Source organism: Psychrobacter piscatorii, from assembly GCF_043641605.1.
GTDB classification, from domain to species: domain Bacteria; phylum Pseudomonadota; class Gammaproteobacteria; order Pseudomonadales; family Moraxellaceae; genus Psychrobacter; species Psychrobacter piscatorii_C.
Map to the genome: position 1 here is coordinate 346,030 of NZ_JBHZRK010000001.1, position 115,343 is coordinate 461,372.

Sequence of the window (115,343 nt, forward strand, 5' to 3'; positions counted from 1 at the left end):
AAACCGGACTGTGGCTGGCAGAGTATTTAAATGTACGCTGCCAGCTATGCCGTATTTATCGAAGTACACCACAATCTCAGCTATTGATGCAGCACTCACACGTTAATAGTAATGACGCATCGAGCGAAAATTCTGAATTTTCTCTTTCAAGCAATCAATTCTCTTTCGCTCATATTTGTCATCAAATCAATCACCGCTTAAATAGAGGTCTACTCTGTACTTATTGTCATAATAGTATCGCATGGCTACCACAGCCTTTTGATGTTGACATTGCTGCTGGTAGATCCTTATCTATCCAAGTATCTACCTATTATGAGTATCCAATCCGTCAAGCGATTCGGGCGTTTAAGCATCATGAAGACATGACAAAATTGCCATTGTTGTTACATGCATTACGTCAGCTACCACGGCCACATGGCTGTCATCGTAACAATAGTGTGATTGTTTCCATGCCAACGACCAATCAACGGCTAGTGAAACGAGGGTTCGATCCTGTCAGTATTTTATCATCACAACTGTCAAAGCATTGGCAAATACCTTTATGGCATGGTGTTGAGCGTATTGATGATACGGTCAGTCAGCAAGGGCTCACACGCGCTGAACGTCTAAGCAACCTAGACAATGCGTTTGCGCTAACTGAAAAACCTTTGGCAAAACGCTTACTATTGTTCGATGATGTGTCTACGACAGGCGCAAGCTTGCAAGCACTGGCACGTGCATTCATCTCATCTGAGCAAACAGCGATCATAAATGTCCAAAGCCCTGACAACTATGACATCTCTGCCTATGCCTTAGCTCATGGCAGCCAATCATAAATTTTTTTCCTATCTGTTTGAAATCATTAATATATTGCTAATATATCATTGTAACGCTATATTATTAGATACGTATATATCTACTGAACTATCAAATGTGCCTTATTTCTCATTTATATATAACATGAGCAGAATGTTGTGGAACAAAAATTGCATGTTATTAGTTAAGTTAACTATAAAATTATTAGCAAAACTAACAGCAGATTCTAGTTATTTTAAAATAAAAACTGATAAGAGACAGACATTAGCAGTGCTAAATAGGGATTTGATGTGAACGCATCTATGAATAGTCTACCGACCTCGCTAAGAACAGCCAGTTTAGGGTTTACCTTGATTGAGCTGATGGTAACGATTGCTGTATTGGCCATCATTGTGAGTATTGCTGCACCAAATATTAGCACACAGCTGGCTAATCAGCGTGTTAAGTCGACAACTGCGATTTTAGCTAATGCATTAAAAGAAGCTAAAATAGAGAGCCGTATCCTTCGTCAGCCTTTAACTTTAGTATATAACGATAATACTAAAGTTATTAATATCCAAAATATAGTACCAAATAAATCAGCCACTACGATAGCAAGTTATAAGTATGATGCAAAAATAAGTATAAAATCAGCCACTACTAGCAGTCAATTTAGACCTAATAAAACTGCTGATGCTACTATGTATAATATTTGTGATAATAAAAATACAGCTAGTCCTCGGCAAATCGAGGTTAACAATATAGGTAGTATAGTCATTAAAGTGGGAGGAGTCTGTACATGAATACTTTCACTTTTCAACGAGGCGTAGGTTTAGTAGAAGTTATCGTTGCATTATTGCTATTAGCTGTGGCCGTCTTAGGGTTTAGTGCTATGCAATTAGGTGCTGTGAAAGCAACGGATGAGAGTCTCATGCGCACTCAATCAATATCTGCGATAAAAACTTTGTCAGAGAGTATGCGCATCTTGCCTGATAGTAGCCCACTTTATAGAAAACAGGTAAACGATATTTATAAGAGTAGTACCTATAGCGATGAAAGTATTATTAGTTCTTACTGTACTAAAGCTAATGATTATGCTACTTCAGCCAAAAACTGTAATACAGCAAATTGCACCTCAGAGGAAACAGTTAAATACAATGTTAGTACTATTGTGAAATCAGCTTGCTCAAAAGATATCGCTCTAAATATAGAAGTTTGTCCAAACACGAGTGGTGTCAATGAACGTCAATGTATTATCGCAAGCTGGAATCAGACTAAGCCAACGATGTCAGATCAGGATGCTTCATGTACTGATGCGAGTGGTAGCTATAAGCCTGCAGCCTCATGTTTTATTATGGAGGCTTACTGATGTCAATATTGCCTTTAGATACATCAACACAGTCGATAAGTATTTTAGCAAAGAGACAATCTGGTTTTACTTTAGTAGAGCTTATGATTTCTCTAGTTTTAGGGTTATTAATATCAGCAGCAGTTATGCAAATCTACCTTGCAAACGTTAGATCTGCTACATTACAAGAGGCAGGATCAAGTATCATTGATTCCAATGTCTTTGGTATACCAGTTATAGAAGAACACATCCGACTAGCAAACTTAGGTTTAGCGGGAACAGTGAATGATACTAGTGAAGGCTCAGGTATAGTTTTAACTCAAACGGGTAATCTAAAAGGAATAAAGTTGAATGGAAACGCAGATGTTCCTCTTGCTCTATTGACTAATACGGGTGATGTGACAGCTGCTGGTACAGGTAATCAGTGGTCAGCGAGGACAGCTACCAACACGCCTAGCGGACAGCTGACTATTCAGTTTAGGGCACCTCAAAATATGTACGATTGTGAAGGTAACTTGGCATTGGGACCCCGTGAAGTAAATATTAATAAGGTCAAAAAAATTATCGATGGCCAAATAGTCATAGAGCGTTATTATTTACATGCTCAAGATGCATCTAAACCAAATCAACTCTCTTTATATTGTGATGCGGGTAAATATATTACTGAAGATATGGACAAATACTCGGAGCAGGGTCAAGCCGGCAGTCCATCTACTGTATTGTCAGACAAAAACGTTATAAAAGACTTTGGTGATAAAGGTATAGCGATTGTTGAGCAAATGGACTATTTTGATGTCTTATTAGGTACCAGAGATGGTGGCAACATTCGTTACTATACAGTCAAGCAATATAAAGATTCACTAAGTAAGCCTGAAATAATATCAGTAAAAATTGGTGGAGTCATACGCTCTAATAATGTGGTACAAACGTCGGAATTAAATAATGAGTTTTCAGTTCTTGGAAAAAATATAAAACTGAAGGCTGATGCAACGGATGTAGAGAAAAAATACTTACGTTTTGCTTTCCAAAATGAAATCGCTTTACGAAATGCCAGACTAAACTTTTAAAACAAGGTGGGAATCCATGAAAAAGCTTTCATCTGTGCCCAGTGGTCAGCAAGGTGTTGCCTTGATTGTGGTTTTACTATTTTTAATATTGATTACTCTGGCAGGCGCTATCGCAGTCAAAAACAGTACTACGGATTTACGGCTTACCACAACCGAACAAGCAGACACCTTATTGCTCAATACTGCGGATAATACAAACAAAAATATGGAACAAGTTATCAATGTAGATAAGTCTGACCAAAGTGCGGCCTTGCAGAAAAATATTGCTCTTAGCTCGGCCGGTATGTTTGGTTATTTTATGAACGTTGGAGCAGAAGAAAATAGGGATGATCAAATAGTATTTTGTTATCGCCCGCGTGGTTCTTATTTTTTTCAAATGAATGAAGCTACGGTGATAGACCCTAGTGGCGGTAGTAAGCTAGTTACAGGTGCTACAAGTTCAGGCGGATTTTGTCGAATAAACAATGCTGAAGACTTTAGTAATGCCCGTAATAATGTGATGACGCAAGTAGCTGTTACTAGGCCTAGTAGTGGTATGCTGGCCTCAGAACCCTTTGAGTATGTACCGACACAGCGCTCAATTACCACAGCCAATGTTACTAGTAGTTCACCAAACTTTCGGTTGTTTAGTACCTCGTTTTTACCTGGGATGACCCAAGCAAGTGAGAAAGAGATCTTAGATTGTCTAAAAAAACCCAATCAAAACGCTGCTGATTATGGCTACACTGAAAAAGACAAAGATAATAATGACGTCACGAAATATTATGACCAGACCTTGACACAATGCCTAGCCAGTAAAGGCATACCCGCAAAAACGTTAGTAGAAGACGTCAAACTGGAAAATCTGCTCACATCTAAGAAGTGCTTAGATTATGGGAAGGGTAGCTCAAGTAATAAAATCAGTACAGAATGCCAGAAGCTATTAAATATTTCTGCCTCTGGAGTTCCTCAATGAGAATATTGACTGGAACGAGTCTGCACGACACGGCTTTAATACATATTTCAAGGAGCACTATATGAAAAATTCGAGCTTACTTTCAGCATCAATAGATACTCCTTGGATGACATTTAAAGTCTCGCCATTAGTGTTGGCCTTATCTGCAATTGGTTTTGCCACTACTCATGCCCAAGCAGCAGTTAGCTACAATACTCAAGGCACTGCAATCTATAGTACCTTAGGGGATCTATCAATTTATCAGCCACCTGTTGGCGAGACTAAGCCGACGGTCATGCTAATGCTTGACAAGTCAGGCAGTATGGGGAATTTCTATAGAAATAATTATGGACGAATAGATAGTTTATGGATTGACTATGGTAGTGCAGACTACAAGCAAGTTCCTTATCAAGTCACAGACTATCAGGACGTTATATCATATGAGTATGTCTGTACCAAATATCATCCTACAAAGGGATGGTGTCAGCAGGGATATTGGAATGAGATTATTAAAACTCAACCAGTAATAACAACCTATAATTATCAAACAACCACTTTAAAAGGCAAAAATAATCAACCTTGTTATTATAGCAACTCTGATATAGATACTGTCAATAGAGCCATTGATCCCCCTAACGGCGGGATCGGTAGCGGCTACCCTTCAGGCTTTCAAGATAACTTTATTAGTGCGTCGCGTTCAGACGATGGATATAGTTATGATATTACTTATTGCATAGACAGCAGTGTTCAAGATACTCGTACTGCTGCTGAAATTGCTGCAGGTGATATGCCAACCAACTGGCGTTTAGATAGGTTGAGTGCTTTAAAAGCTGCCGTATTTAAGCTGTTGCGAAACCCAAAAATGGATGAGACTATAAGTATTGGGGCAGGTGCTTATGGGTATAATGGTGGAACATATGGGAAAATTGGGGTTGCTGCCAAACCTTTGACAAAAGCTCAAAAAGACAAACTACGCGAGTATGTTGCTGGTTTGGACGCATACGGAGGTACGCCGATTGCGAAGGCTTTGGCAGAAGCAGGTGGCTATGTTTTAGGTAATAATACCAATGTTGGTGGTGCTACTCATAGTGGCTTTTATAATACCCAAGTCGACGGTATTATTCGTAATAATGATAGCTATATAAAACCTGAGAGCTCACAATGTGCAGGTACAGGTATATATATGCTGACTGATGGGCAGCCCAATAATGGTGCTTCTTATACTCAAACTATGATGCGTCCATCGTTAAATAATAATAGCTTCCAGTGTAGTACTAGCTCAATGAGTAATACAGGCACCGCCTCTGGAGATGAAGCACGATGGGATTGCATTGGTGAATATGCTAAAGCTTTAGGAAATAAGGGCATTAAAACCGCTATGGTAGGTTTTGGTAGTGACTTCGACGTTTTTAACGATTCCAATAACTATCGTACAATCCAGTCTGTGCTATCTGATGGTACGCCTTACGAAAAGAAATATTATCGCTGTGATCTTTTAACCAATAAAGATGCCAAAAATTCATGTAATTTGGGTATGGAGTCCAACGACGATAAGACAGGGTTCACAGGCTTCGAAGGAGTTAGTGAGAAAATAGGTGGTTTTGGTGAAGGTGGGTTTTACTATGCAAAAAACTCAAAGGACATCGTAAATAGTGTCTTGTCCTTTATTTCAAAGCTCGATAACGATTTAGCCAGTATCCCTTCTGGAACGATTACTATACCTCAAGATCCACTGAGCGCACAAAATATACAGCCTTATGCCTATCTACCTATGCTAGAGCCAAAAGTAAATAGTAGTCTACTAGTATGGCCGGGTAATCTCAAAAAATACGAAGTCAATCAAGGCACATTGTACGGTAAATCCACTACGGGAAGTAATGTCAATACACGACTGTATGTCAGTATGGATAAAGATGGCAAAATAGACACAACTGGTAAGAAGTTTCCTGCCGATTTGAACCCTAATGCCCGCGACTTGTGGAGTACTAAAAATTATCAGGCAGTTGACAAGGATGGTAATACAGTCAATGCCAACGACCGAATAACTGCAGGCGGGTTTTACGCTCGTCTTAAATCGCCCACTGCAGCCAACAACTCGACTCGTTCTGTATATGTGGAAAGTGGTGATGGTCTAAGAAAGATATCGGTAGCAAATGGTAAGCTAGTTGGGTTTAAAGACTTAGACACCAGTTATGGTGCAGAGCAAAAATTATATTTATTAAGCTTTTTAGGCTACGATATTACTATCAATACAGCGTCAATTAAGAAAATTAACGATGCCAGTGATAAAGAGACTGAGCTCGAAAAGCTTATAACTACACCTAGTGGTGAGGTAAAAGTTTTGGGCGGTGTACTGCACTCAGAGCCTACGCTTGTGAGTTATGGTGGTAAGATTAATTCCCCTAACAAGAATACTGATTCAGACCCTAAAACGATAGATGCGGATGCAGGACAAATCTCAAGTGATGAAAGCGACCGAAAAGATTACATTATGTTTGGCTCTATGGAAGGTGCGCTACATATCGCCAAATCTGATACTGGTGAAGAGAGTTTGGCCTTTATTCCTAAACAACTTATTAGCAGTCAGCTAAGAGCGCTAAAAGAAGAGACAGTAAGTACTAATATTACAATAGACAATCCACCTGTCTTTGGCGTTGACGCTCCATGGATCGCATCTGGTAGATATGATTATAAATTCAATACGGATGGTAGCGGGAGCGTAAACGCAAATACCATGAGAGTATATGGTGGCTTAAGTAAAGGTGGCGTGGGTCTATATGGATTAGATGTTAGTAAAATTAATGAACCGCAAAAATTATTTACTCTTAATGCTGGCACTGCAGGGTATGGTCGGTTAGGCATGGTTATGTCTAAGCCTGTAGTAGGAAAGATCAAAGTAGGCACCGGAGCGAATGCAACCAAGGATGTGATTATATTCGGTGGTGGATATGATAAATGCTATGAAGATCCAACATTTAAGCTGAACTTCTCCACGAATAACTTGCCCAACTGTAATATTGCCAGTGCGCAAGGTAACGCAGTTTATATTGCAGATGCCATAACAGGCGAGCTCATTCTTTCTGTTTCAGGCGATAATGCGGGTGGCAAAAATGTTAATGTATCAACGATGAACCACAGTGTCGTAAGTGAGATTACCACGCTAGATCGTGACAATGATGGCTTTATCGATCATCTGTACTTTGGTGATCTAGGTGGACAGCTTTATCGAGTAGACTTGCAAAATGGTAGCAGTATTAGTTCAACACCCGGTATCAATACTTTCGTACGCCGAGTGAGCCGAGTGCTTAATACAAGCGGTGACAGCAGTAGTGATAATTTATCTAAGACACTAGTTGGCAAAGGCTTACAATATCGATTTTATGCTCAGCCATCAGTGAGCTTTTTTGAAGATGAAGAATCTAGTGGTAGAAGAATTGCGGTAGTTAATATTGCTTCAGGTGATCGCAGCAGTCCTTTATCACGTCACCGTAAAGATTTATCAGAAGCCAATCGTTTATTTGGCATTATAGATAGAGATTTGGTTAATAGTAATTTATATGGCAAGGATTCAGATGGTAATGATTTTCCACTCGTAAATAACGAATTGACACTTGATAAGCTAGCGTCTCTACCTTTTGATAAGGTGATTACACCTGCAGGTGTTACTCCAGCAATAGCGAAGACTAAGTCGGGTGTATTAACAGCGATGAAGAATGGCGTGTTTTCAGGTTGGAGTTACCCACTAACCTATTTTGATGGTTACTCTAATATTAAGCATGTTAAGAGCATGGGCAAGGGCTTAGCCTTAGGTGGTGTGTACTATATGACAGCATATAGCCCTGAGATGCAGTATGATACGACGATTAACACTTGCTCTGCACAAGTAGTCGGTGGATCAGAACGTCAATTATACTGTTTACCTTGGGGAATATGTGAAGCTGATAGTTCAAGTAACGGTACAGGTGGCTTTGTACGAGCAGGAAAAGGTATACAAGAGTTGGCGTTAGGCGCTTTTAGCAAAGACTTCACCAATGTCCAAGTACTAATAGGGAATCAGACTTTCGCTGAGCAAGTGGTTTCTGATAACCGTACAGGGTATGGTGCTAGACAGCCCAATCCTCCTAACTCTTCTGATCCTAACGTGCTACCTCATAGCTCTGATGGTAGTGGTACTCCATCAAAAGTAGGCGGTATGGGCACAGGAGGTATTTTCGGCAATATGAGTGGTTATAAATTATATCCTCAGCGTTGGTATGAAAAATCTCCAGACTAGGAGAGGAGATAGCTATGCATGATATATCTAAATTGCCTACTGACGGTTTAAGAAATAGAGGATTAAATCAAGGCTTTACTTTAATAGAAATGCTGATTGTCGTATTTATCATCGGTATATTAGCCGCTATTGCTATTCCAAGTTACCGTGAGTATATAGTCCTCAATGCTGAGCGCAATACACAAGCGAAGATGCAGCAACTACAGATTGAGCTTGAGCGTTGGCGTGCATCAGCGCTTACCTATAAGGGCTTTAGGCCAAAAAAAATCGATAGTACAAAGAAAACAGTCTATGAATATGATAGCGGCAACACGACTATCTATGTGCCAGAGGGCAGTACAGTAGCCAACTATAGTTATAAGATTACATTAGTGGATGGTAATATTCCTACTAAGTCTTTAGTAGTAACTGCAGGTGTCGATAATGTCACAGGTAGAAGTTGGAAGATGTTAGCCGAACCAAAAAATTCTGGTATCACTGAGTATGCGGATTATTTCTTAATGACGAGTGCTGGTGTACGCTGTCAAAGCAGTGATAAGGTACTGATCACCGCTGCTGATTGTGGCACTAACCAAGGAGAGTGGTAGCAGTGATATACAACATCAGAATTAATGATAATCATGGCTTTACGCTAATAGAGCTGATGATAGTGGTGGCTATACTGGGTATCTTAGCCGCTATCGCTTATCCCAGCTACCAAGGCTACATAGAGCGTGGCCATCGCGCTGACATGATGAGTGAGATGCACAATATCGCTAGTACTATCGAAAGTCGTAAATTGGCACAAGGTAAGTATAACAGTGTTGTTACGACGGATCTTGCAGGTAATTATCCTAAAAATGATGCACTCTATACGGTTGCAATCGATCCAAATCCACTATCATCTACATGGATCATCACGGCAACTCCTATACCCAGCAAGCGAATGAAAAATGATGAAGAGATCAGCTTGGACTATCGCGGCTACAAATGTCGTGGTACAACTTGTGGTACTGGTGATGAATGGAAATAGTCAGTACTGATATTTTTACTATGACAAAAAATGTCAGTATTGATAATCTTAATTATCTAAACAACACATAAGCTGACAATTTTCAGCAATCTAATAGTAACATGAATAAGAATATATAAGTATAAATGTGTTTTAAATACGATTAGTGACGAAGCAAAGTATTTTTTTGATAAAAAATGAGTTTAAATTTGGGAAATAGTAGAGATTGGCATAATAAATGCTCTGTTTAGGATAAGAAGCAAATACACTATATAACGGAAGGTAAGTTGGTAGCACAAAGCTAGCTAGGTTATTTTCTTATTATCCAAAAAGGAGTTCTTATGAACGCTCAAAAAGGTTTTACCCTAATCGAACTAATGATCGTGGTTGCTATTATCGGTATCCTAGCTGCGATTGCTTTACCTGCTTATCAAAATTATACAAAAAAAGCTCGTGATGGTTCTTGTATGGCGGAATTCAAAGGTCATGCTAATGCAGTATATACATGGGCTGTTGATCCTAACAGTGGCGCTACTGCTCCTGCCCTTCCAACATTACCTAACTGTGATGCCAGTACATACGATGATACTGGTGCTAGCAAAACAGCTCTAGGAGACATTGAAATTGAGGCTGCAGATGGTACAGGTGGAACTATCACTTGTGCTTTAGCTAATGGGGCATCATGCTCAATCTCATAATGTCTTAGCGATAGCAAGCATAGGCTGGACTTTTAGCCCAACTCATAGTTTGCGAAGTTAATATGGTGGGCTAAAGCTGTAAACTAAAAATTTCCAATTTAATACTTAAAAACCAAACTTTATGTTTGGTTTTTTGCATTTATAATCAGCTAAAACTCAATTGGCACAATCTCTGCATCGTAGTCTATAGAATAACAATTGACTACAACGCCATGATATCCGACCAAAACAATTATCAAACGAGAAATCTAAGCCTTCAGTCTGGGTTTACCTTAATTGAGCTAATGATCGCCGTCGCTATCATAGGTATACTTGCAGCGATTGCAATCCCCAGTTATAACCAACATATCGCTAAGACGCAGCAGAGTGCCTGCCTGTCTGAGGCGAAGTCCTATAGCAACCACATCTATTATCTGCTCAACGACCAAGACGATAACACTGTCGCCACCGCGCCGACACCTAGTGCCTGTCTCAGTATTACTGATGCAACGGGCTGGACTACCGACACCGCGCAGCCTATCATTGCTGTTGCAAAATCGCCATCCAATGCTCGTATAGAATGTGATATTTCTAATGGCTCGCCTTGTCGAATATTACCGTAATCGGCTTATACTGTAGCAGCACTGTTAAAATAAAGTTTCAAATAAAAAACCACCGAACAGCAGCTGCCGCTCGGTGGTTTTTTATTGACGGGATTTATCCACGCATCAAAGTGCAATCAGGCTGCCTACTTCTCTAAATACTGAATCTTACCCTCGACGCCGTCCCATTTGGCGGCTTCTGGCATCTGCTCTTTCATCTCTGTGATGTTTGGCCATTTTTGTGCCAGCTCCTCGTTGAGCTGAGTGAACATCTCTTGTCCTTTTGGCACTTCGTCTTCTGAGAAGATCGCATTGGCTGGACATTCAGGCTCACATAGTGCGCAATCGATACACTCATCAGGGTCGATGACAAGGAAGTTTGGTCCTTCATAAAAGCAGTCCACAGGACAGACTTCTACACAGTCGGTGTATTTGCAAAGAATGCAGTTATCTGTAACGACAAAGGTCATAGTAATGTCTACCTGTTATTGATTTGGCTTTTGGCTAAATAGAATAGTCGAAAATAAAGCGTATTTTAGCGCCTTTACTACGATTTGACAATTCCCTTTAATGACTAATGATTTTTTTCAAATGATAGATTAAATCATGCGCTTGTTTGGGAGTCAGGCTATCAGGATCAATGGTGCTTAGTTCGTCCTCTATGCTAAATAACTGATTTTGCTTTAGATTATCTACTACGCTTGGTGAGTGTAGCGCGTAACTAGCCTGCTGCTCTTGAACCAAATTGTTGCTAGACTCTCGCTGTTTATCCGTTACTGACTTAGCTAAGTCATTTTTATCATCAATAGTTTTTTCATTTTCTGCTTTTAGATTGTCTATTAAGTAACGTTTGGCATCATTTAATACTTGTGCGGGGATACCCGCCATTTTGGCGACATGCAATCCAAAACTAGAGCTTGCTGCGCCCTCACAGATCTGATGAAGGAGAAGTAACTGACCATCGATTTCACTGGCGGCGACGTGGACGTTACGAATCTCATCACTTCTCTGTCCCAATTGCGTCAGCTCAAAATAATGAGTGGCAAATAACGTCAGGCAGCTAATATCAACTAGATGGTTGACACAGGCGTGAGCGATTGCCAAACCATCAGTGGTGGCGGTGCCGCGTCCGACTTCGTCCATTAATACCAGTGATTTATGGGTTGCCTGATTCAAAATGTTGGCCGTCTCTATCATCTCAACCATAAAGGTAGATTTGCCACCAGCCAAATCATCCGCTGAGCCGATACGGGTAAATATACGATCTATATCACCAATATGTGTATGCTCGGCGGGCACAAAACTCCCGCAATGAGCAAGCAAAACAATCAGCGCCGTTTGACGCATATAGGTAGACTTACCACCCATATTAGGGCCAGTGATGAGGAGTAATCTTTCAGGATGTCCTTCATCAGCATTGGCACTACCCAGCACACAGTCGTTCGCGACAAAATGGTTTGTACTTGATGCAGCACCGTTCCGATTGTTCGCGTTCGCTTGATTTAATGCCGCTTCGACCACGACGTGACGACCTTGGCGGATATCAATATGGGTCTGATTGTTGACTATAGATTTATTTTGATTTTCTGAAGCTCCTCCTATAACTGGGCGTTGCCAATGATAAATTGTCGCAAGCTGCGCCCAATTGCTGAGGACATCTATTTGGGCAATGGCAGCACTCAGTTGTTGTAGCTCAGCCAAGTTCTCGTTTAGTTGGTTGAGCAGCGCTTGGTACAGCTGCTTTTCGCGAACCAATGCCAAAGATTGCGCACTCAGATATTCTGTCTCGACTTCTTTTAATTCATCAGTGATAAAACGCTCACTACTCTTGAGCGTTTGCCGACGAATAAAGTGAGCAGGGGCATTTTTCGCCTGCATCTTGGGCAATTCAAAGTAAAAGCCACTGACTTTATTAAACCCTACTTTCAGACTGGGAAGTTGATTATCTTGACGCGCTCGCTCTACCATTTCGTCCAATGTCACTTGGATGTTGTCATGAAGGTGAGTGAGGCGATCGAACTCGTCATCATAACCCGCTGCCAACATACCACCATCACGGATATGTGCAGGTGGCTCAATGACAATAGCGCGCTCGATTAACTCAGCCACCGCTTGAACGGCTGGCAGTTGAGCGGGCAATTGCTGCATCAACATTGGTAATAGGCCATCGTCTTCATGACTGATACCTGATGCTGTCAATAAAGTAGTAAGCTGGGCGCTGCTAGCGATACCATCGGAAAGCTTGCGTAAATCACGAGGTTTGGCACTCATCAGCCCGATGCGACTGCTGATTCGCTCAATATCGCCAATGGTATTCAGTGTTTCTCGTAAACGTGTAACCAGTGAGCTATTTTCTGAATTTTGATTCGAATTACCATCCGCATTCAATAGGGACGTTATCGCGTCTAGACGCATATTGATGCGCGCATGCTGACGCAGTGGACGCTTCATTTGCTGGATGAGCAGTCGCTTGCCCATCGGAGTCTGACAATGATTCAGTACGGATATTAGGGAAGTACCACTACTACTGACTGGGGCAAATAGCTCAAGATTTTGCTGACTATTGGCATCGATAATCAAATAATCGTCACTGTATTCAACGATCAGCTGATTAACTTGTGGCACATGGCGCTGCTGAGTTTGCCGTGCATAATGAATAAGCGCAGCACAGCTAGTTTGCGCCAGCAGGTTATCTGCAATGCCCAAACCATCAAGACGTTGTACCTCAAACTGCTGACAAAGCGTGTCACTCGCGTGCTCACGGTGAAAGTCATTGGCAGCGACTTCTATAATAGGGCAGTCCAGATGTTGCCGTAACCACAGCATCCACTCTGCATCAGTGCCACCAATGCTATCGCTGAGTGCTTCACTAATGATACATTCACTAGGCGCAAAACGAGCAAGTACCGTCAGCATTTGAGTTTGCAATCCATCTATATCGTTTTTATCTGCTATTAGCGTCTGAGTGGTCAATGTACCTGCAGCTAGATCCATTTGGCTAACAGCTGCTTGTAACGTCTGGCTATTATCTTGTGTTTTTAAATGAGCAATATCGATGGCAACGACAGTTGGCGTATGATTAGGTGCGATTAATGCATCATCAGTAATAGTACCTGCCGTCAGCGTTTTAACCACTTCACGGCGCATGATGCTACCAGCCGCCGATTTACTTTTGTCTTTCTTTTGCTTGTCGCCCATCGTAGGGACGTTGGTCTTATTGTTAGCACTGCCAGCATTGGTCGTTGTCGACTCGTCAATTTGCTCACAGACGACGACCGTTTGCCCAGCCGCGATTAAGCGTGCCATATAGCTATCGGCTGCATGAAAAGGAACGCCCGCCATCGCTATCGTGTTGCCCGCTTTATCCATACCACGACGCGTCAGAGTGATGTCTAATATTTGCGCCGCCCGCTTAGCATCATCAAAGAACAGCTCATAAAAGTCACCCATCCGGTACAGCAGCAATGCTTGTGGATAGTTGGCTTTCATGGTTAGATATTGCACCATCATTGGCGTATGATCCGCTAGATTATAGACGGTATCGCCGATGCTTAAACAGTCAGGTGTATTTTGTTTTGATAAGGCACTATCTGATTGAGTAGAAATAGATGAATGATTTTGAACGGACGGCTTTACGGTCATGCAGAGTCTCTTATTGTGTTTCGATAGGTTTTTATTAAACAGTATTTGCGGCAGCTGGTTTCGGATTAGCGCCAGTTTTATAGATTGTTTTGGTACGATAGAGTTGATATAACAAATGTGCCTAGTACGTACCGAAGAAGGACATAGCTATTAGGTTTAGGCTAGATTATATCGACAGCGTCACATGACAGTTAACTCATAGCAATCACATGCAGGCGCTAAAAAAACTAAGAAATTTAATAAAGTAAGCGCTATTTTAACACGTCCTGCTCGGTTTTTGCCTTGGCAAATATCTACTCGCTGCCCTTGTATCCATCAGCGCCATAACCATATATAATGACGGCACACTTAATTGGGCGATACTAAATTAGGTAGTACTTAGTCGGGTAATGACAAGGCAGCGAGCTAAGCTTTGGCTAATGCGCACTAATTATCGAATATTCCATAGGTCAAAAAATTATGTTATCAAAGATTGTAGGCAGTGTGGTTGGCACCAAAAATGACCGCGAACTAAAACGCATGCGTAAAGTGGTCAGCAAGATCAACGCACGAGAGGCTGAAATACAAGCCCTGTCTGATGAGCAACTACAACAAAAAACCGAAGAGTTTAAGGCGCGTCATCAAAAAGGCGAAAGCTTGGATGCACTATTACCAGAGGCGTTTGCCGTCTGCCGCGAGGCCTCATTGCGTGTCAATGGTATGCGCCACTATGATGTGCAGCTGATCGGTGGTATCACCTTGCACGAAGGCAAAATCGCTGAGATGAAAACTGGTGAAGGTAAAACCCTAATGGGAACCTTGGCCATGTATCTCAATGCCATCAGTGGTAAAGGCGTTCATTTGGTCACGGTCAACGACTATCTAGCTGCTCGTGATGCTGAGTTGAACCGTCCGTTGTTTGGCTTTTTAGGTATGACAGTTGGGGTGATTTATTCACAGCAGCCGCCATTAGAAAAAATCGCAGCGTATCAAGCAGATATCACTTATGGTACCAACAATGAGTACGGTTTTGACTATCTGCGTGACAACATGGTCTTTAGTTTAAAAGAGAAAAAACAGCGTCCGCTAAACTTTTGTATCATCGATGAAATTGACTCGATCTTGATTGATGAAGCTCGTACGCCGTTGATTATCTCCGGTCAAGCCGAAGATTCGTCACGCATGTATGCGCTGATTAATACGATTATTCCTGTGCTGATTCGTTCAAAAGACGAAGAAGCAAACAAGAATAACGAAGAAGAAGATTTCTGGATTGATGAAAAAAATCGCCAGATTGAAATCAGTGAAAAAGGTTACGAAAAAATTGAGCGCTTCTTAATCGAAGTGGGCGAGCTGGGTGAAAATGAAAGCTTGTATAGCCCAAGCCGCTTGCCGTTATTAGCTCACGTTCAAGCAGCCATTCGTGCGCATCATGTATTTGTCAAAAATGTTCACTATATCGTCGATGAAGGCGAAGTGGTCATTGTTGATGAAAACACGGGCCGTACCATGCCTGGTCGTCGCTGGTCAGAAGGTCTGCATCAAGCAGTAGAAGCCAAAGAAAACGTTGAAATCCAAGCAGAAAACCAAACGCTTGCGACCACGACATTCCAGAACTACTTCCGTCTTTATGACAAACTGTCTGGAATGACGGGTACCGCTGATACTGAAGCAGCAGAATTCAAATCTACTTATGATCTAGATGTCATCGTCATTCCAACGCATGAGCCGATTGCTCGTATCGATATGGATGATCAGATTTTCTTAACCAAGTTAGGCAAATATAAGGGCATCATTCGCGAGATCAAAGAGATTCAAGCCAAAGGTGCGCCAGTATTGGTCGGTACGGCGACGATTGAAGCCAGTGAAGAGTTGTCTTATTTGCTCGATCAAGAAGGCGTGAAGCATAACGTCCTAAACGCCAAGCAGCATGAGCGTGAAGCTGAGATTATCGCACAAGCTGGTAGCCCAAAATCAGTGACGATCGCAACCAACATGGCAGGTCGTGGTACGGATATTATCCTTGGTGGTAACTGGCAATCCTTTATCGAAGATATTGATGGCGTCAGTAAAGAAGAGATGCAGCGTCTAAAAGCCCAGTGGCAAGTGAAGCATGATCAAGTCGTTGCGGCTGGCGGTCTACATATCATTGGCTCTGAGCGTCATGAATCACGTCGTATCGATAACCAGTTACGTGGTCGTGCTGGTCGTCAGGGTGATCCTGGGATGTCACGCTTTTTCTTATCGCTCGAAGATGATTTGATGCGTATCTTTGCAGGTGATCGCGTGGTCAATATGATGCGTGCCATGGGTCTAAAAGAAGACGAAGCCATCGAGCACAAGATGGTCTCAAAATCGATCGAAAACGCGCAAGGTAAAGTAGAGAGCCGCGATTTCGATGCACGTAAGAACCTGTTGAAATACGATGACGTTGCCAACGAGCAGCGTAAAGTTATCTATGGTCAGCGCGATGATTTGCTTGCCGAAATGGACTTATTAGAAGCCATTGAAGTAATGCATCATGAAGTCTATAACGCCATGATCAACCAGTTCATTCCACCTGGATCTATTGATGATCAGTGGAACATTGACGGATTAGAAGATGAGCTTGAGGACGAGTTCAAAATTTCAATGCCGATCAACGATTGGCTAGATGAAGACCGCCGTCTAGATGAAGAAGGACTGCGTGCTAAAATTATTCAAACAGCCATAGACCGTTATCACAGTCGCCGTGAGCAGATGGGTGAGCAAGACGCCGCCCAGCTTGAGCGTCACTTTATGCTACAGAGTCTAGACAAGCACTGGAAAGAGCATTTGACACAGATGGATCAGCTACGTAAGGGTATTCATCTACGCGGCTATGCGCAGAAAAATCCTGAGCAGGAATACAAGCGTGAATCGTTTGAATTGTTCCAAATGATGCTTGGGGCGATAAAGTCCGAAACCGTACAAGATTTATCACGTGTTCATATCCCAACCAAAGAAGAGCTAGAAGCGTTGGAAGCTCAGCAACGTGAGAATGCTGCGCATATGCAAATGCAGTTTGAACATGATGACGTAGACAATTTGGATAGTAACGTAAACAGTGCAGCCGCTCAGCCGCAACCACATAACCGCAGTCTTAGTGGTACGGCAGCAGCTGGCGTTGCTATGGCAGCCAGTGGTAGCAATGCCAATGAGCCAAACCCGTATGCTGGTATGAATATCAGTCGTAACGCCCCTTGTCCTTGTGGTTCAGGGCTCAAGTACAAACAGTGTCACGGCAAAATCTAATCACTCTTGTCTTTTAATCATTAACAACTATGGTTAGAGTCTGTAGACTGCCAAATAATAAGCCCTTATCTCAACCAGATAGGGGCTTTTTTATATCTTATAAATGCTGCTTGTTCTATAATTTACCGTTCTATAGCAGATGAACACTTTGTATTGATTGCTTACAAATTCAGCATAGGCGTGAATTTATGGACACGCTATAGTGTTTAGCATATCTATTTGGGAGAGCATTATGAGTTTAGAATTATTAAAAAAATTGCGTACCTCAGTCGCATTGACGGGATTGCTCGCTGGTGCATTAACGATCAGCGCCTGTCAGCAACAATCAGAGCCAGAGTCAAGTATGGAAGATGGTGTCAATGCTGAAGAATCTGTACCGATGTCAGCTGAGCCTGCTGAGCCAAGTGATGTCGTTGTAAATACTGAAGATGCCTCACTTAATGAAGTAGAAGGTGATACGGTCGCGTCAGTAAACAGCGGCGTGACGCAGGCATCATATCTGTGTTCACCTGAGCTAAAAGTTGAAGCAACTTATAAAGAAGACACTAACCAAGTCGTTGTCGCGACTGATATGGGTACAGTGACACTGAATCAGACTAATGAAGGCAGTAATCCAGAAGTGTTTGAAGTCGCAACCGCAATGGATGGTAGTGAAGGTTTTACTCAGTGGCGTGTGGCGCATGAAGAACGCGAAACTGGCGTCATGCGTACGGCTGGTGCGGATGAGTCAACCGTGAATACTTTTGAATGTAATAAAGTATAAAAGTTTGACTGCTATGTACCACAAAAAAAAGCAACGCTGGTTTAGCGTTGCTTTTTTTTGTCAGTGATTTATCTATGCTAATGCTTAAAGCACCAGTATTTCATCTATTTTGATTGAGTAGTATTAGTCTCATGCGCCAAATACCCTTCTTCAGTCACATCTAACTCTTCATGCTTAAGCTCTACTGAGATACTATCGGTATGGATATGTGTGCTCTTATTGACCTCAATTTCTTGGACGGCATAAGTATCTTTGGTAATAGTCGCCACTTGGCGTGATAAGACGATTTCAATCGGATCATCACCAATCTCTATTTGTTTACCATTGACGGTCACCACAGCTTTACTATCAAGTGAGGGCTCAACATGACGTAATATGTCTTTTTCGTCGTAATGGCCAGACAGTAAATCTTGACTCTCTGCATCATGGTATTCAGTACGAATCGTGATGTACTCTTCTACTAATTCAATAGGGACGTCGATAGTTTTGGTGCGAGCATGCTTGGTGACAGTCACTTTACCAACGTCTAGACGCTCCTTATTGATGACAGGACGTTCTTCTAATAGTTCCAAATGTCCAACGTTAACGACATTGGAGTTTTCATCAGTTAGTGTACTTTTTTGGTTTTCCAAATCGTCTTGGTATAAATTTTCTGTATGGTCAGTAGTCATTGTTATTTCCTTATAATTACAAAATAATGGATTGGGCAAGATGGAATGTTAACAAGTGATATTGAACTTATTACTATCATTAATCATTACTATAATAAATCATGTCACCATATTATCGATACAAAAAAGACCAGAGACATGCTCTGGTCTTAATCTGCTAAACCAAAATGCTTAGCTGCCTATTACTATCGCATCTCATGACGACATCACAATATCATTAAAAGACACAAAGTATCAGTGTATTACATACCACGAGCACGGCGTACGTCTTCAGCGGTGATGTCATCACGGTTTACTAAGTTGCCTTCACGGTCGACTACATTACCATCGTTGTCAACGTCTAGCTCTTCGCGCTGAATAGTCTCAACGATAGTCTCGGTATGACGTTCTGTTGTTTTACCAACATTCACTTCTTCAGAGACATAGGTATCTTTACCGACACGAGCACGTTCTGCTTCTAGTTCAACTTCAACTGTATCGTTGACATCCATATCACCAATGCGACGATCTGTTGGACGATCAACGCTGGTACGCTGGATATCAGCATGTTCTTCTTCTAGCTCGACATCGACATTGCGCTCTTCAGTGACAACGTGCTTACCAACTTTTACAAGACCTGCAACGATACGGTCTTTATTAACAGTTAAGCGCTCTTCTAAAAGCTCTAGTGTATTTGGTGCATCATAAGAATGATCTGCAATATCTACGCGCTCTTCAGCTGGCAAGGTGTCAGCAGTAAACGCTTGACGGTCTCTTTCGTACTGTTCTTTGTAGCTGTATTGATAGTCATGGTCATATACTTCCATGGCTTCTACCTGTGACTTGGTCAAGCTATCGAAGAATACATCATCACCAACGATACGAGCAAGGCCCGCTGGTACTAATACTTCTTTTGAGCTAAACCAGCCGCCTGCATCAACGATTAAGTAACGAATACGGCCAGTGGTATCTTCTACTAGTGCACCTTCGATTTTACCGATCTTTTCTTCGTTCACACCGTAAGCAGTTTTGTCTGTTGGATCATAATAGTCATCACCGATTAGGTCACGGTGAGTGGCTTGAATATCTTTTAAACGGATTAGTTGACTCATTATTTTAATTCCTTTTCTATAATTTATTAGTTGTTTATTTTCTTTTACTTATCATTAAATAGACTTTGGAAAATCTATTTAAATATCATGTTGATAGCAGCGTATCAATTGTGCTTATTTGCTATCTCAACTTGTACTCATCGTAGCACCATGATTTTCGGTGAGATACATGCTCAAGGTAGCAAAATGTGAGCTTGCAGTAATTGCGTGTAATAGGGTGTAAAGTCCACAACATAGAGGGGGTGTAAAGTGAACATCTTTTTACAGAAGCAGACGATAGATAAAGACGAGCAGACGATAAAAAAAACCGCAGCACCATTCGCGCTGCGGTTTTAAAGAATAATGAGTGATAAAAAATTAAACTGCAAATTGTCTCTAAAACTACTGTTTTAAAAATAATTGATAATTAAGGAAGCTCAATAGCAACGGCAACTGCTTCGCCGCCACCAATACAAAGTGTCGCAATGCCTTTTTTGCCGCTAGTACGCTTAAGAGAATTGATGAGCGTCACTAGGATTCGTGCACCTGAACAGCCTACTGGATGACCAAGCGCACAAGCGCCACCTTCAACGTTTACTTTGGCGTGGTCGATGTTTAGCTCGTCCATAGCAGCCATAGTGACCATCGCGAAGGCTTCGTTAATTTCCCATAGATCCACATCAGCGACTGACCAGCCAGCATTTGCTAGTACTTTCTCGATGGCACCGATCGGAGCGATGGTAAATTCGCTTGGGTGACGAGAGTTTGAAGCAGTGGCAACGATGCGAGCTTGATAATCCAGACCTTCAGCCTTTGCTTGTGACTCTTTCATGACGACGACAGCAGCAGCACCGTCTGAGATTGAGCTTGCATTGGCTGCAGTGATCGTACCGTCTTTTGCAAATGCTGGACGTAAGCTTGGGATACGTTCAGCATTCGCTAGGCCTGGTTGCTCATCAGTATCGACCGTTTGCTCGCCTTTACGAGTTTCAAACGTTACAGGCTCAATTTCATCTTTGAAGTGATTGTCTTTGATAGCGGTTAGCGCACGATTGAGTGATTCGATGGCAAATTCATCCATCTTCTCACGTGTATAGCCTTTTTCATCCGCCATTTCTTGAGCGAACATGCCCATGAGCTTACCAGTCTCAGCATCTTCTAGACCATCTAAGAACATATGATCTTTGACTTCTTTGTGACCCATACGGTAGCCACCACGCGACCCTGGCATGAGATACGGTGCGTTGGTCATTGACTCCATACCACCAGCCACAGCAACATTGAAGCTACCAGCTTTGATACCATCATGTGCTTGCATGACGGCTTTTAGACCTGAGCCGCATAGCTTGTTGATGGTGACCGCGCCAGTCGCGTCAGACAATCCAGCTTTACGCATGGCTTGACGGGCAGGGCCCTGACCCAAACCTGCAGTCAAGATACAACCCATGATTACTTCATCAATATTATCGACACTAACGCCTGAGCGTTCGACAGCGGCTTTGATTGCAGCAGCGCCCAAATCGCTAGCACTCATGTCTTTTAGTACGCCTTGGAAACCGCCCATTGGTGTACGTGCGCCGTTTAAGATTACAATTGCATCATTTGACATCGTTATTATTCCTTATTTACGTATTTAAAATGAAAGTGCCTCATAGAGAGGCAAGGGCTGGTTCGCTGTTACCCTTTATCGGTTAGCATTTGCCTAGCTCACTGATAAAGGGGGTGATAAGCGTGGCTTGCTAAAATTATGTTTTAAGCCAGCTCGTCTAAGCGAATGCGTACTACTTTATCAGTAATGGTCTCTAATTTTTCAATTTTTTCGATAGCGAGATTCATCTGACTCTCGACCACAGGTAGGGTTAAGATAATGACAGGTACTTGACCAACTTTATGTGCAGGTTTCTGTAGAATGGCATCGATATTGATACCTGCATCGCTTAGGATGCGAGTGATGTCCGCTAAAACACCTGGGCTATCATAAGCATGTACACGTAAGTAGTAACCAGTGATCATCTGCTCAGCACGTAATATCGGCGTGTCTGAGAGTTGCTCAGGGATAAATGCTAAGTGCGGCACATGATGCCCATGATTATTCTGCTCGCTGCTGTTTTGCTCGTCGCCACTTTTGCTACCTAATACACGGACGAGATCCATGACGTCGGCCATCACTGCCGAAGCAGTAGCACCAGCACCAGCGCCATCACCGCAGTAGAGCGTTTGCCCAAGTGGATGTGAGTTGACCAATACCGCGTTTTTTACGCCGTTGACATTGGCAAGCAACGCGTCTTGTGGAATAAGCGTTGGATGTACACGCAGCTCAACGCCAGCGTCATCACTATTGCCTTGACCATCACGGCGTACTGCAAATCCTAAATGTTTGATACGGTAGCCAAGCTCTTCAGCATAATTGACATCTTGTAGTGTGATACCAGTGATGCCTTCACAGTAGACTTTGTCAAACTGTAGCGGGATACCAAATGCGATAGAAGCGAGTAGGGCTAGTTTGTGCGCCGCATCAATGCCTTCCACATCAAAAGTTGGATCTGCTTCTGCATAACCCAGCTCCTGCGCCTCCTCTAACACATCGGCAAATGGGCGACCTTTGTCACGCATTTCGGTCATGATAAAGTTGCCAGTACCGTTGATGATACCTGCGAGCCAATCAATTTTATTGGCAGCAAGTGCTTCACGCATCACCTTAATAATTGGGATACCGCCCGCCACCGCTGCTTCATAAGCAACATGGACATTATTCTCTTCAGCGAACGCAAAAATCTCATTGCCGTGTTCAGCCAATAGCGCTTTATTTGCAGTCACGACATGCTTACCGTTTTTGATAGCCTGCATGATAACGTCTTTAGCTAAGGTCGTACCACCAATCACTTCGATAACGATATCGACATTGTCGCTTGCCGCAATTGCCATCAAGTCACTGTTTTGCATGATGCTGGTATCAATATCATCACGCTGACGGCGCGTACCCACTTCGGTAATAATAATATCGCGTCCACTACGGCGTTTTAGCTCATCTAAATTGTCATTGATTAGGTTGATCACACCTGTTCCGACGGTGCCTAAACCAAGTATCGCTAGTTTGATGGAATTGCTCACAGTATCCTCAAGAGGTTAAATATAATGAAGCGGGCATAACGCTGGGGCAATATCAAATGAGTCTGCGGCATGACACCGGCAGTCTATAGGCATTTTCTAGTGCTACTTTGCATGCATACTTCATTATAGTTGAATAAAAAATGCTCAGATAAAAGGGTATTGCTAATTTTGCATCGCGCTTTATCGTATCATACCGACAAGCAGTTGTGACGTCTACACAATGTCCATAAGGTTATATCGGGTATAGATTATAGAATAAATATTGCGTTCATCTATACTTGGCATACTCAGATATTGCTCAAGCGGTGCTGTCTTACATTTAAATCCATTCATATAAACGGTAGATATTAGAATATATTAAAAATATCACATTTTAGGATTAAGTATTAGTTTGCACCGACAGCTTGCGCCAACTGTGCTGCAGGTAAGTAGCCACCTACTTGCTCGCCTGCTTCAGTAAAGATGGCAGGAGTACCACGCACACCAAGCCTTGATCCTAGAGCCATATGCGCTTGCACAGGGGTAGCACAGCTAGGCGCTTGCACGTTGGCACCCATTTTTGCTTGATCCATCGCAGCGTTACGATCCTGACTACACCAAATCGCTTCCATTTTTGGCACAGACTCTTGACTGCGTGGCCATGCTAGATATCGCACTTCGATACCGCGCGCATTGATGTCATCCATCTCTTCATGCAGTTTACGGCAGTAGCCACAGTCGGCGTCAGTAAAGGCATAGACGACTGCTTTGGTCTCACCTTTTGCTGGATAAATAATCATCTCTTTTTTATCGACTGCTTTTAACGCTTCTTGTGCGGTACTGGCCGCCAAAGCAGCACTGATATCCACCGGCGCAGCACCGCCAACGGCAACGATCTGTCCTTGGATAATATGCTTACCCGACTTATCGGTAAAGAAAGAGGGTAGCCCTTCAGCAGTCACCCAATAAATACCATCCATATCTGTTGGTACCGCTGAGACGATGGTTTCTTCGATACCAGAGGCCTTTAGGTTTGCTTGTAATGCACTCACTACTGCAGAGTCACTATCAGCTGACACTTTGGCTGGTGCATCCTTGGTCTGCGCCGCGTTGACAACACTGGTGTTACTGGTTGCATCCGCTGCATTGTTTGAGCAGCCAGCAGCAATACCTACTAGCAAGGCACTCATCACAAAACGAGATAGAGTAGTACGAGAGAAAAAATTATTCGTCGTGGTATTTTTGCTAATGGATGACGGCATATGGATTTCCTATAGGCATCGCGCCTAGACATGAGTTCGTTATATACAAAGCGTTGTGGATTACAATATATAGTAAGGTGTCTGAGTAGTGTTTTAAAGGTTTAATTTTACAGAAGTTTTTATAAATTACTGATAATAAAGAAAGATAGGCGGTAAAATCGCTATATTACCATATTTATGGATAATGACAGCTCAAATGCATCGTCTAATAAATGCAAATAATCCCAACTTTTAAGAATAGCTGACAACACAAATTCAAAAAATAAGATACATTTGTACTATGTAATATATAGGCGTGCCCTTGTAGTCTACTGCTAATAGCATTGTTTTTATAAGAATTTTAATAAAATACTTTGTTTTAACGATTTCAGCACGACTTACTTCAACAAATTTGCTTTAAGGAGCACACATGGCAGGTGCCAGTTTATTAACCTTACTTGATGATATCAGTGTGATATTGGATGACGTCTCCGTCATGACCAAAGTCGCTGCCAAAAAAACCGCTGGTGTGTTAGGCGATGATTTGGCCCTGAACGCTGAACAAGTTACTGGTGTCAAAGCTAATCGCGAACTTCCCGTTGTCTGGGCAGTAGCCAAGGGCTCATTTATCAATAAGCTCATTTTGGTACCAGCAGCGTTATTGATCAGTGCGATTTATCCGCCGCTTGTCACGTTTTTATTAATGTGTGGTGGTCTGTTCCTAGTCTATGAAGGGGCAGAAAAAGTCATACATCGGTTTTGGCCACATGCATTGCCACATGATGAAGAACAAAATGCCCGCCGAAAAGCCAATGCGGATGAAACAGTAGATTTGGTTGCTTTTGAAAAAGAAAAAATCAAAGGCGCAATACGTACAGATTTTATCTTATCAGCTGAGATTATCGTGATTGCACTAGGGGCAACAGCAAGTGCTACCTTGCTAGAACGCAGTTTAGTGTTGTCCATTTTAGCGATTGGTATTACGATTGGTATTTATGGTTTGGTCGCTGGTATCGTCAAAATTGATGATGTGGGCCTACATCTGATGGAGCAAGAAAGCACGTTCAAGCAAAAAGTAGGTAAGTTGATGTTTGCAGCTGCGCCGAAGCTCATGAAGTTCTTGTCTATTGCGGGTACGTTGGCAATGTTCTTAGTGGGTGGTGGTATCTTAGTACACGGTATTGGCTTTTTGCATCATGGCGTAGAAGATATCGCGCATCTCACTGGTATTTTTGAAGGGGTAACAACTACCGTATTAAATGGTGTTATTGGTTTTATTATCGGTGCGGCAGTTGTGGCATTGCTTACCATTATTGATAAAGTTCGCGGCAAAGATGATAAGGCTTCTTCTACTCATTAAGCTGGCCTGTGTTTCTATCTTACTATCAAACTTTTTTCTAAATGAATAATTAAGCTTTGTCCTACCAAAACAAAAAGCCCCAAAGCTATTAGTAGCTTTGGGGCTTTTATATTTCTGCTTCTATATATTAGCTTTCGCTATCGGTATCATCAGACGCAAGCTTCTCAGCTTGGGTCGGTTTTTTATGATCCGTTTTAGGCTTGCGACTGCGTGCCTTTGGAACTTTTGGCGTCGTCAGGTTAAACATGCCTGTCTGTGGCAGCAATTGCTCAGCCACATTCTCGATCATGTTTTTATAACTGGCGATGGTGGTCTTAGACTTAGCTGCCTGACTGTCATCTTTGCCCGTTTCTTTAGCAGATTCTTCTACTTTAGATTCGGTCGTCTGCTCAGACTCTTCTGCATTAGACTTTTCTACATCCGCCTGTGTTGCATCAGCTTCCGTTGTATTGGTTTCTTGTCCTTCACCGGCTTGAGCTTCTGCACTGTTAGCAGCTGATTGCGCTTGCTCGACTTCTAGCAATTTCTCGCTATCAGAGCTGATATGGTCTGTCTGCGCTTGATTCGCCAGTGCTTTCGCTTCAACATTATGTGCATCCACTTCGCTATTGTTTTGCTTAGTGTTTACTAGCGATGCTTCGTTGCTCGAAGTCTGCTCTGTAGGAACGCTCAACATAGCGGGCTCTTGGTAGTCAGGATGCTGACCGCGTGGATCATTGCTGGCACGTTTACCAATAGCGCGTGGTTCAACGGCGGTTTTGCCTTGAGCTGCTGCAAATTGACTGACTGCTTGCGTCATCGCTGCGAAGCGTGCTAAGTAATCTGCTGCTAATGGCTGGTAGCCATAGTTGCTAAAGTCAAAACGCTGACTGGCCATATCGTTGCTATGGTTGTCATCAACAGCGCTCTCGACATTGGCGCTATTATCAGCAGATTGCGCTTGCTCATTATACAAGGCAATTGTCTCGATAAAGCAGCTGATAACGCCGTTTTCTGTTAAGCGAGTTTGCGCTTCTGGCAGTGTCGCGCGAATAAACTCACCAACGGTGCCACGTATCGCTGCTGTACTTACGGTAGTAGCTTCGACTTGAGGTGTTGTTTTCATTGCTTTTGCTTGCTGAGCACGTACCACACGTGGGTCGTTGCTAGCTTGACCAAACTTCTCAGCAGTCACGTAACGTTCGCTAAACAGTGATTCATGTGTTAGCTCAAGTGCTGAGTTACTCATGCCTTTATCATTCGCACCATTGTCATTAGCTGGAACCTTTTTAGCTTCTTCAGCTTTATTGACATTATCAGTGGTCTCAGCTTTCTGATGCTCGGGCTTGGCTTTGGCATGCCCTGCATCAGCCGTTTTTGGACTAACTGACTGACTGTCTATGTCGCCAGCAGAGGCTGGTTGGTCGCTAGTAGATGCTGGTTGCGCTTGTTCTGACTGATTTTTATTATCAGTGCTCTGCTTACGATCAGGTGCATTGTTTTGCACCTTAGCATTAGTAGTCGCCTCTTGATTGTTGTGAGTCTGATTTTCAGACGTCTCTACCGTACCCTTCTTATTGTCACCTTTCTGGTCAGTACTTTTTTCACTGTTACTAGGCTTGTTGGCAGTTTGCTGAGCAGCGTGATCTTTTGTGCTCTCGCTCTTTGCCGTGCCATTTGTTGAGCGTTGTTTATCGCTAGATTGAGGCTTAGCAGGCGAGGACTTGCTATCATCTAAAGATAAGTGCACAACTTCTGACGCCTTTAGCTTGGTCGGTGCTTCATTGACTTGTAGCACGACTTCGTTAGGGTCCTGACTACGACGTGTGCCAGATTGGTTTTTACCATTGGCATCGTCGCTATTTTTACCATTTTGCTGCTTGTTTTGCTTAACATCGTCAGCCGTTAGCGTCTCACCGCGCTCTAGCTTTCCGCGTGAGCCGCGTTGGCTATGCGATTTACGCTTAGCGCGGACTTGCTCATCAGCTTTTTGGCCAGTTTCGTTGTCAATGTCATTACGATCATTTGCTTTTTGGTTATTGTCTTGACGATTGCTGCTGTCTTGACGGTTATTACGATTGCGATCGTTCGTGCGTCTGTTTTCCTGTTGACGCTTGTCTTGCTGTTGTTGGCCTTGCGTGTCAGACGACTTCTCATCAGCGCTGTTGTCCGTGCTGCTATTGGCATTGTTAGTCGTCTCATCATTCGTCTCTTTTCTTTGACGCGGCTTTGAGTTTCTTGACTTACGCGGCTTACGTCTTCTTCTGTCTTCGTTATTGCTTTCATCAGTATCGCTATCATTACGACGCGCCTGTTGACGATTAGCGTTATTATCTGATGGTTGGCTGTCGTTTTTCTGACTATTGTTTTGTTGAGTTGGCTGCTCACTATTTGAAGCGGCACTATTCAATGCATTGATATCAACTTGACCAAATGAGCCTAAGCTTTGTGCGCCAGTATTTACCAATGCCTCGATCGCTTCAGCGGCATCGCGACTACTGACACTAGGTGTGGTGGTGGCTTGCGGTGCTTGCGCAAACAGATTTGATAACCAAGCGACTGCTTTTGGTTGAGCAGTGGCTTCAATATTTTGAGTCTGCGCTACGACTGGTGCTGCAACGTTTTGAGGTTGACTGGCTTGTGGTGCGCGCGCTGGCGCAGCGTCATTAGCATTTTTATGATTACGACGATCATTGCTATGATTTACGGTATCGTTCTGCGTAGCTGCGCTCTGCTTGTTGTTATCATTTGATGGTTTACGAGGCTGGCGAGTAGGCTGCTGCTCAGGGCGCTCTTTTTCAGCCGTTTGCCAGTCGACATTGTAGCCAAGGTCACTATGCTCTTGTTGCTGGGTATCAGTGATACGCTCGTAGCTCGATGGGGCAAAGCCATCACGGTTAAAGTGCAGCTTAAAGTTCGGTGATTCTAAATGCGCATGCGGCAAAATCGTGATACGCGTGCCACTGTCTTGCTCAAGATAAACCAAGCTATCGCGCTTTTCATTTAGCAAAAATGCGGCGATATCGGTTGGGACTTCTGCTTGTACTTCACCTTGGCGTTCTTTGAGCGCAATTTGTTCAATTTGACGCATGATAGATAGCGACAACGAACGTAGGTCACGAATCATACCGTTACCATGGCAACGCGGGCAGATATAACCAGTTGATTCTTCTAATGATGGGCGTAGACGCTGACGGCTCATTTCCATCAGACCAAATTTGGAGATATCACCAAACTGGACGCGAGCACGATCGTATTTGGTCGCATCGATTAGACGCTTTTCGACTTCCTTTTGATGCTTATTGTCATTCATGTCAATAAAGTCAATGACAATCAAACCACCCATATCACGTAGACGAAGCTGACGGGCGATCTCGTCGGCCGCTTCTAAGTTAGTATGATAAGCGGTTTCAGCAACGTCTGAGCCTTTAGTCGACTTAGCAGAGTTGATATCGATAGATACCAAGGCTTCTGTTTGGTCGATGACGATTGAGCCACCTGATGGCAGACGCACTTCACGCTGATAGGCCGTTTCGATTTGTTTTTCAATATTAAAGCGCGAAAACATCGGCTCATAATCGGTATATTTGCGTAGCTTTTCGGCTTGTTTTGGCATTACTGCATCAATAAAGCCTGCCGCTTCAATATAAGCGTTTTCGTTATCAATCCAAATCTCAGCGATATCATCACGCAAATAGTCGCGGACAGCACGGGTAACGACACCTGCTTCTTGATGGACGAGGCGCGGTGAAGGGTATTTTTGGTTTTGTTCTTGGATTGCCTGCCAGATATTGAGTAGATGGTTAAGGTCATGCTGCAAGTCTTCTTGAGTTTTGCCAATACCCGCCGTACGAATGATGACGCTCATGCCTTTTGGCAGATCAAGATTGCTCAGCATGCGTTTCATGTCTTCGCGCAGCTTGCCTGAGATTTGACGTGAGATACCGCCGCCACGAGGGTTGTTCGGCATGAGTACCAGATAGCGACCAGCCAATGAGACATAAGTCGATAGGGCAGCGCCTTTGTTACCACGCTCTTCTTTTTCGACTTGGACGATTAACTCGTCGCCTTCTTTGATGAGTTTTTTGATGTTCTCATCACGCGGGTTACCGCTTAGGTATTCAGCAGAGATTTCGCGAATCGGCAAAAAGCCTTGGCGCTGAGAACCGTACTCGACAAACACCGCTTCGAGTGATGGCTCAACACGAGTCACATGACCTTTGTAAATGTTAGATTTTTTTTGCTCGCGGGTGCGATTTTCTAAGTCGAAATCGTATAGATGATTGCCTGTACATAAGGCGACACGAATCTCTTCGTTTTGAGTTGCGTTGATCAAAATGCGTTTCATATTTATATCCTATGAGTACGCATAACAACGATAAGACAGTCTTTAGAAGATAGTAGCAAGTGTGGCTAATATGACATTAGCATTTGTAGATATCAGTGAACAGTAGAACGTAAATCGTGGGTTTCGTAAAGCACGTGGGCTTTTTCAATGGCTTCTTTTTTACCTGAAGTGATGAGCGCCGCTCGTATCAATATAAATAATATAGGGTGTAAGGCTATGATACTTATATTCTATTATCAATAAACTTGGTACATATATGAATATGTCAGCGAATAAAAACTCTCTTAATGTCAGTACGTTCTATTGGTAGTGATGTTGGCGCACGTTGTAAGCGTGGGCGACGGTCAGTTACGGGTCTAAAAAATACTGATATTAAAAAGGCATATTGCGATAGCCATTCATCCTTCAAAGTCTAACAATAATATCGCGGTTATGATTGCTACTATATATCGTAGCGTCATTAGTCAGCGGTTATCTATTCAGGCAAAGCGATTGGTTACTCTTTATTTATCGTTCTTTATATATCGTCAATAATATCTTGGGTGTCTCAAGGTTAGGTATTACAGCTTTGGTTATCAGCGGGGCGTACTTGGCAAACAGAGTAATGGACCAGCTTGTCAGCATGGTATCGTATTTACCTCTTTATCGTCATCTGTTTGACCACCAATACTCAGGCAGCTATCGAGTTATTTTTCGATCCTAACGCTAACCGACCCATACTTGCTCAACTATGCTGTCATAAAGGACCATCAGATAAGTAATCATTAAATAATAAATAGTTATCAAAAAAAGTCGTTGTCATGCAGTTAGTGAGTCAATGTGGTGTTGTCATCCGTTAATAAATAGACTAATCGTCAAAGTTATTAACGCGATGGTATTTAGTGTCACTATTTGTTTTATGGTACCGAGTAAAATTCGATACAGTGTTTTAATTTATAGGGCTGTGTTTGGTAATGAATACCTTTAAATGCTAATGCCTCTAAACGACTGGCCCTACAATCAGATGAAACGTTTCATAGCAGCAGGGTAAATAGCATAGACCTCTTTACTAGCAATCAGTAAGCACTGGAAAGTAATAAAACAGTAACCAGCTATCTGAAACAACAATGATTATTGCTGTCGCCTCTGCTTAATTGTCGCTCAACATGCTAAACTATAACAAATCTTTGTGTAAATACCTAACTAAAAATGACAAACTCAAAAATGACTGACGACGCTCCTACCCATGAAGCCCCTGCTATTTTCAATAGCAAAACACGCCCACAAAGCGCTGACGATGAGATTAGCAACTTCGGCAAGGTAAACTACCTTGAAGTGACGCGACATCAACATGACCAGCGTTTGGATAACTTTTTGCTGAACCGTTTAAAGGGTTTGCCAAAATCACACATCTATAAAATGATTCGCTCAGATGAAGTGCGCGTCAACAATAAACGCTGCAAGGCACATGATAGAGTGCAGCGTGAAGATGTCGTGCGTATCGCACCTGTTGAGCTGGCGACACGTGACAAACCTATCATCAGTACTGAGTTTGCCAAAAGCTTGCTAGCACGTGTGGTCTATGAAGACGAAGGTCTGCTAGTGCTAAATAAGCCTTCTGGTATCGCTGTGCATGGCGGTAGCGGCTTGGACTTTGGTGTCATCGAAGCCATGCGTGAAGTGACGGGTAAGAAGTACCTAGAGCTGATACATCGCATCGACAAAGATACCTCAGGTCTATTGATGATTTCCAAAAAACGCTCAACGCTTAAAGTGTTGCAGCAGCATTTGGTAGACAAGACCATTCAAAAGCACTATCTATGTCTGGCGAAAGGACAGCCTGCACTTAATGAGCAACGTATCAATGCACCGTTACTGCGTTATACGCTTGCTAGTGGCGAGCGCCGTGTCAAAGTAGATGCACAGGACTCGCAAGCGAAAGAAAGCCAAACTGATATCATCGTTCATGATCGTTTTATGATTAATGGTCAGCCGGTAAGCCTCATCGAAGCCAAGCCACTAACTGGCCGCACGCATCAAATCCGTGTGCATTTGGCTCACATCGGTCATGCTATCTTGGGTGATGATAAGTATAACGTGCATGATAAATCAGGTGTTCATCGTCTGTGTCTCCACGCGTGGCGCTTAGATATTCCGGGTTATGACGCTATTACCGCACCATTGCCAGACGACATGGCGGATTGGCTACCAGAGACAACCAAGTTACCTGAATAAGTCTACATATAATCATTTTGGTCTAAAAATTTAGACCTTTATAGAAACATGTAAACGTCACGATACCTTATTTAATCAATAAGCCGCCGTGACGTTTTCGTATCTGTTATTTACTGTTGTTATTCGTTAAGGTGAATCCATGACTGCATCATTTACCACTGATACGCTAGAACTTACTCAACACTCTCAGCCCGCAGATGAGCATCGTCTATCTGATAAGACACTAGTTATTTTTGACTGGGATGGCACGCTGATGGATTCTATCGGCTTAATTGTGGATTCTATGCATGTGGCTGGAGAAGCACATGGATTTAAGACGATTGATAAAGCGGTGAAAGACATCATTGGTCTGAGTTTGATGAACGGTATCGAGATTTTATATCCTCATGCAGATGAGTCGCAGATGCTCGCCATTCAGCAGACTTATGCAGAGTACTATATTGCTAATAGCCACTGCACGCCGCTCTTTGAGCCGATAGAGCATATGTTGCAGACTCTGCAGGAGCAGGGAAAAAAGCTTGCTGTTGCAACTGGTAAAAAAAGAAAAGGGCTAGATCGTGTATTGGATGCCTCTGACAGTCGCGATTATTTTGTCATGACACGCTGTGCTGATGAGTCAGGCTCAAAACCTGATCCGCAGATGCTGACTGACATTTTGGATTACACCCAGCAGCAAATATCTGATGCCGTGTTCATCGGTGACAGCATCTATGATATTCAAATGGCAACAGCATTGGGTATGACCAGTATCGCGGTCAACTATGGCACGGCAACAAGTACAGAGCTTGCCGCTCAGCAGCCGACATATCAGGTTGATACGCCGCAAGCATTGGCTAAGCTATTATGTGCTTAAATAAAAGCCTTTTTAACTTATATAAAAAAGGGGTTTGTCGATATTAACGATAAACCCCTTTTTTTATTTGATACCATAATATCTATTTATTTTCTTCCTGACCGCTTTCTTTTTCAATGGCGTCTTCTAACTCATCGCCTTCTAATAATGCAAAAGACGATTCAATGATTTTGTCATTATCAAGTTGATAGTCGTACCATCTACCCATGACACCAGCCAGCTCATCAAGACCTTCTTTTCTCAAGGCTGAAAATAACTGGATAGTACAATTTAAGCCAAGTTTTTTGAGTCTTTTGCGGGTGTTGAGTAGGGCGTTTTTAGAGGCGCCATACTTAAGCTTATCCGCTTTAGTCAGCAGGATGTGTACGGGTAGGTCACCATCTTTTGCCCAATGCAGCATCTGCTCGTCAAAAAACTTTAGTGGGTGACGAATGTCCGTCATAAGCACTAGGCCGGCAAGGCTTGAGCGCGATACTAGATACTCTTCTAGTTCGACCTGCCATTCTTTTTTCATCTCAAGTGGTACAGCGGCATAGCCGTAACCTGGCAAATCAACCAGTCGTCTATCAGTGTTACCGATACTAAAAAAGTTAATCATCTGCGTGCGTCCAGGCGTTTTGGACGAGCGTGCAAGCTGGCGCTGATTGGTCAAAGCGTTGATAGCTGAGGATTTACCAGCGTTCGAGCGTCCTGCAAAGGCAACTTCCAACCCCATATCAGGTGGGCAAAGCTTAAAGGTGGGCGCTGAGGTCATAAATTCAGTCTGCTGAATTTTTTGACGGGATTTGGTGTTGAACAGCGCATGTTCGGCAGCAACATCGGTAAACGGGGTATTCATAAATGGCTCATTAATCTTAAAAAATTAGATACGGGTATAAAATTCTGGTTAGCTGGTGGTTGGCTTAAGCCATGACTTCAATTCAGCAAATATGCAAAAAGTGGTAAGAGGCTCTTCTTTATCAGCGCTTATACATTATAAAGTTAGCGATTTGATATTATCGGCTATTCTATACTATTACCTGTCTTACTTATTGAAATAACTGCGATTAGCATCATATAAATAGTAGGATAACATTAAAGTTAATTGTTGATTAGAATAAGTGTTTAGTGTTAACAAAGCTGAATATAATTTATCTATGTTTGCATGACATATATTGTTACAATGTTTAATGAAAGACATTTAGTAGAACGATTGACGAGACACGTGAAATCTCACGAGGAGGTGCTCTATGTTTTCAATCAATAGACTTGTTAGCAAAGGCTATCATGCTTTAACAGTTGGCAGTGCTGCCTTATTACTAAGTGGCATCATGATCAGTAGCGCAGGTGCGGCTGATATTGCTACTACTTATGATAACTCATGTGCAGCCTGTCATGATAGTGGCGCACTAAATGCTATCAAAAAAGGCGATAGTGCCAAATGGCAGAAACTTATTGAGCAAAAGGGCATGCCGACACTCATTAAGTCTGTCAAAAGTGGCATGATTCAGATGCCTGCAGGCGGTCTCTGTGACACCTGTAGCGATGATGACTATCGCAAGCTTATCGAGTATATGAGCAAATAGTCCATTTAGACATGAAGCTTGAAGCGATAAAATAAAGCGCCGGGTTTACAACCTGAATGCGCTTTTTATTTTTGCCCTGTACTTTAGGCTATGCGCATTAGAAAACTGATGAATACTTCGATTAAGTAGGCAAATGATACAAAGTCTTGCTATAATAATCGAAAATAAACCCTGATGTTAGTAAGTACTTTCAGACTGCTTGTGTCTAAGACCTCAGAATATATGCCACGCCTATGATTAAAGAGGCGGCTATATCAGGTATCTTATCCGTGCAATCACTCTAAATAATGCTTACGCCGAGCTAGTAGGATTTGTATCAATGAAAAAGTTAATCGCTGCTGCCAGCTTATGCGTTGCAAGTTTCAGCGTACAAGCTGCTATTATTGTTCCTGAGTATGACGTCGATGCAGGTCAGAAAATTGCAGAAACCGTTTGTGCTGCTTGTCATGGTCTTAATGGGGTCAGTATTGTTCCTGCGCAGCCAAACCTTGGCGGCCAAAACGTAAAGTATCTTTATAAACAGTTAGTTAACTTCAAAGCAGGCTATCGCAAAAACGGTATCATGCAGTCACAGGTTGCTAATTTGTCTCAGCAAGATCTAGCCAACGTGGCAGGTTACTACTCTAGCCAAGCACCTTGGGGTGTTGGATACGGCAACCCTGCAACGAACCAAGAAGCCACCAAACTATTCTTGGGTGGTGATAAGTCACGCGGTGTGATTGGTTGTGCTGGTTGTCATGGTCCGGACGCTGCAGGTAACCCTTGGGCGGCGTTTCCAAAATTAGGCGGACAGCATGCTCAATACATTGCCACTCAGCTAAAACTATTCCGCGCCGCTGGACGTGCTGATGATATCGATAGCGATGATCAAAAGCGTGTCAATGATGCTGCGAAAGAAGGTGAGATGGGTATGATGCAAACCGTTGCATCGAAATTATCAGATCGTGACATTCGTATTTTGTCAGACTATGTGAGTGCTATTCACTAATTAAACGGCACTGATGATCAATATCTGATACGCACTTTTTAGATAGAATTATTGAGCACCTTGCATATATTGATCATGTCTGAATTACTAAACCCCGATTTCGGGGTTTTTTTATAACTGTTTGTCCCTTATATTGAAAAGACAATGTACAGCTGAATTCCTTTACAGAGGCAACTCATTGCTCTGTATAATTATAAATTACCGTTATTCACTTTATACCATACTCAAAAATGCGATTAGCTGTATCGAACTCGTTTTACTTGCTACTGTCGTTTTTGTGAATGGTATTAGATCGTTTGGATTGAGATTATGATGATCCGTTATGCTTCTTATTTTATCGCGGTATTGTTACCGTTATTATTATTTCGCTGGTTCGCCCCTGCGTCAATCGGTGAGATCGATTTTTGGTTATTATGGCTGCTAGCAATGGTGTTGGTCGCGTTGCCAGTCGTTTATGCTGAGATAGCTTTGGCTTATCGTAGTGTCGAGGGACCTTTGGCTGGTATGCAAAAGCTCACTCGCGAATCAGATGCAAGCCCAATATGGCGTAGCTTTGGTTGGCTAGCAGCATTGGTTTCTATTGTGATTGCAGCATTGATCATATCAGGTGCCAGCACAGGGATATTAACTGCCTTGACTGAGCTTAATAGTACCCCCGATGTGCCAAGTTTTGCGGTTGCCGCAGGGTTGATGGTTATTACTGTGCTATTGAGTCTGCTTGGGACCGCGCCTTTGCCTATTGGCCTCGGATTGATGGTCGTTGGATTAATACTGGGCATCGCAAATGGTGTGCCTAATATTAGTTTTGCTATGACCGATATCAGCTTGGTTGAATGGGCGCGGGCAGTGGCGCTGGCATTGGTCAGTGTTGGTGCGGGTACAGGATTATACTGGTTCGGGCAAAACTTGGTCAGTAAGCAGACGATCACCGCCGTGGAAGCAAACAGCCAACAAGCAAAAAGTAGGGCTGCTCGTGATTATCGTGCCACTAAATTGGTATTACCGATTTGGATTTTGCAGCTATTAGTAGGGGTCGTCGCGTTATTTATCAGTGGTATGTCGTTACCACCGATTGGACAACTACTCTATTGGGCTGGCGTACTATTCGTCGTTAGCTATTTGCTGCATTACAGTACTCAGCAGTTAACGCATAAGTTTGGGCTATTAGTCAGCTTGATAATAATTTTTGCTTTAGCGTTGCTACTGGTGGTTGCGATTCCAACAACTTGGCTGGTAGGCATTCTAGTTATAGTGAGTAGCATAGCTGTACTACTATTATCAGTATTTGCAGGATGGCAGATGAAGATCAGTCATTTACGCAAATCATTGAACTTTAGCAATGAAGCATTCTATAACTTATGGCGAGTCGCGATACGTCTCGTCGTACCGCTGGCATTACTATTGGCATTGATAGGTTGGGTGATACAGTGGTTAAGCTAACAGGTGATGGCAGTAAGCATAGTAATAGCAATGCGCTGCAATCGGAGTTAATGACAGTCTATCTGGCGTATGCGGAAGATGAGCAGCGCCAACATTATCTGGCGTTAAAGGTTAGACAAGGTACTAGTTTGCATGAGGCACTAGGTCAAGCTGGCTGGCTTGAAAAATTTGCAGCGCTGGCAAAATGGTGTGAGCAAGCAGTAGACATTACAACGCCAACAGCTAAGCGTTGGCATGTGGGCATCTATGCACAAAAACAGCCGCTGAATTATCTATTGCAGCCTTTTGACCGTATCGAGGTATATCGCAGTTTAAGCGCTGATCCAATGTCTCAGCGCAAAAATAAGTCTCGCGGTTAAGCTATTATTTATTTTAACTGTCAGTCATTCGAGCTGATAAGTCGTACTGATTACGATGCTGGTAAGCTCTCGATACCTTCGATGCGAGTGACTAGACCATTATCATCAAAGTAAACGACTAAGTGTTGGCTTGCATTTTTGACATCAGCAATGCCTTTACGGCGGCCTTCGGTGCCTGCTTGGTAGTCGTAAATGTAATCCCAACGCTTAGGCTCAAGGGTGTCTCTAATCGCAGGGCTGCCAAGGATATAAAGTACTTGGTTCTGATTCATCCCTACTTTTAGTTTTTGTGCTTGGGTTTGAGTAATCGCTGTGCCTTGAGGCAAATCAATCTTATAAACGCTCAATAGTGAGCAGCCAGACATAGCGACAGTAGCGCTCAGCATACTGGTGATGACAATGTTACGTAGTACGCTGGCATGGCTTAACGGACGAAAATTTAATGTCTTTATCATGGTAAGATGACTCATAAGAAATGAATTAGGCGCGGCCAAAGTTAGATGGTGCGAGTCTGACCGACAATCTTGGACAAATGATACGTCATTTACTTGCAATTGCCTACCACTTACGACATTATTTACCAAACACCACCTGAATGGTTTTATTATTTATATTTTAAATTCATAGGCTTGCACTGCGGTTATTCAGGCAATTATAAAGCAGTCCGTCACCTCATCAGCACTGTTTTGAGGGTGTTAAAACCACTTATATTTAATAAAGAATAATCTTTAACGATTATTTATCTCATATTTTTTAGTTTTTCATTTGCTAAGACTGTCACAGTCAGAAGGGATATTATGGCTTCTTTTACCAATCAAGATTTACGTAGAGCAGGATTGAAAGTTACGTTACCTCGTATCAAGATTTTAGAGCTGCTAGAAAGCGCCGAGTTACACCATATGAGTGCAGAAGAAGTATACAAAGCGCTCATCGAACAAGGTGAAGATGTTGGTCTTGCCACAGTCTATCGTGTACTCACCCAATTTGAGCAGGCAGGTATTGTAGAACGTCACAACTTCGAAAATAATCTGTCAGTGTTTGAAATCACCCAAGAAGAGCATCACGACCATCTGGTCTGTGATGTTTGTGGCAAAATCATTGAGTTCCATAATGAGATGATCGAGGAAGAGCAGCTGAAAGTCGCAGAAAAGCATGGCTTTAAACTATCAGGTCATTCATTAGTCTTATATGGTATTTGTGCTGACCAAGCTTGCAGAGACAGTGCCAAGTAACGACTTTGGTTATCAATTAAAATTTTATTTTCATACATGACTCTAAGATCTCTCATATTAGAAAGCCCTCATTATTGATAGTGAGGGCTTTTTTGAGCTTAATTTTTAAGTATGTACTGACATCACTCTCAATATATTAACTGATGTCTAACGATAAACTATCCGCACCTTCATCTAAATTAGCCTTACCGTTTTTGCTACTTAGCTTAATTTTCAGACGTAAGTCGTTAGGGGAATCAGCATGCAAAATCGCTTCTTTATAAGTGATTTCTCCTTGTTCATACAAGTCAAAAAGCGCTTGGTCGAAGGTCTGCATACCGCTGTCTCGCGAGCGTGTCATAACATCTTTGATTTCATGCACCTCACCTTTACGGATATAGTCGCTAATCAGCTGTGAATTTAACAAAATCTCAATAGCAGCACGGCGTCCTTTGCCATCAGGGGTTGGAATGAGCTGCTGAGCGATAATGGCCTGCAAGTTTAGTGACAAATCCATAAATAACTGGCTATGACGACTGGTTTCAAAGAAATGAATGATACGGTCAATCGCTTGGTTGGCATTATTAGCATGCAAAGTTGCAAATACCAAATGCCCTGTCTCAGCGTACTGGATCGCGTAGCTCATGACCTCACGGTTACGAATCTCACCAATCAAGATGACATCTGGTGCTTGGCGCAGCGTATTTTTTAGTCCTGCTTCAAATGAATGAGTGTCGATACCGACTTCACGCTGAGTGATGATACAACCACGATGTTTATGGACAAACTCGATAGGGTCTTCTATGGTAATGATATGCCCATGAGAGTTTTGGTTACGATGTCCAATCATAGCCGCGAGCGTAGAGGATTTACCTGTTCCAGTCGCACCGACCAGCAAGATAATACCGCGCTTTTTCATGGCCAGTTCTTTGAGTGCTGGGGGTAGGCGTAGTTCCTCAACAGTTGGGATTTTATTCTCAATTTTCCGTAAAATCATTCCTGCCATATCGCGCTGTATGAATGCACTGACCCGAAAACGTGCTTGCTGTGCTTCATCAGATATAGCAAATTGACACTCGTTTGTCTCTTTAAATTCTTTTTGCTGGCTAGGGGTCATCACTCCTTTGACTAACATCATGGTTTGATCAGCGGTCAAAGGGGTTTTACCGACAGGTAAAATTTTTCCATTTACTTTCATGGAAGGCGCTACATCAGCAGTAATAAAAAGGTCAGAGCCATTTTTATTAATCATCAACTGCAATAATTTATCAATGTCCATATCGTACCTGCATTCGATGTAAGTCGATTAAAAGTTATTTAAAGTAGTGTATTAAAGATCATTTATAGAGACCAGTAACAATCTAGCACTATTCACGCTTTTTTGTGATTTGGCTGAGACTATAAAAATGCCTCAGGTTGCTTAGCATAAGGACGAGCCACATCTTTACTGATGGTGCCTTTGCCAACCAAGTTTTTTAGCGTCTGATCGAGTGTAATCATGCCTTCGCCTGCACCCGTTTGAATGGCAGAATACATCTGAGCAATTTTGTTTTCACGTATTAAGTTACGGATAGCGGGTGTGCCTAGCATGATTTCATGAGCTGCCACACGTCCACCAGCTTGACGACGTAGCAGTGTTTGTGAAATAACCGCTTGTAGTGACTCTGATAACATGGCACGAATCATGTCTTTTTCGGCGGCAGGGAACACGTCGATGACACGGTCAATCGTCTTAGCGGCTGAGCTAGTATGCAGGGTGCCGAACACTAAATGTCCTGTTTCTGCTGCAGTCAATGCCAAACGAATGGTTTCAAGGTCACGTAACTCACCAACCAAGATGACATCTGGATCTTCTCGCAATGCTGAACGTAATGCAGGCTCAAAACCCAAAGTATCACGGTGTACTTCACGCTGGTTAATCAGACTTTTTTTCGATTCATGAACAAATTCAATCGGATCTTCAATCGTTAAAATGTGCTCTTTACGGCTTTCGTTAATATAATCAATCATTGCCGCTAGCGTTGTTGATTTGCCCGAACCAGTTGGGCCGGTAACCAATACCACGCCACGTTTGAAGTCTGAGACACGTTTGAACACGTCGCCCATGCCTAAGTCTTCCATGGTCAATACTTTAGAAGGAATAGTACGGAATACCGCGCCTGCGCCGCGATTTTGATTGAACGCATTGACTCGAAAACGTGCCAAGTTTGGAATCTCAAAAGAAAAATCTGTCTCAAAAAATTCTTCAAAGTCAGCGCGCTGCTTGTCATTCATAATGTCATAAATGAGCTGATGAACTACTTGGTGCGTCATCGCAGGCATATTGATGCGTGTCATCTCGCCATCGGTACGAATCATCGCAGGCATGCCAGCTGAAATATGTAAATCTGATGCTTTATGTTTGACCGTAAAACGTAGCAAGTCTTCGATACTTAAGGTGTTTTTTTCAGCCATAATCCGATATTCCTATCAATTAGTCAGGGTAAGACAAAAGAGCATAAAGGCACGTGGTAAACTACCCATCAATCGCTTTATTCAAGCGTAAAATATGGAAGAGTGAACCAGCATGCAGTCTTTACCACCGCTATCATATTCAGTAGCATATGTTAAAGCATGTAACAATATCATAACAAGACTGTGAGTATTTAACCATCTACTCCTTTAAGAAAATATGAAATTCGTCATTTTCCAGCCAATTTCATATATGAATGATGGGTTATTTTTTATTAAAAATTAAGTAAACTTTGAGAGCCCTATATATGACTGATATGAAAGAGACAAATCAAAGTATTGATAATCAGGCGCTTGTCGCTAATTGGCAGCAAGTCAAAGAGCAAATGACCCAAGCCTATGAACAGGCATCTGAGCGAGATAGTAGATCTGCCAATACTACAATTTTGCTAGCCGTGTCAAAAACCAAGCCTGCCAATATGATTGCTACTTTGGCGAATGAAGGACAGCAGCACTTTGGCGAGAACTATCTACAAGAAGCCATCGAAAAAATAAATACGCTAAAATCGAATCCTGAATGCGCGGATATCGTCTGGCATTATATCGGTAGTATTCAGCGTAATAAGACACGTGATATTGCCGAGCATTTTGATTGGGTGCAAACCCTTGAGCGCGATATCATTGCCAAACGTTTAAACGATCAACGCCCAGATGAGCTCCCAGCATTGAACGTACTGATTCAGGTAAATATTGACAACGAAGACAGCAAGTCAGGTTGCTTACCAGCAGAACTGCCAGCATTGATCACAGCGATTAAAGGCTATGAGCGCTTGCAACTGCGCGGGTTGATGATTATCCCTGCCAAAGCAGATACAGATGCCTTTGCTCGAACCAAGGCATTGTTTGACGATATCAAAGCCAGCCATCCAGAGTTGAATGCTTGGGATACGCTTAGTATGGGGATGAGTGGTGATATGGCAGAGGCCATAAAAAACGGCTCTACCATGGTACGTGTTGGTACGGCTATTTTTGGTGCGCGAGACTAGTTTTGTGCGCGAGGCTAAAATGCTGCGTCTTAGGCCAATTGAATAAATTATTAATTGGCCAATCAATCAAACCGTATCTTCTCGTTTGGTCACTAGCATTTGAGTGATTTTCAGATTATCGGTGGCAATGATTTCAAACCGATAATTGGCATACTCGATCGTATCGGTCTTCTTAGGAATTTTGCGAAGCATATACATCATAAAGCCGCTGATGGTCTCATAGTTCTCACTGCGTGGTAAGTCGACGATATCTAATGCACGAATGACATCTTCAATAGGGGTCATACCATCGATCAACCACGAGTTGTCTGTACGCTGGACAATAGGCTGTTCCTCAAGCGTTACCAGCTCACCCATCACGATACTCATGACGTCTTTGAGTGTGATAACCCCAACCACGAGCCCATACTCATTCACAATAACGGCAAAGTCTGCACCAGTAGACTTAAACATCTCGAGCACTTCAAACAAAGACAACGTATCAGGCACAAAGAGCGCAGGCTTTAGCAGAGATTTGTTTGTGAGGCTAACCTCTTGCTGGTTTAGAACCAACGCCAAAAAACTGCGAGACTCTACGTAGCCAACGATATGTTCTAAATCGTCATCATGGCAGACCAAAAACTTATTATGCGGTTGCTCAATCATGACCTCTACGACAGCTTCGGTACTGGTTTTGGTATCAAAATACACGATATTTTCGCGTGGGTTCATCACCGAGGTGACGGTACGTTCTTGCATATCAAAGATATTTTCGATCAGATGATGTTCTTGTTTTTTGATCACGCCCGCTTCAGCACCCGCATCCATGACGGCATAGATATCCTCTGGAGTCATATCGTCTTGGCGTATGGTCGAGATACCAAAAAACTTAAAGAGGATATTTGCAGCACCATCGAACACCCATATGATCGGCTTTAATACAAAAATTAATAGCATCATAGGGCGTACCAGTCGCACCGCTATCATCTCAGCATTCGACATCGCCAAACGTCTAGGCATCAAATCGGCAAGTAGTGAAAACAAGCTGGTGATGAGTACAAACGATATGACCGATGCGATCGCTTCACTATTGAATAACTGCTCTAGATAAGGACTGATGGCCGATTCACCCACGGCACCAGCCGAAATAGCAACGGCATTTAGTACTATTTGTACCACGGTGATAAAACTACCGGGGTGCTCCTGCATATTGAGGACATCAAGTGCGCGAACATCGCCTTCTTTTGCCATGATTTGCAGTTTGATTTTACGTCCTGCGGCAATGGCAATTTCAGCGGCAGAGACAAAGGTACTCAAGGCAAGTAGAAGGAGAAGAAAAACACTAGCAGTTAGCAAGCTCATGACAGACTCGAAAAAGAAGTAAAGGTAATTAAGTCAAAAATATTGGGTAGGTTTATGTGGAAAAAATAGGAATATCTATAAATTGTTTGGTGAATAAAAACCAAAAAAGCTGGGCAAGCACCCAGCTAATAGGAAAAATTTGACGTTTTGTCAAACGATCTGACTTGCACCTTTCAACTCATAAATTCATAAACCGTATAAGCTGAAAGGCAAGTGCGATTTAGCCTTTAATTGACCACTTATTGACCAACGGATAGCGGCGTTCACGTCCAAAAGCTTTGTGGCTGATCTTTGTACCGATTGGCGATTGCAAGCGTTTATACTCACTATTGTCTACCATCTTGATGACTTTTGCGACCATCTCAGCATCAAAGCCTTTATCGATAATTTCCTGATAGCCCATGTCTTCATCGATATAAGACATCAAGATACCGTCCAATACATCATAATCAGGCAAGCTGTCTTGATCTTTTTGATCTGGACGTAGCTCAGCTGATGGTGGACGAGTAATAACACGCTCAGGGATGACTGGCGTGTCTTCTAGGCGATTGCGGTAGCTTGCTAACTTATACACTTGTGATTTATACACGTCTTTTAGTACGTCAAAACCGCCAGCCATATCGCCATATAGGGTCGAGTAACCAACCGCTAATTCTGATTTGTTACCTGTCGTAATGACCAAATGACCAAACTTGTTGGACAGTGCCATCAAGACAACACCGCGAGCACGGGCTTGGATGTTTTCTTCAGTCGTATCAGCTGGTGACTTATTAAATAGAGGCGCTAACGTATGACGGATACCTTCGACGGCGTCGAAAATAGGACACACGGTATAAGAGACATTTAAGCGACGTGCCTGAGCCTGTGCATCTTCTAGACTGATCTGAGAGGTGTATTCGTACGGCATCATGACGGCATAGACCTTGTCAGCGCCCAACGCATCAACCGCGATACAGAGTGTCAGTGCTGAATCAATACCACCTGACAATCCGACGATAATGCCAGAGAATCCTGAGTGATTAACATAGTCACGTAGACCGACGACTAACGCTTGATACATCTCTGACTCACGGCTTAGGGTCAACGGCGCTTTGGCTTGGTTGTTGAACTTAGCCGTTTTGACATCTAAAGTGGCCAATAATAACTGATTCATAAAGCGCGGTGCTTCATGGGCCACGCTGCCATCGGCTTGCACGGCCATAGAGCCGCCATCAAACACAAGATCATCCTGACCGCCAACTGCATTGACATAGACGATAGGCAAGTTGTTTTCACGGCTGCGCTTGGCAAGCATGACTTTACGGTTGTCTTGTTTTTCAATCTCAAAAGGCGAGGCGTTTAAGCTAACAATGAGGTCAGCACCTTGTTTTTTGAGTTCAGCAATCGGGTTTTTGTCCCATAAATCTTCACAGATGAGCAGACCAATCGTAATGCCTTTATAGTCAAATAAGACTTGATTGCGACCTTTATCAAAATAACGGCGCTCATCAAATACACCATAGTTTGGCAACATCTGCTTGTGATAGAAGCCCTTTTGATGACCGTTATGTAAGATAGCAGCGGAGTTAAAAGTACCGTGATGATCGACATGCGGATAGCCGACAATCATGACGATATCGTCGATATCACTCAAAGTAGATAAGGCGCTTTTGACACGGCCTGATAGGCTTGGGCGTAGTAATAAATCTTGCGGAGGGTAGCCTAGTAGCGCCAGCTCTGGGAATACGATAACGTCAGCACCTTGTTCGCGTGCTTGTAATGCAAGCGTGCGCATTTTTTCAACGTTAGTTGCGATATCGCCTACCAAAAAATGTGACTGCGCTAAAGCAAAAGTGACCGTATCTTGTGGTTTGTTGGTCTTGCTGGCTTCATTTGAGGGGTTAAGATTGGGATTATCAGTGTCTTTTGACATTGTTATTGTTCCTATCGATATATTATTAAAATTTGGTGAGTCTGTATTGATTTAAAATAAAATCAAAGTAAGTCCGAAATTCATTCAAAACTGCGCGCTTGCTTATCAAGCTCGAATGTTGAGTTGATATGACAAGCCTAAATCCTACATAAGCGCTTAGACAATGCTTAAAAGCATGATTGCTTATGCCTCCTATCCCAAATGCTCGTGCCATCCTAAAATGAGATCTTATGATAGTCTAGAAGAAGACGATACAAGAGGGTCTGGAATCTGCTTTGATAGATGCGATGTTTATGCAACGACAAAAATAAAAGCGTACAAATGCACTTAACTATATTGAAAAGCTTAAAATAATTGCTTTAGTATAACATCAATTGTCGTGACAAATAGAACGCACCAGTGAATTCCCTGATAAGATCGCAGTTTAATAGCTGAACATAAAAGCAGCTGCGATGGCACTGTTTTTCACAGTAAATCCATGCATTATGCGCTAGTCATTCTGGTCATCATCTAGTAAGCTTGCATAGACAAAGTTGTAAGTAAAGATTACAACATAGCGTTATATAATTATCATAATCTATTGCATAATGGAGCGTAATAGCTGCGTTTTGCGCGATGTTATTTATCAGAGTGATAGTTTGCAAATACGCAGTATTGTCATGTGATTTAATGGGTTTGACACCATTTTTTCTTTATATACTTATAATCTACCATCCTCGCTAATGGATACAGTTTATGGACAGCGTCTATAAGCTGATGTTCATCACACATTTATAAACTTGCCAGCAAAACTATCGTTTGCTGTCCGCTCTTGGTTTATACGCTATGATTGAAAATTGGACAAAAGAATTTATTATCCAGCGCTTGCTTGCGATTACTTTGCTGGTTGCGCTGTTCGTATTATGCTTTCAAGTGGTGCAGTTTTTTATTGTACCGGCATTGTGGGCGGCGATTTTGGCGTATGTGACATTCCCTATTTATGAGTTTTTTCACGAAAAAGTTAAACTGAGTCCAGATTTTAGCGCTGCCATTATGACCGTGAGCATCTCCTTGATAATAGGTGTGCCATTGGTTATTGGTGTATTTATTTTGCAGCAAGAAGCGTTAAGCTTAATCAGTAATTTGGTCTATCGTATTAAAGTAGGCTATCTAGATGTGCCTGACTCATTCAAAGACTTACCGATTATCGGTCAGCAAATCAAAGACGTACTGTGGCGAATCAATAAAAACCCAGAAGGCACGCTAGAAGCCTTTCGTCTTTGGGTTCAGTCGCACTTGTATTATGGCAAGGTAGCATTTGACGTGGTGTTCAGCGGTCTGGCCAAGCTTGGTATGGCACTGATGACACTATTCTTTTTTTATCGTGATGGTACCAGTCTGGTTCGCCAGATTCGTCAAGCGCTGCGTAACATCATCGGCAATCGCATCGATGGCTACATCGACTCTGTGGGTACAACCACGCGTGCGGTGGTATATGGCATTGGGCTGACGGCATTGGCTCAGGCATTATTGGCGGGTATCGGCTATTACTTCGCTGGTGCGCCAAGTCCTATCTTATTGACCATTGTCACGTTTATTATTGCGTTGATTCCCTTTGGTACGCCATTCGTTTGGGGCGGTGTGTCTATTTGGCTACTGAGTCAGGGACATACTGCAGAAGGGATTGGTTTGGCACTATGGGGCGTGTTTGTTATTAGCTGGGTGGATAATCTCATTCGTCCTATTGTTATTAGTGGTGCGACCAAAATCCCATTTATTATTATTTTTATCGGTGTATTGGGTGGTCTGACCGCGTTCGGTTTTGTTGGATTGTTCATCGGCCCTGTGGTATTGGCTATCGGTCTGGCTGTATGGCGCGAGTGGATATCGCAGCATAAGAACGAGATATTTGCGCCGCAAGAAGTCACGCTCTCTGACCCAAACGCTATAGCGCCAATACGTAACCCAGAACAAGACACAGTCGGTGGAAACGAGTCTATATAGAAAACCCTTATCGATAGAGAAAATTGCCAATGACAAACAATAATATCGCAGATGCTATGGACAATAAAATAGATGCGATGAGTACGGCTAAAGACATCACGATCGTTGCTGATAGCAATATCGCTAGCCTGAATGATTTTTTTAATGCTGCTACGCTAGGTGAATTGACCGAGCAGACAGTCAATATCATTACTGTCGCTGGTCGTGATATTGATGCAAAGCTGCTGTCTGAAGTACAGCCAGATATTTTGTTAATACGCTCGGTCACACAAGTCAATGAGGCGCTATTGGCTGATAATCATAGCGTGCAATTTGTTGGCTCAGCGACTATCGGTACAGATCATGTCGACCGAGACTATTTAGCGATGCGCAACATTACTTTTGCCAATGCTGCTGGTTGTAGCAAGCACTCGGTGGCTCAGTATGTATTGACAGCTATCTTGACCATACGTCCAAACTACTGGCAGCAGCCCGTGACACTCGGTATTATCGGCCTTGGTAATATTGGTAGTACGCTTGCTCAATATGCCAATGACTTGGGCTGGCAGGTGCTTGGATACGATCCATTATTACCAAGCTCTACTATTAATAATGCCAGCCTTGAACAAGTGCTCTCTCAAAGTAACGTGGTGAGTTTGCATGTGCCTTTGACAATCGAGAAAGTTGCCACTGATTCTAAAGGCAGTGACTATCCAACGCGTCATCTCATCAATGCAGATACATTGGCCATGATGCCTGCTGATACCATATTGATTAATAGCGCGCGCGGCCCTGTGATTCATGAAAATGATCTCAAGAACGATATTGCTCATACTGGGCGACAAGTGGTTTTGGATGTGTTTGAGCATGAGCCAACGGTTGCTGATAGCCTCCTATCTAAGCTCACAATCGCCACACCGCATATCGCTGGCTACACATTAGAAGGCAAGCTACGTGGTACACAAATCATCTATGATGCCTTGTGTGAGAAGCTAGGGATCATACCTGCCCAGTCTATGTCCAACCTGCTACCACTTAACCTGTTTTTGTGGTCTGAGCTAAAAGCAAACCCAGACAGATTGCCAAAATTTTATGACATTATGCAAGATGATGCTTCGTTGCGAAGCAAAATATCTGGTGAAAGTTCTGACAAACAAGTGAATGGCGCTGACTTTGACGGTTTAAGACGTGATTACCACTTGCGCCGTGAGTGGCAATCCTAATCTAACAATTTAAAAATACTATTCTTAAAAACATAAATAATCTACGTCATTGAAGCATTATTATTTATGAATCACGGTAGACAGTCATGAGCCAATCAAGCAGTACATCTAATCATAAACCTAACTACGCACCAACCATGACACTGGCAATGGCACAGCAACGCGCCAGTTTTATCAGTGATATTCGGCAGTTTTTTACCAGTCGTCAGGTACTTGAAGTGCAGACGCCGCTTTTATCGCAAGCGGGGAATACCGACACTTTTTTGCAGTCAGTGGCAGCGCACGTGACCTATCAAGACCGTCCTCGTACTTATTATTTGCATACGTCTCCTGAGTTTGCGATGAAGCGTTTATTGGCGAGCTGGCAAGTACCTATTTATCAAATTTGTCCTGTGTTTCGGGATAATGAGATAGGCGTGCGTCATAATATCGAATTTACGATGTTAGAGTGGTACCAGCCCAATTACAGTCTCGATGATATGGCAGGTGAGCTTAATGAGTTGCTTACGGCGCTGTATGGTCATCCAATGGTGATGAGCCATTATCGCTATGTCGATGCTTTTATGGATTTTGTCGGTATACATCCACTGACAGCGAGCCTATCCGCGCTCCAAGCTGTAGCAGAAGATAGAGGGTTGATAGGATTTGATTTTAATGATGCTGATGATAGCGAAGCAAATCGTCGTCAGAACTGGTTAGACTTACTATTTAGTCATGCAGTAGAGCCAAATTTGGGACATGATTTGCCGACACTGATCATAGAATATCCACCTGCGACAGCGGCATTGGCAAAGACAGCGCTGGATAAAGAAGGGAATAAAATAGCGAAACGCTTTGAGCTGTACATCAATGGGATTGAGATTGCTAACGCTTATGATGAGCTAGCAGATGGCCCAGCATTGCGAGCACGTTTTGAACAAGACAATCAATTACGTCAGCGTCATCATCTGCCGCAAATGCCGATTGATGAGCATTTAATTGCTGCATCTGATGACTTGATTCCTTGTAGTGGTATCGCGGTCGGTGTTGATAGATTGCTTATGGTCATAACGGGTGCAAGGAGTTTGGAGGAAGTGATTGCTTTTCCCAGTGGTCAAGCATAACGAGATAGATAGCTTTTATTCAGAGCAGCAAGAAAAAAAGGTCGTTCCCGATTTACCAATTAAATATTGGCGAATCGATAACGACCTTTTTTATAATCTGATTCTGAGATTTGACGGACGTAGTTACATCTCGGCAGTCTAATCTATCTAAATAGTGGTGGTTTATACTGTAGCAATGGCTTCATTGATGTCGATATCACCATTGTGCAAGTTGAATACTTTTCCAATAGTATTATCGGCGGTTAGGACAGCCGCTAATGTCGTCGCAACATCTTCAATAGCATTTTCGCCAGAGCTGGTGTCATCAATCGTGATTTTCCCTGTACCTGCACGTTCTTTTAGTGCACCCGGCTGTACAATGGTGTAATCAAGTGTGCTGTTACTCACGAGCCACTGATCGGCATAATGCTTAGAGATGTAGTAGTCTTTTAGATCTGCAATATTAGGGTTGTTTTCCCATTTCTCAGTCTCCAAAGAAAAGACAGAACTAAGCATAATATAGCGTTTGATACCTTTATCTTGTGCTGCCTGCATAATCTTTACTGCACCATGTAAATCGACTTCTAGTACATCTTTACCACCAGATCCTGCGACAAAGTAGACGGCATCAATATCTTGATCCAGTTGTTTTTCAATAGACTCTTTGCTAGCAGTAATATCCAAATCTAGCTGGCTATAGCTATCATTATCAAACAGCTTTTCTTCTTGGCGAGTCGTACCAATTACTTGGTGTTCGTCAGCTAATAGTTGCTTAACCAAGTTACTACCGACACGACCACTTGCACCAACGACTAAAATTTTCATAATCATTCCTATTTTTATTTAAATTCTATTATTTGAGGCATTTAATAAATATATTTATCTCAAAAACTGAATGTATCTTAACAAAGATAGGCAACACGCTTCGTTATAAAGCGTGCTGATTGAATAGGTTTTGGTTATAGAGTGTATACGGTTTGCAAGGAGGTATACGTCACTTAGAAGACATCATCTAATAGGTGGTAAGCAGGTCAGTGTCAGACGGAATGATAAAGCCTACTAACGAACCAAGCGATTGAGACCGTCGGCAAAGGCTTTTTTATCGCGGTCACCGTAGGGTTTTTGCCCGCTCATCTCTTGCAGCTCTAGGACACCAGTGCCGCGCATGGTGTCCATAAAATCGCGCATATTGAGCTTTTGCTTAATATTGTTTTTGTCATAGACCACGCCGCGGGTTGTCAGTACTAGGCCGCCTTTATCCAAAATATCATTGGCTAAAGGTATATCGCTCGTAATCGCCAAATCGCCTGCCTGTATCTGCTCGACGATATAATCATCAGCCTTGTCGAAGCCTGATGGTACAACCGTCATGACGAGCAGAGGAGATTTGCGTAGTTTGATTGGCTGGTTGGCGACGAATATCGCCATTGTCTTGGTACGTTCAGCTGTTTTGATAATCAAATCTTTGGCAATCAATGGCACTGAGTCTGCATCCACCCAAATTTGCATTATTTTTTGGCCTTCTCTGTCTTTGGCGACAATTTCGCTTCAATACCGTTATCTTCTAAGTCGTCGTTTTTAGCTTCGACATCTGCGGTATTAGATTGAATATCGATATTTCCATACTCTTTGTCCAAACCTACTTTATTTGGCAATACGGCAACCAACTTTGCCATGGCTGATTCTAAGTCAGTCACATCATTAGGCATCAAGGTGATATGAGCAATCTTGCGATCGTCACGCTCGGCTTTATAATAGCTATGATAGTGAGCGCCATCGATATTTAGCACGGCACTGATATCAGGATATTGGCCAAGTACGTTGACCATAATCGCCGGATGGACATTGTCTGTATCGCCTAATGGCAAGTTGACCACAGCACGGATATGATTTTCAAACTGGCTAGTAACCGCGCCTTCGATACTCCAGTGTCCAGAGTTATGCACACGCGGGGCAATCTCATTAGCCAGTATCGTGGTATGACCGCGAGCATCTTTGGTGACAAACAGCTCAAGTGCCATTACACCCACATAGTCTAGATGGTTCATGATTTTTGTGATGGCGTCTGTTGCCTGCTGGAGCAGGTGGCTTGTACCGACCGCAGGAGCTTGAGTTTTTGCCAAAATACCGTGATGATGATGGTTTTCGACCAAATCATAACAGCGTACCTGACCGTTTTGTGCTCTTGCTGCAATGATAGAGACTTCACGATTAAAATTAATGAAACCTTCAGCAATCAGTGGCGCAGGCGTTGGCGTGAGTGAGCCTTTACCACTGACGGCATCTTTTAGCTCAAGCCAAGCAGTTTTAATGTCATTGTCTTGTTTGATAACGAACTGACCTTTACCATCGTAGCCACCGCGACTGGTCTTCAAAACGATAGGCAAGCCCAACGCTTCACAAGCTTGTTTTAACTCAGCTTCAGAATTAACTTCCATAAATGGCACGGTGGCGATATCGAGCGCATTGAACATCTGCTTTTCTTTTAGACGGTCTTGGGCTATATCAAGCGCAATCAGTGGTGGGAACATGCCTTGCTTGTTACCAGACTTTGACAAGCTCGTTAATTGCTCGACCGTAGACGTTGGCGTGTTCTCGAACTCTAGGGTAAAGACATCAGCTGCCGCGATAAAGTCTGCTAATTGATCGCTATGAAATACGCGACCATATAGGCTGGCAGGGCATTCTGAATTGTCTTCTAAAAACACGCATTGGTAACCGAGTGGCATCGCGGCTTCGGCAAGCATCATACCAAGCTGACCACCGCCTAAAATACCGATGGTACGAATGGTTTGGGTAACAGGATAAGCGTTTGCTATAGTCATGAAAGGCTCTTTGAATAAAAGTGAATGAGGTCTGTGTTGTATTAAAATTTAAAACGCAATGGGCGAAAATAGGAAAAGGTGCACGATTGGCACCTTATATCTAGTATGACTTACATAAAAATAAAAAGTGATAGCTTTTGTTTTTAGGCGATCAATATGAAAGACCATGCTAAAAAAACTAGTCACTCTATATTTATTTAAGGATTGATAATACCGGGTGTTGGGCTAGCAAGAATGGTCTCAGTTTGAGTCTGACGCATCTCATCCAGCTTAGTAGCAATCGTATCATCATGCAAGGCCAAGACTTGAATTGCAAGTAGGGCAGCGTTATAAGCGCCAGCGGTACCAATTGCCAATGTCCCAACAGCAACCCCTTTCGGCATTTGTACAATAGACAACAGACTGTCCCAACCACTTAGCATAGAGGATTTTACAGGGACGCCAAATACAGGTAGTGGGGTTTGGCTCGCACACATACCAGGTAGATGAGCAGCGCCGCCTGCACCCGCGATAATCACTTGTAGACCGTTGTCTTTTGCACTTTTGGCATAATCAAATAATCTATCAGGCGTACGGTGAGCAGAAACCACTTCACACTCAAATGCAACATCAAAGTCTGCTAGCAATTGTGCCGCGGCACTCATGGTCGCCCAATCAGATTGCGAACCCATGATAATGCCGACTTTTGGTTGACCAGCAGGGGAGGTGATTGGACCGTTCTGGTTAGCCGCAGTATTCGTGGTGCTCATGATTGGATATCCTCAAAAAGACCATCATACAAAAATTTTGCTATAGTCGTAAAGCCAAGTTTGACTTTTAATAATGATATGGTGTTAATGGTATTTATATCACTGGTTTATCTTTGCTTTTTTGTCGTGATAATGCTGCACAAAATGATTGGCTGTCAGTGGTAATGGCTGTTCGGTATCAAGCTGATAGCAAGTCAAGTAGCCACTATTTACCGCTGCCGAATAATCAGTACAGGCGACTTGTGGACTGAGTGGCTCAGGTGTACCGGTGAGCCAATAGTGACCGACAAATACAGGTTTATGTGTTTGTAGCGCAAAGTCGATATTTTCAGCTAATGCATCAGGCGGTATTTGAGCCAATGCGGAGGACGGTGCACGAGCGACCTCACGAAGCGTGCGCTGATTCAACTCATCAAGCCACCAACGCACCCGCACTCGTCTGCGTTCAGTGCCTTCTTTATCCACCATGATGATACCATCAGGCAACCCTGTCTCAACCCCTTTTAATACTCGCTCCAAAGCATCAAAGGCGATGGTATCTTCTTTAGCCGTCGCGATTAGACCTTCAGGAGTCAGGCTGTTATTATCCGTCAGCAGTGGTTTTAGTACGGCCATGCTATCTACATCCCAGCAAGCATGGACGAAACAGGCATAATCTGTCTCAATCCACAGAGGTATCTCATATAAGCGTTGCAACCAGTATTCGTGCTGCTCTGAGCCGAACGGTATCTCCGCTAAGAACGCTTGATGCTGGCGTTTATGTACCGCATTATGTGAGCGCAGATACTGGCTAGAATCCTCAGGATCGAGCGTAGCATAAGCCAAGGCATTATATTCATGATTGCCCATCACCGCATCGGCCACGCCCGCATCTAACATCGCAAAGACAATCTCTAATGTGGCCAGTTGCTGTGACCCACGGTCAATCAAATCGCCAATGAATAATGCCCTGTGACCAGCTGGCGGCACAAAATGCTGACCATTATGCTCGTAGCCTAATTGGTTTAACAAACCAACGAGCTTGTCTGCATAACCATGAATATCACCGATAACATCTATAATCATAATGAATTATTAAATCTCAAACGTAAAAGTAAGCAATTTGCTTAATTGCCCTGATTCAAAGAATTTCTATTTGAGAAAACAGTTTAAAAACCAGGCGACAATAAAGCATTTATAAAATGGGGTAGTACTTTAGGTTCTAAAATAATCGTAGCAATGACGCCAAATGCGCCGCCCCACATATGTGCCATATGATTGATATTTGAGCCACCGCGTTTGTCCGCGTAGATACTATAAAATACATAAGCGACGGCAAACAGTATCGCAGGAATGGGAATAATGGCAAATAAGTAAATTCGCTCCCACGGTGCTAACAAAATAAAGGCAAATAAGACCGCCGATACACCGCCCGATGCCCCAAGACTTAAGTAACTGGCATTGTCTTTATTTTTAAGATAGCTTGGAATCATCGCAACAACAATAGCCAACACATAAAAAACCACAAAACCATAGCCGAACAAAAATGAACGATATAGCCCTTCAATAGCTCGGCCAAAGAAGTACAACGTAAACATGTTGAATAGCAGATGCATGCTGTCAGCATGAATAAAGCCATGCGTGACAAAACGATCCCATTGTCCGTTATTTACGGCGGGTGGATAAAAGATAAGACGGTTGAGCAATTTCTTGTTTTGCCATGCTAATAAGCTGACAATAACAGTAATGATGATAATAAGGGTCGTATGGTTTAACAAAGGAAAATCCTTAGGCCGCGCCTGATAGGTGACAATGCAATAAATGGCAATGCGATAAATGACAATGTTCAAAGCCTAAGCGTTAGGGCTGAGTAAAAACAAATATGACCATTAATTAATATATTGATACTAAGTTCAAGTTGCTCGTAACGTAATAAGTTAATACTAACAGCAGTTATGCTGATACAAATATCTATTATGTGACAAAACGATGCATTTTTATGCTTTTATAGTGAGTAGTGTAGCAGTGTATCATGTGAGATAAGTGAAACCGCTATATAGACGTCGATGCTGCTAAAGAACGCTAGACAGTTTCAGGACAAATAGCCATATATACAACGAACAGTAAGTGCTTAATTTTTGCGGATTTAAAAAGTCGAGAGAGGCAGTGATCCATGAGTATTATCGATCAATTAGAACAGACCGTCACCCCCGCGATATTGGGTGAGCATAATCGTAGTGATAGCGTGGCTTATATCAGCTTGCTTGAGCAGTTTTATGCCATTTTAGCCACGCGCTTAGCGGTGCCACAGGTCTACTCGCAACTACTTCGTAACGATCAGGTGATGGCTAATGACAGTATTGCCGAGCGGCCTTTATTTGAGCAGCTATGGCAAGACCAAATACTACAAAAAACGATTATCCATGAGCTGTCAGCCGCGCATCATATTGATGAGTCGATCACTGCTCAATTGCTAATTAATGCAGCATCCTTAGCCTATCGAGAACTCAAGGTTTTGGCCAATGGACAGTTTTTGCCAGCATTCTTGCAAGGAGAGCAGTCGACGCTGCGCCCATATTTACCTACATGGTCAGCGTCCGTTATCACTGCTACTCAAGGCGTTGGACACGAATCAACGTCAAAATTTGTCGCAGATAATGGTATCGTGCCATTGAGTGATACCGTACCAAATAAACTTAATGAGCCTGATCTAAGCACCAGCGCAATCGCTGCAACGACAGCCGCTTATGTGGAAAACGCTAATATAAGCGCTACTGACGGATTAAATGACGATGAGCATTTTGGTGACAGTAATGACGCTATCCATGCCAGTCCAGCAGCTCATCACTTGGCAGAAAATAGCAACATCAAGCGAGAGCACGTGCGCACTCGCAATCAGCGAAACGACCTCCTGATACGGGTGTTTTTATTAATAGTAGCACTTGCTGCGATGGCACTGGCTGCTTGGGCATTATTAATAAAACCCAAAAGTGACCTACCAGTAGAACCTGTTGCTGTCGCGCCTGTGGTCACTCCAGCTCCGCCACCAGCACCAACGATGACGCCCATCGAGTTCATCGTTGGTGTAGATGATAGTGGCAACCTCTATACTTGTAGCGCGACGGTCGGTGATGCAGCGCTACAAAGCTTGTTACAACAGGCACTTAATACGAGCTTTGGTGAGCAGGCGAGTATATGTGAATTAACCGTTCAGGATGGAGTAGCAACCACTATCGCAAATATGCCTGCGGAGATATTGCCCAATGTCCTGACTATGCTCAGATCAACACCGTTCGCCCGTCTACACTTACAAAACGATCGTCTGACAGTAGAGGCGCCGGATGACATGCTACTACAACAATTGGTCACAAACGTACGTAGTTTAGCACCAACCATGGCAGTCGATAGTACTGCGCCATTGCCACTGCCTAACAACAGTAATGGTGATACGACATATGGTATGGCAGGCACTAATGGCGTAAACAATCAACTCGGCGATGGAACAGGCGCTAATAACCAATATAGCAATGACGGTATGAGCAATGGTACTGGAGAATATCAAGCGGCTGACGATGAGACAGGTGATCGCGTGATACCCGCGCCACTACCTAATAATAATGGTGGATTCAATAATAATTCCAACAACGTACCTGCCAATGTTCCAAGTAATATTCCTAGCAACGTACCTTCTAGTAATAGAACGAGCAGGCCTTCAGGCCCTATTTCTGAATCAGAAGTAGATGACATGGCGAGCAGTGTCATCGTTGCCGAACCAGCACAAGTCAGGTAGTGAGTCGTATAAAGTACATTCAAATGGACTCAGTTCGAATGTACTTTCAGAACTTTTAGAAATAGTTCAAAAGTTAAGCAAGGGAGCGGTATGAATTTGTCATACCGCTTTTTTGATTTTAACCGGTCTTAGCTTACGTATTTGATATCTGAGCATCAAAACTGGTGCGACTTCACCAAAGAAGCAAATTTGTGAAGCTGAGTATCAAATTTTATTAGCTGGTACTCAAATGCCTGTTGAGTTATGGGTGTATAGTTACGCGTGCCAACTGAAACATTACTTAACGTATCATTTGCACAACAACGTATCGACTGTGAAAACACCTTTAACAATTCTATAATATCCAAAACCAATCATAGTGGTCTGATAAATCTGACTTGATAGAGTAAACAGCCGCCACGTTATTAGATGATTTTGTGCTTTGAATAATCGAACAATATAAATAAAAATTAAGGGGAGAGTTGTATTATGGATATTATCAGTCATTTGACACGCACAGTCAGCCCAGCCGTATTAGCAGACGATCATAGTCCTGCTAAGCAAAACTTACTTGAGCAATTTTATGCAATTTTTGCTGCTCGCCTCGCGAATAATGATACCTATAGCCGTTTTGCTAATGAAAATATCGCTCGTGATGATAGCGCTTTTTATGATCGTGTGTGGACAGAAGGGGCTCACCGTGACCAAATCTCTCGTGAGCTCGCTAATGAACATGGTGTCGATGAGACAGCCTCTCGGGGTCTGATTGCTATGGCAGCGCCGCTGGCTTTTCATGAAATCAAAAGCTTGGCTGGGACCACCCCTGTACCGCAATTTCTCAATGACAATCTCAACAGTTATCAGCATCATATCCCTGCATGGGCGGCAGCGGTCTTACCTGCAAGTGCCATTGCAGCCACTCCTGCTGCGGCACCTATATCCGATACGGTCAGTACCGCACCACTACAGAAAGAAGAAGAGCCACAAGGCAGCTTTATGAAAGCCCTATTACCGATTATCGGTTTGATTATTTTGGGTGCATTGGCTTGGGCCTTGTTAAGAGGCTGTCAAGAGAACCCTGAGCCTGTTGCTACGCCGATGGCTACCGCGCAGCAAGACGAGCAAGGTAATGAGCAAGCATTAGTAGCAACTGACATCGAGCCTGCCTCACTCCGTATCGCCACTGGCGAAAATGGTGAGCTATACGCTTGCCGCATGAGCGTAGGCAACGAGACGCTACAGACCAATGTGATGAATGCACTAACTGGCGCATTCGGCGATGAAGCCAATAAGTGCCGCGCTGATGTCGATGAGAATTTTGCCATAGATATGCCAGCCGCTGCACAGCTTACTACGATATTGCCTATCGTCAAAAATGCACCAAATGCTAGCATGGTGATTAAAGGCGATACCATCACGGTCAATGCACCTGATGATGCGGCATTGGCCCAATTGGTGACTGATCTACAAGCTGCTGCGCCTGCGATGATGGTAGAAGCTGAAGGTCCATTAGATCTGCAAGGTGAGATTGATGAAAGTGTGGCTGCTGCAGATGCCGCCATGACCAATCTCGGTGACAATCCAGACCCACGTGATGTCGCGCGTGCTCTGAGCCTTCAAGTTATCAACTTCCAAGTGGATGAAGCCGTCATCCCTGATGTCAATAAAGCCATTCTTGATCGTGCTGCAAAAATCATCAACGAAGTGCCTGACATGAACCTGATGATTATCGGTCATACAGATAGTCAAGCATCGGATGCTTATAACATGGAGTTGTCTCGTGAGCGTGCTGAGTCAGTAAAAGAGTATCTGGTGGCTCAAGGTGTCGATGCGAGCAAACTTAGTACGAAAGGTATGGGTGAGACAGATCCGATCGCCGATAACTCAACTGAGCAGGGGCGTTTCCGCAACCGTCGGATTGAGTTTATGGTCAATGACAAAATGGTCGATCCAAATGATGGCATGATCATCAACAGCGACTCGCTTGATCCAGACTTGAATCCGCTAGACAGCAATAATGATGATTTGTTACCTGATGGTGATGATGCGACTCAAGGTACTGCAGTAGATCCAACGAATTAATCAAAAAGTATCTAACTTAGCAGCAGTCAAGTCTAAAAAACCGCACCTTAATGATGCGGTTTTTTATTTGCCAAATTTTTTATATGAATACAAAGCTACTTATAATTAGTAGGGTCTTTTAAGTCATTGGCAGGTGCAGCGGCTTGTGTATCAGACTCAACGTTAAAAAAGGTCTGAGTGACATTGTTCTTTGCTTGTTGCCAATAATCAAACTGCTGGCAAGTAGACTCAAGATCACCTTGCCACTTTGGTATATTGCCGCACATGGTTTTGATACGCTTTTGGTTAGGATAGGGCAGTTCTTGCGCTGCTGCTGCCGCTTCATGAGCGGCAACACGATCATTACACACCAGTGCAATATCGCAACCAGCTTCAATGGCAGCTTTTACGCGAGCGCTGACATCGCCAGCAGCTTGTGCCCCTGCCATCGATAAATCATCAGAAAAAAGCACACCATTGAACGCTAGTTGATCACGAATGATATCTTTTAGCCAAATTTTAGAAAATCCTGCAGGCTTGTTATCTACTTGCGAAAAAATCACATGCGCTGGCATTAGAGCATCAAGCAGTGACAGCGTTTGCGCAAAAGGTTGCATGTCACTATTGATGATCTCGTCCAAGCTACGTGTATCGATGGCCTCTGATACATGAGAGTCAGGAGCGATAGCACCATGACCAGGGAAGTGCTTACCAGTGGTAGCCATACCAGCCGCTTTCATGCCGCGCATAAACTGCGTGGCTAGGGCAACGATCGCTTGTGGCTCCTGATGAAAGCTACGGTCACCGATAACTTGGCTGATACCATCTCTATCCAGCACGGGCGCAAAGCTCAAATCAATACCTACTGCCATCACTTCGGCTGCCATCAGATAGCCACAGTCATATGCGCAGCTGAGCGCACGACTTGGGTCGTGATTGAATAACTCACCAAGCCTACCCATAGCAGGTAGCAGTGTAAACCCTTCACGCAGCCGTGCGACTCGTCCGCCTTCTTGATCGACACCGATAAGTATATCCTGATTGTGATACCGGATATCGTCACACAATGCGCGTACTTGGGCAGCATTGGCGACGTTACGTCCAAACAGTATGACCCCACCAATTTGTGCTTGTTTGATCAAGCTGACGTCTTCTGCGGTCAGTGCGGTATTATCGATATCAATCATTAAAACGCCGTACATTGTGTCATCCTTATTTTTTTGTGTATTGTTATATTATGGGGTTGACCGATCATCGATGTCCAATCGCTTAGCAGTCATTACTCATGCACTTTATTATGACAGCTATTATCAATTGAGCCTAATGTGGCAGATTATTGGGACCAAATCAATTTGTGGATAGTCGGCGAATTAATGCTGATAGCCTTCAATCGCTATGTGTGGTAAAAGTGATAGAAAGTTTGGTATGTGCAGGCGTTGCGTGTAAGATTGCTTATACAGTTTGAGACAGTTCAGTATTTATGCACATGATAATATTGATTTTTGACTATATATCAGGATTCGATAATAAGCGTCAGAATCTGTATTCAGAATCTATATATATAAAGGCGACGGAATAATAAAGCTATAGTGTTGTAAGCTCATAGCAATGAGCAGGCTCACGCAGGGTAAGACAGACATTTAGCAAAACAGACGACAGTCATGGGCAATAACACATTCAGCAGTTTTTAATTTTTATAACATAAATAATATCACTAACTTCAAATAACTAGGTACATATGATGAAAAAACAACCAGCACAGTGGTTACTCAGTGCAGCGTCAGTGGGCATCGCCGGTATTATCCTGACACAAAGCTATGGCACTGCCGTAGCAGAAACCAATACGGGAAGTTTTGTTCAGACACCTGAGCAAAAGGTCACTACTCGCCAAGTTGCCGCTTTGCTGGATCGCAGTCATTACCTTAATCAGCCATTAGATAGTAAAACCGGTAGCGAAATCTTATCAATGTATATTGATAGTCTTGATCCAAATCATACTTTATTTTTGCAGTCGGATGTCGATGAGCTGAAGAAAAAGCATGCTGATGATTTTGGCGCTCGACTCAAGCAAGGCGACCTATCCGCAGGGGTAGAGGTCTTTGATCGTTATCGCAAACGCTCAAACGAATATTTTGCCATGGCAACCAAGATGCTCAAGAAAGATATTGATTTGACCGGTGACGACACCATCATTCTTGATCGCGAAAAGCTCGGCCATTTCAAAACTAAAAAAGAGCAGCGTGACTATTGGGAACGTCAGCTAAAGTTTCAGCTGATGAGTATCACGCTGGGACAAGAAGACGAAAAAGCCAAAGAAAAAGTATTTTTAAGCAATCCAGATATTACTCGTGGACAAGACTTAGTACGCAACGATGAACGTACGCCAAATGAGATTTTGCAAAATCGTTTGTCGCGTCAGCAAGAGCAGTTTAAGCGTCTCAAAGATGATGAAATCATGGAGACTATCCTAAACACGGCAATGCTGACCTATGATCCGCACAGTAACTACTATGCGCCGATTCAAGCAACTGAACTACAGATTCAATCTAGTCTACAATTAGAAGGCATCGGTGTTTCTATCCGTCCTGATCGTAAAAACCCAGATTACACCCGCATTGTGACCTTAGTCGATGGTGGCCCTGCTGCCAAATCTGGTCAAATCAAGCCCAATGATTTGATCGTTGGTATCGCAAAAGATGGCGAAACCATGACAGATGTGGTTGGCTGGTCGACGCGTGAGATTGTCGGCTTGATTCGTGGTAAGCGCGGTACGTCGGTAACGCTCAAGCTGCGTCAACCCAATACGCCAGATGCCAGTGCCCGTACGGTCACCGTCGTGCGTGATATTATCCAGCAAGAAGAGTCAGGTGTGACTCAGCGCGTGGTAGAGGTTCAACGTCCTAATATCGACAAAACACCAAAACGTATTGGCGTACTTGAGATACCGAGCTTTTATCTGAACTATCGTGCTCGCCGTAATGGTGAGGACTACCGTAGCGTTAGTATCGATACCGAAAAAGCATTAAAGGAGTTGAACAAAGAAAATATCGATGGTCTGGTTGTCGACTTACGTAATAACCCTGGTGGCTCATTAGATGAAGTTGCCAAGATGCTAGGCTTATTTATCAAGAGCGGACCACTGGTACAAATTCGTGATAATCGCGGCAATATTCAAGTGTACCGTGATGACGATGGTGGCGAGCAGCTTTATGATGGCAAGATGGTGGTTATTACCAACCTAGCATCGGCCTCAGCCAGCGAAATCTTTGCCGCGGCTATTCAAGATTATGGTCGTGGATTGGTGGTTGGTAGTACGACCACAGGTAAAGGCTCTGCGCAGATTCAGCTCGATAGCTTGGCGCTAGGTTCTGCGACCTTGACTCAGCGTAAATTCTATCGTATCACAGGTGGTAGTACGCAGAATAAAGGCGTGGTACCTGATGTTGAATTGGTCAATATCTATGATGATGCGACCTTTGGCGAACGCGCGCAGAAAAAAGCCCTGCCTTGGGATACCATCAGAACGGCGCCTTATAAGCCTGAAGGGAAGTTCACTAGCGATACACTAGCGACGCTCAATCAGCAGTCTAAGATTCGCCAAGAAAAGAACCCACAGTTTACTTACCTGTCGACGCTCAACGACATTCGTAATATGGATGATGAGAAAAAACCAGTTCGTTTAGATATTAACAGCCGCCGCGCCAAAATGCAGCTGATTGAAAAGCGTTCGTTAGAAGCCGAAAACAGACGTCTGATCGCTACTGGTGAACGCCCTTATTCTAATTGGAATACGTATCAGGCCGCGATGGATGCAAAGTTTGAAGAGCGTAGCCGTATGAAAGCTGCTGAGCGTCCAGAGTTGCCCGAAGATGAAGCGTTTATTAACGAAGCCGCTTATCTGATGCTGAGTGCAGAACCCAAGAAGTTGCTCAGCCCTGAAGAAAAGTTATAGATTCTCAAGTACCCACTATGTCCATGTAAGCATATGCTTACATGGATTGACGCTTGAACCACTTACCAATCATAGGTCAATCTGCGACTATAACTGTACGGCACGATTGAACGAAACGGTTCATTGATACTAGGGATTGGTATCTTAAAGGTCGCATCAGGGATAAGTGGTTTGCTGATTAGGGATGATAAGGCTGGATGCCTGTCAGTTATGAGATACCCCGGGATTAGGTATCACGTAACGCTAACATGGATGGTTGGTAATAAAAGCCGCATGACGCTTGTCGTTATGCGGCTTTGTTATGTCTGGAATTTGGTAATATATTTTATTGGATGTTTATAAGTAATCTATAAATTGCCTTCTTTATATTGATCTAACGTATGATTTACTATAAAAATTCCATAAAAAAAGGCCAGTAGACATTGCCACTGGCCTTTTAGATTAGATAATAAATTTAAAAACTTATCGTCTAATCGTTTTCACTATACTCTAGAAGAGATTAGTGCTCAACGCCACCTGCGCCATGTACATGGCCGTGGTTTAGTTCGTCTTCAGTTGCTGCACGTACTTCTTGGATTTCAACGTCAAATGTCAAACGCTTACCAGCCAATGGATGGTTTGCATCAACGGTTACTTCTTGATCGTTTACGTCAGTTACAGTAACTAGCATAACTTGGCCACCAGCTTCTGACTGGAACTGCATACCAGGCTGGATGTCATCAACGCCTTGGAAGTTTTCGCGTGGTACGTGCTGTACCGCTTGCTCTTGGTACTCGCCATAGCCATCAGCAGGTTCAACCACTGCGTTGACTTTTTCGCCAGCAGATTTACCTTCTAGTTGTGATTCTAGGCCTGGGATAATGTTGCTGTGACCATGTAGATAAGCAAGTGGCTGACCTTCTGGAGACTGGTCAAGGATATTGCCTTCGTCGTCTTTTAATGTGTAATTGAATTTGACGGCAGTGTCTTTTGCGATAGTAGTCATAAAATATCCTAAATATATCTATGTAAAAAATTAAATACGGTTGCAATAAACCTAAAAAAGCCAATCAGCAAGCCAAATAGCCACAGTATTAGTCAATTCTCATCAGTTTATTAAAGTAACTTTAGCAGTTAGCATCTTTAATTGAGATGGCGTATATAAGTTTCAAGGCAAAAAACATAAAAAATGCCAATTAATGCCACAATTTACAATAATAACTGCTATTTTCTATAGTTAATCGATAACTACTGGCCACTTAGGGTTTGGGAGTTGCGTTTTTTGGGAAGGACTCCTAACATAACAATAAAATAAGGACGAGAGATACTATGACTGCATTTGCCGATAATACTAATAACCAGCTAACGAGCGACGATTCAATCAGCCATGATAATATCAATAATATGGCTAATATCAGCTATCAATTCGATTTCGCCCGTTTTTCTGAGCATTTGGTTGATGTGTCACTGTCTTTTACGGCAACAGCTGATGCTCCTCAGCTCTGGCTACCAGCATGGATACCAGGCAGTTATCTGATGCGTGAGTTTGCTCGTAACATCACTGCTGTGCATTATCGAATAACAGATCGCCAAATAACAGATAACGACAGTCAGTTTGAGATGTATCGCGCACAAAAAATAGATAAACATACGTGGCAGTTGCCAACTGTCACTGCAGGGCAGAGGGTGGGTGTTGAGTACGAAGTCTACTGTTACGACCTATCGGTACGTACGGCGTATGTCGATCAGCAGCGTCTATACGGTAATTTCACCTCACTTGCACTCGCGGTCGATGGGCAAGAGCAGATTCCAGTACAAGTCAGCTTGATTGTTCCGGAGTCGTTTTTGTTAGATAAAGAAGAGAGTGATGTGCTGTTGGCATGTGGTTTGGCATCTACGCATCTGTGTGTTGATGGTCAGAGCGAAGACAAACGGCACTGTTATCAATTACGGGCAGATAATTATCATGAGCTGATTGATTATCCTTTTGAGATTGCAGCACAGAATAAATTTGATTTTATTATTCATGACAGTCAGCATCAGACGCTTCATCACAGTTTTTATCTCTCAGGCAAGCATAGCGCCAACATGGGTAGACTACAGCAAGACGTCACTCAGATTTGCCAGACCTATCTAGATTGGTTGGGAGATGCACCATTCAATGATTACACCTTTATGACGTTTGCCAGTGGTCAGGACTATGGTGGGCTGGAGCATATCAATTCCACTAGTCTGATTACCCCGCGCCGTGACTTACCAAATGCTGATGAGCCAAAAATACCAAGTACTGATTATCAGCGGTTTTTGGGCTTGTGCAGTCATGAGTATTTTCACTCGTGGTGGGTTAAAACCGTGCGTCCCGATGTCATGATTGATGTTGATTTACGCCGTGAAGCGTTCACGCCGATGCTTTGGGTATTTGAAGGATTTACATCTTATATCGATGATTTTATGCTGCAAGCATCTGGCGTGATCGATAAGTCGAACTATCTCAGGTTATTAGCGGAACAAATCAATCGCTATTATCAAACGCCTGGACGCGATAACCAAAGTGTCGCAGAGTCGAGTTTTGATGCTTGGATTAAGCTATATCGCAGCGATGAAAACACCGGTAATGCGGGTATTAGCTATTACAATAAAGGCGCATTGGTGGCGCTGTGTCTGGATTTGATATTATCAAAAAATACCAACAATCGCTATCGCTTGTTTGATGTGGTCAAAGCGTTCTATACCCAAGCAAAGCAAAATAATAATAAACGCATCGGCATCAATAGTGCGGATATGGGTGACGTGATTGGACAATTTATGCCGATAGCGGAATGGGAAGATTTTGAACGCCGTTACGTCAACGGCGTAGAGGAGCTGCCGATTGAGGCGCTGCTACTCGCAAACGGTGTCAAAATGCAGGTCAATACTAAAGAGACTGCGGATAAGCATGTCCCATGGGGTATGCGCTGCAATGAGACACCCGCTGGACTCAAAATCAATCGCGTGAACCGCAGTAGCGTTGCTGCCAAAGCAGGTATCTCAGCCCATGACGTTATTATCGCGATTGATGGCATCAAGGCGGATAGTAAGCAGCTAGCATCGCTGAGTAATGCAGAGCATCCCGTTGAGTGTCATTTGTTTCGTCGCGATGAGTTGATGTGTGTGCAAGTGCAACCTAGTAAGCTGCAACAGCAAGATAGTGAGGAAGTTATTGAAAAAGCATTCCCTCATAAAGTCAGCCTACACATAGTAAAAGGCGATAAAGCGCTAGAGGACAATGGTGATAAAACGCAAGGAGAGGCAAATTGGGAGATATGGCTTAATGTCATGAAGCGTCAGCCAGAATAGCGGCAGTGGGTTGTACAGGCAAACAAAGTAAAACCCCTTGATAAGTAAACATGTTTATCAAGGGGTTCAAATCATAGCTGATAGGCTTTTTGATGTTCTCAATCAATATTTAGCAGAAAATAATCATATAAATAGCCGATTTTGTATTTTTACACTGAGTTGATTACTACTGCTCTTTGGCTTTGTTATCAGGGTCCTCACTGGCAGACTTCTCGTTTGCAATAGTGTCGCCGTTAGGCTCGACAACCTCAGCATTATCGTTTTCAGCATCGCTCGTCGCTTCAAGCGCGGCAATCCAGTTTTGCATGAGCTCAATCTCTACTTGCTGAGTATCGATGATATGCTGTGCCAGTTGACGCATTTCTTCATCAGTACCATATTCGAGCTCGATTTTTGCCATATCTACGGCGCCAATATGGTGTGGTAGCATGCCACGTGCAAATGCCATATCTGGCATAGGATCAGCAATACCCAATGTCATCTCGCCATGCATGCTTTCCATGCCCTTAGCGTAGGCCTGTTGCATAGCAGCGGTATTGGGCTTAGGTTTGGCTGCGTCAGGATGGCTAGCAAGCCATTTGTTTAGGATATCAATCTCAGCTTGCTGCGCCGTAATGATATCTTGAGCAAGCTGGCGCATGGCGTCATCTGTACCGTACTTTAGCTGAATTTTCGCCATATCTATCGCGCCGCGATGATGCCCAAGCATGCCTTTGGCAAACGCGGTATCAGGATCATTGTAGGCCATACCGATCATCATCTCGTCATGCATACTGGTCATGGACTTTGTGTAGTCTTTGAGCATATCCGTCATCTGAGCGTCATCTGTGACGTTTTCGCTATCTACCGATATATCGTGGCTCATATGCTCATGCTCAGCATGAGTCATGTCAGTCATTGGCGGGGTGGCTTCTTCTACAGGCGCTGATTGACTATCTGCTGCTGGCTGACACGCACTTAATAGCAGTGCAGCAGAAATGCTGGTGGCCAACAGAACAAAACGACGAGAAGCAATCATGATATATCCCTACTATAAGAAGACCAAATGATAAATAAATGAGGTCTATTTTACATAACTAATGACGTGCTGAATCTTAACAGATAAACCTTACCCATTCGAGACGCTATGTTTAACAAGACGTAATATATTTACTTTAAATGAAAATATATGTCGGTAGCTAAGCGTTTAGACGTGACAAACTAATAGCTAATACCCAATTGCTGATAGTGATCACTAGTTAAGTGAATACGCACAAACTCGCCAACTGCTATGTCACCCAATTCAAACCCTGCCACCGACCAGCGTATCAAACGTAGGCAGGGCAACCCAACATGCGCGGTCATACGTCTCACTTGACGATTTTTGCCTTCATAAATTGTCAGCATCAACCATGAGTCCGGTACGCTTTTACGCTCACGTATCGGCGGATGACGTTGCCAGAGCGTCATGGGTAGCTCATCTTCACTCACGTGCTTGACTTCAGCAGGCAGAGTTTTACCATCTTTGAGAGTCACGCCACGTCTAAGTTGATTGAGTTGCTCAGCAGTAGGAATGCCTTCAACCTGTACCAAATAAGTCTTACCTTGCTTACGTCCAGCATTGGCTTTTGGCGGATGAGTAATCGCTTTATTGACTCGGCCATCATCGGTCAAAATAAGTAGCCCTTCGGACGTTGCATCAAGCCTACCAGCAACTCGCAAAGACTTATCAGTAAAGTACTGCGATAGAGTGGCGTGGTCATTGTTGCTATCGTCTCTGAACTGACTTTGCACCCCATAAGGCTTATTGAACAAGACGAGACTAGGAGTCGGCATAAAGTGATATTTCCTGAAGGTAAATGAGTGATTAGCAGTCTTGGCGCATGTTTGATCAAGCAAAGTCAGTACTAAAAAATTAGAAAAGAGGTATCGTGTTTGAAGTACGCTGTGCGATGTATTTTGCTACAAAAGTAGGACAGCAGCCGCGCAAATTTACTGCTACTCTAAATCCATATTTTTGTAGGGGTATTTATATCTTTGATAGTAATCAACCTATTATCTGCAAGATAAGATAAGTGTCTAACCCTTTATTTTACTACTATCGCTAAGAAAACATATTATAACCCTTCAAAGATTATAGTGTTATAGATGCTGTATTTTATTAATAATATATAAAATGTATATGTGATATTTCTTATTAATTTAGCCAATAACACTGAATTTAATAATGAGCAGTTTCTATACACAGTTTTAGTTTATATTTGCATCAATTCGTACATGTTTAATTTGAAGCTGTTTTTTAGCATCGTTCAATTCAATGCCGCGAGTGTCCCACACATCAGACTTTGTTTAGCTAATAAGCGTCTAAAACGCGACCATTATAATAGAAAAGCTAGCATAACAAAGTGTTCGGTTCGCTTGCGACGTATAACTTACCACTAAGGAGTTTTATCCATGTCATATGATAAGGTCATCGTACCAAGAGACGGCGAAAAAGTAACCGTGAATGCTGATTTGTCGCTAAATGTGCCCAATCATCCGATTATCCCGTTTATTGAAGGTGACGGTATTGGGGTGGATATCACACCTGTTATGATAAAGGTGGTCGATGCGGCGGTCGATAAAGCCTACCACGGCAAAAAATCAATCATCTGGATGGAAGCTTACTTGGGCGAAAAAGCAGCCAAAATATATGACGGTGAATATTTACCAAGTGAGACATTAGAGATTTTAAAAGACTACGTCATCAGTATCAAGGGACCGTTGACCACGCCAGTGGGTGGTGGCTTTAGTTCGTTGAATGTGGCTGTACGTCAAAATCTTGATTTGTATGTCTGTCAGCGGCCAGTACGCTGGTTTAAAGGCGTACCAAGCCCAGTACAGCATCCTGAGCTGACCAATATGGTGATCTTCCGTGAAAACACAGAAGATATCTACACAGGTATCGAGTGGAAGGCGGGCAGTGATGATGCCAAAAAAGTCATCAATTTCTTAAGAGAGGAGATGGGTGTGACCAGCATTCGCTTCCCTGAAGACTGCGGCATCGGTATCAAGCCTGTCTCAAAAGAAGGCTCGCAGCGCCTAGTACGTAAAGCCATTCAGCATGCTATCGATAATGACTTGCCAAACGTGACCCTCGTGCATAAAGGCAATATCATGAAATTTACGGAAGGCGCATTTAAAGATTGGGGATACGAGCTGGCAGCAGAGCGTTTTGATGCTGAGCCATTGGATGGTGGTCCATGGATGACGATGAAAAATCCTAAAACGGGTAATGATATCATCATCAAAGATGTGATCGCTGATGCGTTCTTGCAACAGATTCTGATGCGTCCGGCAGATTACTCCGTAGTGGCAACACTCAACCTAAACGGTGACTATATCTCTGACGCGCTAGCGGCGGAAGTAGGCGGTATCGGTATCGCCCCAGGTGCTAACAAAGGCGGCGCAATCGCTGTCTATGAAGCGACGCACGGTACTGCGCCTAAGTATGCTGGTCAGAATAAAGTAAACCCAGGCTCATTGATATTGTCTGCGGAGATGATGCTGCGTGATATGGGTTGGTGTGAGGCGGCGGATCTCGTCATCAATGGTATCCAAGGCGCGATCGCCAATAAGACGGTTACTTATGACTTTGAGCGTTTGATGCCAGATGCTATCTTGCTCAGTACTTCTGAGTTTGGTAAAGCCATTATCAAGCATATGGATGCGTAATCGTATCAGTACCTAAAACGTTAAACTCTATTAGATTTATTCAAGGCCACTTACTGATGTAGGTGGTTTTTTTATGTGTTTGAAATAGATAAATATAGGCAAGTTGTTTATTATCATTTTGAGATAGGCACAAAAAAACACCTCAACGTTCTAAGACGGCTGAGGTGTTTTGTTTACTAAGATCTAAACTTACCTAATCGATCTAGGTATAAAAACCAGAGAGATTAGGCTTAATTTTTTAAGATCAATTACTTATTACTTATAGCGATGCCAAGGTTTCGTTAAACAAAGCGCTTGGGCGCATGGCTTTTTTAGCCAACTCTTCATCAGCGTAGTAGTAGCCTTTGATGTCTACTGGCTTGCCTTGAGCGTCGTTAAGTTCTTTGACAATGGCGTCTTCGTTTTCTTTGAGCTTTTGCGCAAATGGCGTGAACTGTGCTTTTAACTCACTATCTTGATCTTGCGCGGCCAGCTCTTCAGCCCAATACAGCGCTAGATAGAAGTGACTGCCACGGTTGTCGAGCTCACCTGTTTTGCGTGATGGCGACTTGTCATTCAGCAGCAGTTTTTCTGTCGCTGTATCTAGCGTGTCCGCCAAGACTTGAGCTTTAGCATTGCTGTCGTTGCTTGCCAAATGCTCCAAAGAGACATTCAAGGCCAAGAACTCACCAAGTGAATCCCAACGTAGATGGTTTTCTTCGGTTAGCTGCTCAACATGCTTTGGTGCAGAACCGCCAGCACCCGTCTCAAACAAACCGCCGCCTTTCATGAGTGGCACAACCGATAGCATCTTGGCACTCGTACCAAGCTCTAGGATTGGGAACAAGTCAGTGAGGTAATCACGTAAGATGTTACCAGTCGCAGAGATCGTATCAAGACCACGAGCGACACGCTCTAAGGTATAACGCATGGCGCGAACCTGAGACATGATTTCGATATGTAGACCGTCAGTATCATGGTCTTTTAGATACATTTTAACTTTCTTAATGAGCTCGTTCTCATGTGGACGGTATGGGTCGAGCCAAAAGATAACAGGCGTATTTGATTCACGTGCGCGGCGTACGGCAAGTTTCACCCAATCTTGGATAGGCTCATCTTTAACCTGACACATGCGCCAGATATCGCCTTTTTCAACACGCTTTTCGAGCAACACTTCATCGGTATCCACATCGACGATACGAGCAATACCAGCATCACTCGATTCAAAAGTCTTATCGTGTGAGCCGTACTCTTCTGCTTTTTGTGCCATTAGGCCAACGTTTGGTACTGTGCCCATTGTTTTTGGGTCAAAGTTACCATGCCATTTGCAGAAGTTGATCATTTCTTGGTAAATACGAGCAAAGGTAGACTCTGGCATGACCGCTTTACAGTCATACATTTTGCCATCAGCGCCCCACATTTTACCACCTGAACGGATCATCGCTGGCATAGAGGCATCAACGATGACATCGCTTGGTGAATGGAAGTTGGTGATACCTTTGGCAGAATCAACCATTGCCAGACGTGGGCGATGCTCTTGACAAGCATGTAGATCGCGCTCGATCTCTTCGCGCGTTGAGGTTGGTAGCGTTTCAATCTTGTCGTATAGGTCTGCCATACCGTTGTTGACATTGATGCCGAGCTCATCAAAGAGTTCACCATGTTTTTCAAACGCTTCTTTGTAGTAAATGCGAACCGCATGGCCAAATACGATAGGGTGTGAGACCTTCATCATCGTGGCTTTTACGTGCAATGAGAACAAGATACCAGCTTCGCGGCAATCTTCCATTTCTTGCTCATAAAACTCGAGCAAGGCTTGTTTGCTCATGACCATCAGGTCGATGACTTCTTTATCCAGCAACGCAATTTTAGGTTTTAGTACTTTTTGGGTGCCATCGTCAAGTAGCAAGTCCATACGTACGGTACGAGCTTTATCTAACGTCATAGATTGCTCGCCATCATAGAAGTCGCCGCCATGCATGTGTGATACGTGCGTGCTTGACCATTGCTTCCATTCACCCATTGAGTGTGGATGTTTGCGAGCGTAGTTTTTGACGGCTTTTGGTGCACGGCGGTCTGAGTTACCTTCACGTAGTACTGGGTTGACGGCACTGCCTAAGCTCTTACCATAGCGCTTACGTAGCTCTTTTTCTTCGTCCGTCTGTGGATCTTCTGGGAAGTTAGGAATGGCGTAGCCTTTACCTTGTAGCTCTTTGATAGCGGCTTTTAACTGCTGGACAGAGGCACTGATATTTGGCAGTTTGATGATGTTGGTGTTTGGGTCTTGAGTCAGGCGACCAAGCTCCGCTAGGTTGTCAGGAACACGTTGCTCTTCGGTCAAGTATTCAGGGAATTCAGCTAATATACGTGCTGCAACAGAGATGTCACTGGTTTCAACTTCGACACCTGCGGTTTTAGTGAATGCTTCTACGATAGGTAAAAAAGATAGTGTCGCAAGCGCTGGGGCTTCGTCAGTTTTTGTATAAATAATTTTTGACATTTTATTTAGTTCTTCCTTTAGTTGTCGTTAATAATAATGCTCAAATATAGTGTTGAATATGAGTCAATGATACTATGCAATGCTCAATGATATCGTTCGAACAAGTACGTCGTATGTAGCTGCTTAGCAATATTTAAGTTAGAGATATTCAAGTTTGATAAAACATTTTCTTTTACTGATGTTCACTACAAGGGCATTCTCAGATGGCACGTTGACTGCCCCGTAAAACTGCCAGAAAGCAAGTCGCTGACGGTATATTATAATAAATCCACTATAAATTCGAGAGGATGTCAATCACGTACCATGAACTAAGTATACTGTTTTCGCTCATATCTTAGGATTTCAAATTATACTAAGCTGATAACGACCTTATTCTAACAGTCATCTGTTGCGATATCATCTTTTCGATACAACGACTATGTTTCATCGGTTTCTGTCATGCTCTAGATATCCAAACAAGCATAATCCTAAAAACCACCAATGTCACTATTGGTGGTTTTTTATTGTGACTCAAAAAACTTTGCAAATTGTGACAGCAAAATAGCAAAAATTTGCTAGGCTAGGTCATCAATAGATAGATTATCTATACACAATATAGTGACGGTAAATATGAGTTTAGAGTATGCGCTGATTAATGATACCAGTTGGCAGAGCCAGACCGATTGGCAAACGCCAGACACACCTTTTATGTCATTTGCTTTTTGGCAAGCGCTTGCCGATACGGGCGCGATTGGAGAGCAGGCAGGGTGGCTACCGATATTTATTTTGGTACATCGTGTCGACGATGAGGCTGAGGATGCCGCACTGCAACCAGTCGCGGTGCTGCCAGTATTTATAAAAGGCCATCATCGCGGTGAGTTTGTGTTCGATCATTCATGGGCAGAGGCGTATGCGCGCTACGGGCTCGACTACTATCCAAGATTGGTCACCAGCGTGCCATATACACCGATTACCGGTCAGCGTCTTTGGTTGGCAAAAGACGAGCGCTTAAGTGAGGATATTTTCAAAACAGCCATTGCGGGTATCGATGATATTGCTCAGCAAGTCGGCGCTTCAAGTTGGCATGGACTATTTGTCACTCCTAATCTAGCCTCTATTGCTACCACCTCTATGCCGACCGAAATTGATATAGAGCGGGCGATAGCAGCGCAAGAGAGCGGCGTAGAGTCCGCGCCGATTGAGATGCCGATATTTGAGCGTCAAGGCTGTCAGTTCTTATGGCAAAACAAAGACCTGCTCAATAGCAGCCAACCATTTGCGAATTTTGATACGTTTTTGATGACGTTAAAAGCTAAAAAGCGCAAAACCATTCGTGCGGAGCGTCGTAAAGTGGCTGAGCAAGGTATCAGTTGCCAGCGAAAAATCGGCGATGCTATCAGCGATGCAGACTGGAAGGCTTTTTACCATTGCTATGTGATGACCTATGCGGTGCGCGGACAGCAACCTTATCTGAGGATAGACTTTTTTATGGCATTGGCAGCGAGTATGTCTGAGCACATTATGCTCGCGCAAGCATTCGATGCCAGTGGTGAGATTATCGCCAGTAGCCTATTCTTATATGACACACCTAATAGTGGTAGTGTTGATAATGATGTTGATAATAGTGCGACTTTGTACGGTCGATACTGGGGTGCGCTTGGTGAGTATGACAGTTTGCATTTTGAGCTGTGCTATTATCAAGGCATTGAGTTTTCCATCGAGCAAGGCCTAGCGTCCTTTGATCCAGGTACGCAAGGGGAGCATAAGTTGGTTCGTGGTTTTATCCCAACGACGACGCACTCGCTTCACCGCATTTATGATCCGCGTTTTGTCCCTGCGATTGGCGATTTCTGTGCTAGAGATCGGATGCATATGGCACAATATCGCAAGCAAGCTCATGAGGCACTACCATTTAATGCAGACAATATGCCAGCCTTTGATACGCTTCATTGATATACACCATTAATGTCCACTATTAATAATAGCCTGCAACCATTTATTTTTTCTGATTAGCCGTTAACTATGTCCAGTAACTCTCTTACTCCTACCACATCTCTACCTCCTGCTGAATTAGTATCATGGCTCAATGCCGAAGGTTCGCTCACAGCCATGCTAGAAGAGAAGGCAGGGCAGCCATTACGAGTAGAGCGTAGCTTTGAGGGCTATCGGCTGTTGACGCTGCAACAAAAGCGACAATTGGGTCTACAAGGCTCAGCGCTAAATCATCCACTGCTGGCGTGGATACGTGAAGTACAGCTATACGGCAATGACGAGCAACCATGGGTCGGTGCGCAAAGCATCTTTCCGCTATCAAGCCTAAAAGGTAACGCGCGACGCTTGCAGCAGCTAAAAGGTACGCCCATCGGTTATGTCTTATTTAAACGTCGCCGCACACTGCCAAACCAGCGATTTATGCGACAGACGAGCGAGGGCTGGCAGAGGCAAACGCGCTATGACTGGTATGGTCGCTCATTGCTTATCAGCGAAACCTTTTTGCCTGCGTTTTTATCCAGTGGTGCTGATAAGAGCGATATAACTGCGGACGCTATAAATAAAGCTTAGTATATAAAAACACAGTTATTTATTCATAAATTAACAGTTGTCTGGTAATTTGAGAATATGGTATAAATACAATTTGGTAACATTACTATACTTTTCTTAACATCAGGAACTTTCTATGAGCGTCAAAAACCCATTGCTATCCATGTTTGTAAAATCTGCAGTTTTGCTAACGGCTAGTACCGCTATGTTTGGTTTGTCTATCAATGCAAATGCTGGTTTTTTGGATAGTATTTATGAGGCACAAAGTACCATTAGCTCAATCGGTAGAACGGCCGATAGTATTAGGGGTAGTAAACAGTCTGTGTCTGACTTAAGTGAAGATATGGGTTTTACAGACTTAGTCAATCAAAATAACCAGAGCAATCAAACCAACAAAGAAAAGCCAATTTCTGGCTCTATATTATCTGGCAAATTACAAAGCACTAAGCTTTACTCGCAGGCCAATAAATCTTCTAGCCCTATCGCTATCTTATCTCAGCAGGACATCATGATATATATGGGCACTGAGCAAAATGGCTACTACCATGTGGAGAGTGACAAAGGAGAAGGTTGGGTATCAAAACCATTGGTCAGTATTCAATAGTTCATTATCCTTGTGTTATTAGCATCATGTTTTAATAAAACCTATGTATATATAAATTAGTGTGTCGTGCAAAAAACAGACCTCCCAAAATGGCTGTTTTTCAAATTATAAATAACTGTCTGTGATTTAATTCTATATAAAATCATACGTTATTTATCTGTGTTATATCGCTATTTAATTTGCTCATCTTAAGGTGGGCTTTTTTGCGCTCATCGCACAAATTTTCATGTTACACTTACGCTTTCGCGATGATATCGATGCAAATGTATATCGATTTTATTGACGGATCGGTCAAGTTAATGGCAAGCCAATTGCCTGTGTTTATTCTTATTTCAATTTTTGCTAATAGACTCAATTCACAATAATGGTCATACCATAAAACAGCTTGCAGAAAAACAGCGTGCAGAGGTATCCACCATACTTCAAGCGACGTTGACGCAGTGGTCGTTTGGTTGTGAGCAGGCTATCAGCTTCTTTCCAATGAAATTTTTCAATGACAGTCACTACTTAGGACATTACTATGTTTAAAGATATTTCTATCAAAGAGTTTGATCCCGTACTTGCTGAAGCGATGGCCGCAGAAAGCGTTCGTCAAGAAAATCACATCGAGTTGATTGCCTCTGAAAACTACTGCTCACAAGCAGTGATGGAAGCGCAAGGCACTGACCTGACCAACAAATATGCTGAAGGCTATCCTGGTAAGCGTTATTACGGTGGTTGTGAGCACGTAGATGTCATTGAACAATTGGCCATTGACCGTGCAAAAGAGCTGTTCGGAGCTGAGTACGTTAACGTCCAGCCACATTCAGGCAGCCAAGCAAACTCTGCTGTATTTTTGGCATTGCTAGAAGCCAATGACACCGTACTTGGCATGAGCCTAGACGCAGGTGGTCACTTGACGCATGGCGCGCACATCAACTTCTCAGGCCTAAACTACAATGCCGTACAGTATGGATTGGTAGATGGCACTGGTTTGATTGACTATGATCAAGTAGAGAGCTTGGCACGTGAGCACAAGCCAAAAATGATCATCGCAGGTTTCTCAGCCTATTCACAAGTCGTCGATTGGCAGCGTTTCCGTGACATCGCCGATGAAGTAGGCGCGTATCTACTAGTAGATATGGCACACGTTGCTGGTCTTGTTGCAGGCGGCGTCTATCCAAGCCCAATACCTTTTGCTGATGTAGCTACCACCACCACGCACAAAACCCTACGTGGCCCGCGTTCAGGTATGATCTTGTCGCGTGATGAGAAACTTGCTAAAAAGCTAAACTCTGCCGTATTCCCAGGTAACCAAGGTGGCCCGTTGATGCACGTCATCGCGGCAAAAGCGGTTTGCTTTAAAGAAGCGCTAGAAGATAACTTTAAAACCTATCAGCAGCAAGTCGTGAAAAACGCACAAGCAATGGCAAAAGTCATCCAAGAGCGCGGCTATGAAATCATCTCTGGTGGTACTGAAAACCATCTCATGCTGATCAGCCTAGTGAAGCAAGAAATGACCGGTAAAGAAGCGGATAAATGGCTTGGTGATGCACACATCACTGTGAACAAAAACGCCGTGCCAAACGATCCAAAATCACCGTTCGTAACCTCTGGTATTCGTATCGGCACACCAGCTATTACTACTCGTGGCTTCAACGAAGCGCAAGCGGCCGACTTGGCAGGTTGGATCTGTGACGTGCTAGACAGCCGCGGTGATGAAGCGGTTGCAGCTGAAGTACGCGGTAAAGTAGAAGCAATCTGCAAAAAGCTACCAGTGTACGAAAAAAACCAGTAAGTATTAACTGACTCTATTTGAGAGTTGTATAACAAAAAACCGCTTAGCGTTTGCTAGGCGGTTTTTATTTTTTTAATAAAAGGATAATTTGATGGTGCTACGAATTCATGCTCTTTACCATGTTGGTTTTGAAGAGCTCAGCCATATCAAGCAGTGGGCAGATAATCGAGGCCATCGTATTACGGTCACACGTTTTTATAAAAATGAGCCATTACCTGCGCAAGACAGTTTTGATTGGTTAGTCGTGATGGGCGGGCCAATGAGCATTCACGATGAAAGTGACTTTCAGTGGTTAGCTGATGAAAAATCTTTCATTCAGCAAAGTATTAATGACGGAAAAACCGTGATTGGTGTTTGCTTGGGTGCACAACTGATTGCAGATAGCTTGGGGGCAAAAGTTGCGCCATCGGGCATAAAAGAGGTTGGCTGGCTGCCTATTCAACTGACTGAACAGGGGCTTGCGCATCCGCTGTTAGCAGATTTGCCAAAGAATGAATTCACTGTATTTCATTGGCATGGCGATGGTTTTGAGTGCCCCAAAGGCGCGACGCCCATTGCAACGTCACATACTTGGGCCAATCAAGGGTTTATTTATCAAACACCAAAGCATAAAGCATTAGGTACGTGGGTGCTTGGTTGGCAATGTCATTTTGAAGTGACCAATAAGAGTATGGTAGATATGGTGTCGCATGGACAGACGTATATACAAGAAGCGATGATTGCTCATCCTGACTCTGTGCAAGTGGCTGATGAGATCCTAACGCTAGGGGACACGTATATGGCAGATAACAATGCATGGCTCTCGACCATGCTAGATAAACTGGCTAGATAAAATGGCCAAATAATTCAATGTCATGCGGTTAAGAATCTGTAGCAGGTGAAAATCTAGTACAAATAAAAGCGCTAAAATGACAGAGGAGCAAAACAGTCAAGATTGTGGGTTTTACTTACATAATACTCGCTATTGATTACTTAACCTGCGGCCTATCTTTTATACAATCTCATTGAACTGAAGAAAGAACCATTTAGCTGCTGCTAGGTGGTTTTTATTTTAACAACAGATAAGGAGAATACGATGCCTATTTCTACATCTATGTCATTTTGTTTTTGTAGCGTTCGTGAGGAAAATTTAGCAAGTATGCTCAATGGTGGTATTACACTAGATGAGCTAAGAGAAAATCGCGACAACCAGTATTTGGATGTTAGAGAGGCATTTTTTGAACACTATACGGAAGAACTAATTGAGCTGTTGGGAGAGGGACATTACGCCTTGTGCGATCTGTTATTTTTGGCAGACAACAGCACGCCTCTGCATGAGCAGCATGATGGATTATTATATGATGTGGCAGTCGTGCCGAAGATTGCCGAAGCATTTGCTGCGACAGACTCAAAAAAATTGGTACATGATATCGGTCACCACGAAGCAGAGAGCCAAGCAGGTTTGAATACGTTTCTTGAGAATTTAAATCACGTTCACGAGTTATTTAAGTTTGCAGAAGAGAACAAGCTCAATGTGATTGGGTTTACGCTTTAATCATTAGATGTTGTGAATTAAAAAGCGTTCAGCATCTAATAGCTGATATAGCACTGAGCATGTCTGAATAGATACGCATGTGATAAAAACCGCTTAGCACTGGCTAGGCGGTTTTTTGCGTTATGACTGTTAAATCATCTTAGAAGGTGTCTATGTCCTTTGTCTATATTCCAAGCGCTTTCTCTACACTCTAAGATAATGACGATATACATTGATAGCTGTTATAAGAGTGATTGGGTTTGACTGTTAGCCTTAAAAGATAATTTGACTTTTGACTAACGAAAGCTTATAAATGTTTTGTTTATTATTTGTTATTGTTATATAGTCAGTGTTAACAATTTATTACTAAGAAGAGTACAAATTGTTAATAAACAATTGCTTGTTTAGTATTGATTTTAATAAAATTTTTGAAAATTCACCTAGAAGTGATTTTTATGACAAGGATGTCTATGAAAAAGCAATCGTTAATCGCTATGGCGCTACTATTCAGCGCCACTCTCTCGCAAGCAGCTGAATCAGGTCTAGAGGCTGAGCAGTCAGCTCTAGCCGCATTTGGTGCAGGTCTCGACAGTTTTATGTCCAGTGCATTTGGATGGTTCGTCGATCTTATCTTCTTTTCAGTGCCACTCGGCGAGACAAGCTTTCCGCTTATTGCGGGTTGGTTATTAGTTGCAGCACTCATATTTACGGCCTACTTTGGTCTTATTCAATTTCGTCAAATAGGGTTGTCTCTGGATATTGTTAGAGGCAAATATACCGATCCTAATCCCGCCGTTAAAGAAGAAGGTGAGGTTAGTCACTTTCAGGCGTTAGCCACTGCTTTATCAGGTACGGTTGGTCTGGGTAATATTGCAGGTGTGGGTGCAGCACTTGCTATTGGTGGACCTGGTGCTACCTTTTGGATGATTATCGTTGGTCTGTTTGGTATGGCCTCCAAGTTTGTAGAGTGTACGTTAGGTGTCAAATACCGTACGATACTACCCTCTGGTGTGGTCTCAGGTGGACCTATGTACTACCTAAGCCGCGGTATGGCTGAACGTGGTATGGGTGGATTAGGTAAGGTCTTAGCCGTTGGTTTTGCACTCATGTGTATATTGGCGGCTTTTGGCGCTGGTAACATGTTCCAGGGTAACCAAGCCTTTGCGGTCATGAGCTCTACTTTTAGCATTCCTGCTGATTACAGTTTATTCTTCGGTATTGGCTTAGCTGTTTTAGTCGGTTCAGTCATTCTTGGCGGTATGCCTCGCATCGCAACCGTTACTGAAAAAGTCGTGCCTTTTATGGCTTTGTTGTATATCACCATGAGTGTGATCGTACTGGTTGCCAACTTTAATCATATCGGCGCGGCATTTGGAGAGATCTTCACGGGTGCTTTCACGGGTGCTGGCGTAGCTGGTGGGTTTATTGGGGCGTTAATCCAAGGCTTGAAACGTGCGACCTTCTCTAACGAAGCAGGTATTGGTTCGGCCGCTATTGCCCACTCAGCGGTAAAAACGAATGAGCCTGCTACTGAAGGTCTAGTCGCTTTATTAGAGCCATTTATCGATACCGTTATCATTTGTACTATGACAGCGCTGGTTATTACGATATCTGGTGTGAATACCGTAGCAAACTTACAAACGCAAGCGCTCACTGGTGTGGATCTAACCCGTGCGGCCTTTATGGAAACGGCACCAATCTTCCAGTACTTCTTAGCCGTCGCTGTGGTATTGTTCGCCTTTTCAACCATGATTTCATGGTCATACTATGGTCTAAAAGCTTGGACGTATCTTTTCGGTGAAGGTAAAGTTGGCGAAGTAATATATAAACTTATCTTTCTTATCTTCGTCATTATCGGTACCATCATACAGTTCAGCTTTGTTATCGACTTCTCAGATGCAGCCATCTTTGCGATGTCTATCTTTAACATCATCGGTCTATACTTCTTAATGCCAGTGGTGAAAAAAGAAGTCAATTCCTTTATCGCTCGTGTGAAAAGTGGTGAAATTAAAAAGTATAAATAATAGGTTTGATTGAACACGCTGTTATCACACAAAAAAACCGCTTAGCATTTGCTAGGCGGTTTTTTTGTTTTTTCATTGAATCAAGCTTTACCCTATGACAGCAGCAGCTTACATAAACGGCAACTTGGTAAATATCTGCAATACCGTCGCATTGACGATATCGACAAAGAACGCACCAACCATTGGCACGATTAAGAACGCTTTTGGCGAGGGTAGATAGCGATCAGTGACTGCCTGCATATTAGCAATCGCTGTTGGGGTTGCACCCATACCAAAACCGCAATGACCTGCTGACAGTACCGCCGCATCATAGTCTTTACCCATGACTTTAAAGGTAATAAGGTAGACGTAGATAATCATGATGATGGTCTGTACGATCAATATGACCAATACAGGGCCTGCCAAATCCGTCAATTGCCATAGCTTCAATGACAGCAATGCCATTGCCAAAAATAGACTCAAAGATGCATTACCAAGTACGTCAATCGAGCGATCAAACATCTCAAAATTAAACACCATCGTTAACACATTGCGAATAATGACGCCGCCTGCCAGTGCCCAGACGAACGTCGGCAACTCAAACCACGTGCCCTCAGCCACGAGCGTCATTCCATCAGCAAAAGCCAACGCCCCTGCAAATAGCGCCAACGTCTCGATAGTAGATGATGCCGTGATAAAGCGCATACTATCGGGTCTCTCAAAGATGTCTTTATTGCTACCTGCAGTCTCCTCATCGTGTTTGGTGCTATATAGTGACTGAGCGCTTGCAACTTTTTCAATATCACTAGGATTTGGATCGGCTGGCGTCGGTTTTAGACCCAGTCGGTTAATTAAGCGACGTGCCACAGGACCACCAACGATACCACCTGCGACCAAACCATAAGTCGCAACAGCGATACCAAGCGTCGTCGCACCGACTACACCGTAGTCTTGTTCTAACGTAATACCCCAAGCACCTGCCGTACCATGACCACCCGTCAGAGCGATAGAGCCTGTCACAAGACCGAGCAGCGGATCAAGCCCCAGCGCACTTGCCATGGCTACGCCAACGACATCTTGTAAGACAATAAATACGGACACCACGATCGTAAAAATCAATAACGGTGTACCACCCGCTTTTAGGCGACTAAAATCAGCACTGAGACCGATAGAAGCAAAAAACATCAGCATGGTGGCGGTTTGCAATCCTTGATGAAAGTTGAAGCTATATCCCCAAACCATATTGAGAACATAGACAGCAACCGCTGCGACCAAACCACCAGCAACGGGTTCTGGAATATTAAAGTCTTCTAAAAATTTAATCCTTTTGACCAAAAAACGCCCCAGTAGTAGCACCAAGGTCGCGAGTATCAGTGTGTAATAACCGTTTAAGGTAATCTCCATAGGTTAATCCTTTATATAAAATAAATTAACCTGAATTCGGGATAAATATGGCTTTATCTCGAATTCAGGTTTCTGTGATGACGAATGATGATCGGTGACTAATTTTTTAACAACGAAACTAGACTTCATCCTCAGATGGCACAATAATCCACAATTGTGGCTTGCCAAAATCTCTAAAAGCATCCTCAATGATGCTTTTAAAGACATTGAAGTCTTCGGTGTTTATCCTTTTTACCACCGTCAAATCAAGCGTTAGATGCACCACCTCGCTATCTGTCAAACAGTCCCATGCGCTGTCCCAGTTGTGCGAAAAATAACTGGGAAAATCACAGGTGCGGGCCAGACTCGTCAGTAGCGTGGTTTTATCGAGGGTGTCACCCACGGGTATGGTAACAGCCGTAGGAGGAATATCCGCCACTAGTGCTGTACCGTTTTGGTTAATGTGGTCTTGATTAATATAGTGGATGGCTTGGCTTATACTTTTCTGATTCATAGCTTGTTGATCCATGGCTTTTTGAGCTATAGCTTCTTGATTCATATTTGCTTGTTTCATACTAGGGCACCTGCAGTCTTTGAAAACTATCATAATGATCGACGGTTAGGTAATAGACGGTGGGCGGATAACCGCCTGTGACGATACGCCTTGCGCCGCGATGGGAGACGCCAGGGGTGGGAACGGTGTATTCGCGGTAGTAGCCTTGCGATTGTGCTGGCAGTCTACCTTCACGATTGTAAAACGTCGTGCCGTCCTTATTGGGATAAGGATACGGCCCACCTTGTTGAATCAGCGCAATCGTTTTATCGATCTGTGCATCGCCCGTAATGCTAGTGGTCGCTGTGTCAGTCGTGGCGACTTGACTGGTATTGTCAGACGTATACTGAGATAACGTCGAGCTAAAATCGCCAAAGAAGTAGATAGCGACAGCGATAATGGCGATGAGGCTAAATAGGGTAGAACCTAGGCTTCTTTTATTTGAAGTATTAGTTTGACGGCTGCGGTTTGAGTTGCGACTACTGTGGTGAGTATTTCGTCTGGCATTATTAGGTACATATTTAGATGTGTCTGACGCAGTGTCTTGTTCAAGGCTCAATGAAGATGAGGTGACTTCGGTGGCGCGTAATTGGTTTTTGTCATTGCGTTTGCTATTAAAATAGACGCTTTGTCCAACACTGATAGGCTGAGACAATCGCACTTTACTCACGTGAAAAAACACATCCTCATCTTGATCATCGACATCGATAAAGCCATAGCCTTTTTCTTGATTCCAGTGTTTAATCTTGCCACTTTGCATGATTGCGCCGCTCCTTATTATGTAGACGTATGTGATTAGAATACTTGTTATTCAAATGCCTATGATTAAAATATCTATTATCCAAATGAAAAAACGCCAGCAAAATTGCTGACGTTTCTGATTACTCTTTACGATAGTCGATACGTACCAAATTAAGCACGAGTTTCGCCATGACCGTAGACGATCCATTTTTGCGAAGTCAAACCTTCGAGTCCGACAGGGCCGCGCGCATGGATTTTGTCCGTTGAAATACCAATCTCCGCACCAAGCCCATATTCAAAGCCATCAGCAAAACGGCTAGAGGCGTTAATCATCACGCTCGCTGAGTCCACTTCGCGGATGAAGCGTTGTGACTTGGTATAGTTGTCCGTAATAATAACATCGGTATGATGGCTACCGTGGGTATTGATATGTTCAATCGCTTCATCGATACCATCGACGACTTTGATCGCAAGGATAGGTGCTAGATATTCAGTATCCCAGTCTTCGTCAGTCGCGGCAGATAAATGACCGTTTAGAGTAATCACATCGGCTAAGATGCTTTGGGCGTTATCGTCCACACGTAGCTGCATCGCGTCATCGGCTTCAATGATGGCGGTGGCAATCTTGGGCAGCAAGTCTTTAGCGATAGGCGCATCGACCAGTAGTGTCTCCATCGTATTACAAGTACCGTAGCGATGCGTTTTAGCATTGACACTGACTTTGATCGCAATCTCAGGATCTGCATCGCTATCGATAAAGGTATGACAGTTGCCATCTAGATGCTTAATAACAGGGACTTTGGCATCGTTGCTGATACGTGCAATCAGACCTTTGCCGCCACGTGGCACGATAACATCGACATATTCAGTCATGGTGATCAGTTCACCAACGGCGGCGCGATCGGTCGTTTGCAGTACCTGCACGCTGTGCTCAGAGAGATCCGTCTGACTGAGGCCTTTTATGATGCATTTGGCAATGGCTTGATTGGACTCAAACGCTTCAGAACCACCGCGTAGGATAATGGCATTACCTGATTTAAGTGCTAGTGAAGCAGCTTCTAAAGTGACATTAGGACGTGATTCATAAATCATACCAACGACGCCCAATGGGACACGCATTTTGCCCAAATGAATACCCGATGGCTGATAAGTCATATCAGTCACTTCACCGATTGGGTCAGGGAGGCCAGCCACGTCTTTAAGACCTTGGAGCATACCGTTAAATCGTGCGTCGTTTAACTCCAAGCGATCAAGGAGCGCGCTATCGAGGTCATTTTTGTGACCATTATCCATATCGATTTTATTGGCTGCCAAAATGTCTTGTTTGGCATTGACTAGCTCATCATGAATGGCCATGAGTGCTGAGTTTTTGTCGCCTGTATTGGCTGCCGCGAGTGCGCGTGACGCCGCTCTTGCTTGCTTGCCAACAGACTGCATGTAGGTAGTAATATCCGTCGTATTTGCTTGACTCATAAATTATTCTCCTTATGTGGTATCAGTTTTATATAAATAAAAGCGCCTAAAAAGGCGAAAATTTAGTAAAAAAAGAGGTTTTGAATGCCTATTTAAATAGCGATAGGTCATTATGCTATTTAACATAGAGGAGATTGCAGCGATAGTAAAGATGATTTTGTGAACAGAATCTGCTTTACAAAACGCTGATGAGGCTTTATCTCATACAGTCTCATAGAATTTATCCTAAGTTTCTTGATGGCTATCTGTTATCAATCGCACACTCTATCTTTACGTGTCTTTAACAGAACTGTGCTGTAAATACTAAGGTAGCCGTAGCACATCATCAGTATAGTAGGCATTAACAAAACAGCGTTGTCAGTAGATAATGCTGAATCACGAAATAATAAGTAATGGAGAGTGGACATGGCGACTAAAAGCAGTACATACAAAAACTGGATGACGGTTGGTTTGGTTGCAGGCGTGCTTGCGCTCAGTGCGTGTAGTAAAGACGAGACACCGATGGAGACACAAGCGGACACGACTGTCGATGCCCAGACCAGCGTTGAAGAGAATGCAACCGCGACTGCGAGCAGCTCTGACGATATCGCTGTTGCTAGCGCCGATGACGGCATGGCTGTCAGTACAGGGGATGATGTGGCAGTGGCAACCGCTGATGATGCAGAAGTGCTGGATGGTACGGAAGATTCAGAGCATGTATCGACGTACTAAGTTTTATGGCGCGCCAAACGCTATGATAGTGTGTTGGTCAATATAGCGTTATCAGATAAAACAACGCCCGGTACGCGAAAGTGATAAAATAAAGCCCAGAGCGATAAATGCAGTCTGGGCTTTTTTGGGTCAACTGTTTGTAGCATAGCTATTATTGATGAGTAGCGACTAGTATCGACTAACTGACTGGTTAAACACAAGATTTGCCTTTTTGCTGTGGAATAAGAGACAATATGGCATTTTTTCTTTGCCTACTCAGGCATAGCACTATCACGATAATGCTATAGATGCTGATACTATATAGCTCTTATTTATAATATACAGCTCTTATTTATTTTTATTCGTGTTTTCACTCATATTTATTGGAAGTCTGCTGAACCATGCTTGATACTGCAAAAAACCCGACTCGGCCTATCGCCTTAGACTTACAAGACATCCATAAAAGCTATGGCTCATTAGAAGTACTCAAAGGGGTATCTCTCACTGCCTATGATGGTGATGTTATCTCTATTTTGGGCTCATCGGGCTCAGGTAAATCAACCTTGCTGCGCTGCATTAATTTGCTTGAAAACCCAAATCAAGGTCGTATCCTGATCGGCAATGAAGAGCTCATGCTAAAACCTGCCAAGTCAGGCGAATTGCAAGCCGCAGATGTTAAGCAGCTAGAAAGCCTGCGCGCTCGCGTGGGGTTTGTTTTTCAGAATTTTAATTTGTGGCCACATAAGACGATTTTACAAAATATCATTGAAGGGCCAACGCAGGTTCTCAAGATCAAAAAAGCCCAAGCGATTAGCGATGCCGAAAAACTGCTAGACAAAGTAGGGCTACTCGATAAAAAAGACGCTTATCCAGCGAACTTGTCTGGTGGTCAGCGTCAGCGCGTGGCCATTGCTCGCGCGCTTGCCATGCAGCCGCAAGTGCTTTTGTTTGATGAGCCAACCTCGGCGCTAGACCCTGAGCTGGTCAACGAAGTACTGGCTGTGATGCGAGAGCTGGCAGAAGAAGGGCGTACCATGCTTATCGTCACCCATGAGATGCGCTTTGCCCGTGAAGTATCAAGCAAAGTAGTCTTCTTGCACCAAGGGGTGGTTGAAGAGATCGGCACACCTGAGCAAGTCTTTGACAATCCTACCTCTGAGCGTGTCAAAGATTTTATGGCCTCGCATCGTCCGCACTAATCCTGTCCAAGCTATAGATTAGATGGTGTTAGAGCGCTACCGGCTCTACCGCCATTGAATCCCATCAAATATAAAAATCACTATACCGTAACTATTGTTTATCCTTTATTACTCGATAGTCACTGCAAGTATGCAAAACGTTTGTTTTTGATTTTTTACTCAGGTATTATCAAAAGGTTTATAGTCGGTCGATTTTAACGGCTGTCCATTATTCTGCTATCTATATTGCTTGTCTGTCAGGGACGTCAGAGAACAAAGTATCAGAACCCGAAGTCAAAAAATCCTGTCAAAAATTTATGTCAACACCCATCAGAATTTAAGGAACGTATGATGTCGAATTCTCGCCTACTATGGTCATCAATGACCGTCACTGCAGCATTGATGCTGAGTGCTTGTAGTCAACCTGCCAATGAAACTACTGATGCCAACGCTGACGCACCTGCCGCAGAAACGACTGGCAAAACCATCCGCATTGCAACCGAAGGCGCTTACCCTCCGTTTAACTATACCAATGCTGATGGTAGCTTGGCTGGTTTTGACATCGATGTTGCCAATGCTTTGTGTGACCAGATGCAAGCCAAGTGTGAAATCGTTGCTCAGGATTGGGACGGTATTATCCCAGGTCTATTGGCACAAAAATATGATGCCGTTATCGCAGGTATGTCTATCACGGCTGAGCGTCAAGAAAAAGTTGATTTCAGCGAACCGTATTTTGCCAATACGATGGTATGGCTTACCAACACTGATGGTAGCTTTGATCCAATGGCGATCCAAAACGTCACGCTTGGTGGACAGCGCTCTACCACGCCAGGCGCTTATCTACAGGATAACTACGAAGGCAAAGATGGCAATACCGTTCAGCTATATGACAACTACGACAATGCCTACTTGGATCTAAAGTCTGGTCGTAGCGATGCAGTATTGGCCGAAAAAGTCTCTGCCAAATCATGGCTCGCTGACAATAAAGAAGGCTTCGGTATCGTTGGTGATGAGATTGATAACGATGACAATATTGCTATTGCCGTGCGTAAAGGTGATGGACTCAAAGCGGAGTTTGATAAAGCATTGAGCGAAATCCGTAGCAACGGTGATCTTGCCCGTCTTGAGCAGCAAAACTTTGGTCAATAATGGCTCACTGAAGCGTTAGGTTTAACAAAAGCGAGGCTTATCAATATCAATAAAGCACGGCTCTGTTAAGCCTAAATCAGTAAGTAGTGGTTAACGATATGGCTGGTAAATACATTAAGGAATAATAGGTATGACAATTTCAATGACATCACTAATGACCTCATCAATGAGCAAAAAAGCCTTGTGGCTGGCACCGCTCAGCGCAGCGATGCTAATGCTGGCAGGTTGTAACAACAGCTCAGCACCAGCAGAAAATGCTGAAGCCGATACCGCAACTGAAGCACCTATGAACATCAAAATCGCGACAGAATCAAGCTACAAGCCATTTAGTTATACCGATGCTGATGGCAAACTGATCGGCTATGAGATTGAGCTAGTTGACGCATTATGCGCACAAATGAAAGCTGAGTGTGAAGTCATCTCACAAGATTGGGATGGTCTAATTCCGGGGCTAAATGCACAGAAATTTGATGCAGCCATCGCGGGTATGTCTATCACGCCTGAACGTAAAGAAGTGGTCGATTTCAGTGACCCTTACTTCCATAGTGGTATCATCCTCATTGGTAAAAAAGGTGATGATCTGAGTGTCGATTCGCTAAAAGGTCAGCCAATCGCTTCACAGCGCTCTACCGTGGCCTCACAGTATCTACAAGACGAGCACGCGGATGCTGATATCAAGCTATATGATACTCAAGACAATGCATATCTAGATCTAACCTCAGGTCGTGTGCGCGGCATGATGTCTGATAAAGTCACTGGCACTGATTGGCTAAAAACAGAAGCGGGTAGCGGCTACGAGATCAAAGGTCAAGAAATCAGCAGCGACGACGATGCAATGGGTATTGCATTCCGTAAAGGCGATCCATTGGTTGCCAAATTCAATGCGGCATTGGCTGAGCTAAAAGACAACGGCACTTATGATCAAATCACTGGCAGTTACTTTGGTACCAGCTCGACCGCTGCGGCACAAAAAGCAGTCGTGACTGATGGCGTCGATGAAGTCATAGTCGTTGAAGAAGACGCACCAGCTGAAGCAGCAACGAACTAAGACGACATCTTCTGCATAGACCGTTATTCAAAAGTGTTGTTTACCCAAGAAAACCCAAGGATGATCATGAGCAATCACTGTGTTCCAGCCCGTGCTACGACTGGCAAATCTATTATTAACGCTATGACGACCAGTCGTCTATCTGTGCCATTACTTACGCTAGCGACCATTTTTGCCGTCGCTGGCTGTAGCAATAGCCAAGAGGGTGCGGCCGATACCAATTCTGATGCGACCGAGGCAACAGCAGCAAAGGATGACGTACTGCGTATCGGTACGGAAGGGGCGTATGCGCCTTTTAACTATACCAATGCCGATGGGACACTGGGTGGGTTTGACGTTGAGATAGCTAATGCCATCTGTGCCGATATGCAGGTGACTTGTGAGATTATGGCGCAAGATTGGGACGGTATTATTCCTGGTCTAAAAGCCGGTAAGTATGATGCGATTGTCGCGGCGATGTCCGTGACTCCGGAGCGTGCAGAGCAGGTTAGCTTCACTGATCCATACTTTAGCAATACCTTGGTTTTTTTGGCCAAAAAAGACAGCAGTTTTGACCCTAGTAATCAAAGCGATATCGATGCTCATTCGATTGCCGCACAGCGTTCGACCATCTCATCACAGTGGTTCGAAGACAAGTATCCAAAAGCCGACATGAAGCTTTATGATACGTTGAGCAATGCATTTTTGGATCTAGGATCAAACCGCGTCGATGCGATGATCTCTGATAAATTGCCTGCGATAGAGTGGCTGAGCTCTCCTGCTGGTAGCAAATATGCACTAAAAGGTGAAGAGATTGATATCAATGATAACTTTGCGATAGCAGTACGCCCAGGCGATCCGCTACAAGCAAAGATCAATCAATCTTTAGCCAATATTAAAGCCAATGGTACTTACGATAAAATCAATCAAAAGTACTTTGCGGTGCCAGTATCTGCAACGAGTACAGTTGATGAGGACGCAAATACAGGCGAAGAGACAGATGCAGATATTAGCGAGCAACCAGCGACGAAAAACGCTAGTTAATAGCTAACAGTAGTTAAAGATAGCAGTCAAAAATATTGTTTTGATTAATAAAAGGATATTGCCATCATGGTGATGTCCTTTTTTATTATTCCATAAACGTATCGTACGGTCATGGCGTAGTGATCATTATTCGCTTTACTCAAATTTAGTCAGTTCGTTTCAAGCGTATTTGCCTAAGTGTCTGTTTAAGTACGGCTTAGACACAGCTTTTACGCTTCAGGATTAACATCACGGCGAGCGAATATGATAAAATCAGCGCTCATTTCTACTGTGTCAATTATCGCAGCGCCAACCGTATTCTTTTGACGTCATTTTTTGGCGCCGACCATCCTTATTGATTTGGTATAAAATACGGTACATAGCCGCGTTCAGCTATTGATGCTGATTCTTTTAACTCATATTTTGCAAATTGCTAATATAAAGAGACTGAGTGGATAATCGTGTTTGACTTACAAGGATTTGGCGCGCTTTTATTAAGCGGCGCTACCGTCACTATACAGCTTGCCATGACCAGTTTAATTATTGGTCTGGCCTTAGGCTTGCTTGGCGCAACCGCAAAGATGTCCAATATCTGGTTGCTGCGTAAGCTTGCGACTGTCTATACTGCGACGATGCGCGGTATTCCTGAGCTGTTATTGGTGCTATTCATTTATTATGGTGGCTCTATCTTATTGATGAGCATCCTCAAAAAGTTCGGCTACAACGACTATGTCGAGATTAGCGCTTTTTGGGGCGGTGTCATGGCGCTGTCTATCGCTTTTGGGGCGTATGCGACTGAGATTTTTCGCATGTCGATTCAAGAGATTCCGATAGGGCAACGAGAAGCGTCGCAAGCGATTGGTATGCGTCCTTTTCAGACCTTTTATCGCATAACCTTGCCGCAAGTATGGCAGATTGCACTACCTGGTCTGGGTAATTTGTTTTTGGTATTGCTCAAAGATACCGCGCTGGTGTCGGTCGTGGGTCTCAAGGACATCATGTATCAGTCGTCGCGTGCGGCGCAGTCAACACAGCAGCCGTTTACCTTTTATATGGCAGCAGCGATTATTTATTTGGGTCTGACCATGTTGATTACTGGCTTTATGATGTGGCTTGAATGGCGCGCCAATCCAGCGGCACGCTATGCCAAAAAGATAAGCCGTCAATCGACTCACCGTCAATCGACCATAGGATAGAGGAGAGATACTATGGATTGGAATTGGCAGGTCATTTTTGACCATATCCCTGACTTATTAGGCGGCGCGGTATTGACCGTACAGCTGGTGGTCATCTCATGTGTTATCGGGTTGTTTTTTGGTTTGATCTTAGCGCTATTACGGCTGTCTAAGAACTGGTTGGTACAGATACTCCCGTTTCTCTATATCTTCTTTTTTCGCGGTACGCCGCTGCTGGTGCAGATATTCCTGATTTATTACGGTTTGGGTCAGTTTGAAGCGGTACGTGATTCATTCTTATGGGAGCCTGTGCTCAGTCAAGCATACTGGTGTGCCATTATCGCCTTTACCCTGAATACCAGTGCGTATTTGGCAGAGATTATACGCGGTGCGATTCAAAACATCCCAATCGGTGAGCTTGAGGCTGCTGATGCGCTTGGCATGTCAAAATGGCAGAAGCTAACACGCGTGACCTTGCCGCGTGCGTTTGGTATCGTGATACCCGCCTACAGCAACGAAGTGATCTTTATGCTAAAGGGCAGTGCGCTCGCTTCGACCATTGCATTGATGGATATCACTGGTGTTGCTCGTACGATTAGTGCGCGTACTTATACCTTGATGGAGCTGTTCTTTGCTGCTGGTATCGTTTATCTATTGCTGTCATGGGTTATCTTATTTAGCTTTAGAATGTTTGAAAGACGCATGAATCGACATGCCAGCTATGTGCCACCAGATGTGGTGACCAATACGATCCCGTAGTGAGTTGCTAGTCATGAATGGTCGCCAAGATGACAATAAAGGTGACAGTAGACAATATAGTAGGGATTGCTGAAAAATATTTATCATTTATAGGGAGAGTCTAGTATGAGCCAATCGCCACATGAGTCATTAGCAAATGCCATTGCCGCTGGTGTCAATGAAGAACAGAGCATTGATAACCACAATGAGCGCTTACGTGCTTCTATCGGTAAAGTCGTCTGTGTGGGTCGTAACTATGCGGCGCATGCTGAAGAGCTTGGCAATGAAGTGCCGTCATCGCCCATACTGTTTATGAAGCCAGCGTCTTCAGTGGTCTCTATTCGTAGTGATGTGGTGCGTCCCAATCCAGAGGTATTTGGCGAGACACATTACGAGGCTGAGCTATGTATTCAGCTGTCAGCTGACCTGTCGATGGCAACGATTGAAGAGGCACAGCAGGCGATTGGCGGGGTGACGTTGGGGCTGGATTTGACTTTGCGTGATTTGCAGAGCACCCTTAAAGAAAAAGGTCATCCATGGGAGCGTGCTAAGTGTTTTGATGGTGCATGCGTGCTTGCTGACTGGATCGACCCGCAAGCGTTTGGCAATCTTCAGAACGTACATTATCAGCTCACCATTAATGATAAGCTGGCGCAAGATGGTGATAGCGCTTTGATGTTGTTCCCTGTCTATGAGCTGCTGGTCAACATCAGCAATGCTTTTAGCCTACAGGCAGGTGATGTGATCATGACTGGCACACCAAGCGGCGTGGGTGTATTGCAAGCAGGCGATAAGCTCAAGCTAACATTGGGTGCTCATGAATGGGTAACACAAGTGCAGTAAGCTTGCTAAATGAACCAGTACTAGTCGTCATAAATATCAAAAAGCCCTGAGCCATTGCTTGGGGCTTTTATTTTTTAGACTTTATATGTTTTTTCAAAATTTTTTAATCCTTATATCTCTCAATAATTGTTTATACAGTTATTTGTCATGAGTTTGTCATCTATCGTTCAGCGTGCTGTCATAAAGAGTCAGTAGACTTAAGCGGAATTCGTATTTTTGTGGTTGTAATGTGACGCCGCGACCCACTCTCCGCCAATCTAGCCCAATAGCAAGGTGACTGATAATGACATTATTGAATAAAGAACTAGAGCTCGCTCACGAAATCGTTGAAAATTCAAATCCTACTAATAATACTGATTTTCAGACGGTTATTAATCGCCGTCTGAATCGCCGTAGTATTCTAAAAGGTGGTACAGGGTTGACGGCAGCAGCGTTTTTTGGCGCGCTACCTTTGGTTGGTTGTAGTGATGATGATGACAATATCAGCAGTCCTATCGTCGAAAATGGCGATGATGCTGCTATTCCGGCACAGGGCGATTTGAAGCGTCCTGAAACCTTAAAATTTAAGGCCGTAGCGCACTCAACTGCTGAGACGATGACGGTGGCAGAAGGTTACAAGGCAGAGATGATATTGCCGCTTGGTACACCGCTGATGTCTGGTCTTGACGACTGGAAAGACAATCGTGAGCAATCGGCAGAATCATTTGAATGGCGCATGGGTGACAACCATGATGGCATGTGGTTCTTTGGCAAAAAAGATAATGCATACGATGCCAAAGCTTCAGAGAGTGGCCTATTGGTTATGAATCACGAATACGTGAATAGTGAGGAGCTAAGCCCGTTTGGGTATTATGTTATCGAAGATAAAGATGCTGCGCCTTTATTCCAACGCCGCCGCCTTGCCAGCGATATACGCCGTGAAGTCAACTGCCATGGCGTGGCAGTGGTTGAGATGAAGCGCCGCGCAAATGGCATGGGCTATGAGATGGTGCTAAACTCCAAATACAATCGACGTATCACTAGTAGTACGACCGCACAGTTAGCAGGCCCTGTGGCAGGTTCTGATTTGGTCAAAACCAAGTTTGACCCGACAGGTTTTCAGACGCGCGGCATTAATAACAACTGCGGTGCAGGCTTGTCACCTTGGGGCACGTATTTGACCACAGAAGAGAACTTCTTGGGTGTGTTTGCGCGTGGACAAGATGCCAGCCAGTTAAGCGCCAGTGATAACTATGGTCGCGAGCGTTATGGCGCACCAGAGAACTCTCCAGGCTCTAGATATCTATGGCACACGCCTGACGCCAAAGACGCCATCATCACAGACGAGTTTTCACGTTGGGATATGACCGCTGTTGGTGCTAGTGCTGCTGATGATTATCGTAATGGCTTCAATACCTTTGGTTATATCACCGAGATTGACCCGTTTGACCAAAACTCTACGCCGCAAAAACGTACCGCCATGGGTCGATTTGCCCATGAAAACTGTGCCTATGCACCCGTTAAGCAGGGCAAACCTGTGGTATTTTATATGGGTGACGATGCCCGAGGCGAATACATTTATAAGTTCGTATCCAAAGCGATGTGGTCAAATGCAGATATCGGTGGCGGGCTAAAAGCTGGTGACAAATACCTGAATGACGGCACGCTATATGTTGCCATATTTAATGAAGATGGCAGCGGTGAATGGAAAGCACTTGTTCAAGGTCAAAATGGACTAGATGCGTTCAATAGTGCATTACCATTTAATAGTCAGGATGAAGTGTTGGTCTATGCTCGCGCTGCTGGCGATGCTGCTGGCGCCACTAAGATGGATCGACCAGAATGGGTATCGGTCAGTCCTATGACGGGCGATGTCTATGTGACATTGACCAACAACTCCAATCGCGGCGTCAAAGAGAGTCAACCGCTGTCTGCTGCCAACCCGCGCAGCTACGATGTCAATGGCAAACCAAGTGGTAATGACAATGGTCATATCATTCGCTGGGCAGAGACGGGCGGCGATCATGCCGCAACCAGTTTTGAGTGGGATATCTATCTGTTTGGTGCACCAAGTAACTTGTCCGCAGAGAATTTATCGCAGTTGACTGATAGCAATGATCTGTCTTCTCCTGATGGTTTGTATTTTGATCCACGTGGTGTGTTATGGATTCAGACGGATGACGGTGCGTATACCGATACTACTAGCTGTATGCTGCTTGCGGCATTACCGGGCAAAGTCAGCGATGGTACGACCATCACGACGTCAGCAGGACAGCAAACGCGCATTGGCATGCCGGCTAGTAACGACAATATCAAACGCTTCTTTGTCGGTCCTGAAGGCTGCGAAGTCACCGGTATTACCATGGCACCAGATTTCAAAACACTGTTTATCAATATTCAGCATCCAGGTAATACATGGGGTGCGGTCGCTGGCGGTAGTACTCCGCGCTCAGCAACGGTCATGATTACCAAAGAAGATGGCGATGTCATATTGGCAGAGTCATTTGAATCGGCAGCTAGCCCAGCATAGCTCGGTAAGCGCTAGATGACGAATCAGTAGAAAGTAAAAATATTAGAAAGGCATATTTACTAATCCCAAGTTTCGGCTTGGGATTTTTTCTTTTGATGCATATATTGGATGACGCTTTAATAATAATAGAGATACCGTTCATCATCCATACGTCTCTTTTGGTCACAAACGAACGCTAAAACTAAATCATTCGCTTCTATTTGCGACAGTTAAAGGATAGTATAGAAAAACCCCCTTTTCGCTAAACGTGCCAATACTATGAGCAGTCAAAATTTGTTTTATAACAACCGTGTTAGTGACAGTAGCGCTCAGAATGACAGCAGTTATACGCGTAATCGCCATGAGCTTGATGCGCATTTTGTATCAGCTGATAGCGTGCCACGGCATGGTGATTTGTACGAGCAGATAGATCAACTCGAAGCCATTGATATGGATGAGCTGGTCAAGTTATTGGCAGATACAGACGACAGTGAGGAAACGACCAAAACCCCTGTCTCTTTGGCGGATTTTTTTGAAGGATTGGCGCAGCTTGCGACCATGGGGGTGGTTGAGGTGACTGAGATTGTGGAGTCCATCCACCGTGAAGTTATCTTGCGTCCCTTAGGCCGTTTCAATGATAAGCATCTCAATAAATGGCAGCGCGGTTTCACTGGGCGCATCTATGGCACGATACGTCATATCATGCTGATGGTCGGTAACAATCTGGCCTCTGTACTACGGATATACAAAAACTTCATCGTGCAAAAAACAGCTCAGCCACTACCTGACTCACTAAAAAAGCTGGTCAATGTCATCAATGGTGTCATGGGCGATCATCTGGTCAACAATCAAAATGCGCTCGCGATTCCGATGATGTTATACACCAAAGATGGTAAGCCCCAAAGTGAGCGGCTATCAGGGCGGATTGCTATTTTGTGCCATGGTCTGTGTATGAGCCACTTAAGCTGGCAGTCACAAGAAGGCAATGATCTGGGCGAGGCGATTCATATCAGCCAGCCTGACACCACCGTTCTATACTTAGATTATAATACAGGTCGACGTATCTCCCGCAGCGGTCGTAAATTCTCGCAACTGCTACAGGACTTGGTCGATAATAACCCAAATATTACTCAGATAGATTTGGTTGGTCATAGTATGGGCGGCTTGGTCGCACGTAGTGCGCTGTTTTATGGTGAGCAAGAGCGCTTAGATTGGATAAAGCGCGTGGGCAATCTCATCACCCTAGGTTCACCGCATCATGGAGCGGTGCTCGAGCGTATCGGTAATTATGTGCAAGACATCATCGCCAAGCTGCCATTTGCGGGCTCGCTTGCCAAGCTCGGTGATATGCGTAGTGCAGGTATTATTGATCTGCGTCACGGCAGTATTCGTGATGCTGATTGGAAAGCCTTAGAAGGACGCAGCGTATTACCACAAGACTTCCGTCATCCTGCGCGCTTGCCCAGTGGTATCAAAACTTACTTTGTCGCCAGTGCTTTGCTCGAGACGCATTACGAATCTAAGATGACAGATTTGCTAGGAGATAGCTTGGTATCGGTCGCATCAGCGCTAGGTGAAGATGATGCTGAGCATGCATTGTTTGTGCCAGATGGTCATAAAGCGGTGTTTTATGGTGTCAATCACCTTAACTTAATCCATAGCAGGCGAGTGCGTGAGCAAGTCGTTGAATGGCTGCTCGATAATGGTCTAAGCGACTATGCTGGACGTCCGCGCATACATTCTTATCCTAGAAGTTTGGCTGTGGCGGTGTAGAGAACAGTGGGTATGATTTCGAGTTATCTGCGTTATGTGTACTGCGCAATGACGTTTTTATCATTTCAGAAAGTGCTACTGAGAAATTTGTCTTTGCTATTAGGCAGCGCACTCATAGTTACTAGCTGTGCAAAGCCAAATGTACACGACCCTAATGCTCAAATTAAAGTAGATGTAGATGGTGACAGCTACGTTATTCCCTTAAACCATATTGTCAGACCAGATACGGGTAGTTATGCCAGTTTTGAGACGGATATGGGTCATGGTTATTTCTTTTGGCCAAGTGGTCGAGGCCTCAATAATAATGATAAAGACCCAAATGTCTTTGATTATGACAATAATATTATAGAGTTTTACTGGGCAGCTAAAAACTCAAAAATTGAAGGTGCTGATATACCGACTAGAATAGATAGTATCAAGCAAGAAGAGAATAGAGATTTTGATAGAGATGACTATGAATTAGAGGCATACGTTGGGTCAGGTGATCTTTATGCCATATACTATATAGGAAGTATTTATGCAGATGCGCCGATTACGATTCGCTGTATGCCTACAGTTGATGAAGACCAAGATAGAATGTGCCAAATGGAGTACATGTATCCTGAGTACAATAACTATGTAAGACTTCAGTTTTCAAAAAAACATTTAGCTGACTGGCAGGCAATCAATACAATGGCGATTGATTACATGGAAAAATGGCATCAAGACTAAAGGTAGATCAACATAAAAGCAGTCATATACTTTTTAAAATTTCAAAAAAACCCTCAAGTATGACACTTGAGGGTTTTTTTATGAGGGCTGATGCTTAGTGATAAAAAATTAATCAGCAAATACCGCTGCTACATCATCTTTGTTGAATTTATAGACTTCACCGCAGAATCCGCAATCCATCTCAAACGTACCGCCTTGCTCTTCGACGATATCTAACGCTTCTGCTTCGCCGATTTGCTCGATGGCCATCTCACACTTCTCGCGTGAGCAGGTGCAACCAAAGGCTAGAGGCGCAGGCTCAGGGGCGACGATGTTTTCTTCATGATACAAACGATACAGAATCTCGTTAGCATCCAGTGTCGTTAGCTCTTCTGCTTTTACCGTGCGCGTCAATACAGACAAGCGCGTCCATAAATCATCATCGATACCTGCATCTTGGTTTTGCTCAACCTCAAAGTTTTCTTCAGCAGTACGCGGTAGCATTTGTACCAAGATACCACCCGCTTGCAGGCCGTCAGATGCCAAGTTAATGAGCGTCGGAATCTGCGCTGATTGCTTTTGATAATGTGCTAAGCAGTCCGCCAAGTTGTCATGGCTACGCTCAACGATACCTTGGTACGGCTCACCGCCATCAGGCTGAATATTGATAAACAATACGCCTTGTCCCATCGCACCCAGCTCAGCAAATGCTTCTTTGGCATGGATCATATTGTCCCACGCGTGTATTTGCTCATCCGTCTCGCCTTTCCAGCTGGCAAGCGCACGGATAATGCCGTCTTGGTCACATTCTGCCATCGCCCAATTGAGCAAGCTGTCGCTGTCTGATGATTGCAACTGGATAGATAGGCGACCGTTAATTTTGACGGTACTGATAAGCAAACTCGCTGCTGTCAGCATCTCACCCAATAAGCGTTTGATGGCTTCAGGGTAGGGCTTCTGCGCAATTGTGCTGGCGTAGCTGCGTGATAGGCGGACCACGTCACCGCGCACAGGAGAGTCTTCAACAAAAAAACGTTGGCGTAAGTCGTTGTCGCTATGGGTGCCAGCAGTTTGGCTGTCCGTATTCGGGACTTGAGTATCTTGTGTCATAAGTCATTTGTAGTATTAAGAAGTTGTTAGCTTTATGGGGACTATGGCCGATTTATCAATCATAGCAATCACAATATTATGATCACAATGTTTTCTTAATTACATGTATCAATGAGGGACAGATATAGGTATGAATGAGTCAGTTAGCTGTTTATTTCTATAGTGATGTAGTAATTGGGAGCCAACGGTTTTTAGGTAAAAAATAAATATATTCCAAAATATCATTTCCTTTAAAAAAAACTTACCATCTAACACAAATTTGTTGTACAGTAACATTGAGTTGCATTGTGATAAACAACAGCAACAACCGTACGGATGCGGGGCAATGAGGTCGGTCAATCAGACTCGTGTCTTCAAAGCACTCATTCAATCTTGTGATAAAAGCTTGTGATAAAAGGATGTATTCCATGACCCACTTATTTTCTAAACCTTTGACTTTGGCAGCCTTTATGGCATTGGGCTTAGCTGGCTGTAACAACAGTAGCCAGACCACAGCCGAAGCGCCAGCTGCAGATGATGCCACCACGACAGAAGCTGCTGCCACGGATACCAACGGCACGCTACAAAAAATCAAAGACTCAGGCACCATCGTCGTCGGTCACCGTGACTCCTCTATTCCATTTTCTTATATTGCTGATGATCCTAATCAGCCTATCGGCTATGCACACGATTTAGAAATGAAAGTTGTCGAAGCAGTGAAGCAAAAGCTAAACATGCCAGACCTCAACGTCCGTTATAACTTGATTACCTCACAAACGCGTATCCCATTGGTACAAAACGGCACGGTAGATTTTGAGTGTGGCTCAACCACCAACAACGAAGAGCGTCAAAAGCAAGTCGCCTTCTCTAATGGTTTCTTTGAGATTGGTACGCGTCTGTTGACCAAAAAAGACTCTGGTATTCAGAATTTTGAAGACCTAAAAGGTAAAACTCTTGTCACCACGGCAGGTACGACCTCGGAACGTTATATCCGTCAGTACAATGATGACAACAAAATGGATATGAACATCATCTCAGCAAAAGATCACGGCGAAGCCTTCTTGATGTTAGAAAATGGTCGTGCTGATGCCTTTATGATGGATGATGTGTTGCTCGCGGGCGAAAAAGCCAAAGCAAAAAATCCTGATGAATGGGTTATCGTTGGTGAGCCACAATCGTTTGAGATTTATGGCTGTATGATGCGTAAAGACGATCCTGAATTCAAAGCCGTCGTCAATGAAGCATTAAATAATGTCTTTAGCTCAGGCGAGATCAATAGTATTTATGACAAATGGTTCTTGAACCCAGTCCCACCGAAAAACGTCAATCTAAACTTTGAGATGTCTGACAACTTAAAAGCGTTGATTGCCAATCCGCATGACGGTGCACAGCCAAAAACGGCGACCGCTCAATAAGTTCTTTGTCCCTCAATATGGCTTGCCTATAGGTCAGATATTATGTGTCTGACCTATAGGCTTATGAATCGCTGCTCGGAGAGACAACCATGAATTATAGCTGGAACTGGGGTGTGCTCTTTGAGCAAACTGGTATCGGTAACGAGCTTTATATCCATTGGATGATTACAGGTCTTGGCTGGCTGCTATTAATCGGCAGTATCGCATGGGCCATCGCCATGGTCGTCGGTACCATCTTTGGTATCATGCGTACCCTGCCCAATAAGACTGCTCGTACGATTGGTACGGCTTATGTGACATTCTTTCGCAATATTCCACTACTAGTACAATTGTTCTTTTGGTTTTACATCGCACCCGGCTGGCTCACGCCCACGATACAAGAATGGTGGTATAAGGACTTGTCTCCGAATACCTCAGCCATGCTGTCAGCGAGTATCGGTCTTGGCTTATTTACCGCTGCTCGTATTGTTGAGCAAGTACGGACGGGTATCGAGTCGCTACCTGATGGGCAAACCAATGCTGCATATGCATTGGGTTTTAGCATTCCGCAAGTCTATAAAGAAGTGCTGCTACCGCAAGCCTTTCGTATTATCTTGCCGCCGCTCAGCTCGGAGCTGACCAACTGTTTCAAAAACGCCTCTGTCGCCTCGCTCGTCGGGGTAATGGAGCTGATTAGCCAAACAAAAACTATCAGTGAATATACGCAGAATAGTATTGAGATTTATACCTATGCGACGATTGTCTATTTGGTTTTCAATTTATCTTTGATTGCTATTATGGGACTCATTGAGCGTAAATTGCGTGTACCTGGGCTTATTGCGGGAGGTCAGAAATGAATATGACCGAATTGGCAACAGCCTATCCTGGTTTGATGGGCGGCATGATAACCACCTTAAAAGTGCTTTTTTTGGCAATTATTGGTGGTATCAGCTTAGGCACGGTACTAGCGTTAATGCGTTTGTCTGGTATCAAGGCGCTTGAAGTACCTTCAAAGTTATATGTCAATTATTTCCGCTCAGTACCGCTGCTATTGGTACTACTGTGGTTTTATTTTGCCGTACCGATGATTTATTTTTGGGTCGCAGGTAAATATCTACAGATCAATGCCGCGTTTGCCTCTTGTGTGGTCGCATTCATGATGTTTGAGGCTGCCTACTTTTCAGAAGTGGTGCGTGCGGGTATCCAGTCGATTGGTAGCGGACAGGTCAATGCGGCAAAAGCACTGGGCATGACTTATGGGCAGACCATGCGTCTGGTCATCTTGCCGCAAGCCTTTCGCAAAATGCTACCACTGATTTTGCAGCAGTGTATTATCTTGTTCCAAGATACGACATTGGTATTCGCTATTGGTTTGACAGACTTTTTCCGCGCAGCCTACGTCCGCGGTGAGCTAATGGGATTACTTACGCCTTATATCTTAGGCGCTGGCGCTGTCTACTTTGTGATTAGCTTGAGTGCGTCGATTGGTGTGCAACAACTACAAAAGCGTTTACGGTTTTAATAGGTATCTCGCTTGGGACTTTGAGCGTTAAGATTGTGGTTTGGTATTTTGATTTAATTTTTAAACGACGGTTATCGATAATAATGTGGTTAGGAGCCAGTGATGAGCAATGCTGATACATACATAAATTCCTTTGGTGGACTGGTTACTAACAATGGCCATGCGACTGATGAGATGGTCATTCAAATGTCAAATGTCAGCAAGTGGTATGGAGACTTTCAGGTACTAACTGACTGTACTGCACACGTGCATAAAGGAGATGTGGTCGTTGTTTGTGGCCCTTCAGGCAGTGGTAAATCGACGCTGATTAAGACAGTCAATGGACTTGAGCCTTTTCAAAAAGGTGAAATCATGGTCAATGGCATCTCTGTCGGTGATTCAAAAACAAATCTGCCTAAGCTACGTAGCCGTGTCGGTATGGTGTTTCAGCATTTTGAATTGTTTCCGCATTTGACCATTATTGATAATTTGACAGTGGCACAGATCAAAGTATTGGGGCGCAAAGAGAGCGAGGCGAAGCAAAAAGCGATGGCGTATCTGGACCGCGTCGGTCTGACCGTACAAGCGGCGAAATATCCAGCGGAGCTATCGGGCGGTCAGCAGCAGCGCGTTGCCATTGCTCGTGCACTGGCTATGGACCCTGTGGCAATGCTGTTTGATGAGCCAACCTCTGCGCTCGATCCTGAGATGATTCAAGAAGTGCTCGATGTCATGGTCGAGCTGACTCGTGATGGCATGACCATGATGTGTGTGACCCACGAAATGGGCTTTGCCAGTCAGGTCGCCAACCGTATTATCTTTATGGATGAAGGGCATATTGTCGAAAACTGTAGTAAGGATGAGTTCTTTGAAGGCGCAAAAAGTGATCGTGCGCAGATGTTCTTATCAAAGATTTTGAATCATTAATCACCTTGGCTGTATTTACACTAGTGCTTGAAACACAAATGAAATCATCAATAAAGAGCGTCTATCAATAGGCGCTTTTTTATGGGCGTTAATCTAGCAATTTGATTTAGATGAGTATGTGATTGGTTATACGGTTAGATAGGTGAGTGCATGCCTGTTTACTGATACAATGTCTCCCATCCTTGTTGATAATTAAAATAATTCACAAACCATATTGGAGTTTTTATGAGCGTAGATAATCTATCTGTAGCATCGGCAACCTCATCAAAAAATGGCGTCGTCATCATTGGCGCAGGCTTGGCAGGCTGGCATGTGATTGATGCTATTCGTGCAAAAGATTCAGAGATTCCAATTACCTTGATTACCTCCGATAGTGGCGATCGTTACCACAAGCCGATGCTGACCATGGCGATCAGCCAAAACAAACGCGCATCAGACTTGGTACGGTCATCTGGTAGCGATGCGGCAAAAACCGCAGGCGTGACGTTGCTTGCCGACACACAGGTTACAGACATTGATACGGCCACGCAGCAGTTACAACTTATCTCTGCTAATAGACCAGATCCAGCCCATACGGATTATGCGACGATCAATTATGGTAAGTTGGTGCTAGCGATGGGTGCGCATCCTATATTCCCTAAAAGCTTACCAGAAGATTTGGTCTGGCATGTCAATCACATTGAGCAATTCGGTCAGCTACAAGAAAAGCTGGCAACCGGTAGCCAGCACGTCGCCATCGTTGGTGCTGGTATGGTCGGGACAGAAATCGCGGAAGACTTGCTAAAAGCAGGTCATCAAGTGACCTTGATTGATTTGAACGATGCGCCGTTATCACAAATGCTACCAGCTAAAGCGACGGCGCGTATTGCCAAAGCGATTGAGTCACAAGGCATTCAATTTTTGGGTGGTTATCAAGTGTCTGCTGTCACCCGTGTGAGTGGCAATGACGACAGCAGCGATAGCGAAAAGCTAAGAGTAGACTACGCACCGCTCGCCTCAACTGAAGGTAGTACCGATGCAGAGCAACCTGAGCCATTGATCGTAGACCATGTGATTGCCAGTACAGGTCTGACCGTCGATGGGCAATTACCAGCGGCAGCGGGCGTTGAATTTGACCGTCGCACCGGTATTGTGGTTGATGAAGCGACATTGCGCACCGACACCGCACATATTTATGCCATTGGTGATTGCATGTCTATCAATGGGGTTGCCTGTCGTTATGTGGCGCCACTGCGCGCACAGGCTGCGACCATCGCTGATGATATCTTAGGGCATGAGCACAGCGGTTATGATCATAAGCCACCGATGATTCGTCTAAAGAACAAAGCCATTTCGGTGATGGTAACGGGTGTGCCAAACGCGGCTGGTAATTGGCAAGTGAAAACAGAAAGCGATGAGGAGCTCATCATGGATTTGCTGGATGATAATGACGCAGTGAGTGCAACCGTGACGATCAAAGCGCCTGCCACTCCTAAAGCATAACGATAGACTCTGCTAAAAAGTAGGTTCAAAAGACAACATTTAAGATTGAGCCAGCCCTTATTTATGATGTGGCTGGCTTTTTTGTGTCAAATATTTGCCATGATTTTATGTTACCTTTTACTAAGTATGAATATCGAGTATCCAATTAAATGATACATACCGTATTGATATTGTTGACATGCTTTCATTTATAGCGTTATAGTAGCTGAATGCTATGTAAGACCTGCCCAAGGAAGAAGGTTTGCACGCAGGCTATTAATAAGTGCTATTTGTAAATAATATAAAAAGTAAAACGAAAGGACTCGTTATGACTCAAACTCCTGATTTCGATTCGACTCGCGTTGACTTCGATGCCATTTTAAACAATATTCCTAGTATCAATATGGGCGCACGCTCAGACAATGCACCACTTACTCAAAGCTATGATAAAGGTCCTGATGTACCGCTGATTGAAGCGACAATCGGTGACTTTTTTGATGCTATTGTCTCCAAATATCCTGAGCGCGAAGCATTGGTCGTTCGTCATCAAAACATCCGCTGGACTTACCGTGAGCTACAGCAGCAAGTGAACCAGCTAGCCAGTAGTATGATTGAGATGGGGCTTGAGATTGGCGATCGCATCGGTATCTGGTCACATAACAATGCTGAATGGCTACTGATGCAACTGGCCACCGCAAAGGTCGGTGTTATCCTTGTCAATATCAATCCTGCCTACCGTACCTTTGAGTTGCAATATGCCCTAAATAAACTCGGCTGCTCAGCACTGGTGCTTATGCGTCATTTTAAGACCAGTGACTACGCCAGCCTGATCCGTGAGCTCTGTCCTGAGATTTATCATAAAGACTATACCCAGCTTGATTTGGTTGAGATTCCAACGATCGAGCGTATCATTTGGATTGATGAGCCAGACTCTGATGAGGAGTTTGGTTTTATGCAAAAGTTTTCTGCATGGATGAGCGAGGGCGATGCCAACGATCCCCGTGTTGCCGAGCGCCAAGCTCAGCTCAAAAATACCGATGCCATCAACGTGCAGTTCACTAGTGGCACGACAGGTACACCAAAAGGCGCAACGCTCAGCCATCGCAATATTCTCAATAACGGCTACTTCATCGGTGAGGCTATGAATCTTACTGAAGAGGATAGACTATGTATTCCAGTACCGCTATATCATTGCTTTGGTATGGTGCTTGGTAATCTCGCAATTCTGACGCACGGCGGCTGTATCGTGTATCCAAACGATGGTTTTGAGCCGTTGACGGTATTAAAAGCGGTTGAAGAAGAGAAATGTACTGGTCTACATGGCGTACCCACGATGTTTATCGCGGAGCTTGACCATCCTGAATTTGAAAACTTTGATTTGTCTACCCTGCGTACGGGCATCATGGCAGGCTCTAGCTGTCCGATTGAGGTCATGCGCCGTGTCATCGATAAGATGCACATGAGTGAAGTCACTATCGCTTATGGTATGACAGAGACCAGTCCAGTATCTTGCCAGACCAATGAGCATACGCCACTTGATAAACAAGTCTCGACCGTAGGATTGGTACAGCCTGCACTTGAGGTAAAAGTGATCGACACCGAGACGGGTGAAATTGCGCCTATTGGGGAGACTGGCGAGCTACTCACACGTGGTTACTCAGTGATGAAAGGCTATTGGGGCAGCCGTTTTAAAACGCGAGAAGCCATTCAAGATGGTTGGATGCATACAGGTGATTTGGCCACGATGGATGAAGATGGCTACGTAAAAATCGTCGGTCGTAGTAAAGACATGGTGATTCGCGGCGGCGAAAACATCTATCCAGTCGAGATCGAAAACTACCTTTATCGTCATCCAAAAATTCGCGATGTGCAAATCGTTGGGATACCAGACGAGCGTTATGGCGAAGTGCTGGCGGCGTGGATTATTCCTAAAGAGCCGGGCTGCTTGACCGAAGAAGAAGTCCGTGAATTCTGCAGTGAGCACATCGCTCATTATAAAGTGCCTGCTTACTATCGCTTTGTGACTGAGTATCCAATGACCATCACGGGCAAGATTCAAAAGTATAAAATCATTGAGCAAATGAAAGAAGAGTTGGGTTTGGTGTAAGCTGACTTATCAGCTCTAAAACACTAAAGATGAACTATGTGAGTCATACTTAAAAAATAGCAGTTGGCATCACTCATATAAAAAGCTACTCGCATTTACGTATCTATGTATTAAAGAAAAGGGATATCATGAGCGCTATCATAACCAGTAAACTGAGTCTAAACTCAAGCGACTTTCAGCAAAACAGTGCGGCGATGCAAGAGATCGTCGATGACCTGTATGTACACTTGCGTAAAGTCGCCCAAGGCGGCTCAGAGCGTGCCCGTGCCAAGCATCTAGCACGCGGCAAGTTGCTACCACGTGAGCGTGTCGAGCGTTTGCTTGATGTGGGTACGCCGTTTTTGGAAGTGGCGCCGATGGCAGCGCATGACATGTATGGCGAAGAGATTCCAGCGGCTGGCGTGATTGCAGGCATTGGTCGTATCAATGGTATTGAGTGTATGATTGTCTGTAATGATGCCACGGTAAAAGGCGGCACCTACTACCCAATGACGGTCAAAAAGCATCTACGTGCGCAAGAAATTGCACAAGAAAATCATTTGCCGTGTGTTTATCTGGTCGATTCCGGTGGCGCTAATTTACCGAACCAAGATGATGTGTTCCCTGATAAAGAGCATTTTGGCCGTATCTTTTTTAACCAAGCTAACCTGAGTGCGGCAGGTATTCCACAGATCGCGGTGGTGATGGGCAGCTGTACGGCTGGCGGTGCGTATGTGCCCGCCATGAGTGATGAATCTATCATTGTCAAAGAGCAAGGGACGATCTTTTTGGGTGGTCCGCCACTGGTCAAAGCCGCCACTGGCGAAGAGGTGACTGCAGAGGACTTGGGCGGCGGCGATGTCCATACGCGGCTCTCAGGTGTGGTCGATCATTTGGCGCAAAACGACACGCATGCGTTATCTATCGCCCGTAATATCGTCAATCATCTCAATCGCCCTGCCAAACACATTCCCAATCAAATCACACCGCGTCCGCCACGTTATGATGCCAAAGAGCTGTACGGCGTGATTCCAACGGACAAGCGCAAGCCATTTGATATCAAAGAAATCATCGCCCGTATCGTTGATGATAGTGCGTTTGATGAATTCAAAGCACGTTTTGGCACGACGTTGGTTTGTGGGTTTGCCCATATTGAAGGCATGCCCGTCGGTATCATTGCCAATAACGGCATCCTATTTAGCGAGTCAGCACAAAAGGGCACGCACTTTATTGAACTGTGCTGTAAGCGCAAAATTCCCTTAGTATTCCTTCAAAATATCACTGGCTTTATGGTTGGGCGCAAATACGAAAACGAAGGTATTGCCCGTCATGGTGCCAAAATGGTGATGGCAGTGGCCAATGCCAAAGTACCGAAATTTACCGTCATCGTTGGTGGCTCGTTCGGCGCGGGTAACTACGGCATGTGTGGCCGTGCTTATAGTCCGCGTTTCTTATGGATGTGGCCAAATGCCCGTATCTCTGTCATGGGCGGCGAGCAAGCAGCCTCGGTATTGGCAACCGTCAAGCGTGATAACTTTGACCGTAAGGGCGAGACGTGGAGTGAGGAAGATGAAGCGGCCTTTAAAGCGCCAATCCGTGAAATGTATGAAGAGCAAGGTCATCCATATTATGCCACTGCGCGCATGTGGGATGATGGCGTGATTGACCCTGCTGATACCCGTCATGTATTGGCATTGGGACTGAGCGCTGCCTATAACGCTCCGATTGAAGAGACGAAATTTGGTGTCTTTAGAATGTAAGCGCTAAGGTCTGCTCGTAATGAGAGAGTGGTGCGACAATTTTTTTAAATACGATTCTACCGCGACATCGGGTTTTGACATCTTACTTTCTTATATGAGCATTATGATGGATGACCCAAACGTTGGGCTAAATATTTACATACGCATATATGAATAGGAATATAGAGAAAGTTATGAAAGAAGCGAAATTAAAAAATACTAATAATTATAAAAGCCTGCTGGTCAGCGTTGAACAGCACGTGGCGACGGTGACATTGAACCGTCCTGAAATACGTAATGCCTTTAATGATGAAATGATTGCCGAGCTGACTGATGTATTTACCAAATTAGGTGCTGACGATGACGTACGTGTCATTGTATTAGCCGCTGCTGGTAAGGCATTTTGTGCGGGCGCTGATCTTAATTGGATGCGCGCGATGGCGGACTATAGCTACGAAGAGAATCTAGCAGATGCGGATAAATTGGCGCAAATGCTCAAGACGATTTATGAGTGCCCTAAGCCTACCATTGCAGCAATACAAGGCGATGTGTATGCCGGTGGTATGGGTCTAGTTGCCGTCTGTGATGTGGCCATCGCTGTGAAGATTGCCAACTTTTGCCTCAGCGAAGTGCGTTTGGGATTGGCGCCTGCGACCATCAGTCCTTATGTCATACGAGCGATGGGCGCTAGAGCTGCACAGCGTTACTTCTTAAGTGCAGAAGTATTCGATGCCAAAAGAGCACGTCAGCTTGGCTTTATTCATGAGCGCGTGAGCGAAGAGTGGCTGGATGATGAGGTCGTGACACTTTGCGCCAAAATGGTCAAAAACAGTCCCGATGCGGTCAAGACCTGCAAGCAGCTATTACATGATATAGCAGGCGCGCCCATTACTGATGAGCTGATTGCCGACACGGTCAAAGGAATTGCTGATATCCGTTCATCAACACAAGGCCGCGAGGGCGTGCAAGCCTTCTTGCAAAAGCGTAAGCCTGATTGGCTAACGTCAAGCTAACTAGCAGCAGAACAATGATAGATAAGTGGAAAAATAGACAAGACGTCAAATAACAACGACAAGACACAGGGATAGTTATGTTTTCTAAAATTCTAATCGCCAACCGTGGTGAAATTGCGTGCCGAGTGGCAGCGACCGCTAAGCGTCTTGGCGTCAGTACCGTTGCTGTTTATTCTGATGCTGATCGTAGCGCCAAGCATGTGGCTGTCTGTGATGAAGCGATTTATTTGGGTGGTTCAGCGCCAAAAGACAGCTATCTTAAAGGTGATGCTATTATTGCCATTGCTAAGCAAACGGGCGCTGAGGCCATTCACCCAGGCTATGGGTTTTTAAGTGAAAATGCCGACTTTGCTCAGGCGTGCCAAGAGGCTGGTTTGGTCTTTATCGGACCGTCTGCTGAGGCGATTCGCGCCATGGGCGGCAAGTCTGAGTCCAAGCGCTTGATGGAGGCCGCTGGTGTACCGCTGATACCCGGCTATCACGGTGACAACCAATACGCCCAGTTTTTGCAGCAGCAGGCAGATGATATTGGCTATCCGGTCCTAATCAAAGCGAGTGCGGGTGGCGGCGGTAAAGGTATGCGTATCGTTGAGCAAAGCAGCGACTTTATTGATTTGCTTGACTCGTGTCGCCGTGAAGCAATTACCAGCTTTGGCAATGATCAAGTATTGGTCGAGAAATATGCGCTAAAACCTCGTCATATCGAAATTCAGGTATTCGGTGATACGCATGGCAATTATGTGCATTTGTTTGAGCGTGATTGCTCAGTACAGCGTCGCCATCAAAAAGTATTAGAAGAAGCGCCGGCACCGGGTGTCGATACTGCCATGCGTGAAGCAATGGGTACAGCTGCCATTGAAGCGGCACGTGCGGTTGATTATGTTGGCGCAGGTACGGTTGAGTTTATCGTTGAGCAGCGCGAAGGCACGATGAATTTCTATTTCATGGAGATGAACACGCGCTTGCAAGTTGAACATCCCGTTAGTGAAGCTATTACTGGTGTGGATTTGGTCGAGTGGCAGCTGTTGGTCGCTGCGGGTCAGTCATTACCAAAATCGCAAGAAGATCTGACGATCAACGGTCATGCGATCGAAGCACGTATCTGTGCTGAAAACCCTGACAATAACTTTTTGCCAGCGACAGGGACGTTATTTACCTATCAAAAGCCTGAGCACAGCACCTTTAACATCACTGATGTGCGTATCGACGATGGCGTACGTGAGGGTGATGTCATCAGCCCTTTTTACGACTCTATGATTGCTAAGCTTATCGTGCATGCACCCACGCGCGAGCAGGCATTGGCGAGACTGGATCGAGCATTGGCGCAGACGCGTATCGTCGGTCTGCCAAATAACGTGGCATTTTTGCGTTATATCTTAAATACCGAGTCATTTAGTAAAGCCAATCTTGATACGGCTCTGATAGAGCGCGAGCAGGACAAGCTGTTTGATCAGCATCCGCTTGGATTATCAACGCTTGTGGTGGCGGCTATCACGCAGCAGCTTGCGAGCGAAGCCGTATCGCAAAAGACAGACAACGACCCCTTTAGCAAGCCGACAGGATTCCGTGCTTATAGCGATTATACTCGCTCCTTTAGCTTGGTGTATGATGAGCAGTCCTATTATGCCCGTATCAGTAACTGGCACAATGCCAGCTGCGCTGACAATAAAAAAGGGAGCGATAATTTCAGTCGCTTTTCGCTTGTCATCGAAAAAGAAATCGCGAATACGCAGGGTGATAGCAATATCAATGTCGCCGCTCAGACCGAAACGGTTTATGAAGGGCAAGTCAGCTATGATAGCCGTGATGCGCACAATCATACCTTATGGTTAGAGAGTGCACGTATCAGTGCCCAGAGCTGGGTCAATAATGAGACGGTCTATGTGTTCACAGATAGCGGACGCGATGAGATCGCCTTAATTGATGTGATGGCGCATGTGGGCGAAGATACTGCAGCAGTCGGCAGCCTAAAATCACCGATGCCAGGTCAAGTGGTTACCTTTAAAGTTGCGGTAGGCGATACAGTCAAAAAAGGCGAGCCACTTGCGGTCATTGAGGCCATGAAAATCGAACATACCATTACCGCACCGACAGATGGTGTGGTAGCAGAGTTATTATTTGCAGCAGGTGATTTGGTCGCTGATGGTGATGAGCTACTGCGCATCGATAGTGAAGGCAGTCAGTAAAAAGGATTATAAAAATGAGTATCTCGTATCCAAACCATTCGTATCCAAGCCATGTCACCATCGTCGATGTCAGTCCACGTGATGGATTGCAAAACGAATCAATGACGGTACCGACCGCGGTCAAGCAAGCCTTAATCAATGATTTAATTGACGCAGGGATTAAAAAACTTGAGGCGACTAGCTTTGTCTCGCCAAAGTGGGTGCCACAAATGGGCGATAACAGCGCATTGCTTGATACGCTAGCACCGACGCGGCAGACGGACGTTTGTTACTCGGTACTCGTGCCCAATATGCGCGGCTTTGACAATGCGATTGCCTACCGTCCTGATGAAATTGTTATTTTTGGCTCAGCCAGCGAAACCTTTAGTCAAAAAAATATCAACTGCAGTATTGATGAAAGTATTGAGCGTTTCGCGCCCGTTGCCGCGGCAGCAAAAGCGCAAGGTATCAAAGTGCGAGGCGTTATTTCTTGTACCGTTGGTTGTCCTTACGAAGGCGAGATTGACCCCAGTCAAGTCGCTTATGTCACTAAACGGTTGATTGAGATTGGCTCAGAGCAGATTGGCATTGCTGATACGATTGGTGTGGGTACACCGCTCAAAGTGCAGCGCGCCCTGCAAGCAGCCCTTGAATACGCCGATATCAGCATGTTGTCAGGCCATTTTCATGACACTTACGGTCAAGCACTCAGCAACACCTTAGCCGCGCTACAAATGGGTGTCAGCGAATTTGATACCTCGGTTGCTGGCCTCGGCGGTTGCCCGTATGCCAAAGGCGCAACGGGTAATGTCGCGACCGAAGATGTCGTCTATATGCTGCACGGTATGGGTATCAGTACGGGTATTGATTTGGAAAAATTGGTCGTGGCAGGTGAGCGTATTAGTGCGTTTTTAAAGCGTCCGAACGGCTCAAATGTGGCACGTGCTCTAATCAATAAACGTCAGTCTTAAAAAATTATCGTAAAAATGAAATACCAAAAACAAGGAATGGTTATGAGTTTACCTGGATTAAATTTTCAGCTTGGCGAAGATATTGACGCGCTACGCGATGTCGTACAGCAGTTTACGGCCAATGAAATCGCCCCGCGTGCAGCAGAGATTGACAGTAGCGACGAATTCCCGATGGATCTGTGGCAAAAGATGGGCGATCTGGGTCTACATGGCATCACCGTCCCTGAAGAGTACGGCGGCTCCAACATGGGCTACGTTGCCCACATGGTCGCGATGGAAGAAATCAGCCGTGCATCAGCATCGGTAGCACTGAGCTATGGCGCACACTCTAATCTATGTATCAACCAAATCAAACGTAACGGCTCTGAGGCACAAAAACAAAAATATCTACCAAAACTCATCAGCGGCGAGTTCATCGGTGCATTAGCAATGAGTGAGACCGGTGCTGGATCAGATGTCGTTAGTATGAAACTAAAAGCAGAAGAAAAAGACGGCAGCTACGTGCTGAATGGCAGTAAAATGTGGATTACCAATGGTCCTGATGCTGATGTGATGGTGGTCTATGCCAAGACCAATCCTGAGAAGGGCGCTAAAGGTATGACTGCCTTTATCGTTGAAAAAGGCATGGAAGGCTTTGGTACCGCGCAAAAGCTAGACAAGCTTGGCATGCGTGGTAGCCATACGGGTGAGATGATTTTTAACAATGTGACCGTACCAAGCGAGAATATCTTGGGTGGCCTAAACGAAGGCGTTAAGGTACTCATGAGCGGGCTAGATTATGAGCGTGCCGTATTGGCTGCGGGCCCAATTGGCATCATGCAAGCAGTAATGGATAATGTCGTGCCTTATATCCATGACCGCAAGCAGTTTGGCCAAGCGATTGGCGAATTTCAGTTGATCCAAGGTAAAGTGGCAGATATGTATACCATATTGCAAGCAGGTCGTAGCTTCTTATATACCGTTGGTAAAAACCTCGATATGCTAGACGCGCGCGGCGCTGGTCATAGCCGAGAAGTGCGTAAAGACTGTGCCAGCGTGATCTTATGGTGTGCCGAAAAAGCCACATGGATGGCAGGTGAGGGCATTCAAATATTTGGTGGTAATGGCTATACCAATGAGTATCCGCTGGGACGTTTTTGGCGCGATGCTAAGCTGTATGAGATTGGCGCAGGTACTAGCGAGATCCGCCGTATGCTGGTCGGTCGTGAGCTGTTTAATGAGACCAAATAATAAAAGATTAGAGCAGTAGCTAGCAAAGCGCAGTAGCTAGCAAAGCGCTGGTTTTATAAAGAGAAAAGCACCTATCAAAAAAGCAGCACGCTTTAAACGTGCTGCTTTTTTTGTCAGTGTGACAATGTGATGTTGAGTTAACTATGACAGGTTATGACTTATTACGATAATCAAAATACCGTGCTAATCCATTTAATAACAAATCATCACGTAAGCGTACAGGGCGATTGACATGCTGCGAGATAGTGGCTGCATCGCCGCCCGTCATGATGACTTCAAAGTTTGGGTGACGACGACTAATCTCATTAACCGCACCAACGATAGAGAGCAAGATGCCACGGTGCACGGCGTCTTGGGTGGTCATGCCTTGGCTGACACTATCAAACGTGCCGTTAGAGATGGTGATTTGCTTGGTTCCAGAAAACAGAGACTCGCGTTGCAAGTAGATACTGGGGAAGATATAACCACCCAAATGCTCAGCATGATCAATCAAGTCAATCGTCACCGCCGTACCGCAGCCGATCACGCATTGGCGCTTTTTCTTATCGACGGCTCCGAGCATCTGTAGCCAGCGGTCACAGCCGAGCTGCTGGTCATTGTAAGCACTTTTCATCAGTGGATGCGCGGCATCAACATGGACAAACTCAAATGGAATGTTCAGACGACTGAGCGTCTCTGATACTTGGGCATTGAGCGCATCGCCCAGTACCGACGAGATACCAATAAAATCGGGCGCATAACGCTCAAAGCGGTCAGTCAGACCCATGAGTAATTCAGCGGGTGCTTGTAGATGCTGCTTGGCATCATGTGAGACTATCTGCCCGATATCGTCGGTCAGCCAGTATTTTAGGCGGGTATTGCCAAGATCAAGCCAGAGCATAAAAATCCCTTTATATAGCGCTCGTTAATAATAGTGCTCGTCAGTTTGGTGGTTAAGCCTAATAAATAACGTCAATGCGTCCAGTAAAAAGCGTAGAAATCTTACCGTTATCTTGCTGCAATTGCAAACACCCATGAGTATCCACGCCGCAAGCTAACCCCGTTATCACTTGCTTTTTATTATTATAGTCTTGTGTAACGCGCAATCGCAGACCTGATAGTGCATCCATCGCTGCAAACTGCTGCAAAAATCCATCTAAATAATAGGTGTGGCCTGTTGGTTTTTCGATGGATAAATGCTCAAAGCGTGTCATCGCTGCCATGAGTGCCGTCGTCATTTGCTGATACAGCGTTTGTAAGTCTGGCAGGCTCGTGGCAGCTGCCACTTCTGGATGTAGCAACCCATGGATGTCTTGTAAGCTGATCGCTTGATAACTCATCCCCTCAGACGTTTGAGCGGTGAGCTTTGGTGCGGCTTGTACATTCAACCCAATACCCAGTACTACACCAACCAGCTTGCCAGATTTGGTCACGGGTTCTATCAAGATACCAGCGAGTTTTTGAAAGGGTAGTGTTTGCTGATGTGCCTCACCGCTATCCAATGACGCACGCTTAACATCTTGAGATGGATAAAACCCTAAGTCATTTGCCCATTTCACCCCAATTGGTGTCAATCCTTGCGCTAGTAGCTGTTCATTCAGTGTTTGGATGACAGGCATTTTTGCCAGCTCAAGGCCAATAATTAAAGACAATAAACCACTAACTGGCATATGCACGGGGTGATATAGCGACAGATAGACATTGCCGCGCGGCGACTGCCACGAGCGCCCATGTTGTCCACGTCCAGCGCTTTGGGTCTCTGCGGTCAAAACGTGCACGGCTGCGATATCTAACGACCCATCTTGCAGTGCTGCGATCAGCTCGCTATTGGTTGAGGCGCTACTGGCAACGTGACGGTGGTTGAGATCGGATAAATGGCTTGAAAAACTGGTGAGT

90 protein-coding genes (2 of these 90 only partly in view) are annotated in these 115,343 nt (G+C 44.0%); 58 read left to right on the forward strand and 32 right to left on the reverse strand.

Annotation, left to right across the window (positions count from 1 at the left end):
• The 10 genes from ACHUET_RS01540 to ACHUET_RS01585 all read left to right on the forward strand — a co-directional run.
• Positions 1–815: the 3' portion of a ComF family protein gene (locus tag ACHUET_RS01540; RefSeq protein ID WP_394210075.1), read on the forward strand. 22 nt of this gene lie to the left of the window's left edge; the window shows 815 of its 837 coding nt (coding positions 23–837); its start codon lies beyond the left edge, outside the window; it ends in the stop codon at positions 813–815.
• Positions 816–1,085: 270 nt separating this feature from the next.
• Positions 1,086–1,577 carry a pilus assembly FimT family protein gene (locus ACHUET_RS01545; RefSeq protein ID WP_394210077.1) on the forward strand — a complete coding sequence of 164 codons (492 nt, stop codon included), beginning with the start codon at positions 1,086–1,088 and terminating at the stop codon, positions 1,575–1,577.
• A complete protein-coding gene (gene pilV, locus ACHUET_RS01550; protein WP_394210079.1) occupies positions 1,574–2,143 on the forward strand; it encodes a type IV pilus modification protein PilV in 570 nt (189 codons plus the stop codon). Before ACHUET_RS01545 ends, pilV begins: the two co-directional genes overlap by 4 nt.
• Entirely contained in the window at positions 2,143–3,189 is a 1,047-nt protein-coding gene (locus ACHUET_RS01555; RefSeq protein ID WP_394210081.1) for a PilW family protein, read from the forward strand. The genes pilV and ACHUET_RS01555 overlap by 1 nt, the downstream gene beginning before the upstream one ends.
• Before the next feature lie 16 nt (positions 3,190–3,205).
• Complete coding sequence (locus ACHUET_RS01560; protein WP_394210083.1) at positions 3,206–4,144, forward strand: hypothetical protein; 939 nt, start codon at positions 3,206–3,208, stop codon at positions 4,142–4,144.
• A 61-nt stretch (positions 4,145–4,205) separates the two neighbouring features.
• Entirely contained in the window at positions 4,206–8,396 is a 4,191-nt protein-coding gene (locus tag ACHUET_RS01565) for a hypothetical protein (protein ID WP_394210085.1), read from the forward strand.
• A gap of 14 nt (positions 8,397–8,410) precedes the next feature.
• Positions 8,411–8,983, forward strand: coding sequence for a type IV pilin protein (locus ACHUET_RS01570; protein ID WP_394210086.1), 573 nt, complete (start codon positions 8,411–8,413; stop codon positions 8,981–8,983).
• A gap of 2 nt (positions 8,984–8,985) precedes the next feature.
• Entirely contained in the window at positions 8,986–9,408 is a 423-nt protein-coding gene (locus ACHUET_RS01575) for a type IV pilin protein (RefSeq protein ID WP_394210088.1), read from the forward strand.
• A gap of 320 nt (positions 9,409–9,728) precedes the next feature.
• Positions 9,729–10,085, forward strand: coding sequence for a prepilin-type N-terminal cleavage/methylation domain-containing protein (locus ACHUET_RS01580; protein WP_394210090.1), 357 nt, complete (start codon positions 9,729–9,731; stop codon positions 10,083–10,085).
• 212 nt (positions 10,086–10,297) lie between these two features.
• Positions 10,298–10,687, forward strand: coding sequence for a prepilin-type N-terminal cleavage/methylation domain-containing protein (locus tag ACHUET_RS01585; RefSeq protein ID WP_394210092.1), 390 nt, complete (start codon positions 10,298–10,300; stop codon positions 10,685–10,687).
• A 125-nt stretch (positions 10,688–10,812) separates the two neighbouring features.
• Here the strand turns inward: ACHUET_RS01585 and fdxA are convergent, their stop codons facing one another.
• Both fdxA and mutS read right to left on the reverse strand, forming a co-directional pair.
• Entirely contained in the window at positions 10,813–11,136 is a 324-nt protein-coding gene (gene fdxA, locus ACHUET_RS01590) for a ferredoxin FdxA (protein WP_011279554.1), read from the reverse strand.
• A 97-nt stretch (positions 11,137–11,233) separates the two neighbouring features.
• Positions 11,234–14,308 carry a DNA mismatch repair protein MutS gene (gene mutS, locus ACHUET_RS01595; protein WP_394210094.1) on the reverse strand — a complete coding sequence of 1,025 codons (3,075 nt, stop codon included), beginning with the start codon at positions 14,306–14,308 and terminating at the stop codon, positions 11,234–11,236.
• A gap of 459 nt (positions 14,309–14,767) precedes the next feature.
• Here mutS and secA point away from each other — a divergent pair, with 459 nt between their 5' ends.
• Complete coding sequence (secA, locus tag ACHUET_RS01600) at positions 14,768–17,560, forward strand: preprotein translocase subunit SecA (RefSeq protein WP_394210096.1); 2,793 nt, start codon at positions 14,768–14,770, stop codon at positions 17,558–17,560.
• A 232-nt stretch (positions 17,561–17,792) separates the two neighbouring features.
• Positions 17,793–18,323: a hypothetical protein gene (locus ACHUET_RS01605; RefSeq protein ID WP_394210098.1), complete on the forward strand. Its 531-nt coding sequence runs from the start codon at positions 17,793–17,795 to the stop codon at positions 18,321–18,323.
• 104 nt (positions 18,324–18,427) lie between these two features.
• Here the strand turns inward: ACHUET_RS01605 and ACHUET_RS01610 are convergent, their stop codons facing one another.
• The 5 genes from ACHUET_RS01610 to ACHUET_RS01630 form a co-directional block, all read right to left on the reverse strand.
• On the reverse strand, positions 18,428–18,994 hold the full coding sequence (locus ACHUET_RS01610) for a YsnF/AvaK domain-containing protein (RefSeq protein WP_394210100.1): 567 nt from the start codon (positions 18,992–18,994) through the stop codon (positions 18,428–18,430).
• A 242-nt stretch (positions 18,995–19,236) separates the two neighbouring features.
• Entirely contained in the window at positions 19,237–20,085 is an 849-nt protein-coding gene (locus ACHUET_RS01615) for a DUF2382 domain-containing protein (protein WP_394210102.1), read from the reverse strand.
• 406 nt (positions 20,086–20,491) lie between these two features.
• Positions 20,492–21,673: a thiolase family protein gene (locus tag ACHUET_RS01620; RefSeq protein WP_394210104.1), complete on the reverse strand. Its 1,182-nt coding sequence runs from the start codon at positions 21,671–21,673 to the stop codon at positions 20,492–20,494.
• A gap of 143 nt (positions 21,674–21,816) precedes the next feature.
• Positions 21,817–23,175 (reverse strand): homoserine dehydrogenase, encoded by a 1,359-nt coding sequence (locus ACHUET_RS01625; RefSeq protein ID WP_223334588.1) that lies wholly within the window; start codon positions 23,173–23,175, stop codon positions 21,817–21,819.
• Between the two features lie 386 nt (positions 23,176–23,561).
• Positions 23,562–24,416, reverse strand: a complete 855-nt coding sequence (locus ACHUET_RS01630) for a DsbC family protein (protein ID WP_394210106.1) — start codon at positions 24,414–24,416, stop codon at positions 23,562–23,564.
• A 409-nt stretch (positions 24,417–24,825) separates the two neighbouring features.
• Here ACHUET_RS01630 and ACHUET_RS01635 point away from each other — a divergent pair, with 409 nt between their 5' ends.
• Positions 24,826–25,755 (forward strand): DUF808 domain-containing protein, encoded by a 930-nt coding sequence (locus ACHUET_RS01635; RefSeq protein WP_371531538.1) that lies wholly within the window; start codon positions 24,826–24,828, stop codon positions 25,753–25,755.
• Between the two features lie 127 nt (positions 25,756–25,882).
• On the opposite strand, the gene ACHUET_RS01640 is transcribed toward ACHUET_RS01635, so the two are convergent.
• The gene (locus ACHUET_RS01640) at positions 25,883–30,082 is read right to left on the reverse strand and encodes an Rne/Rng family ribonuclease (RefSeq protein WP_394210108.1); all 4,200 of its coding nucleotides are present in this window, start codon (positions 30,080–30,082) and stop codon (positions 25,883–25,885) included.
• Positions 30,083–31,285: 1,203 nt separating this feature from the next.
• Between ACHUET_RS01640 and ACHUET_RS01645 the strand changes: the two genes are divergently transcribed.
• Complete coding sequence (locus ACHUET_RS01645) at positions 31,286–32,296, forward strand: RluA family pseudouridine synthase (protein ID WP_394210110.1); 1,011 nt, start codon at positions 31,286–31,288, stop codon at positions 32,294–32,296.
• 139 nt (positions 32,297–32,435) lie between these two features.
• Complete coding sequence (locus tag ACHUET_RS01650; protein WP_394210111.1) at positions 32,436–33,149, forward strand: HAD family hydrolase; 714 nt, start codon at positions 32,436–32,438, stop codon at positions 33,147–33,149.
• An 82-nt stretch (positions 33,150–33,231) separates the two neighbouring features.
• Here the strand turns inward: ACHUET_RS01650 and yihA are convergent, their stop codons facing one another.
• Entirely contained in the window at positions 33,232–33,987 is a 756-nt protein-coding gene (gene yihA, locus ACHUET_RS01655) for a ribosome biogenesis GTP-binding protein YihA/YsxC (protein ID WP_394210113.1), read from the reverse strand.
• Positions 33,988–34,378: 391 nt separating this feature from the next.
• Between yihA and ACHUET_RS01660 the strand changes: the two genes are divergently transcribed.
• The 4 genes from ACHUET_RS01660 to ACHUET_RS01675 all read left to right on the forward strand — a co-directional run bounded on the left by ACHUET_RS01660 (position 34,379) and on the right by ACHUET_RS01675 (position 37,501).
• On the forward strand, positions 34,379–34,714 hold the full coding sequence (locus tag ACHUET_RS01660) for a c-type cytochrome (RefSeq protein ID WP_394210115.1): 336 nt from the start codon (positions 34,379–34,381) through the stop codon (positions 34,712–34,714).
• 319 nt (positions 34,715–35,033) lie between these two features.
• Positions 35,034–35,702 carry a c-type cytochrome gene (locus ACHUET_RS01665; RefSeq protein WP_075107765.1) on the forward strand — a complete coding sequence of 223 codons (669 nt, stop codon included), beginning with the start codon at positions 35,034–35,036 and terminating at the stop codon, positions 35,700–35,702.
• 309 nt (positions 35,703–36,011) lie between these two features.
• Positions 36,012–37,142, forward strand: a complete 1,131-nt coding sequence (locus ACHUET_RS01670) for a hypothetical protein (RefSeq protein WP_394210116.1) — start codon at positions 36,012–36,014, stop codon at positions 37,140–37,142.
• Complete coding sequence (locus tag ACHUET_RS01675) at positions 37,130–37,501, forward strand: RnfH family protein (RefSeq protein WP_394210118.1); 372 nt, start codon at positions 37,130–37,132, stop codon at positions 37,499–37,501. The genes ACHUET_RS01670 and ACHUET_RS01675 overlap by 13 nt, the downstream gene beginning before the upstream one ends.
• A 50-nt stretch (positions 37,502–37,551) precedes the next feature.
• Here the strand turns inward: ACHUET_RS01675 and ACHUET_RS01680 are convergent, their stop codons facing one another.
• Positions 37,552–37,971, reverse strand: a complete 420-nt coding sequence (locus ACHUET_RS01680) for an outer membrane protein assembly factor BamE (protein ID WP_058024230.1) — start codon at positions 37,969–37,971, stop codon at positions 37,552–37,554.
• 327 nt (positions 37,972–38,298) lie between these two features.
• On the opposite strand from ACHUET_RS01680, the gene fur reads away from it, so the two are divergent.
• On the forward strand, positions 38,299–38,733 hold the full coding sequence (gene fur, locus ACHUET_RS01685; protein ID WP_201598980.1) for a ferric iron uptake transcriptional regulator: 435 nt from the start codon (positions 38,299–38,301) through the stop codon (positions 38,731–38,733).
• A gap of 136 nt (positions 38,734–38,869) precedes the next feature.
• Here the strand turns inward: fur and ACHUET_RS01690 are convergent, their stop codons facing one another.
• Together ACHUET_RS01690 and ACHUET_RS01695 are read right to left on the reverse strand one after the other, a co-directional pair.
• Entirely contained in the window at positions 38,870–39,991 is a 1,122-nt protein-coding gene (locus ACHUET_RS01690) for a PilT/PilU family type 4a pilus ATPase (protein WP_238036292.1), read from the reverse strand.
• A 119-nt stretch (positions 39,992–40,110) separates the two neighbouring features.
• Complete coding sequence (locus ACHUET_RS01695; RefSeq protein WP_058024233.1) at positions 40,111–41,166, reverse strand: type IV pilus twitching motility protein PilT; 1,056 nt, start codon at positions 41,164–41,166, stop codon at positions 40,111–40,113.
• Positions 41,167–41,471: 305 nt separating this feature from the next.
• Here ACHUET_RS01695 and ACHUET_RS01700 point away from each other — a divergent pair, with 305 nt between their 5' ends.
• Positions 41,472–42,209: a YggS family pyridoxal phosphate-dependent enzyme gene (locus ACHUET_RS01700; protein WP_394210121.1), complete on the forward strand. Its 738-nt coding sequence runs from the start codon at positions 41,472–41,474 to the stop codon at positions 42,207–42,209.
• A 66-nt stretch (positions 42,210–42,275) separates the two neighbouring features.
• Here the strand turns inward: ACHUET_RS01700 and paeA are convergent, their stop codons facing one another.
• Complete coding sequence (paeA, locus tag ACHUET_RS01705) at positions 42,276–43,550, reverse strand: polyamine export protein PaeA (protein ID WP_201598970.1); 1,275 nt, start codon at positions 43,548–43,550, stop codon at positions 42,276–42,278.
• 220 nt (positions 43,551–43,770) lie between these two features.
• Entirely contained in the window at positions 43,771–45,462 is a 1,692-nt protein-coding gene (locus ACHUET_RS01710) for an NAD+ synthase (protein WP_394210122.1), read from the reverse strand.
• An 825-nt stretch (positions 45,463–46,287) separates the two neighbouring features.
• On the opposite strand from ACHUET_RS01710, the gene ACHUET_RS01715 reads away from it, so the two are divergent.
• The 3 genes from ACHUET_RS01715 to epmA all read left to right on the forward strand — a co-directional run bounded on the left by ACHUET_RS01715 (position 46,288) and on the right by epmA (position 49,750).
• Entirely contained in the window at positions 46,288–47,445 is a 1,158-nt protein-coding gene (locus tag ACHUET_RS01715; protein WP_394210124.1) for an AI-2E family transporter, read from the forward strand.
• 77 nt (positions 47,446–47,522) lie between these two features.
• The gene (locus ACHUET_RS01720) at positions 47,523–48,647 is read left to right on the forward strand and encodes a 4-phosphoerythronate dehydrogenase (RefSeq protein WP_394210337.1); all 1,125 of its coding nucleotides are present in this window, start codon (positions 47,523–47,525) and stop codon (positions 48,645–48,647) included.
• A gap of 86 nt (positions 48,648–48,733) precedes the next feature.
• Positions 48,734–49,750 carry an EF-P lysine aminoacylase EpmA gene (epmA, locus tag ACHUET_RS01725; RefSeq protein ID WP_394210126.1) on the forward strand — a complete coding sequence of 339 codons (1,017 nt, stop codon included), beginning with the start codon at positions 48,734–48,736 and terminating at the stop codon, positions 49,748–49,750.
• A 162-nt stretch (positions 49,751–49,912) separates the two neighbouring features.
• Here epmA and ACHUET_RS01730 read toward each other — a convergent pair whose 3' ends face one another.
• From ACHUET_RS01730 to ACHUET_RS01755, 6 genes are all read right to left on the reverse strand, one after another.
• Positions 49,913–50,554: an SDR family oxidoreductase gene (locus tag ACHUET_RS01730; RefSeq protein ID WP_394210128.1), complete on the reverse strand. Its 642-nt coding sequence runs from the start codon at positions 50,552–50,554 to the stop codon at positions 49,913–49,915.
• A gap of 234 nt (positions 50,555–50,788) precedes the next feature.
• Positions 50,789–51,238, reverse strand: a complete 450-nt coding sequence (locus tag ACHUET_RS01735) for a YaiI/YqxD family protein (protein WP_093067583.1) — start codon at positions 51,236–51,238, stop codon at positions 50,789–50,791.
• Positions 51,238–52,554 carry a 5-(carboxyamino)imidazole ribonucleotide synthase gene (locus ACHUET_RS01740; RefSeq protein ID WP_394210130.1) on the reverse strand — a complete coding sequence of 439 codons (1,317 nt, stop codon included), beginning with the start codon at positions 52,552–52,554 and terminating at the stop codon, positions 51,238–51,240. The genes ACHUET_RS01735 and ACHUET_RS01740 overlap by 1 nt, the downstream gene beginning before the upstream one ends.
• A 197-nt stretch (positions 52,555–52,751) precedes the next feature.
• Positions 52,752–53,303: a 5-(carboxyamino)imidazole ribonucleotide mutase gene (purE, locus tag ACHUET_RS01745; protein WP_394210132.1), complete on the reverse strand. Its 552-nt coding sequence runs from the start codon at positions 53,301–53,303 to the stop codon at positions 52,752–52,754.
• A 99-nt stretch (positions 53,304–53,402) separates the two neighbouring features.
• Entirely contained in the window at positions 53,403–54,368 is a 966-nt protein-coding gene (locus ACHUET_RS01750; protein ID WP_394210134.1) for a metallophosphoesterase, read from the reverse strand.
• Between the two features lie 83 nt (positions 54,369–54,451).
• Positions 54,452–55,060 carry a rhomboid family intramembrane serine protease gene (locus ACHUET_RS01755; RefSeq protein ID WP_394210135.1) on the reverse strand — a complete coding sequence of 203 codons (609 nt, stop codon included), beginning with the start codon at positions 55,058–55,060 and terminating at the stop codon, positions 54,452–54,454.
• 395 nt (positions 55,061–55,455) lie between these two features.
• On the opposite strand from ACHUET_RS01755, the gene ACHUET_RS01760 reads away from it, so the two are divergent.
• Together ACHUET_RS01760 and ACHUET_RS01765 are read left to right on the forward strand one after the other, a co-directional pair.
• On the forward strand, positions 55,456–57,072 hold the full coding sequence (locus ACHUET_RS01760; RefSeq protein ID WP_394210137.1) for a hypothetical protein: 1,617 nt from the start codon (positions 55,456–55,458) through the stop codon (positions 57,070–57,072).
• A gap of 468 nt (positions 57,073–57,540) precedes the next feature.
• Complete coding sequence (locus tag ACHUET_RS01765; protein WP_394210139.1) at positions 57,541–59,133, forward strand: OmpA family protein; 1,593 nt, start codon at positions 57,541–57,543, stop codon at positions 59,131–59,133.
• Positions 59,134–59,228: 95 nt separating this feature from the next.
• Here ACHUET_RS01765 and nagZ read toward each other — a convergent pair whose 3' ends face one another.
• Positions 59,229–60,314, reverse strand: coding sequence for a beta-N-acetylhexosaminidase (nagZ, locus tag ACHUET_RS01770; protein WP_394210141.1), 1,086 nt, complete (start codon positions 60,312–60,314; stop codon positions 59,229–59,231).
• A gap of 539 nt (positions 60,315–60,853) precedes the next feature.
• On the opposite strand from nagZ, the gene ACHUET_RS01775 reads away from it, so the two are divergent.
• Entirely contained in the window at positions 60,854–63,064 is a 2,211-nt protein-coding gene (locus ACHUET_RS01775) for a carboxy terminal-processing peptidase (RefSeq protein ID WP_394210338.1), read from the forward strand.
• Between the two features lie 499 nt (positions 63,065–63,563).
• Here the strand turns inward: ACHUET_RS01775 and ACHUET_RS01780 are convergent, their stop codons facing one another.
• On the reverse strand, positions 63,564–64,049 hold the full coding sequence (locus tag ACHUET_RS01780; protein WP_201598934.1) for an FKBP-type peptidyl-prolyl cis-trans isomerase: 486 nt from the start codon (positions 64,047–64,049) through the stop codon (positions 63,564–63,566).
• Between the two features lie 398 nt (positions 64,050–64,447).
• Here ACHUET_RS01780 and ACHUET_RS01785 point away from each other — a divergent pair, with 398 nt between their 5' ends.
• Entirely contained in the window at positions 64,448–66,379 is a 1,932-nt protein-coding gene (locus ACHUET_RS01785; RefSeq protein WP_394210340.1) for a M61 family metallopeptidase, read from the forward strand.
• Between the two features lie 166 nt (positions 66,380–66,545).
• Here the strand turns inward: ACHUET_RS01785 and copM are convergent, their stop codons facing one another.
• Positions 66,546–67,397: a CopM family metallochaperone gene (gene copM, locus ACHUET_RS01790; protein WP_394210142.1), complete on the reverse strand. Its 852-nt coding sequence runs from the start codon at positions 67,395–67,397 to the stop codon at positions 66,546–66,548.
• Between the two features lie 182 nt (positions 67,398–67,579).
• A complete protein-coding gene (locus tag ACHUET_RS01795) occupies positions 67,580–68,194 on the reverse strand; it encodes a pseudouridine synthase (protein ID WP_394210144.1) in 615 nt (204 codons plus the stop codon).
• Positions 68,195–68,812: 618 nt separating this feature from the next.
• Between ACHUET_RS01795 and icd the strand changes: the two genes are divergently transcribed.
• Complete coding sequence (icd, locus tag ACHUET_RS01800; protein ID WP_394210146.1) at positions 68,813–70,072, forward strand: NADP-dependent isocitrate dehydrogenase; 1,260 nt, start codon at positions 68,813–68,815, stop codon at positions 70,070–70,072.
• Between the two features lie 259 nt (positions 70,073–70,331).
• Here the strand turns inward: icd and ACHUET_RS01805 are convergent, their stop codons facing one another.
• On the reverse strand, positions 70,332–72,551 hold the full coding sequence (locus ACHUET_RS01805) for an NADP-dependent isocitrate dehydrogenase (RefSeq protein WP_394210148.1): 2,220 nt from the start codon (positions 72,549–72,551) through the stop codon (positions 70,332–70,334).
• 609 nt (positions 72,552–73,160) lie between these two features.
• Here ACHUET_RS01805 and ACHUET_RS01810 point away from each other — a divergent pair.
• From ACHUET_RS01810 to ACHUET_RS01840, 7 genes are all read left to right on the forward strand, one after another.
• Positions 73,161–74,483, forward strand: coding sequence for a GNAT family N-acetyltransferase (locus tag ACHUET_RS01810; protein WP_394210150.1), 1,323 nt, complete (start codon positions 73,161–73,163; stop codon positions 74,481–74,483).
• A 69-nt stretch (positions 74,484–74,552) separates the two neighbouring features.
• Complete coding sequence (locus ACHUET_RS01815) at positions 74,553–75,092, forward strand: chorismate--pyruvate lyase family protein (RefSeq protein ID WP_394210151.1); 540 nt, start codon at positions 74,553–74,555, stop codon at positions 75,090–75,092.
• Positions 75,093–75,207: 115 nt separating this feature from the next.
• Positions 75,208–75,675 carry a hypothetical protein gene (locus ACHUET_RS01820; protein WP_394210153.1) on the forward strand — a complete coding sequence of 156 codons (468 nt, stop codon included), beginning with the start codon at positions 75,208–75,210 and terminating at the stop codon, positions 75,673–75,675.
• A 520-nt stretch (positions 75,676–76,195) separates the two neighbouring features.
• Positions 76,196–77,452: a serine hydroxymethyltransferase gene (glyA, locus tag ACHUET_RS01825; protein ID WP_394210155.1), complete on the forward strand. Its 1,257-nt coding sequence runs from the start codon at positions 76,196–76,198 to the stop codon at positions 77,450–77,452.
• Positions 77,453–77,543: 91 nt separating this feature from the next.
• Positions 77,544–78,284, forward strand: coding sequence for a type 1 glutamine amidotransferase (locus tag ACHUET_RS01830; RefSeq protein ID WP_394210157.1), 741 nt, complete (start codon positions 77,544–77,546; stop codon positions 78,282–78,284).
• 243 nt (positions 78,285–78,527) lie between these two features.
• Positions 78,528–78,986, forward strand: coding sequence for a hypothetical protein (locus ACHUET_RS01835; RefSeq protein ID WP_394210159.1), 459 nt, complete (start codon positions 78,528–78,530; stop codon positions 78,984–78,986).
• A 449-nt stretch (positions 78,987–79,435) separates the two neighbouring features.
• On the forward strand, positions 79,436–80,989 hold the full coding sequence (locus ACHUET_RS01840; RefSeq protein WP_201598915.1) for an alanine/glycine:cation symporter family protein: 1,554 nt from the start codon (positions 79,436–79,438) through the stop codon (positions 80,987–80,989).
• Positions 80,990–81,097: 108 nt separating this feature from the next.
• On the opposite strand, the gene gltS is transcribed toward ACHUET_RS01840, so the two are convergent.
• From gltS to ACHUET_RS01860, 4 genes are all read right to left on the reverse strand, one after another.
• Positions 81,098–82,372 (reverse strand): sodium/glutamate symporter, encoded by a 1,275-nt coding sequence (gene gltS, locus ACHUET_RS01845; protein WP_394210161.1) that lies wholly within the window; start codon positions 82,370–82,372, stop codon positions 81,098–81,100.
• 118 nt (positions 82,373–82,490) lie between these two features.
• Positions 82,491–82,925, reverse strand: coding sequence for a barstar family protein (locus ACHUET_RS01850; RefSeq protein ID WP_394210163.1), 435 nt, complete (start codon positions 82,923–82,925; stop codon positions 82,491–82,493).
• 1 nt (position 82,926) lies between these two features.
• The gene (locus tag ACHUET_RS01855) at positions 82,927–83,664 is read right to left on the reverse strand and encodes a ribonuclease domain-containing protein (RefSeq protein ID WP_394210165.1); all 738 of its coding nucleotides are present in this window, start codon (positions 83,662–83,664) and stop codon (positions 82,927–82,929) included.
• A gap of 152 nt (positions 83,665–83,816) precedes the next feature.
• Positions 83,817–85,118 carry a glutamate-5-semialdehyde dehydrogenase gene (locus ACHUET_RS01860; protein WP_394210167.1) on the reverse strand — a complete coding sequence of 434 codons (1,302 nt, stop codon included), beginning with the start codon at positions 85,116–85,118 and terminating at the stop codon, positions 83,817–83,819.
• A gap of 405 nt (positions 85,119–85,523) precedes the next feature.
• Between ACHUET_RS01860 and ACHUET_RS01865 the strand changes: the two genes are divergently transcribed.
• The 11 genes from ACHUET_RS01865 to ACHUET_RS01915 all read left to right on the forward strand — a co-directional run bounded on the left by ACHUET_RS01865 (position 85,524) and on the right by ACHUET_RS01915 (position 97,913).
• On the forward strand, positions 85,524–85,829 hold the full coding sequence (locus tag ACHUET_RS01865; protein ID WP_201598894.1) for a hypothetical protein: 306 nt from the start codon (positions 85,524–85,526) through the stop codon (positions 85,827–85,829).
• Between the two features lie 380 nt (positions 85,830–86,209).
• The gene (locus tag ACHUET_RS01870) at positions 86,210–87,007 is read left to right on the forward strand and encodes an ABC transporter ATP-binding protein (RefSeq protein WP_201598892.1); all 798 of its coding nucleotides are present in this window, start codon (positions 86,210–86,212) and stop codon (positions 87,005–87,007) included.
• A 327-nt stretch (positions 87,008–87,334) separates the two neighbouring features.
• The gene (locus ACHUET_RS01875; RefSeq protein ID WP_394210169.1) at positions 87,335–88,135 is read left to right on the forward strand and encodes a transporter substrate-binding domain-containing protein; all 801 of its coding nucleotides are present in this window, start codon (positions 87,335–87,337) and stop codon (positions 88,133–88,135) included.
• 142 nt (positions 88,136–88,277) lie between these two features.
• The gene (locus ACHUET_RS01880) at positions 88,278–89,183 is read left to right on the forward strand and encodes a transporter substrate-binding domain-containing protein (protein ID WP_394210342.1); all 906 of its coding nucleotides are present in this window, start codon (positions 88,278–88,280) and stop codon (positions 89,181–89,183) included.
• 66 nt (positions 89,184–89,249) lie between these two features.
• A complete protein-coding gene (locus tag ACHUET_RS01885) occupies positions 89,250–90,206 on the forward strand; it encodes an ABC transporter substrate-binding protein (RefSeq protein WP_394210171.1) in 957 nt (318 codons plus the stop codon).
• Positions 90,207–90,646: 440 nt separating this feature from the next.
• A complete protein-coding gene (locus ACHUET_RS01890; RefSeq protein WP_201598887.1) occupies positions 90,647–91,381 on the forward strand; it encodes an ABC transporter permease in 735 nt (244 codons plus the stop codon).
• Positions 91,382–91,393: 12 nt separating this feature from the next.
• Positions 91,394–92,119 (forward strand): ABC transporter permease, encoded by a 726-nt coding sequence (locus ACHUET_RS01895; RefSeq protein WP_201598886.1) that lies wholly within the window; start codon positions 91,394–91,396, stop codon positions 92,117–92,119.
• Between the two features lie 105 nt (positions 92,120–92,224).
• Entirely contained in the window at positions 92,225–92,941 is a 717-nt protein-coding gene (locus ACHUET_RS01900) for a fumarylacetoacetate hydrolase family protein (protein WP_394210174.1), read from the forward strand.
• 283 nt (positions 92,942–93,224) lie between these two features.
• Positions 93,225–95,450, forward strand: coding sequence for a PhoX family protein (locus ACHUET_RS01905; RefSeq protein WP_394210176.1), 2,226 nt, complete (start codon positions 93,225–93,227; stop codon positions 95,448–95,450).
• Between the two features lie 258 nt (positions 95,451–95,708).
• The gene (locus ACHUET_RS01910) at positions 95,709–97,202 is read left to right on the forward strand and encodes an esterase/lipase family protein (protein ID WP_394210177.1); all 1,494 of its coding nucleotides are present in this window, start codon (positions 95,709–95,711) and stop codon (positions 97,200–97,202) included.
• A gap of 48 nt (positions 97,203–97,250) precedes the next feature.
• On the forward strand, positions 97,251–97,913 hold the full coding sequence (locus ACHUET_RS01915) for a hypothetical protein (protein WP_394210179.1): 663 nt from the start codon (positions 97,251–97,253) through the stop codon (positions 97,911–97,913).
• Positions 97,914–98,021: 108 nt separating this feature from the next.
• On the opposite strand, the gene hslO is transcribed toward ACHUET_RS01915, so the two are convergent.
• A complete protein-coding gene (gene hslO, locus ACHUET_RS01920) occupies positions 98,022–99,002 on the reverse strand; it encodes an Hsp33 family molecular chaperone HslO (protein ID WP_394210181.1) in 981 nt (326 codons plus the stop codon).
• A gap of 407 nt (positions 99,003–99,409) precedes the next feature.
• Between hslO and ACHUET_RS01925 the strand changes: the two genes are divergently transcribed.
• The 11 genes from ACHUET_RS01925 to ACHUET_RS01975 all read left to right on the forward strand — a co-directional run bounded on the left by ACHUET_RS01925 (position 99,410) and on the right by ACHUET_RS01975 (position 113,468).
• Positions 99,410–100,396: a glutamate/aspartate ABC transporter substrate-binding protein gene (locus ACHUET_RS01925; protein ID WP_201598875.1), complete on the forward strand. Its 987-nt coding sequence runs from the start codon at positions 99,410–99,412 to the stop codon at positions 100,394–100,396.
• A gap of 89 nt (positions 100,397–100,485) precedes the next feature.
• The gene (locus tag ACHUET_RS01930) at positions 100,486–101,232 is read left to right on the forward strand and encodes an amino acid ABC transporter permease (protein WP_201598872.1); all 747 of its coding nucleotides are present in this window, start codon (positions 100,486–100,488) and stop codon (positions 101,230–101,232) included.
• Entirely contained in the window at positions 101,229–101,897 is a 669-nt protein-coding gene (locus ACHUET_RS01935; protein ID WP_394210184.1) for an ABC transporter permease subunit, read from the forward strand. The genes ACHUET_RS01930 and ACHUET_RS01935 overlap by 4 nt, the downstream gene beginning before the upstream one ends.
• A gap of 174 nt (positions 101,898–102,071) precedes the next feature.
• The gene (locus tag ACHUET_RS01940; protein WP_371531782.1) at positions 102,072–102,803 is read left to right on the forward strand and encodes an amino acid ABC transporter ATP-binding protein; all 732 of its coding nucleotides are present in this window, start codon (positions 102,072–102,074) and stop codon (positions 102,801–102,803) included.
• A 225-nt stretch (positions 102,804–103,028) separates the two neighbouring features.
• Complete coding sequence (locus ACHUET_RS01945) at positions 103,029–104,285, forward strand: FAD-dependent oxidoreductase (protein ID WP_394210186.1); 1,257 nt, start codon at positions 103,029–103,031, stop codon at positions 104,283–104,285.
• Between the two features lie 307 nt (positions 104,286–104,592).
• The gene (locus ACHUET_RS01950; protein ID WP_394210188.1) at positions 104,593–106,371 is read left to right on the forward strand and encodes an AMP-binding protein; all 1,779 of its coding nucleotides are present in this window, start codon (positions 104,593–104,595) and stop codon (positions 106,369–106,371) included.
• A 128-nt stretch (positions 106,372–106,499) separates the two neighbouring features.
• A complete protein-coding gene (locus ACHUET_RS01955; protein WP_394210190.1) occupies positions 106,500–108,110 on the forward strand; it encodes a carboxyl transferase domain-containing protein in 1,611 nt (536 codons plus the stop codon).
• A 173-nt stretch (positions 108,111–108,283) separates the two neighbouring features.
• A complete protein-coding gene (locus ACHUET_RS01960; protein ID WP_394210191.1) occupies positions 108,284–109,102 on the forward strand; it encodes an enoyl-CoA hydratase/isomerase family protein in 819 nt (272 codons plus the stop codon).
• A gap of 77 nt (positions 109,103–109,179) precedes the next feature.
• Positions 109,180–111,288, forward strand: coding sequence for an acetyl/propionyl/methylcrotonyl-CoA carboxylase subunit alpha (locus ACHUET_RS01965; protein ID WP_394210193.1), 2,109 nt, complete (start codon positions 109,180–109,182; stop codon positions 111,286–111,288).
• Positions 111,289–111,302: 14 nt separating this feature from the next.
• Complete coding sequence (locus tag ACHUET_RS01970; RefSeq protein WP_394210195.1) at positions 111,303–112,238, forward strand: hydroxymethylglutaryl-CoA lyase; 936 nt, start codon at positions 111,303–111,305, stop codon at positions 112,236–112,238.
• A gap of 42 nt (positions 112,239–112,280) precedes the next feature.
• Positions 112,281–113,468, forward strand: coding sequence for an isovaleryl-CoA dehydrogenase (locus ACHUET_RS01975; protein ID WP_394210197.1), 1,188 nt, complete (start codon positions 112,281–112,283; stop codon positions 113,466–113,468).
• A gap of 151 nt (positions 113,469–113,619) precedes the next feature.
• Here the strand turns inward: ACHUET_RS01975 and ACHUET_RS01980 are convergent, their stop codons facing one another.
• Positions 113,620–114,348, reverse strand: coding sequence for a pantothenate kinase (locus tag ACHUET_RS01980; RefSeq protein ID WP_371531488.1), 729 nt, complete (start codon positions 114,346–114,348; stop codon positions 113,620–113,622).
• 58 nt (positions 114,349–114,406) lie between these two features.
• Positions 114,407–115,343 carry the 3' portion of a biotin--[acetyl-CoA-carboxylase] ligase gene (locus tag ACHUET_RS01985; RefSeq protein ID WP_394210199.1) on the reverse strand. Its footprint extends 8 nt past the window's final position, so 937 of the gene's 945 nt are visible here — the last part of the coding sequence; its start codon lies off the right edge, out of view; it ends in the stop codon at positions 114,407–114,409.

What these genes read in the sequence shown, in the direction of transcription:
- ACHUET_RS01730 (WP_394210128.1), bottom strand. Translation starts at nt 50,554, where the DNA reads ATGAAAATTTTAGTCGTTGGTGCAAGTGGTCGTGTCGGTAGTAACTTG.
- ACHUET_RS01700 (WP_394210121.1), top strand. Translation starts at nt 41,472, where the DNA reads ATGACTGATATGAAAGAGACAAATCAAAGTATTGATAATCAGGCGCTT.
- ACHUET_RS01680 (WP_058024230.1), bottom strand. Translation starts at nt 37,971, where the DNA reads ATGAGTCATCTTACCATGATAAAGACATTAAATTTTCGTCCGTTAAGC.
- ACHUET_RS01840 (WP_201598915.1), top strand. Translation starts at nt 79,436, where the DNA reads ATGAAAAAGCAATCGTTAATCGCTATGGCGCTACTATTCAGCGCCACT.
- ACHUET_RS01870 (WP_201598892.1), top strand. Translation starts at nt 86,210, where the DNA reads ATGCTTGATACTGCAAAAAACCCGACTCGGCCTATCGCCTTAGACTTA.
- ACHUET_RS01615 (WP_394210102.1), bottom strand. Translation starts at nt 20,085, where the DNA reads ATGAGTCAACTAATCCGTTTAAAAGATATTCAAGCCACTCACCGTGAC.
- ACHUET_RS01915 (WP_394210179.1), top strand. Translation starts at nt 97,251, where the DNA reads ATGACGTTTTTATCATTTCAGAAAGTGCTACTGAGAAATTTGTCTTTG.
- ACHUET_RS01925 (WP_201598875.1), top strand. Translation starts at nt 99,410, where the DNA reads ATGACCCACTTATTTTCTAAACCTTTGACTTTGGCAGCCTTTATGGCA.
- secA (WP_394210096.1), top strand. Translation starts at nt 14,768, where the DNA reads ATGTTATCAAAGATTGTAGGCAGTGTGGTTGGCACCAAAAATGACCGC.
- ACHUET_RS01860 (WP_394210167.1), bottom strand. Translation starts at nt 85,118, where the DNA reads ATGAGTCAAGCAAATACGACGGATATTACTACCTACATGCAGTCTGTT.
- nagZ (WP_394210141.1), bottom strand. Translation starts at nt 60,314, where the DNA reads ATGTACGGCGTTTTAATGATTGATATCGATAATACCGCACTGACCGCA.
- ACHUET_RS01980 (WP_371531488.1), bottom strand. Translation starts at nt 114,348, where the DNA reads ATGCTCTGGCTTGATCTTGGCAATACCCGCCTAAAATACTGGCTGACC.
- ACHUET_RS01660 (WP_394210115.1), top strand. Translation starts at nt 34,379, where the DNA reads ATGTTTTCAATCAATAGACTTGTTAGCAAAGGCTATCATGCTTTAACA.
- ACHUET_RS01965 (WP_394210193.1), top strand. Translation starts at nt 109,180, where the DNA reads ATGTTTTCTAAAATTCTAATCGCCAACCGTGGTGAAATTGCGTGCCGA.
- ACHUET_RS01945 (WP_394210186.1), top strand. Translation starts at nt 103,029, where the DNA reads ATGAGCGTAGATAATCTATCTGTAGCATCGGCAACCTCATCAAAAAAT.
- ACHUET_RS01970 (WP_394210195.1), top strand. Translation starts at nt 111,303, where the DNA reads ATGAGTATCTCGTATCCAAACCATTCGTATCCAAGCCATGTCACCATC.
- copM (WP_394210142.1), bottom strand. Translation starts at nt 67,397, where the DNA reads ATGATTGCTTCTCGTCGTTTTGTTCTGTTGGCCACCAGCATTTCTGCT.
- ACHUET_RS01975 (WP_394210197.1), top strand. Translation starts at nt 112,281, where the DNA reads ATGAGTTTACCTGGATTAAATTTTCAGCTTGGCGAAGATATTGACGCG.
- yihA (WP_394210113.1), bottom strand. Translation starts at nt 33,987, where the DNA reads ATGAATACCCCGTTTACCGATGTTGCTGCCGAACATGCGCTGTTCAAC.
- ACHUET_RS01645 (WP_394210110.1), top strand. Translation starts at nt 31,286, where the DNA reads ATGACTGACGACGCTCCTACCCATGAAGCCCCTGCTATTTTCAATAGC.
- ACHUET_RS01670 (WP_394210116.1), top strand. Translation starts at nt 36,012, where the DNA reads ATGATGATCCGTTATGCTTCTTATTTTATCGCGGTATTGTTACCGTTA.
- ACHUET_RS01810 (WP_394210150.1), top strand. Translation starts at nt 73,161, where the DNA reads ATGAGTTTAGAGTATGCGCTGATTAATGATACCAGTTGGCAGAGCCAG.
- ACHUET_RS01855 (WP_394210165.1), bottom strand. Translation starts at nt 83,664, where the DNA reads ATGCAAAGTGGCAAGATTAAACACTGGAATCAAGAAAAAGGCTATGGC.
- ACHUET_RS01665 (WP_075107765.1), top strand. Translation starts at nt 35,034, where the DNA reads ATGAAAAAGTTAATCGCTGCTGCCAGCTTATGCGTTGCAAGTTTCAGC.
- ACHUET_RS01900 (WP_394210174.1), top strand. Translation starts at nt 92,225, where the DNA reads ATGAGCCAATCGCCACATGAGTCATTAGCAAATGCCATTGCCGCTGGT.
- ACHUET_RS01605 (WP_394210098.1), top strand. Translation starts at nt 17,793, where the DNA reads ATGAGTTTAGAATTATTAAAAAAATTGCGTACCTCAGTCGCATTGACG.
- ACHUET_RS01640 (WP_394210108.1), bottom strand. Translation starts at nt 30,082, where the DNA reads ATGAAACGCATTTTGATCAACGCAACTCAAAACGAAGAGATTCGTGTC.
- ACHUET_RS01585 (WP_394210092.1), top strand. Translation starts at nt 10,298, where the DNA reads ATGATATCCGACCAAAACAATTATCAAACGAGAAATCTAAGCCTTCAG.
- ACHUET_RS01880 (WP_394210342.1), top strand. Translation starts at nt 88,278, where the DNA reads ATGACATCACTAATGACCTCATCAATGAGCAAAAAAGCCTTGTGGCTG.
- ACHUET_RS01565 (WP_394210085.1), top strand. Translation starts at nt 4,206, where the DNA reads ATGAAAAATTCGAGCTTACTTTCAGCATCAATAGATACTCCTTGGATG.
- epmA (WP_394210126.1), top strand. Translation starts at nt 48,734, where the DNA reads ATGAGCCAATCAAGCAGTACATCTAATCATAAACCTAACTACGCACCA.
- ACHUET_RS01630 (WP_394210106.1), bottom strand. Translation starts at nt 24,416, where the DNA reads ATGCCGTCATCCATTAGCAAAAATACCACGACGAATAATTTTTTCTCT.
- fur (WP_201598980.1), top strand. Translation starts at nt 38,299, where the DNA reads ATGGCTTCTTTTACCAATCAAGATTTACGTAGAGCAGGATTGAAAGTT.
- ACHUET_RS01560 (WP_394210083.1), top strand. Translation starts at nt 3,206, where the DNA reads ATGAAAAAGCTTTCATCTGTGCCCAGTGGTCAGCAAGGTGTTGCCTTG.
- ACHUET_RS01695 (WP_058024233.1), bottom strand. Translation starts at nt 41,166, where the DNA reads ATGGCTGAAAAAAACACCTTAAGTATCGAAGACTTGCTACGTTTTACG.
- mutS (WP_394210094.1), bottom strand. Translation starts at nt 14,308, where the DNA reads ATGACCGTAAAGCCGTCCGTTCAAAATCATTCATCTATTTCTACTCAA.
- ACHUET_RS01750 (WP_394210134.1), bottom strand. Translation starts at nt 54,368, where the DNA reads ATGATTATAGATGTTATCGGTGATATTCATGGTTATGCAGACAAGCTC.
- ACHUET_RS01775 (WP_394210338.1), top strand. Translation starts at nt 60,854, where the DNA reads ATGAAAAAACAACCAGCACAGTGGTTACTCAGTGCAGCGTCAGTGGGC.
- glyA (WP_394210155.1), top strand. Translation starts at nt 76,196, where the DNA reads ATGTTTAAAGATATTTCTATCAAAGAGTTTGATCCCGTACTTGCTGAA.
- ACHUET_RS01805 (WP_394210148.1), bottom strand. Translation starts at nt 72,551, where the DNA reads ATGTCAAAAATTATTTATACAAAAACTGACGAAGCCCCAGCGCTTGCG.
- ACHUET_RS01940 (WP_371531782.1), top strand. Translation starts at nt 102,072, where the DNA reads ATGGTCATTCAAATGTCAAATGTCAGCAAGTGGTATGGAGACTTTCAG.
- paeA (WP_201598970.1), bottom strand. Translation starts at nt 43,550, where the DNA reads ATGAGCTTGCTAACTGCTAGTGTTTTTCTTCTCCTTCTACTTGCCTTG.
- ACHUET_RS01885 (WP_394210171.1), top strand. Translation starts at nt 89,250, where the DNA reads ATGAGCAATCACTGTGTTCCAGCCCGTGCTACGACTGGCAAATCTATT.
- ACHUET_RS01620 (WP_394210104.1), bottom strand. Translation starts at nt 21,673, where the DNA reads ATGTCAAATGATGCAATTGTAATCTTAAACGGCGCACGTACACCAATG.
- icd (WP_394210146.1), top strand. Translation starts at nt 68,813, where the DNA reads ATGTCATATGATAAGGTCATCGTACCAAGAGACGGCGAAAAAGTAACC.
- ACHUET_RS01955 (WP_394210190.1), top strand. Translation starts at nt 106,500, where the DNA reads ATGAGCGCTATCATAACCAGTAAACTGAGTCTAAACTCAAGCGACTTT.
- ACHUET_RS01610 (WP_394210100.1), bottom strand. Translation starts at nt 18,994, where the DNA reads ATGACTACTGACCATACAGAAAATTTATACCAAGACGATTTGGAAAAC.
- ACHUET_RS01650 (WP_394210111.1), top strand. Translation starts at nt 32,436, where the DNA reads ATGACTGCATCATTTACCACTGATACGCTAGAACTTACTCAACACTCT.
- hslO (WP_394210181.1), bottom strand. Translation starts at nt 99,002, where the DNA reads ATGACACAAGATACTCAAGTCCCGAATACGGACAGCCAAACTGCTGGC.
- ACHUET_RS01555 (WP_394210081.1), top strand. Translation starts at nt 2,143, where the DNA reads ATGTCAATATTGCCTTTAGATACATCAACACAGTCGATAAGTATTTTA.
- ACHUET_RS01780 (WP_201598934.1), bottom strand. Translation starts at nt 64,049, where the DNA reads ATGACTACTATCGCAAAAGACACTGCCGTCAAATTCAATTACACATTA.
- ACHUET_RS01960 (WP_394210191.1), top strand. Translation starts at nt 108,284, where the DNA reads ATGAAAGAAGCGAAATTAAAAAATACTAATAATTATAAAAGCCTGCTG.
- ACHUET_RS01950 (WP_394210188.1), top strand. Translation starts at nt 104,593, where the DNA reads ATGACTCAAACTCCTGATTTCGATTCGACTCGCGTTGACTTCGATGCC.
- ACHUET_RS01935 (WP_394210184.1), top strand. Translation starts at nt 101,229, where the DNA reads ATGAATATGACCGAATTGGCAACAGCCTATCCTGGTTTGATGGGCGGC.
- ACHUET_RS01765 (WP_394210139.1), top strand. Translation starts at nt 57,541, where the DNA reads ATGGATATTATCAGTCATTTGACACGCACAGTCAGCCCAGCCGTATTA.
- ACHUET_RS01735 (WP_093067583.1), bottom strand. Translation starts at nt 51,238, where the DNA reads ATGCAAATTTGGGTGGATGCAGACTCAGTGCCATTGATTGCCAAAGAT.
- ACHUET_RS01690 (WP_238036292.1), bottom strand. Translation starts at nt 39,991, where the DNA reads ATGGACATTGATAAATTATTGCAGTTGATGATTAATAAAAATGGCTCT.
- ACHUET_RS01740 (WP_394210130.1), bottom strand. Translation starts at nt 52,554, where the DNA reads ATGACTATAGCAAACGCTTATCCTGTTACCCAAACCATTCGTACCATC.
- ACHUET_RS01930 (WP_201598872.1), top strand. Translation starts at nt 100,486, where the DNA reads ATGAATTATAGCTGGAACTGGGGTGTGCTCTTTGAGCAAACTGGTATC.
- pilV (WP_394210079.1), top strand. Translation starts at nt 1,574, where the DNA reads ATGAATACTTTCACTTTTCAACGAGGCGTAGGTTTAGTAGAAGTTATC.
- ACHUET_RS01820 (WP_394210153.1), top strand. Translation starts at nt 75,208, where the DNA reads ATGAGCGTCAAAAACCCATTGCTATCCATGTTTGTAAAATCTGCAGTT.
- ACHUET_RS01875 (WP_394210169.1), top strand. Translation starts at nt 87,335, where the DNA reads ATGATGTCGAATTCTCGCCTACTATGGTCATCAATGACCGTCACTGCA.
- ACHUET_RS01865 (WP_201598894.1), top strand. Translation starts at nt 85,524, where the DNA reads ATGGCGACTAAAAGCAGTACATACAAAAACTGGATGACGGTTGGTTTG.
- ACHUET_RS01795 (WP_394210144.1), bottom strand. Translation starts at nt 68,194, where the DNA reads ATGCCGACTCCTAGTCTCGTCTTGTTCAATAAGCCTTATGGGGTGCAA.
- ACHUET_RS01715 (WP_394210124.1), top strand. Translation starts at nt 46,288, where the DNA reads ATGATTGAAAATTGGACAAAAGAATTTATTATCCAGCGCTTGCTTGCG.
- ACHUET_RS01895 (WP_201598886.1), top strand. Translation starts at nt 91,394, where the DNA reads ATGGATTGGAATTGGCAGGTCATTTTTGACCATATCCCTGACTTATTA.
- ACHUET_RS01570 (WP_394210086.1), top strand. Translation starts at nt 8,411, where the DNA reads ATGCATGATATATCTAAATTGCCTACTGACGGTTTAAGAAATAGAGGA.
- ACHUET_RS01835 (WP_394210159.1), top strand. Translation starts at nt 78,528, where the DNA reads ATGCCTATTTCTACATCTATGTCATTTTGTTTTTGTAGCGTTCGTGAG.
- ACHUET_RS01760 (WP_394210137.1), top strand. Translation starts at nt 55,456, where the DNA reads ATGAGTATTATCGATCAATTAGAACAGACCGTCACCCCCGCGATATTG.
- ACHUET_RS01720 (WP_394210337.1), top strand. Translation starts at nt 47,523, where the DNA reads ATGAGTACGGCTAAAGACATCACGATCGTTGCTGATAGCAATATCGCT.
- purE (WP_394210132.1), bottom strand. Translation starts at nt 53,303, where the DNA reads ATGAGCACCACGAATACTGCGGCTAACCAGAACGGTCCAATCACCTCC.
- ACHUET_RS01710 (WP_394210122.1), bottom strand. Translation starts at nt 45,462, where the DNA reads ATGTCAAAAGACACTGATAATCCCAATCTTAACCCCTCAAATGAAGCC.
- ACHUET_RS01635 (WP_371531538.1), top strand. Translation starts at nt 24,826, where the DNA reads ATGGCAGGTGCCAGTTTATTAACCTTACTTGATGATATCAGTGTGATA.
- ACHUET_RS01850 (WP_394210163.1), bottom strand. Translation starts at nt 82,925, where the DNA reads ATGAAACAAGCAAATATGAATCAAGAAGCTATAGCTCAAAAAGCCATG.
- ACHUET_RS01815 (WP_394210151.1), top strand. Translation starts at nt 74,553, where the DNA reads ATGTCCAGTAACTCTCTTACTCCTACCACATCTCTACCTCCTGCTGAA.
- ACHUET_RS01910 (WP_394210177.1), top strand. Translation starts at nt 95,709, where the DNA reads ATGAGCAGTCAAAATTTGTTTTATAACAACCGTGTTAGTGACAGTAGC.
- fdxA (WP_011279554.1), bottom strand. Translation starts at nt 11,136, where the DNA reads ATGACCTTTGTCGTTACAGATAACTGCATTCTTTGCAAATACACCGAC.
- gltS (WP_394210161.1), bottom strand. Translation starts at nt 82,372, where the DNA reads ATGGAGATTACCTTAAACGGTTATTACACACTGATACTCGCGACCTTG.
- ACHUET_RS01580 (WP_394210090.1), top strand. Translation starts at nt 9,729, where the DNA reads ATGAACGCTCAAAAAGGTTTTACCCTAATCGAACTAATGATCGTGGTT.
- ACHUET_RS01785 (WP_394210340.1), top strand. Translation starts at nt 64,448, where the DNA reads ATGGCTAATATCAGCTATCAATTCGATTTCGCCCGTTTTTCTGAGCAT.
- ACHUET_RS01905 (WP_394210176.1), top strand. Translation starts at nt 93,225, where the DNA reads ATGACATTATTGAATAAAGAACTAGAGCTCGCTCACGAAATCGTTGAA.
- ACHUET_RS01830 (WP_394210157.1), top strand. Translation starts at nt 77,544, where the DNA reads ATGGTGCTACGAATTCATGCTCTTTACCATGTTGGTTTTGAAGAGCTC.